Source organism: Neobacillus sp. GCM10027624, assembly GCF_042675345.1.
In the GTDB taxonomy this organism is placed as follows: domain Bacteria; phylum Bacillota; class Bacilli; order Bacillales; family Cytobacillaceae; genus Neobacillus; species Neobacillus cucumis_D.
Genome location: NZ_JBHTHD010000013.1, coordinates 403,701 through 519,043, shown reverse-complemented (window position 1 = coordinate 519,043; position 115,343 = coordinate 403,701). Strand labels below are relative to the sequence as shown.

104 protein-coding genes (2 of these 104 cut by a window edge) are annotated in these 115,343 nt (G+C 38.3%); 19 read left to right on the top strand and 85 right to left on the bottom strand.

Annotated elements, in window-relative coordinates:
* From ACFQZ9_RS23500 to ACFQZ9_RS23445, 12 genes are all read right to left on the bottom strand, one after another.
* Positions 1-209: the beginning of an ABC transporter ATP-binding protein gene (locus tag ACFQZ9_RS23500; protein ID WP_198312054.1), read on the bottom strand. It extends 760 nt beyond the left edge of the window; 209 of the gene's 969 nt are visible here — the first part of the coding sequence; its start codon is at positions 207-209; its stop codon lies off the left edge, out of view.
* Entirely contained in the window at positions 190-1,203 is a 1,014-nt protein-coding gene (locus tag ACFQZ9_RS23495; RefSeq protein ID WP_498945755.1) for an ABC transporter ATP-binding protein, read from the bottom strand. The genes ACFQZ9_RS23500 and ACFQZ9_RS23495 overlap by 20 nt, the downstream gene beginning before the upstream one ends.
* Before the next feature lie 305 nt (positions 1,204-1,508).
* Entirely contained in the window at positions 1,509-2,273 is a 765-nt protein-coding gene (aroD, locus tag ACFQZ9_RS23490) for a type I 3-dehydroquinate dehydratase (RefSeq protein WP_498945753.1), read from the bottom strand.
* Positions 2,274-2,320: 47 nt separating this feature from the next.
* Positions 2,321-2,875, bottom strand: a complete 555-nt coding sequence (locus ACFQZ9_RS23485) for a shikimate kinase (RefSeq protein WP_498945751.1) — start codon at positions 2,873-2,875, stop codon at positions 2,321-2,323.
* 116 nt (positions 2,876-2,991) lie between these two features.
* Positions 2,992-3,999, bottom strand: a complete 1,008-nt coding sequence (locus tag ACFQZ9_RS23480; RefSeq protein WP_498945749.1) for a LacI family DNA-binding transcriptional regulator — start codon at positions 3,997-3,999, stop codon at positions 2,992-2,994.
* Between the two features lie 276 nt (positions 4,000-4,275).
* On the bottom strand, positions 4,276-5,121 hold the full coding sequence (locus ACFQZ9_RS23475; protein WP_498945746.1) for a sugar phosphate isomerase/epimerase family protein: 846 nt from the start codon (positions 5,119-5,121) through the stop codon (positions 4,276-4,278).
* 100 nt (positions 5,122-5,221) lie between these two features.
* Positions 5,222-6,655, bottom strand: a complete 1,434-nt coding sequence (locus ACFQZ9_RS23470) for an aldehyde dehydrogenase family protein (RefSeq protein ID WP_498945745.1) — start codon at positions 6,653-6,655, stop codon at positions 5,222-5,224.
* An 81-nt stretch (positions 6,656-6,736) separates the two neighbouring features.
* The gene (locus ACFQZ9_RS23465) at positions 6,737-7,696 is read right to left on the bottom strand and encodes a hydroxymethylglutaryl-CoA lyase (protein WP_498945743.1); all 960 of its coding nucleotides are present in this window, start codon (positions 7,694-7,696) and stop codon (positions 6,737-6,739) included.
* 42 nt (positions 7,697-7,738) lie between these two features.
* On the bottom strand, positions 7,739-9,505 hold the full coding sequence (locus ACFQZ9_RS23460; protein WP_498945742.1) for a thiamine pyrophosphate-binding protein: 1,767 nt from the start codon (positions 9,503-9,505) through the stop codon (positions 7,739-7,741).
* Complete coding sequence (locus ACFQZ9_RS23455; protein WP_498945740.1) at positions 9,505-10,503, bottom strand: zinc-dependent alcohol dehydrogenase; 999 nt, start codon at positions 10,501-10,503, stop codon at positions 9,505-9,507. Before ACFQZ9_RS23455 ends, ACFQZ9_RS23460 begins: the two co-directional genes overlap by 1 nt.
* A gap of 293 nt (positions 10,504-10,796) precedes the next feature.
* Positions 10,797-12,107 carry an MFS transporter gene (locus ACFQZ9_RS23450; protein WP_198312046.1) on the bottom strand — a complete coding sequence of 437 codons (1,311 nt, stop codon included), beginning with the start codon at positions 12,105-12,107 and terminating at the stop codon, positions 10,797-10,799.
* Positions 12,108-12,577: 470 nt separating this feature from the next.
* A complete protein-coding gene (locus ACFQZ9_RS23445; RefSeq protein ID WP_498945739.1) occupies positions 12,578-13,414 on the bottom strand; it encodes a hypothetical protein in 837 nt (278 codons plus the stop codon).
* Between the two features lie 363 nt (positions 13,415-13,777).
* Here ACFQZ9_RS23445 and ACFQZ9_RS23440 point away from each other — a divergent pair, with 363 nt between their 5' ends.
* Positions 13,778-14,143 carry a DoxX family protein gene (locus ACFQZ9_RS23440; protein ID WP_498945737.1) on the top strand — a complete coding sequence of 122 codons (366 nt, stop codon included), beginning with the start codon at positions 13,778-13,780 and terminating at the stop codon, positions 14,141-14,143.
* A gap of 41 nt (positions 14,144-14,184) precedes the next feature.
* Here the strand turns inward: ACFQZ9_RS23440 and ACFQZ9_RS23435 are convergent, their stop codons facing one another.
* From ACFQZ9_RS23435 to ACFQZ9_RS23380, 12 genes are all read right to left on the bottom strand, one after another.
* Positions 14,185-15,057 carry a carbon-nitrogen hydrolase gene (locus ACFQZ9_RS23435; protein ID WP_498945735.1) on the bottom strand — a complete coding sequence of 291 codons (873 nt, stop codon included), beginning with the start codon at positions 15,055-15,057 and terminating at the stop codon, positions 14,185-14,187.
* Positions 15,054-16,667, bottom strand: coding sequence for an amidohydrolase (locus ACFQZ9_RS23430; protein WP_498945733.1), 1,614 nt, complete (start codon positions 16,665-16,667; stop codon positions 15,054-15,056). The genes ACFQZ9_RS23435 and ACFQZ9_RS23430 overlap by 4 nt, the downstream gene beginning before the upstream one ends.
* Positions 16,668-16,679: 12 nt before the next feature.
* Positions 16,680-18,044, bottom strand: a complete 1,365-nt coding sequence (locus ACFQZ9_RS23425; protein ID WP_498945731.1) for an APC family permease — start codon at positions 18,042-18,044, stop codon at positions 16,680-16,682.
* A gap of 658 nt (positions 18,045-18,702) precedes the next feature.
* Positions 18,703-19,407, bottom strand: a complete 705-nt coding sequence (locus ACFQZ9_RS23420) for a hypothetical protein (protein WP_498945729.1) — start codon at positions 19,405-19,407, stop codon at positions 18,703-18,705.
* Between the two features lies 1 nt (position 19,408).
* On the bottom strand, positions 19,409-20,074 hold the full coding sequence (locus ACFQZ9_RS23415) for a hypothetical protein (protein ID WP_498945728.1): 666 nt from the start codon (positions 20,072-20,074) through the stop codon (positions 19,409-19,411).
* A 172-nt stretch (positions 20,075-20,246) separates the two neighbouring features.
* The gene (gene nagE / locus ACFQZ9_RS23410) at positions 20,247-21,686 is read right to left on the bottom strand and encodes an N-acetylglucosamine-specific PTS transporter subunit IIBC (protein ID WP_498945727.1); all 1,440 of its coding nucleotides are present in this window, start codon (positions 21,684-21,686) and stop codon (positions 20,247-20,249) included.
* A 283-nt stretch (positions 21,687-21,969) separates the two neighbouring features.
* Positions 21,970-23,352: a protoporphyrinogen oxidase gene (gene hemG / locus ACFQZ9_RS23405; RefSeq protein WP_498945725.1), complete on the bottom strand. Its 1,383-nt coding sequence runs from the start codon at positions 23,350-23,352 to the stop codon at positions 21,970-21,972.
* 73 nt (positions 23,353-23,425) lie between these two features.
* Positions 23,426-23,902: a DinB family protein gene (locus ACFQZ9_RS23400; protein WP_498945723.1), complete on the bottom strand. Its 477-nt coding sequence runs from the start codon at positions 23,900-23,902 to the stop codon at positions 23,426-23,428.
* 167 nt (positions 23,903-24,069) lie between these two features.
* The gene (locus tag ACFQZ9_RS23395; protein ID WP_498945721.1) at positions 24,070-24,450 is read right to left on the bottom strand and encodes a RidA family protein; all 381 of its coding nucleotides are present in this window, start codon (positions 24,448-24,450) and stop codon (positions 24,070-24,072) included.
* 18 nt (positions 24,451-24,468) lie between these two features.
* Positions 24,469-25,362 carry a DMT family transporter gene (locus ACFQZ9_RS23390; protein WP_498945719.1) on the bottom strand — a complete coding sequence of 298 codons (894 nt, stop codon included), beginning with the start codon at positions 25,360-25,362 and terminating at the stop codon, positions 24,469-24,471.
* 73 nt (positions 25,363-25,435) lie between these two features.
* Positions 25,436-26,047 (bottom strand): class I SAM-dependent methyltransferase, encoded by a 612-nt coding sequence (locus ACFQZ9_RS23385; RefSeq protein ID WP_498945718.1) that lies wholly within the window; start codon positions 26,045-26,047, stop codon positions 25,436-25,438.
* A 206-nt stretch (positions 26,048-26,253) separates the two neighbouring features.
* A complete protein-coding gene (locus ACFQZ9_RS23380) occupies positions 26,254-26,577 on the bottom strand; it encodes a YnfA family protein (RefSeq protein WP_498945846.1) in 324 nt (107 codons plus the stop codon).
* A 58-nt stretch (positions 26,578-26,635) separates the two neighbouring features.
* Between ACFQZ9_RS23380 and ACFQZ9_RS23375 the strand changes: the two genes are divergently transcribed.
* Positions 26,636-27,724 carry a GIY-YIG nuclease family protein gene (locus ACFQZ9_RS23375; protein ID WP_498945716.1) on the top strand — a complete coding sequence of 363 codons (1,089 nt, stop codon included), beginning with the start codon at positions 26,636-26,638 and terminating at the stop codon, positions 27,722-27,724.
* On the opposite strand, the gene ACFQZ9_RS23370 is transcribed toward ACFQZ9_RS23375, so the two are convergent.
* The 25 genes from ACFQZ9_RS23370 to garR all read right to left on the bottom strand — a co-directional run bounded on the left by ACFQZ9_RS23370 (position 27,721) and on the right by garR (position 59,191).
* Positions 27,721-29,268 (bottom strand): NAD(P)H-hydrate dehydratase, encoded by a 1,548-nt coding sequence (locus ACFQZ9_RS23370; RefSeq protein ID WP_498945714.1) that lies wholly within the window; start codon positions 29,266-29,268, stop codon positions 27,721-27,723. The two genes, ACFQZ9_RS23375 and ACFQZ9_RS23370, sit on opposite strands and share 4 nt — an antisense overlap.
* A gap of 406 nt (positions 29,269-29,674) precedes the next feature.
* Positions 29,675-30,565, bottom strand: a complete 891-nt coding sequence (gene galU, locus ACFQZ9_RS23365; protein ID WP_498945713.1) for a UTP--glucose-1-phosphate uridylyltransferase — start codon at positions 30,563-30,565, stop codon at positions 29,675-29,677.
* A gap of 28 nt (positions 30,566-30,593) precedes the next feature.
* A complete protein-coding gene (gene tuaH, locus ACFQZ9_RS23360) occupies positions 30,594-31,751 on the bottom strand; it encodes a glycosyltransferase family protein (RefSeq protein ID WP_498945711.1) in 1,158 nt (385 codons plus the stop codon).
* 16 nt (positions 31,752-31,767) lie between these two features.
* Positions 31,768-32,526, bottom strand: a complete 759-nt coding sequence (gene tuaG / locus ACFQZ9_RS23355; protein ID WP_498945710.1) for a glycosyltransferase family 2 protein — start codon at positions 32,524-32,526, stop codon at positions 31,768-31,770.
* 16 nt (positions 32,527-32,542) lie between these two features.
* The gene (locus tag ACFQZ9_RS23350) at positions 32,543-33,217 is read right to left on the bottom strand and encodes a YveK family protein (RefSeq protein WP_198312028.1); all 675 of its coding nucleotides are present in this window, start codon (positions 33,215-33,217) and stop codon (positions 32,543-32,545) included.
* The gene (tuaE, locus tag ACFQZ9_RS23345; protein WP_498945708.1) at positions 33,201-34,562 is read right to left on the bottom strand and encodes an O-antigen ligase family protein; all 1,362 of its coding nucleotides are present in this window, start codon (positions 34,560-34,562) and stop codon (positions 33,201-33,203) included. Before tuaE ends, ACFQZ9_RS23350 begins: the two co-directional genes overlap by 17 nt.
* Positions 34,563-34,628: 66 nt before the next feature.
* Positions 34,629-35,963, bottom strand: a complete 1,335-nt coding sequence (tuaD, locus tag ACFQZ9_RS23340; RefSeq protein WP_498945707.1) for a UDP-glucose dehydrogenase family protein — start codon at positions 35,961-35,963, stop codon at positions 34,629-34,631.
* A gap of 18 nt (positions 35,964-35,981) precedes the next feature.
* Positions 35,982-37,157 carry a teichuronic acid biosynthesis protein TuaC gene (tuaC, locus tag ACFQZ9_RS23335; RefSeq protein WP_198312025.1) on the bottom strand — a complete coding sequence of 392 codons (1,176 nt, stop codon included), beginning with the start codon at positions 37,155-37,157 and terminating at the stop codon, positions 35,982-35,984.
* 3 nt (positions 37,158-37,160) lie between these two features.
* Positions 37,161-38,618, bottom strand: a complete 1,458-nt coding sequence (gene tuaB / locus ACFQZ9_RS23330) for a teichuronic acid biosynthesis protein TuaB (RefSeq protein ID WP_498945705.1) — start codon at positions 38,616-38,618, stop codon at positions 37,161-37,163.
* 18 nt (positions 38,619-38,636) lie between these two features.
* The gene (locus ACFQZ9_RS23325; protein ID WP_498945844.1) at positions 38,637-39,254 is read right to left on the bottom strand and encodes a sugar transferase; all 618 of its coding nucleotides are present in this window, start codon (positions 39,252-39,254) and stop codon (positions 38,637-38,639) included.
* Between the two features lie 288 nt (positions 39,255-39,542).
* Positions 39,543-40,685 (bottom strand): glycosyltransferase family 4 protein, encoded by a 1,143-nt coding sequence (locus tag ACFQZ9_RS23320; protein WP_498945703.1) that lies wholly within the window; start codon positions 40,683-40,685, stop codon positions 39,543-39,545.
* 22 nt (positions 40,686-40,707) lie between these two features.
* A complete protein-coding gene (locus tag ACFQZ9_RS23315) occupies positions 40,708-41,229 on the bottom strand; it encodes a phosphatase PAP2 family protein (RefSeq protein ID WP_498945843.1) in 522 nt (173 codons plus the stop codon).
* 62 nt (positions 41,230-41,291) lie between these two features.
* Positions 41,292-41,915 (bottom strand): nucleotide sugar dehydrogenase, encoded by a 624-nt coding sequence (locus ACFQZ9_RS23310; RefSeq protein WP_498945701.1) that lies wholly within the window; start codon positions 41,913-41,915, stop codon positions 41,292-41,294.
* Between the two features lie 340 nt (positions 41,916-42,255).
* Positions 42,256-45,348 (bottom strand): efflux RND transporter permease subunit, encoded by a 3,093-nt coding sequence (locus ACFQZ9_RS23305; protein WP_498945700.1) that lies wholly within the window; start codon positions 45,346-45,348, stop codon positions 42,256-42,258.
* 145 nt (positions 45,349-45,493) lie between these two features.
* Positions 45,494-48,247, bottom strand: a complete 2,754-nt coding sequence (locus ACFQZ9_RS23300; RefSeq protein WP_498945699.1) for a bifunctional YncE family protein/alkaline phosphatase family protein — start codon at positions 48,245-48,247, stop codon at positions 45,494-45,496.
* Between the two features lie 208 nt (positions 48,248-48,455).
* Complete coding sequence (locus ACFQZ9_RS23295; RefSeq protein WP_498945698.1) at positions 48,456-50,396, bottom strand: PhoX family protein; 1,941 nt, start codon at positions 50,394-50,396, stop codon at positions 48,456-48,458.
* A gap of 201 nt (positions 50,397-50,597) precedes the next feature.
* On the bottom strand, positions 50,598-50,828 hold the full coding sequence (locus ACFQZ9_RS23290; protein ID WP_498945697.1) for a hypothetical protein: 231 nt from the start codon (positions 50,826-50,828) through the stop codon (positions 50,598-50,600).
* A gap of 120 nt (positions 50,829-50,948) precedes the next feature.
* Entirely contained in the window at positions 50,949-52,019 is a 1,071-nt protein-coding gene (locus tag ACFQZ9_RS23285) for a sulfate/molybdate ABC transporter ATP-binding protein (protein ID WP_498945695.1), read from the bottom strand.
* A gap of 34 nt (positions 52,020-52,053) precedes the next feature.
* The gene (gene cysW / locus ACFQZ9_RS23280) at positions 52,054-52,902 is read right to left on the bottom strand and encodes a sulfate ABC transporter permease (RefSeq protein WP_498945693.1); all 849 of its coding nucleotides are present in this window, start codon (positions 52,900-52,902) and stop codon (positions 52,054-52,056) included.
* Between the two features lie 15 nt (positions 52,903-52,917).
* Positions 52,918-53,754 carry an ABC transporter permease gene (cysT, locus tag ACFQZ9_RS23275; protein WP_498945691.1) on the bottom strand — a complete coding sequence of 279 codons (837 nt, stop codon included), beginning with the start codon at positions 53,752-53,754 and terminating at the stop codon, positions 52,918-52,920.
* 14 nt (positions 53,755-53,768) lie between these two features.
* Positions 53,769-54,806: a sulfate ABC transporter substrate-binding protein gene (locus ACFQZ9_RS23270; RefSeq protein ID WP_498945690.1), complete on the bottom strand. Its 1,038-nt coding sequence runs from the start codon at positions 54,804-54,806 to the stop codon at positions 53,769-53,771.
* A gap of 138 nt (positions 54,807-54,944) precedes the next feature.
* Positions 54,945-55,139 (bottom strand): YezD family protein, encoded by a 195-nt coding sequence (locus ACFQZ9_RS23265; RefSeq protein ID WP_133337627.1) that lies wholly within the window; start codon positions 55,137-55,139, stop codon positions 54,945-54,947.
* A gap of 338 nt (positions 55,140-55,477) precedes the next feature.
* Positions 55,478-56,800, bottom strand: a complete 1,323-nt coding sequence (locus tag ACFQZ9_RS23260) for a gluconate:H+ symporter (RefSeq protein WP_198312008.1) — start codon at positions 56,798-56,800, stop codon at positions 55,478-55,480.
* Between the two features lie 72 nt (positions 56,801-56,872).
* Positions 56,873-58,294, bottom strand: coding sequence for a four-carbon acid sugar kinase family protein (locus ACFQZ9_RS23255; RefSeq protein ID WP_498945688.1), 1,422 nt, complete (start codon positions 58,292-58,294; stop codon positions 56,873-56,875).
* A 3-nt stretch (positions 58,295-58,297) separates the two neighbouring features.
* Entirely contained in the window at positions 58,298-59,191 is an 894-nt protein-coding gene (gene garR / locus ACFQZ9_RS23250) for a 2-hydroxy-3-oxopropionate reductase (protein ID WP_198312006.1), read from the bottom strand.
* A gap of 226 nt (positions 59,192-59,417) precedes the next feature.
* Between garR and ACFQZ9_RS23245 the strand changes: the two genes are divergently transcribed.
* The gene (locus ACFQZ9_RS23245) at positions 59,418-60,044 is read left to right on the top strand and encodes a GntR family transcriptional regulator (protein ID WP_498945686.1); all 627 of its coding nucleotides are present in this window, start codon (positions 59,418-59,420) and stop codon (positions 60,042-60,044) included.
* 55 nt (positions 60,045-60,099) lie between these two features.
* Here the strand turns inward: ACFQZ9_RS23245 and ACFQZ9_RS23240 are convergent, their stop codons facing one another.
* Both ACFQZ9_RS23240 and ACFQZ9_RS23235 read right to left on the bottom strand, forming a co-directional pair.
* The gene (locus ACFQZ9_RS23240; RefSeq protein WP_498945684.1) at positions 60,100-60,981 is read right to left on the bottom strand and encodes a fumarylacetoacetate hydrolase family protein; all 882 of its coding nucleotides are present in this window, start codon (positions 60,979-60,981) and stop codon (positions 60,100-60,102) included.
* Between the two features lie 126 nt (positions 60,982-61,107).
* Complete coding sequence (locus ACFQZ9_RS23235; protein ID WP_498945683.1) at positions 61,108-62,709, bottom strand: FMN-binding glutamate synthase family protein; 1,602 nt, start codon at positions 62,707-62,709, stop codon at positions 61,108-61,110.
* Between the two features lie 256 nt (positions 62,710-62,965).
* Here ACFQZ9_RS23235 and ACFQZ9_RS23230 point away from each other — a divergent pair, with 256 nt between their 5' ends.
* Positions 62,966-63,106 (top strand): hypothetical protein, encoded by a 141-nt coding sequence (locus tag ACFQZ9_RS23230; RefSeq protein ID WP_498945682.1) that lies wholly within the window; start codon positions 62,966-62,968, stop codon positions 63,104-63,106.
* Positions 63,107-63,182: 76 nt separating this feature from the next.
* On the opposite strand, the gene ACFQZ9_RS23225 is transcribed toward ACFQZ9_RS23230, so the two are convergent.
* Positions 63,183-64,298: a GerAB/ArcD/ProY family transporter gene (locus ACFQZ9_RS23225; RefSeq protein WP_498945680.1), complete on the bottom strand. Its 1,116-nt coding sequence runs from the start codon at positions 64,296-64,298 to the stop codon at positions 63,183-63,185.
* 206 nt (positions 64,299-64,504) lie between these two features.
* On the opposite strand from ACFQZ9_RS23225, the gene ACFQZ9_RS23220 reads away from it, so the two are divergent.
* Positions 64,505-66,109 (top strand): spore germination protein, encoded by a 1,605-nt coding sequence (locus ACFQZ9_RS23220; RefSeq protein ID WP_498945841.1) that lies wholly within the window; start codon positions 64,505-64,507, stop codon positions 66,107-66,109.
* 50 nt (positions 66,110-66,159) lie between these two features.
* Here ACFQZ9_RS23220 and ACFQZ9_RS23215 read toward each other — a convergent pair whose 3' ends face one another.
* A complete protein-coding gene (locus tag ACFQZ9_RS23215; RefSeq protein WP_498945678.1) occupies positions 66,160-67,272 on the bottom strand; it encodes a GerAB/ArcD/ProY family transporter in 1,113 nt (370 codons plus the stop codon).
* Positions 67,273-67,289: 17 nt separating this feature from the next.
* The gene (locus ACFQZ9_RS23210) at positions 67,290-67,499 is read right to left on the bottom strand and encodes a hypothetical protein (protein WP_232490153.1); all 210 of its coding nucleotides are present in this window, start codon (positions 67,497-67,499) and stop codon (positions 67,290-67,292) included.
* 257 nt (positions 67,500-67,756) lie between these two features.
* Here ACFQZ9_RS23210 and ACFQZ9_RS23205 point away from each other — a divergent pair, with 257 nt between their 5' ends.
* Genes ACFQZ9_RS23205 through ACFQZ9_RS23195 form a run of 3 tightly spaced genes read left to right on the top strand, consistent with a single transcriptional unit; the run spans position 67,757 to position 71,349 of the window.
* On the top strand, positions 67,757-68,971 hold the full coding sequence (locus ACFQZ9_RS23205) for a Ger(x)C family spore germination protein (RefSeq protein ID WP_498945676.1): 1,215 nt from the start codon (positions 67,757-67,759) through the stop codon (positions 68,969-68,971).
* Between the two features lie 46 nt (positions 68,972-69,017).
* Positions 69,018-70,220, top strand: a complete 1,203-nt coding sequence (locus ACFQZ9_RS23200; RefSeq protein WP_498945674.1) for a Ger(x)C family spore germination protein — start codon at positions 69,018-69,020, stop codon at positions 70,218-70,220.
* A 43-nt stretch (positions 70,221-70,263) separates the two neighbouring features.
* Positions 70,264-71,349: a GerAB/ArcD/ProY family transporter gene (locus ACFQZ9_RS23195; protein WP_498945673.1), complete on the top strand. Its 1,086-nt coding sequence runs from the start codon at positions 70,264-70,266 to the stop codon at positions 71,347-71,349.
* 98 nt (positions 71,350-71,447) lie between these two features.
* Here ACFQZ9_RS23195 and ACFQZ9_RS23190 read toward each other — a convergent pair whose 3' ends face one another.
* From ACFQZ9_RS23190 to glsA, 9 genes are all read right to left on the bottom strand, one after another.
* Positions 71,448-72,518, bottom strand: coding sequence for a branched-chain amino acid aminotransferase (locus ACFQZ9_RS23190; RefSeq protein WP_498945672.1), 1,071 nt, complete (start codon positions 72,516-72,518; stop codon positions 71,448-71,450).
* Between the two features lie 212 nt (positions 72,519-72,730).
* Positions 72,731-73,288, bottom strand: a complete 558-nt coding sequence (locus ACFQZ9_RS23185) for a hypothetical protein (RefSeq protein ID WP_498945671.1) — start codon at positions 73,286-73,288, stop codon at positions 72,731-72,733.
* A gap of 3 nt (positions 73,289-73,291) precedes the next feature.
* A complete protein-coding gene (locus ACFQZ9_RS23180) occupies positions 73,292-73,924 on the bottom strand; it encodes an SCO family protein (RefSeq protein WP_498945669.1) in 633 nt (210 codons plus the stop codon).
* A gap of 102 nt (positions 73,925-74,026) precedes the next feature.
* Positions 74,027-75,724 carry a cbb3-type cytochrome c oxidase subunit I gene (locus ACFQZ9_RS23175; RefSeq protein WP_498945667.1) on the bottom strand — a complete coding sequence of 566 codons (1,698 nt, stop codon included), beginning with the start codon at positions 75,722-75,724 and terminating at the stop codon, positions 74,027-74,029.
* 14 nt (positions 75,725-75,738) lie between these two features.
* Positions 75,739-76,206 (bottom strand): cytochrome c oxidase subunit II, encoded by a 468-nt coding sequence (locus ACFQZ9_RS23170; RefSeq protein ID WP_498945666.1) that lies wholly within the window; start codon positions 76,204-76,206, stop codon positions 75,739-75,741.
* Positions 76,207-76,218: 12 nt separating this feature from the next.
* A complete protein-coding gene (locus tag ACFQZ9_RS23165) occupies positions 76,219-76,356 on the bottom strand; it encodes a cytochrome c oxidase subunit 2A (RefSeq protein WP_133337487.1) in 138 nt (45 codons plus the stop codon).
* 752 nt (positions 76,357-77,108) lie between these two features.
* Complete coding sequence (gene cyoE / locus ACFQZ9_RS23160; RefSeq protein WP_498945664.1) at positions 77,109-78,014, bottom strand: protoheme IX farnesyltransferase; 906 nt, start codon at positions 78,012-78,014, stop codon at positions 77,109-77,111.
* A gap of 165 nt (positions 78,015-78,179) precedes the next feature.
* Positions 78,180-78,902 carry an aspartate/glutamate racemase family protein gene (locus ACFQZ9_RS23155; protein WP_498945662.1) on the bottom strand — a complete coding sequence of 241 codons (723 nt, stop codon included), beginning with the start codon at positions 78,900-78,902 and terminating at the stop codon, positions 78,180-78,182.
* Between the two features lie 375 nt (positions 78,903-79,277).
* Positions 79,278-80,207, bottom strand: a complete 930-nt coding sequence (gene glsA / locus ACFQZ9_RS23150) for a glutaminase A (protein WP_498945660.1) — start codon at positions 80,205-80,207, stop codon at positions 79,278-79,280.
* Between the two features lie 252 nt (positions 80,208-80,459).
* On the opposite strand from glsA, the gene ACFQZ9_RS23145 reads away from it, so the two are divergent.
* Positions 80,460-80,969, top strand: coding sequence for a M15 family metallopeptidase (locus ACFQZ9_RS23145; protein ID WP_498945839.1), 510 nt, complete (start codon positions 80,460-80,462; stop codon positions 80,967-80,969).
* A gap of 117 nt (positions 80,970-81,086) precedes the next feature.
* Here the strand turns inward: ACFQZ9_RS23145 and ACFQZ9_RS23140 are convergent, their stop codons facing one another.
* The 4 genes from ACFQZ9_RS23140 to ACFQZ9_RS23125 all read right to left on the bottom strand — a co-directional run bounded on the left by ACFQZ9_RS23140 (position 81,087) and on the right by ACFQZ9_RS23125 (position 86,232).
* A complete protein-coding gene (locus ACFQZ9_RS23140) occupies positions 81,087-83,030 on the bottom strand; it encodes a GTP-binding protein (protein ID WP_498945658.1) in 1,944 nt (647 codons plus the stop codon).
* A gap of 309 nt (positions 83,031-83,339) precedes the next feature.
* Positions 83,340-84,524, bottom strand: a complete 1,185-nt coding sequence (locus tag ACFQZ9_RS23135; protein ID WP_498945656.1) for a M20 metallopeptidase family protein — start codon at positions 84,522-84,524, stop codon at positions 83,340-83,342.
* 44 nt (positions 84,525-84,568) lie between these two features.
* Positions 84,569-86,041, bottom strand: coding sequence for a sodium:solute symporter family protein (locus ACFQZ9_RS23130; RefSeq protein ID WP_498945654.1), 1,473 nt, complete (start codon positions 86,039-86,041; stop codon positions 84,569-84,571).
* Positions 86,038-86,232: a DUF3311 domain-containing protein gene (locus ACFQZ9_RS23125; protein ID WP_198311987.1), complete on the bottom strand. Its 195-nt coding sequence runs from the start codon at positions 86,230-86,232 to the stop codon at positions 86,038-86,040. Before ACFQZ9_RS23125 ends, ACFQZ9_RS23130 begins: the two co-directional genes overlap by 4 nt.
* 239 nt (positions 86,233-86,471) lie before the next feature.
* Between ACFQZ9_RS23125 and ACFQZ9_RS23120 the strand changes: the two genes are divergently transcribed.
* Entirely contained in the window at positions 86,472-87,710 is a 1,239-nt protein-coding gene (locus ACFQZ9_RS23120; RefSeq protein WP_498945653.1) for a MerR family transcriptional regulator, read from the top strand.
* A gap of 78 nt (positions 87,711-87,788) precedes the next feature.
* Here ACFQZ9_RS23120 and ACFQZ9_RS23115 read toward each other — a convergent pair whose 3' ends face one another.
* The 8 genes from ACFQZ9_RS23115 to ACFQZ9_RS23080 form a co-directional block, all read right to left on the bottom strand.
* Positions 87,789-88,313 carry a DoxX family membrane protein gene (locus ACFQZ9_RS23115; protein WP_498945651.1) on the bottom strand — a complete coding sequence of 175 codons (525 nt, stop codon included), beginning with the start codon at positions 88,311-88,313 and terminating at the stop codon, positions 87,789-87,791.
* Between the two features lie 227 nt (positions 88,314-88,540).
* Entirely contained in the window at positions 88,541-89,056 is a 516-nt protein-coding gene (locus ACFQZ9_RS23110; protein WP_498945650.1) for a YehS family protein, read from the bottom strand.
* 226 nt (positions 89,057-89,282) lie between these two features.
* The gene (locus ACFQZ9_RS23105) at positions 89,283-90,629 is read right to left on the bottom strand and encodes a 2-hydroxycarboxylate transporter family protein (protein ID WP_498945649.1); all 1,347 of its coding nucleotides are present in this window, start codon (positions 90,627-90,629) and stop codon (positions 89,283-89,285) included.
* A 119-nt stretch (positions 90,630-90,748) separates the two neighbouring features.
* Positions 90,749-91,456, bottom strand: coding sequence for a response regulator (locus ACFQZ9_RS23100; RefSeq protein WP_198311982.1), 708 nt, complete (start codon positions 91,454-91,456; stop codon positions 90,749-90,751).
* On the bottom strand, positions 91,453-93,057 hold the full coding sequence (gene dcuS, locus ACFQZ9_RS23095) for a sensor histidine kinase (RefSeq protein ID WP_498945648.1): 1,605 nt from the start codon (positions 93,055-93,057) through the stop codon (positions 91,453-91,455). The genes ACFQZ9_RS23100 and dcuS overlap by 4 nt, the downstream gene beginning before the upstream one ends.
* A 130-nt stretch (positions 93,058-93,187) precedes the next feature.
* Positions 93,188-93,937: a sulfite exporter TauE/SafE family protein gene (locus ACFQZ9_RS23090; RefSeq protein ID WP_498945647.1), complete on the bottom strand. Its 750-nt coding sequence runs from the start codon at positions 93,935-93,937 to the stop codon at positions 93,188-93,190.
* Positions 93,938-94,097: 160 nt separating this feature from the next.
* Positions 94,098-95,345, bottom strand: coding sequence for an NAD(P)-dependent malic enzyme (gene ystJ / locus ACFQZ9_RS23085; RefSeq protein ID WP_498945646.1), 1,248 nt, complete (start codon positions 95,343-95,345; stop codon positions 94,098-94,100).
* A gap of 446 nt (positions 95,346-95,791) precedes the next feature.
* A complete protein-coding gene (locus ACFQZ9_RS23080; protein WP_498945645.1) occupies positions 95,792-96,190 on the bottom strand; it encodes a cation:dicarboxylate symporter family transporter in 399 nt (132 codons plus the stop codon).
* A 108-nt stretch (positions 96,191-96,298) separates the two neighbouring features.
* On the opposite strand from ACFQZ9_RS23080, the gene ACFQZ9_RS23075 reads away from it, so the two are divergent.
* Positions 96,299-96,466, top strand: coding sequence for a hypothetical protein (locus ACFQZ9_RS23075; protein ID WP_498945644.1), 168 nt, complete (start codon positions 96,299-96,301; stop codon positions 96,464-96,466).
* 100 nt (positions 96,467-96,566) lie between these two features.
* Here ACFQZ9_RS23075 and ACFQZ9_RS23070 read toward each other — a convergent pair whose 3' ends face one another.
* Positions 96,567-97,184 carry a TetR/AcrR family transcriptional regulator gene (locus ACFQZ9_RS23070; protein WP_498945643.1) on the bottom strand — a complete coding sequence of 206 codons (618 nt, stop codon included), beginning with the start codon at positions 97,182-97,184 and terminating at the stop codon, positions 96,567-96,569.
* A gap of 118 nt (positions 97,185-97,302) precedes the next feature.
* Between ACFQZ9_RS23070 and ACFQZ9_RS23065 the strand changes: the two genes are divergently transcribed.
* Together ACFQZ9_RS23065 and ACFQZ9_RS23060 are read left to right on the top strand one after the other, a co-directional pair.
* A complete protein-coding gene (locus ACFQZ9_RS23065; RefSeq protein WP_498945642.1) occupies positions 97,303-97,872 on the top strand; it encodes a cysteine hydrolase family protein in 570 nt (189 codons plus the stop codon).
* Between the two features lie 108 nt (positions 97,873-97,980).
* Positions 97,981-99,369, top strand: a complete 1,389-nt coding sequence (locus ACFQZ9_RS23060) for an MFS transporter (protein WP_498945641.1) — start codon at positions 97,981-97,983, stop codon at positions 99,367-99,369.
* A gap of 174 nt (positions 99,370-99,543) precedes the next feature.
* Here ACFQZ9_RS23060 and ACFQZ9_RS23055 read toward each other — a convergent pair whose 3' ends face one another.
* On the bottom strand, positions 99,544-99,915 hold the full coding sequence (locus tag ACFQZ9_RS23055; RefSeq protein ID WP_232490152.1) for an MmcQ/YjbR family DNA-binding protein: 372 nt from the start codon (positions 99,913-99,915) through the stop codon (positions 99,544-99,546).
* Positions 99,916-99,939: 24 nt separating this feature from the next.
* On the bottom strand, positions 99,940-100,335 hold the full coding sequence (locus ACFQZ9_RS23050) for a VOC family protein (RefSeq protein WP_498945640.1): 396 nt from the start codon (positions 100,333-100,335) through the stop codon (positions 99,940-99,942).
* 174 nt (positions 100,336-100,509) lie between these two features.
* Between ACFQZ9_RS23050 and ACFQZ9_RS23045 the strand changes: the two genes are divergently transcribed.
* Positions 100,510-100,803 carry an RNA polymerase alpha subunit C-terminal domain-containing protein gene (locus tag ACFQZ9_RS23045; RefSeq protein ID WP_498945639.1) on the top strand — a complete coding sequence of 98 codons (294 nt, stop codon included), beginning with the start codon at positions 100,510-100,512 and terminating at the stop codon, positions 100,801-100,803.
* A gap of 111 nt (positions 100,804-100,914) precedes the next feature.
* On the opposite strand, the gene ACFQZ9_RS23040 is transcribed toward ACFQZ9_RS23045, so the two are convergent.
* The 7 genes from ACFQZ9_RS23040 to ACFQZ9_RS23010 all read right to left on the bottom strand — a co-directional run bounded on the left by ACFQZ9_RS23040 (position 100,915) and on the right by ACFQZ9_RS23010 (position 109,429).
* Positions 100,915-102,030 (bottom strand): mechanosensitive ion channel family protein, encoded by a 1,116-nt coding sequence (locus ACFQZ9_RS23040; RefSeq protein WP_232490151.1) that lies wholly within the window; start codon positions 102,028-102,030, stop codon positions 100,915-100,917.
* 331 nt (positions 102,031-102,361) lie between these two features.
* Positions 102,362-103,942 carry a hypothetical protein gene (locus tag ACFQZ9_RS23035; RefSeq protein ID WP_498945638.1) on the bottom strand — a complete coding sequence of 527 codons (1,581 nt, stop codon included), beginning with the start codon at positions 103,940-103,942 and terminating at the stop codon, positions 102,362-102,364.
* Positions 103,943-104,153: 211 nt separating this feature from the next.
* Positions 104,154-104,849 carry a zinc metalloprotease gene (locus ACFQZ9_RS23030; RefSeq protein ID WP_498945637.1) on the bottom strand — a complete coding sequence of 232 codons (696 nt, stop codon included), beginning with the start codon at positions 104,847-104,849 and terminating at the stop codon, positions 104,154-104,156.
* A gap of 70 nt (positions 104,850-104,919) precedes the next feature.
* On the bottom strand, positions 104,920-105,597 hold the full coding sequence (locus tag ACFQZ9_RS23025) for a PspA/IM30 family protein (RefSeq protein WP_498945636.1): 678 nt from the start codon (positions 105,595-105,597) through the stop codon (positions 104,920-104,922).
* Positions 105,598-105,599: 2 nt separating this feature from the next.
* Positions 105,600-106,004, bottom strand: a complete 405-nt coding sequence (locus ACFQZ9_RS23020) for a hypothetical protein (protein ID WP_498945635.1) — start codon at positions 106,002-106,004, stop codon at positions 105,600-105,602.
* Positions 106,005-106,208: 204 nt separating this feature from the next.
* Positions 106,209-107,417, bottom strand: coding sequence for a glycosyltransferase (locus tag ACFQZ9_RS23015; RefSeq protein WP_498945634.1), 1,209 nt, complete (start codon positions 107,415-107,417; stop codon positions 106,209-106,211).
* A 146-nt stretch (positions 107,418-107,563) separates the two neighbouring features.
* Entirely contained in the window at positions 107,564-109,429 is a 1,866-nt protein-coding gene (locus tag ACFQZ9_RS23010; protein ID WP_498945633.1) for a sigma-54 interaction domain-containing protein, read from the bottom strand.
* Positions 109,430-109,718: 289 nt separating this feature from the next.
* Between ACFQZ9_RS23010 and ACFQZ9_RS23005 the strand changes: the two genes are divergently transcribed.
* From ACFQZ9_RS23005 to ACFQZ9_RS22985, 5 genes are all read left to right on the top strand, one after another.
* Positions 109,719-110,705, top strand: coding sequence for a heme-dependent oxidative N-demethylase family protein (locus tag ACFQZ9_RS23005; protein ID WP_498945631.1), 987 nt, complete (start codon positions 109,719-109,721; stop codon positions 110,703-110,705).
* Positions 110,706-110,731: 26 nt separating this feature from the next.
* The gene (locus ACFQZ9_RS23000) at positions 110,732-111,250 is read left to right on the top strand and encodes an LIM domain-containing protein (protein ID WP_498945629.1); all 519 of its coding nucleotides are present in this window, start codon (positions 110,732-110,734) and stop codon (positions 111,248-111,250) included.
* Positions 111,251-111,289: 39 nt separating this feature from the next.
* Positions 111,290-112,264, top strand: coding sequence for a PDR/VanB family oxidoreductase (locus ACFQZ9_RS22995; protein ID WP_498945628.1), 975 nt, complete (start codon positions 111,290-111,292; stop codon positions 112,262-112,264).
* Positions 112,265-112,359: 95 nt separating this feature from the next.
* The gene (locus tag ACFQZ9_RS22990) at positions 112,360-113,856 is read left to right on the top strand and encodes an aldehyde dehydrogenase family protein (RefSeq protein WP_498945627.1); all 1,497 of its coding nucleotides are present in this window, start codon (positions 112,360-112,362) and stop codon (positions 113,854-113,856) included.
* Positions 113,857-114,315: 459 nt separating this feature from the next.
* On the top strand, positions 114,316-115,343 hold the 5' portion of the coding sequence (locus ACFQZ9_RS22985; RefSeq protein WP_498945626.1) for an APC family permease. It continues 514 nt past the right edge of the window; 1,028 of the gene's 1,542 nt are visible here — the first part of the coding sequence; the start codon lies at positions 114,316-114,318; its stop codon lies off the right edge, out of view.

Sequence of the window (115,343 nt, the reverse complement as noted above, 5' to 3'; positions counted from 1 at the left end):
TCACTTGCCTCAATCAGGCGCATCAACAGTCTTCCGGTTGTGGATTTCCCGCAACCGCTTTCACCAACGATTCCAAGTGTCTCTCCCTTTCTTACATAAAAAGAAACATCATCGACTGCCTTTACTTCTCCTTTTTTTCTGCCGAGAAGACCACCCGTTATTGGGAAGTATTTTTTTAAACCGTTAACTTCAAGAAGTAACTCCGACATGTTTGTCACTCCTCTCCCCAAATGTATGTAATAAACATCTCACTTCATGTCCGTCTTTTTCCATTTTGTACAATTCCGGTGATTCTTCAAAACATTGTGAAAACGCTTCCGAACATCTCGCCGCAAATCTGCATCCTTTCTTCACTGTTCCCGGTGCAGGAACATTTCCTGGGATGCTGTATAATCTATCTTTTTTTCCTCTTAGATCTGGTACGGATTTTAGTAATCCCTTTGTATACGGATGCTGCGGATTTTTAAGGATGGTTCGTACATCGCCTTGTTCGACGATTTGGCCGGAATACATTACAATGACTCGTTCACAAATTTCGGCTACTACTCCTAAATCGTGGGTAATAAGAATGATGGATGTGTCTGTTTTTTCATTTAAATTCTTCATTAAAGCAAGGATTTGTGCCTGAATGGTTACATCTAGAGCAGTTGTCGGCTCATCGGCAATCAGCATTCTTGGGTTACAGGCCATAGCCATTGCAATCATCACACGCTGCCTCATCCCACCGGACAACTGGTGTGGATACTCTTTAAGAATTCCCTCAGCTCGCGGAATACCAACTAGCTTTAATAATTCAATGCATCTTAGATTTGCTTCTTTTTTGGAAAGATCAGTATGTAATTGAATGGCTTCAATCAGTTGATTCCCAATGGTAAATAACGGATTTAATGATGTCATCGGTTCCTGGAAGATCATTGAAATCTGATTCCCGCGGATTTTTCGCCACTCTTTTTCCGATAAGGAGGTTAAATCTTTGCCTTCAAAGGAAATTTCTTCGGCTTCAATTTTCCCCGGGGGAATTGGAATTAAGCCCATGGTGGTTAAAGAGGTTACGCTTTTTCCACTGCCTGACTCCCCAACAATTCCAAGAATTTCTCCTTCTTTTAACTCGAAGCTGATTCCATCCACTGCTGGGACGTATTTCTTCCCTGATAGAAAGGAAACTTTTAGGTCTTTAATTTTTAGAATAGGGTCTTTGCTCACATTTACACCTACCTGTAAGTAAATTATTTTATGTATTTCTGAGCTTTGAAAATATTATAATATAATAAATATTATGGAAATTATGACATATTTTTATTATATCGACAATTTCTGAATATGGCAATAATTTTAAAAATATTATTATTTTAATTAAAAAAATTAAAAAAGACCTGTTCCAATGCGTTTTTACTTTCAAGCATTGAAGTCAGATCTCATAGTTTTAGTCTATTATTTTGGTTCTATTAAAATTTAATCTGTTTCTAATATAACGATTGAGGAAGGAACATTTCCCTCTGAAAAGTCATTTACAAATTATAGTGTAAAAGTGATAATACTTTTCTTAATTCCTTCACATCGATTTGTCCGGGTGCGGAAGATTTCTTTGCAGCACCAAATGTTAAGGCAGAACCAAACAGCTCCCCTGCCAGACGGCTGATGACCCCTTTACCCGCCATAGACATGGTTATAATCGGGCGGTCTGCATACTGTTCATTCATAGTGTTGGTTGCTTCTAATAGAGTTAAAACATCTGCAGGACTTTTCGGCATTACAGCGATTTTCGGTAAATCGCCACCTAATCCCTGAGCTTTTTGCAATCTTGCTATGATTTCTTCTTTTGACGGTGTTTTTTCAAAATCATGATTAGAAACAATGGTGTAAACATGATTTGCATGAGCTGTATCGATTAGGTTTGTAACATCCGTTTCATCATTAAATAACTCGATATCAATGATATCCACCAATCCGGTTTCGGCGATTTTCTGATTTAATTCTAGATAATAGGCTGCGCTTATTTCCTTTTCGCCGCCTTCTTTTACACTTCGGAAGGTAAAAATTAGGGGTATGCTGTTTAGGATTCCTCGGATCTCACTGAGCACTTCCTTAACTTTTTCAATTTCCGCAACCTGATTAAAAAAATCAACCCGCCATTCTACGAGATCAATTTCCAGCGTTTTTATATGTTTTGCCTCTTCAATTAGAGTCTCAACCGAATTCCCTACCATTGGGACACAAATTTTCGGTTTCCCCTCACCAATGGTAACTCCTCTAATTGTTACATTCTTTTTCAAACGAATCACTCCTTTCTATTAAATTTCTAATTTGATTCATCAGATGATCAACTATATAATTCCCAAGCTAATTTTAATGACTCTACAATGTAATCAGCAATTTCTTCAGCATCATGTTGGTCTGTTTCTACTTTTGAATGATGAATAGAATAAATCTCTTGCCGTTTATAAAAGAGTTCTTCTATTTCTTCAATTGACTTTCCCTGTAAAACTGGCCGGCTATCGATGATTAAACTGATTCGTTCCTTCCAACTCTCCCAAGGCAAGTCTAGGAATATCACGATACTGGATGATAAACACACTTTTCTGATTTCCTCTTGTAAAAAAGCTCCTCCGCCTAGGGAAATAATTTTTAACCTTTGTTCACATATTTCTGTAATTACGCTTTTTTCTTTTTCCCTAAAAGCTTTTTCACCCAATTGGCTAAAAATCTGTGAAACCGGCATATTATATTCCTTCTCGATTACCTCATCAATATCTAAAAAATCACGATAGAGTTTTTTGGCAACCGCCTTCCCGATCGTGGTCTTTCCCACACCCATAAATCCGATAAAAACAATGCTTTTTTCTTTTAATGGCACTTCACGTTTCAACAAAATCATCTAACCCCCACAAAGGTAAAAAACATATAATTAAATTAATCTTCTAACAATTATAATCTTCTAGCAGGGAAAATAAAAGAGGCTCTTGTTTGAAAGAGCCCCTTAAATGCTTTTGTTTAGGAGGATTTTCGGATCACCAGTTGCGGCTCCAGAATAATCCGCTGTTGATCTCTATCGTTATTTAAAATCCTTTGATGTAACAGACTTGCCGCTTGGGACCCGATTAACCGTGCAAAGGAGGAAACCGTTGTTAAAGGGGGATTATAAAAAGATGCCTCAGGTACATTGTCAAATCCTACAACTGCCATTTCTTTACCTGGAGTGATACCGGAATCCATTAAGCCTAACAATACCCCATGAGCAACTAAATCATTAAAGCAAAGAATCGCATTAGGTGGATTCGGGTGTAGAAGAAGCTTTTGAATTGATTCTACCCCACCATCTCTGGTTACGGGACTTTCGATTATTAAGGATTCATCCACTTCGATCCCGGCACGATTTAAACCATTACAAAACCCTAACTTTCTTTTTTTCCAAGCGGTGGAACCGGAAGAACCACCAAGAAATGCAATTCTTCGATGCCCTTTTTGGACTAAATGAGTTACAGCCATTTCTGCTCCTGCTGTATAGTCAATCCCAACATAGTCGGAGTTTATATCTTCAATTTCTCTAACAGCTTGGACAAGCGGAACATCAAGCTTTTTAATTCTCTCAATGGTTTCCTTTGAACTATCTGAAACAGGACATAAAATTAAGCCTCCAACCCGATGTTCGAGCATTCTTGAAAGTAATTGTTCCTGCTTGAAATCCGAATCATAGGTTGTTCCAAGAAATACAGTGTATCCCGCTTCTTCCAATGTATTATGGACGCCTCTTAGCAATTCCGAATAAAATGGGTTCCCGATATCCGTTATGATCAGTCCAACTGTGGATGAAGTTTGCGAACGCATATTTGCAGCAACCCGATCATAAACATAACCGAGTTCGCGCATCGATTCCAAGACCTTTTTTCGGGTTTTTTCAGCTATATTGGGGCTTCCACGAACAATCAGTGAGGCTGTCGCACGTGAAACACCTGCATGTTTTGCCACATCTAATAAAGTGACACGCTTTTTTTGATTCATCCGATCACCAGCTTCAATTCTATTAGTTACTAATATAAATAGGGGACAATACCATTAATTGTCACTAGAAACTTAATTTAATTATACCTTTGCCATTGCTTTTTAGGAAATGCTATTTATAATCTAAGTTGGACATTTTAACGCAAATAAAAACGGATAGCCTTTTTAGACTATCCACCCATTTTTGGATTACTTGATTCAATATTTTTTTACCCTCTACTATTAGATCGATCAATTTTTTTTGCCGAAAAGCCGCATTCGTTTTATATATATAAGCTAAGCTAGTTTTTTTTTCTCGAAATTTTTTATATTTTGTTCTTGTTCAAAATACTTTTTTGCAGACAGCAGACATCGTCGTGCATGCTCTTCAAAACCAATTTCGTTAACATGTTTAAGGTTTGGCAGTTCAATTGAGCATGGAATTTCCGGCATTCGATTGACTATACTGGCGACATCAATTCCACCTTCACCAATATACGAGCGTTCCTCTCGGAGGATTCGCGTCATTTTTTCCATTGAGGCAGGAATCTCTCTCGTCGCATCGCATAGATGTAAAAAGCGGAACCATTCACGGGGCACTTTATCTAAATCCTCCACCTTATCACCTGAACGATGAAAATGATGAATATCGATCATTAAACCGGCATTTTCTTGCTTGGCGCTATGAAGAACATCTAGTGCGCCAGTAAGATTCTTGATACTGGCGATTGGAACAAACTCCAATTCCACGGTCAGACCAAATGGTTTAGCAAGCTCACAAAGTTCGGAAAAACGTTCAATGGCAAAATTCCGATCGCCCGTCCAGATACTGCTGAGAACATGTTTCCCACCAAGTTCGGCAGCCGATTCCATTGCAGATAGATAGTTTTTAGGATTAACTCCATCATAAATCTTCGCAAGTTCAATGTCCAAAAGCCTAACGCCCGTCTCAGAGAAAGCATTTTTCGTTTGCCGCAGTAACTCTTTGTTTTCAACAAAGGAAAAGTTTGGCTCACCGGGCAACCCCATATAAATGGGACGTAAACTGACAAAATCATAGCCGGCTTTTGCTGCTATGTAAATCATCTCAGGTGGTGGACAGCCGAGAACCGTAAGATAGGCTAAAGAAAATTGTTTTTGCATGTATTTCCCTCCTATAAAAAAGACACAAAAGGCGATATTTTAACCGTATTGTGTCTTTTCAATTGAGAATTGTGCGATTGACCTGACAACCGATAAATGATTATTTTTCTAATTCTGGATCGTAAAACTTACCAAATAATTCTTCATCTGACGGTCTGTCTTCCGGAATTGGAGTAGAAACCCAAGTTGTATTCATATAATGTTTTAGTGCCACATTTTCTGATGTAGCATTGCCGCCCCATGTACCGCAGCCCATTGAAGATGTTTGCGGCATTCCGTTTGTGAATGAACCAGCATTAGAGGTTGAAGTAGGTTGACGAACCATGATCCGGCTGAATGGACCCACTTCTGCTAAACGGTTGATATGCTCTTCGCTATTTGAATTGATACTACAAGAGTGACCAATACCGCCATTTTCAAAGACACCGAACATGGTTTCAAGTGCGTTTTCAAAATCGCCTTCATATTTATGAAGAGCAACTAAAGTAGTCAATTTTTCATCTGCGAATACTTTGCCTTTCCCTACACCATCACCGATGACGATGATGAATTTGCGGTCTTCCGGAATGCTAAAGCCGGCAGCTTCGGCAAGTTTTCGCGGTGAAATCGCAACGGTATCAGGGAGACGATGTCCTTCTTCATCCCAAATAACAACGCGTAGTTTTTCTCTTTCTTCCGTACTTGCTAAATAACCGCCTTCTTCTTGAAGCTGTTCGACCATTTGATCATAAATCGATTCATGGATGATTAAGTTACCGTCTGAAGAGCAGCCAGAACCAAAGTCTTTTGTTTTACTGATCATGGTATTGTGGGCTGCTTCTTTTACATCAGCCGTTTCATCAATAATGACTGTTGCGTTCCCTTTACCGACACCGTAAGCAGGAGTACCGGAACTGTATGCGGCACGAACCATGTCCTGTCCGCCCGTTGCCATGACTATATCTGCGCGAGCCATTAACTCAGTTGTTAATGTTTTACTTACAACCGGCAGGCATTGCAGAATATCAGCCGGTGCGCCTTCTCTTTCAAGTGCTTCTCTCATTAAACGAACGACTTCGTCCGAAGTACCTTTTGAACGTGGATGTGGACTGAAGATGACAACATCACGTGCTTTGATCGCATAAATAGCTGTAACAGCCGGTGTTAATTCTGGGTTCGTTGTTGGAATGAGTGAAGCAATAATCCCCGCTGGTTTACCATATTTTTTGATACCTTTTTCAGGGATTTCTTCGATCACTCCAACACTTTTTTCACGAAGGGCATCTCTTAGTACACCACGAATTTTCATTCTTTTTCCTACACGGCCAACAGGATCACCTAAGCCGCTTTCTTCAACACCCATAACGGCAATCTTTTCAAAAGCTTTTTTATTTCCCACAGCCCATGCAACTGCTTGGATTAAGTGGTCTACTTGTTCCTGGCTGTAGTTTTTGATCACTTCAAAAGCTTTTTGAGCTTTTTCAAACGTTTCATCCAGTATTACTTTTTGTTCTAGTGTTAATTCTTTTGGTTTGTTAACAATAGTTGTTGACATTGAAATTACCTCCTACATTTTATAAAAATTTATTTTATGCGATTAGGTTAACGCAATTAGATCGATCTAATTCAAGTGTAATTAAACTCCAAGCTTTTGCTGTGAATCTGGTGCTTCATGTAATTGAGAGCATGGTCCAGCCTGAAGCATATAACTCCCGCCATCGTGTCCAATGATTTGTTTGACTTCTTTGGCAACATTTAAAATTGTCCCTAAATCAATCCCTGTTTCAATTCCCATTTCCGACAATGTGTGTACCAGATCTTCTGTCGCAACATTTCCTGTGGCACCAGGTGCATATGGACAACCGCCCAAACCGGTAATCGAACTATCAAAATGAACGATTCCCTGTTGCATTGCAGCAACCGCATTGGCAATTGCCATTCCTCTCGTATTATGGAGGTGCATGGTGAACGTCATCTCAGGGAACTTATTTCGCAGTTGGCCGACCGTTTGATAAACCTGTCTGGGGTTCGCCATTCCGGTTGAATCTGCAAGTGAGATTTCTTCAATTCCATAACCAATGTACCGTTCGACAATGTCGCCCAGCCGATTGATTGGTACTTTACCTTCGAAAGAACAGCCAAAAGCAACTGAAATGGATCCCCCAACTTTCACATCATGTTTCTCTGCTAATTCAATAATCGGTGCAAAACCCTCCATCGCTTCTTTCGTTAAACAGTTTGCGTTTGATAGGCTATGAGAATCAGATGCAGACAGCATTAATTTCAATTTCTTAATTCCTGCATCTATGGCGCGCTGGGCACCTTTTGCATTTGGAACAAGCGCACGGAACTTAATTCCGGTCAGTTCTTGTGACTGTCTTACCACTTCTTCGGCATCCTTTAACTGGGGGATTGCCTTTGGGTGAACAAAAGATGTAATTTCCATTGATTGAATACCAGTGGTTGCAAGTTTTTTTATAATCGCAATCTTCTTCTCAGTTGGAATCCATGTTTTCTCAGCCTGAAAGCCATCTCGTGGTGCTACTTCACAAATAACCACTTTCGAAGGAAGCTGCATATTGGTTGAAAAACTCATTAAATCACTTCTTTCCTATTTTATAATAATCGTATTTCTCAATCACACAGATACATGGTGCACTTTTTTGTCAGGGGAATAAATATCCATAATATTCCAATGTCCATCTGTTGGAACAGGATTATTCAGCATCGCTACATCAATTACAACAGGCTTACCCGCCTTGATAGCTTTTTCTAACGCTGGCTTGAATTCTTCCGCTGCTTGGATCTTAATTCCCTCAATCCCATATGCTCTTGCAATGGCTGCAAAATCAGGTGAATACGGTTGGTCATCTTTTGTAAAAAGAGTTCCTAATGTGGTTCCAAAGTGGGCCTTTTGTAAACCGGCGATAGTTCCAAATGCAAAGTTGTTCATAATCACCCAAACAACAGGAATATTTTCCTCAAATGCTGTTGCCAACAGTGCTGGATTTTGACCAAATCCTCCATCACCTACGAGAGAAACAACTACTTTATCAGGAGCTGCAATCTTTGCCCCTAAGGCAGCTGGTGCCCCAAAACCCATTGTACAGTAGCCCCCAGGCGTAAGAATCGAACCGGCTTCATAAATTGGGAATTGCTGTCCCACACCATTTTTATTCCAGCCAACATCGGTCGTGATAATCGCATCCTTTGGAAGCACCTCACGCACTTCTTCTAAAATTCGCTGCGGCATCATTGGGAAACAATTATCCTGAATATATTTTTGGTTGCTTTCTTTAAACTCTTGGCGATAACAGGCAATCTCCGCTTTTAGTGATTCCAAATCATCAGGCTGATAGCCTTCAGGCAACAGCTCTTTTGCAACGCGAATTAAAACAGTCAATGCTTGTTTTAAATCAGCAACGACACCGATTGCAACTGGATAGTTCCTGCCAATCTCACTTGGATCGATATCAATTTGAATCAGTTTTGTAGGCGGGAAATTAAAGGTAAACTCTGGTTCCCATGAGCTGCTGTCTGCTTCGCCAAAGCGGGTTCCTAATGCGAAAATATAATCTGCACCTTTGCATTTATCATTGATGAATTTGGTCCCCCAGAAACCGGTCATGCCTAATGTCAGAGGATGGTCATCGGAGACAACCCCTTTTCCCATCAGGGAATGTGCTACAGGGATATTTAGAAGATCAACAAGCTCCCTTAACTCCTTGGCAGCATCGGCTAATATAACCCCTCCGCCAACATAGAATAGTGGGCTTTTAGCGCTAACTAAGGTATGAATAATTCCCTTTGCAGTTTCATCATCAATCGAAGGTTTATTTAGTTTTTTCGTATGGTGTTTTACTTTTTCAAACCAAGAAGGATCAAGTTCATTTGAGAAAATATCCATCGGTACAGAAACGAGCACTGGACCAGGGTTTCCGCTTTCAGCTAATTGAAATGCTTTTTCTAAAATTTCAGGGAATAAATGCGGGCTATCCACACGCCATGCCCTCTTTACAAATGGTCGGTAAATTTCATATTGGGTTGCATCTGCATGCAAGTTAACTTCTTGATGTGGATTTTTCCCATAATAATGACTCGGAACATCACCGGCAATGACAACCATTGGAATCGAATCCAAAGCGGCATTCGCAACTCCTGTAGCTGCATTTGTTAAACCAGGTCCCAAGTGACTTAACACAACAGCTGCCTGCTTTTTCACCCGTGCATAGCCATCAGCCATATGAGCAGAAATTTGCTCATGTCTTACATTGACAAACTTGATTGAACTTGTTTCCAAGGCTGATAAAACAGCGATGTTCGTATGTCCGCATAATCCAAAGATGTGTTCAATTCCTCTGTCTTCAAGATACTTGACCAATTGATTCGAAATTAGTTCCTTCATTATTTATGATCCTCCCTAAAATTAATTAAAATTTTCCCATATTGACCTGAAAGGGCGTCACCATAGGCTTTTTCAAAATCCTTTAATGGAAAAATGTTTGAAACAACTGGTTTAACATCAAAATCTTGATCCATTAAGTATTCAACACATTTTTCAAAGTCTTCCGGAAAACTATAAATGATTGACCCTTTTAAGGTAATTTCATTCCTGACAATTTGCATCACTGGGAAAGTGGCTTCAGGCACCAAGCCGATATACACGATGGTTCCACCTGGTTTTACGATTTGAACCGTTTGTTCGGCTGAAGCCCTGGCACCAGCAGCTTCAATGACCACATTAAATGCTGCTTCTGAAACCTCCTCTGGAAGTGCCGTTTCCACTCCCTCAAACTCATTACGCACTTTTTCCAGTTTCTTCACATTAATATCAACAGCCGTTACTTGAGCTCCCAAATATTTTGCTAAGGCAATGGAAAGCATTCCTTCCGTTCCACACCCAATAATACAAACGGAAGTATCTTTTGTTACATTGATTTTTTGAAAGGCATGAACAATTACAGCAAAAGGTTCAATTAGAACTGCCTTTTCACTTGGTAATTGATCTGGGATTGGTAATACATACTTTGATGAAATAGTTATTTCCTCAGCAAAAATACCCGTAATATTAACGCCCAGAGATTGTTTATTTTTGCAAATGTTTTTTCTTCCATTTAAGCAGTTTTCACATTGGTCGCAGAATGTATTTGGTGTAACTACCACTCTTGTACCTTTTGCAAAATTTGCATTTTTACCAGCTTCAATAATTTCTCCGACTAACTCGTGTCCAGGAATAAGCGGGTATTTTGCGTGGCCAAGTTTTCCTTTATATACACCAACATCTGAACCGCAAATCCCGCCATAAATTAATTTGATCTTTACTTCATCATCCTGAAGATTTGTTATTGGGAAAAAATCCTTTAGTTCTAATTCACCTGGATTTTTTAAATATAATCCCAACATCTATAACACCACCAATCTAGAAAATAAAAATTAAATATTAGATCGATCTAAAACTAGAGTAGATCGATCTAATAATACTAAATCTTTTCCCCTTAAAAGTAAGAACATCCTTAGTAAGCGTTATCAATATATTACTTTATTATTTTTTTATTTTCAATATATTTTCGGATATTCACGATGTTTCCATTTCTTAAAATAGATCGATCTAATCTATCGATAAAAGGCAAAAGTGCTCAATCGAAAAAAAGCTATTAAGAGGTCCCTTAACCAATATATCCACAATAAAACGGTACCTATTCTTTTAATTCCAAACGTTGAATCTTGCCAACAACCAATAGTAGTGACAATGCACCTAAAAGGGCAAGAACGGCCATATAAATTAATGCACCTGTAAAGGAATGTGTTTTTTGAACAATAACTCCGATTATAATTGGAGTAAGGATTCCTGAGAGATTAGCAGCGACGTTAAATACACCGCCTGCCAAACCTACTAGTTTTGTAGGAGCCAGATCAGAAACCATAACCCATCCAGTTGCAGCCATACCTTGAGAGAAAAAGGCAACAGACATGATGGCGATCACTAAGCCTGGTACTTGAGTGTAATTGGCAAGAATGATTAAACATGCACCAAATGCACCTGTAATAATTGGCGTTTTACGTGCAACTGTTAAAGACTTACCACTTTTAACCATCCGATCAGACCATGTACCCGCTAATAATACACCAACGCATGCCGCAATATAGGGTAGAGATCCCATAAAGCCTGCTTTGATGAATGACATATGTTTTTCCTGAACAAGATAGGTTGGGAACCAAGTTAAGAAAAAGTATAGCATGGATGCAACGGAGAATTGTGTGAAGCTAATTCCCCAGATTTGGCGATATTTAAGCAGTTGTTTAACCTCTGACCATTTGACTTTGTGCTTTTCAACAGCATTTTCAGCTAACCCGCCGCCTTCACGTATATAATCCATCTCTTCTTTATTAATGGATTTGCTGTATTTGGGATCACGATAAAGCTTCACCCAGACAAAGGTAAAGAGGATTCCTACAATACCTGTTACGATAAAGATCATATGCCAGCCAAAATTCGATAAAATCCAGAATAAAATCGGTGTTGCAAACGCTAAGCCGACATATTCACCAGCTGTATAAACACCTGTAGCCATTGCACGTTCCTGTTTTGGAAACCAAGCGGCGACAACACGGCTATTTGTCGGAAATGCTGGTGCTTCAGTGATACCTAATGCAAGACGGAGACCAAAGAATCCTGCAAAACTTCTAACAAACCCTAAGAAAAGAGTAGTGATTGACCAGGTACAAAGCGATACGGCATAAGTTAAGCGAGGACCAAAGCGGTCTAGGATCCATCCTCCTGGGATCTGCATAAAAGCGTAGGACCAACCAAAAGCAGACATAATCAAACCAAGCGTGACTGGATCTAAGCCTAAATCCTTTTGGATGGAAGGTGCAGCTACTGAAATATTCGTTCTGTCAAGATAGTTAATTGCAGTAATGATAAAAAGAAGTGCTAATACTGTGAAGCGAACCTTTGTTGGTTTCTGCCGTGGTGTTTCATTTACCTTTTGTGCTTCTTGTGCCATATGAATCCCCCTAACAAACTACGATATTTTTTAGATTCAGTTACAAAAAACTCCACCTAAATGAAAACGATTGCATTTTTTTCTAGAAAACTCTTTAAAATTGAATCCCAATTTGTTTTATCAAGAAGACAATCTTAATTATATAAATTATGTAATCTAGGATGCCAACGCCTTAGTTAACGCTTACAAATTTTGATACGAACTACACTTAGAAATTCAATTGGTAATTCCGATTCTTTTTAACCTTCTTTCACTAAACCAACTTTATCTTCCCCCTTTTGTTTCCACCACCTTTCATTATTAGATCGGTCTAATAGATCGATCTAAATTAATTCATATTATATAATAAAACAATTAATTTGAAAATATAAATCATTAATTCTTTTTCGCATTTTTTTTATTTTTTGTTTTATTTAAAAATTCCACCCCCAACCTTTTAACGTTCGTTCAATATACCATTTTCATCTTTATTAAATCCGCTTTATTTTAATGAAAATTCGATAAAGAATAAAACTAAGCAAAAAGGTCAGAAAAGAAAGGAATATTGCAATACTTGAAAACGCAAGAACATAGGCATTGTATTCTGCGATCCGGCTAACGATTCTAAGGGTGTCCACCTGTAAAATTCTAGCACCAATATTAAATAATACTAACACAAAGAAAATCATCAGAAGTCCCTTGCCGGAATTTTGGATATCTGCCTTGCTTAAGCCAATATGTGCTGAAATACAGACAGCTAGTACTAGAAAAATCCAAAACAATGGATTGATTAAATTTTCAGGAGTAAAAATACTTTTGATAATTGCAATATTGAAAACTCCGACAGTTTTTAAAACACTTATATCTAAAGTTTCAAAAGAAACATGGAGATGTATTTCGGACTTTAATGTATCAAAGGATTGCGGCAGAAAAAGGTTCATTCCCAAAAGCAAGGAACCAATGCCGCTAAAGATTGGTCCTAAGCCGATAAAGAAGTTCCCTATCTGTTGATAGGTACTATTGCGATTGTAATAGTGCTCTACATATCCTAGGACACCATCCGGACTATTAAACTGCAGGAATTTCACTCTGGAAACTTTGTGCCCCCATATAAAGCACATGATAAGATGACCGAGTTCATGAATCGGTGTACCAATCCAGGCTGTCCAAAGCACACCTCTTGCTCCAAAAGTCTGAATCAAAAATTTGTTTGAGAATTTCTCAAGAATCCCAAGAATCAACCCGACAATAATAATAGCTCCTACAAGATATAACAGTTCTATAACACTAATGAATAAGGTATATATTAAAGAAGACAGAATATTCATCCTGTTCTGGGACCTCTCAATCAATTTATTTTCCTATCCTTACGGTAAACTTAACCAAATATTTACATTACCTTGATTATTAATTTGTATTTTCTGGTTAAAATGAAACTATAAAGATAGTATGCTTCATAATTTCGAAGGAGGGATAGGGGCTTGCACCAATTTCTGAATGTTCTTTTCCTAACGTATGTCGCCTCATGTTTTTTTAAAATCTTTTATTATTCCTTTGTTAATGTTAAAAAATAACCCATTTCTTCTCATTCTTCAACTTTTTTCACTCCAGTATGACCCAAAATCATTCAAATAATTTTCTGTAATGGTTTGTCCTCCTTGTTGCATACCCTTTTATAAAGGGGGATTGCCATGTTTCGTTCATTTACAACCTTTAAACTTATTCGTTATGCTGTCGCCTACGTATTTATTACTTCCGGTTTTATGAAATTACTGAATGCAGACTTAGCCAATCATTTTATCGGATTAGGCTTGCCTTATCCATACATTCTCCTGAACACTGTCATCCTTCTTGAGATTGTTTGCGGAATCCTAATCATGCTCAACAAGAGCGTTCGAAATGCAGTGATTCCGTTAATCGCTATCATGATCGCTGCTATCATTCTAACCAAAGTACCAACCATTCACACAAGTATTTTACAGTTTGCCTTCAATGCACGCTTAGATATTGTCATGCTAATCCTGCTTATTGTTCTTTATAATCGGAATCCAAATTGAAAAATCCCCCTTTGCTATGGGGGATTTTTTTCAACATAAACCTAGGAATTTCGGGTGGTGACAGGCACCAATGACTTTTCAAGAATCGGCCCATAAGTATCGGTTCGTCGATCTCGTAAAAACTGTAATAGGTTTCTGGCAAATTCGATTTCTTTTAAATTGATGCTTTGAACTAGTATTCCTTCTTGTTCATCTAAGGATAGGATGATTTCTCCCATCGGGTTGCTGATGAAGCTGCCGCCGTAAAAGTTCATGTCTTTTTCTTGACCAACCCGGTTGACTGCGGCGACAAAGACACCATTATGAATTCCATGTGCGGAAATCGCCTTCGTCCATGCAGTCCTTGTCGAAAGCTCCGGATGATCCGGCTCGGATCCGATTGCAGATGGATAGAAAAGGATATCCGCACCCTTCAATGTCAAAATCCTAGCAACTTCAGGAAACCACTCGTCCCAACAAATACCGATCCCGACTTTTCCAAATTTCGTATCATATACCGGGTAACCAGTATCTCCCGGTGTAAAATAATACTTTTCATGATATTGCGGACCATCCGGAATATGATTTTTTCGGGTTGTTCCTAAATGATTGCCTGCTTCATCAAAAACTGCTGCACTATTAAAATAAACTCCTTTTGCCGCCCATTCATAGAATGGGACAATTAACACGATTCCAAGTTCTCTGGCAAGCTCCTGCATTTCCACAATCGCTTCATGATCATGCGGGATAGCTAACTGATAATGATCCACCGAAACCGTCTGGGCAAAATATTGCGCATGATAGAGCTCCTGCAAACAGATAATGTTGGCTCCTTGGGCTGCTGCTTCCCTCACCTTTGCTTTTGCTTTTTCGATATTGATTTCGACCCTCTCATCACACGTCATTTGCACCAATCCAATTTTCACAGTACTCATAAAGAAACCTCCTCAACTATTTCATGGACAACCTTTCCGTCAACCATGGTAAAAACTACTTTTGTATTTTTAATTTCCTCATACGGAACCTTAAAAAGATTCCGGTCAAGGACAATAATATCTGCTAATTTACCAGCTTCTATCGTCCCAAGTTCCTGTTCACGGAATGAGCCATATGCTGGTGCAGACGTATAGGAAAGGATTGCATCCTTTAGAGAAATTCTCTCCTTCCCATCCCAAACTACTCCATCATCATCCAATCTAGTAACCGCCCGATAGATTCCTGGAAACGGATCCAATTGAACGACAGGATAATCCGTGCCAAAAATAACCTTTGTACCCTGATCCAGCATCGTCTTTAATAAATAATTATATTTCATTCTTTCCGGCCCAATTAATTCCTCATAGACATCCCTTGCTGTTACATTAATATGCTCTGGCTGTACGGAGGCAATCACACCTAATTGATGGAAACGTTCAATATCATTCGGATCAATCATTTCCACATGCTCGATCGCATGGCGGGAGTCTCTTTCCCCATTTTCCTTTTGTGCTGCTTCAAATGAATCCAAAGCCAATTGAACAGCGCCATCCCCAATACAATGGAACCGCACTCGGAACCCTTCCTTATCCGCCTCAACTGTCCACCTTTTAATCGTTTCTACCGGAAAAACAGTACTCCCTCTTGTTTCTGGATTATTGGTATAGGGTTCTATTAAATAGGCAGTATAGCTGGTGGTTACGCCATCAGCAAACTGCTTAAAACCGCAGAATTGAACCATGTTACTCTTATGTTTTTCTCGTAAACTTTTTGCCAGCTCCAAATCACCATTTAATGGAGCAACAAAATGAACCCTGGTAGTTAGTTTTCCTTCTTTTTCATAGTCAGCATAAAGTTCAGCTTCTTCTGTACTCATTTCCGGAATCCGCAATAAGTCATGAACCGAAGTCACCCCGCATTTTGCAGCCTCTGTTAAAAAGTTATTTAGCAGTTTCTCCTTTATTTCGAGACTAATAGGCAGTACCTTCGTAACAAGACCAACCGCATGTTCCAATAATAATCCAGTCGGCTCACCATTTTCATCTTTTACTATTTCCCCATATGGCGGGTTTTCCATATTTCGATCGATTCCAGCTAATTCAAGAACCTTTGAATTCACCCAGGCACTATGAAATTCAGCTTGATACAGAAGGACTGGACGATCCGGAATAACCTCGTCCAAAATGAATCGATGCGGTTCCCCTTCCTCCCATTCATTCTGCTCCCAGCTGCAGCCAATAACAAAAGGTTCATCGCTTTTTGAATCGGCATATTCTTTCACCATCTGGGCAGCTTCCTTTGCCGATCTGGCTAAATGAAGTCTGACACTATCATTCAATAAACCTCCCATTAGGAGATGAATATGAAAGTCATGAAAACCAGGCATAATTAATTGATCTTCAAAATCGTAAATCTTCGTCAGATGATCAATATAATCTGAAACATCCTCTGATTCTATGACTTTAACAATTTTGTTTTCTTTTATGAGGATGGACGCTGATACTGGTTCATCCTTGGTACCTGTGAAAACTGCATTCCCACGAAGTACAATGTCTGCTGCGAATCTCATATGAATCTCTCCTTAGATTGTTAAATCATTACTAGAATCTTCTACATTCACAAAATCTAATTGCGGTGGCTGAACACGGAAAAATTTCGTTTTAAACGCCAGATAAACAATCCCAACTGCCGTCCATATTCCTCCCAGTGTCAGCGATTTGCTATCTAAATCACTCCACAATTTTAGTGAAATGATTGCACCAATTAATGGAACAAGTAAATACAAAACAAATCCTTTTAGCGATCGTTGCTTTCCTTTTATAAAGTAATGAGCGATTACACTTAAATTTACAAAAGTAAAAGCGATTAATGCTCCAAAATTAATAAAGGATGTAATCGTGACAAGGTCCGTAAATAACGCAGCTAAGGCAAAAATACTTACTAAGACAATATTGTTAACAGGTGTTTTAAATTTTGGATGGATATAGGCAAAAAACTTTCTCGGAATAACGGAATCTCTGCCCATAGCGAATAAAATTCTTGATACACTCGCGTGTGAAGCCATTGCAGAGGTAAAGGCACAAACAACCATTGCAGCGATAAAAAGTGCATTAAAAAAGGTTCCGCCAATCAATTTAGCTACTTCGATTGCAGCAGTATCAAGATTTTTGTAAGAAGTGAAATCTGGGTGGACTAAATGTGCCAGGTATGAAATGAAGATAAAGCAAGCTCCGGCAAAAAGAGTTACAAACATAATGGCCTTCGGAATCGTTTTTTCCGGTTTAATCGTTTCTTCGGCAAACGTCGTTAAGGCATCAAACCCTAAAAACGATAAACAGAGAATCGATGCCCCTGAAAAAACAGCAATCAATGAAGTATGTTCAGTTGCAAATGGTGTAACGGAGAATAACATTCCTTGCCCTATTCCGCCTAAAAGAGCCTTTACACTTAGGATAACGAAAAAAATAAGGACGAGGTATTGAAAACCGAGAAGAAGCATGTTCATGGTCACTGTTACCTTCGTTCCAATCACATTGAAGACGGTTACAAGAACAATCATGCCAATGATCCAGACACTGAATGGAATGGACGGAAAATAATCTGTCAAGTATAGGGCTATGATCAGAAAGTTAATCATCGGGATAAATAAATAATCCATTAAAATAACCCAGCCAACCATGAAGCCCAGGTGTGAGCTGATCGATTTTTGTGTGTAGGAATAAGCAGATCCTGCAATCGGAAAAACCTTTCCCATTCTTCCATAGCTATAAGCGGTAAACAGCATGGCAATAAGGGCAACTATGTAAGCAGAAGGTGTTGCGCCTTTCGAAATTGACTCAACAATTCCGAAGGTGGAAAAGACGGTCAATGGTGCCATATAAGCAAGGCCTAACAATACAAGATGAAAGAAAGTTAACGACCGTTGTAATTGAACGGGTTTTTGCATCTATCATTCCTCCTTTTTAAAAAGGCTCTGTTAGACCTGGTTGTTGATTTCCGCTCCAGGCACTTCGCTTTCCGTGGGCGGTTCGGTGAGCCTCCTCGTCGCTTCGCTCCTGCGGGGTCTCCCCTGTCCCGTACTCCCACAGGAGTCTCCGTGCCTTCCGCTCCAATCAACGCTGTTCAAATTTAACATTGTCCTTTAACACAGCCTTTTAAAAAATAAAAATGCAATTTTTGTGCCAATCCCGAGAAAGCCATAGGTAACTGACTTTTCAGAAAACACATTATATTTCGAGCCCCTTAGTTATGCGTAATTAAATAATTTATGTAAAAATGCATAATTCCTTTTTTACTAGAAAAATTCTCTTGTATTTGAATGATTTTAGGTACAATCCGTCATTATATTCGGACACCCATTGTAAAATAAGTGTAAACGATTGGAGTGTCAGATATGAATATATTTTTTGAAATACACAGAGGAAATTGATTTATATCGAAACTATCATGAGTATTATGGATATGTTTTTTATTTATTTCAAAAGGTAGATTAAAGAAAAGAAATTCCCATCAAAATTTGGGGAATTTCTTTTTCTATGCAGTACCGCATAAGTATAGCTATTTTAATTTTGAAAAAAAAGAAACAGGTTCTCAAGTCCTGTTCCTCATTCGATTTCATCTTTATCCAAAAATCTTACCATTTCAATGTGATCTCCATAATTTGAAAATCCATTACCAATTAGATCTTTAGGAGACAGCACCTTGTTATTAGTATCATAGGGAACCCAGCCAAAATTCAGCTGATCATTTTTAGATGTCCCCTGGTCAATAAATGAATTCATTACTACCACCCATTCCCTTGGGATTTTCAACACCCCATAAGGTTTGGTCTGAAAAGAGACGTCCTTCTCCATTTGAATCCTAGGTAAATAATTTTCTTTCCCGTCTGTTATAAAAAATCCCCTGTCTCTCAACATATAAAACTTACCATCACCCAATTTACTTTCCGGATCCATATTCCAAGTAAAATAAAACGTTTCCGGATCATCGAGGTTTATCTTCCATAATTGTGGTTCACCTGTTGTATTGATCGATTCAAGTTCCCATTTACGCTGATTCCACGCCCATGAACTTGTACCGTGTTTGTCTCCTTTTGATATATACGGCACAAATACATGTTTTTTATCAAGGGGGATTGTATCTTGAATCTTGCTTGCCGCAGCTTCAGGGAAAAGTTTATTAATCTTGCTAATTAATTGTTTTTTTGCAGGGAATGGGCTTGGACTTTGAAAGTAATACCCATAAACCATAACAGCTGCGAAGACTAATAAGACTAGACTTCCAGCAACCCATAAACTTTTTTTCAACAACTTAATTCCCCCCTTGTAACAACGAATTTTGGGAGCGAAAATAAAGCTGTTCACTCGGTGTAACAATTAGTAATCCCTCACCTTCATTTTTAACATAAACTATTACCTTCAAGCCGCTGCCAAACTTAGGTGAGAAGCCAATAAGCTGGTAAGGAAATCGTTCATATTTTTTCTTTGAATCCATGTTGGAATAAAACCATTCTTCATTATAGATAGGTTCTTGTGTCATGGTATTAAGCTGCTTTTGAAAGCTCTCCTTATTTAGGGAATCATCTTTTACTGGGGAATAAATTTTAACAAGCGAAGCCTGATTAATATTAGAAATATAGGTTGATACCTCGTTGTGAGGATATAACGTTTGCTGAACAGGGATGGCAACAAAAGATGTAAGTAAAAAAATAAAATTCGCCCAAAACCCCAGCCAAGCAAATTGACGATAAATCGTCCAGGAATCTCCCCTTCCTTTTAATATCCAGTATAAAATCCACACCCCAAGCGGCAAAATCGGAAACTTAATCTGAGTCCCAGACATATTCCAATTAATCGTAAACGAAAAAATACCGATAACGATGGCAACAATCGCTTTCCATTTCGTTGGTTTAACAGACCGTTTTTTATACATTTGCAAGGCAATGGTGGCAATGATAGCCCATGCCACTGCTCCCATTAATAAACCGACCATAGAAGAGGAAAAATCAAATTTTATTATGTTGAAGCACCCCCCTATATAAAATAAAGGAATATTTTAACAACTGGTAAAACTACAATAACACATAAATCATCTAGCAATCTATAAAAAATAAGTGCCCCAAAATTCCTTTCGGGACACCATTAGAACCTTATTTCCTCAATTTATCGATTTCATCGGCCACAAATTGCACCTGGGTTCCGACAACCACATGAATATTTTGCGGCCCAACAACGATCACACCTGGAACCCCAGTTGCTTTAATCTTACTTTGGTCCACAGCACTCATATCTTTTACTTCCACCCTTAATCGGGTCACACAATTTTCAACAGAAGTAACATTTACATCTCCACCCAAGCCTTCATAAATTTTGGCTGCAAGCTCTGCAAATTTCCCTCCGCTCATAACGGTCCCAACGGCTTCTTCATCTAAATCCTCTTCCCTTCCAGGTGTCATCAAGTTAAATTTCACGATGATGAAGCGGAATAAGAAGTAATATATTACTGCAAAAACCAGCCCCTGAATAATCAGCATATACGGTTGATTGGCGATTGGAATTTTCAAGCTTAAAACAAAGTCAATCAAACCAGCGCTGAAGCCAAATCCGGCGGTCCAATGGAATAAAGCTGCTACAGCTAGAGATATACCCGTTAAGACAGCATGAACCAAATAAAGGACCGGTGCGACAAACATAAAAGCAAATTCAACTGGTTCTGTGACTCCTGTAAAAAAGGACGCAAAACCTGCTGCCATCATTAAAGAAGCAACTTGTTTCTTATGCTTCGTTTTTGCGGTATGATACATCGCGAGCCCTGCAGCAGGCAAACCAAACATCATCACAGGGAAGAAGCCTGCTTGATACATACCGGTAACACCTTTTACTCCTTTACTCGCCCAGAAGTTCCCAATATCGTTAATACCGGCAATATCAAACCAAAAGACCATATTTAAGGCGTGATGTAATCCTAGTGGAATTAATAATCGGTTGAAGAATCCATATAGACCAGCACCCAGAGCACCTAATTTACTAATCGCTTCACCGAAGGAAACCAAACCAGTAAAAATTACTGGCCAGACAAAGTAAAGTACGAGGGAAATGAGCAACATGGCAAGAGAGGTCATGATTGGCACAAGCCGTTTACCGCTAAAGAAGGCTAGAGCATCCGGTAATTTTACATGGCTAAAACGATTATACGTACGGGCAGCGACAAGACCTGAGAGAATCCCAACAAAGGCATTTTCGATTTTTCCAAAAGCAGGGTCGACTTTAGCTGCGTCAATACCTTGTAACATCGCAACAGAACCGCTTGAAAGCAAGGTGGTCACGACCAGGTATGCCACCAAGCCGCTTAGTGCCGCCGAACCATCCCGCTCCTTTGCCATGCCCAATGCAACTCCAACGGCAAAAAGAATCGGGATATGATCGATGATTGAGCCTCCTGCTTTAATTAAGAAAGCCGCTACTGGACTGCCAGCCCCCCATCCGGTTGGGTCAATCCAATAGCCAATCCCCATGAGGATGGCTGCGGCCGGCAATACAGCAACAGGCAACATCAAAGAACGACCAATTCTCTGCAGATATTTCTTCATGTTAATTCCTCCTGTTAAAAGATTCTAGAAAGCTAACAACCAATTAACATCAAAAAATAGTTTAACAATGAGAAAATATAATGCCCTTTAAATAGTAAATTACCTTAGGTCTCGCTCGCCATGGACCACCCCCTTCATCATAATTTTTACTATTTTATTACTCCGCAACCGTTAAAATACATATTTAGCCAAATTCATAGGGTGAAAGGAAAAAGTACTTAATAGATTTCTTTTTTTGAAAAAAGAAAAGGATAGCTGCAGCCTGCAGCTATCCTTTTCTACATTAAAACCTTTGAATAATCTTCCTTGCCGAATCCACCCCATTTTCGATACAGTCAGGGATCCCCACACCATAATAAGAACAACCGGCAAGGATGATTCCAGGGTAATCAGCCGCCATTTTGCTTTCAAGTGCTTCAACACTTTTTGGATGGGTAATCAAATAATTCGGCATTTGATCGGTCCATTTGGTGATTTCACTGGCAACTGGCTTTGCTTGAATTCCGAGGCTTTTGCGAATGTCGCCAAGCGCAACCTCGAGCAATTCCTCTTCATTCATTTTCTCTAACGAAGCAAATGAAGGATGGCTGCTTTTATAAAAGAGTCTGACCAAAAGGTTTCCGGATTTTGAAGTGTGCTCCCATTTCCGGCTTGTCCACGTACAGGCATTGCAGGACAATTCATCCGTATTCGCAGTGATAAATCCCGTTCCATCCGCTGGAAGTACACTGTCGGGTACATCAAAGCCAAGATACGCACTAATTAACGAACTATTTTTCAATCCTGAAAACCTGCTTTGAAGATCCTGGTCATCGATTAACGATTCAGCAGCCGTATTTGGAATACTTAGCACGATGTAATCCGCTTCGATAATTTCCTCATTGTTTAGAAACAACTGATAACAGCTGCCCTCTTTTTCAATTTTATTGACTTTTGTATTTTTAAAAATTTCAGCTTCATCCAGCTTTTCCTCATACGCGTCAATCAGTGAACCTAAACCATTTTGAAAAGAAAGAAACTTCCTTTCTCCACCTTTAAATTTTTGTTTATTGGCTTCAAATCCTTTTATGATGCTCCCGTATTTTTCCTTATAATCAATCAAATATGGAAGGGTAGATTTGATCGTTAAGTCACTGAGTTTTCCGGAATAGACACCGGAGAGAACTGGGGCAATTTGTTTTTCAACCAATTCTGTTCCTAGAAAATGCTCAAGAAAGGAACCGATGGAATCGTTTTTGGTGAAGGTTTCATTTTTTGTATAAAAGTCCTTCAATGCTGCTACTTTTCCATCTGCTGAAACAAGTGTGCTCTTCGCCAGCGATTCAATGCTTGCCGGAATTCCAAACACAGCATCCTCTGGAATTGGCTTCAATTCTCCATCACTGTAAATAAAGGACCGACCTGTCGCATTATAAACAACTTCTTTTTCCAGACCAAGTTCATCGATCACCGTTATGGTTTCCATTTTACGGGCGACAATGGAATCCGCTCCTGCTTCAATTACAAATCCATCCTGTTTGACGGTTCGGATTTTCCCTCCAAGCTGATTGGACGCTTCTGTCAGAATCAGTCTGACATCTACCCCATTCGCCTTCTTCCATTTATGTAATTCATATATGGCTGATAACCCCGTAATACCGCCACCGATTACTACGACTGTTTTCACTGCTGCCACCTCTTGTAAAGTTCTATATTTATTCCATTACAGTTTATCATATCAAAGGAAGGTAGCCGTTACCTCAAAAAGAATGGATAGATTTAAACTCTCTCCCTATAAAGTTAGCAGGAACAGGACTTAGTTCTAATTCTCTTGCCCAAATGGAAAGTTGACTAATGTGATGGATCTCGTGAGAAATGATATGATGGAGGATTTCATCAAATGTATATGTATGTTCATCCCAAGGAACACTAACAAGTTCCTGTTTTAATTTGGAAAAATCTATTTTTAATAATTCAGCTATTTCTTTTCGGAACGAATCTGATAGTAATTTAACCTTATCAAGTGTATTATAATCAGCAAACCGAACAGCCACATCTTCTTTACCTTGACTGCCACGAAGCCAACTATATTCCACATCAATAATATGAAAAAGAGTATATAAAATACTCCCTACTCCACCACTGCGTTCTTTTAACAATTCTTCTATTGGTAGTTGCTTACACCAATCAAACCATTCATCTCTTAATTGCCAGTTATACTCAAAAAACTTTATCAATGCACTCACTCCCTTATTTAGTTATGTATTCAGGCAAAAAATGAGCTTTGGAATGTCCAAAGCACTTTTTTTTGATATTAGAAGCGTGAAATGAGCGTAAATTTACTTTTGATTAGCACTCGTATTTAAGTGAATTGCTATGTTGCACCCAAAACTTAAAGCATACCTTATGATTTCTTTGCAATCAATTCAATTTCAACCTCTGCATCAAGCGGCAGCGCAGCAACGGCCACTGTCGTTCTTGCCGGAAACGGTTGGCTGAACTGTGTTTCGTATACTTCGTTCATGGCCTTAAAATTTTTCATATCAGTTAAATAAACATTCACCTTAACCACATCATCCGGCGTTAAGTCTGCAGCCTCAAGGACCTTGAATAAATTCAAAAAGCATTGTCTTGTTTGCTCCCCAATACCACCTTTGACCAATTCGCCAGTAGCGGAATCAATTGGCGTCTGTCCCGAAAGATAGATCAATTCACCTGACTCAACTGCATGTGAATAAGGACCAATTGCTGCCGCACCCTCAGCATTATAAGCTTTTCTTGCCATTTTAAAATCCTCCAATCTTTAAGCCTTACTGTTATGAATCTTTTGAATCTGAATTTCGATCCTTTCACTTAGGAAGGTTGAACCAAGGATCAGGATTCCGCCAACTATTTGCATGAGGCCCATGCCTTCTCCTAAGAAAATCGCTGCAAATATTACTGCTGAAATCGGATCAATATAGCTTAATACGGCAATCCTTTGGCCCTTTAATTCTTTAATGGACGTAAAGTAAAGGAAATAAGCAATCCCCGTATGGATAATCCCAATGATGATAATAAATACAATTGAATTTGAAGTAATTCCAGAAAAATCTAAATGATCCTTTAGGAAAACATATGGAAAAAGGACGATAGATGCAACGAGTAACTGAACGAATGTAGTTTCAAAGCCAGACAAGTTTTTAATAAACTTATTGATTAATACCACACTCGCATATAAGGCTGCTGCTGATAGACCGTAAAGAATTCCAGTCACATGGTGGTAATTCTCCCCGCCATCATCTCCCCCAATATTTACTACAAGGAACAAGCCAATCATCGCCGCGATGATGCAGCCCACCTTAGCAGGAGTCAGTCTCTCCTTTAATACAAAAGGAGATAAAGCCATGACAAAAACTGGTGCAAAATAATAGCTTAAGGTTGCATTAGAGACGGTTGTATAGCGATAGGATTGAAACAATAGGATCCAATTAAAGCCGATGGCCGCTCCGGAAAAAATCAAAAGCACAAGATTCTTTTTAACCGCTTGAATGGAGGGCTTCTGTTTAGCAATCACTAAGAAAAAAATAAGAAATAAACTACCAATGATTCCTCGCAAGAGTGCAATTTCACTTGAGGATAGATTAATATTTTTCACAAAAATGCCAAGACTCCCCCAAATGAGCATAGCGGTAATTATTTTTAATTGACCTTTCACATGAAACTCCTTTCTGCCATAACGATTGAAGTATTAATTTAAGATTATTCTAATATTTGGAAGGTTTCAAGAATTAATTTTTTCTAAGCCGATAGATCAGAAATCGCTCATTCGGATTGTGTTCGAAAAGCCCCGGTAGTACGATTTCCTCTTGGAGTTCAAATGGGGTATGGTTTTCGAGATAGTAAATATAGTTTTCCGATGGATAATATAGAACTAAATCGATTTCACGCTGTGATTTATCTGCTGAAAGTAAGACATTATTTACGATTTTGATAAAAATTTGAATCGTAAAGGGATTAAAGAAATAAAAGCAATTGTCAAATGGGTTAATCGGGTATTCTTCAGCAAAACAGCAATGGAACTGAATTTTTTCAGTCCGCAATTTTGCTTTTTGCAAATAACGCTCTCGATTCGCAATGGCCTCCTGAAATAACCCCTCGTTCATTTCAACGCCGATTACCGTTGAATGGAATAAATGATGGGTGAAAAAAAGTAGCCTCCCTTTTCCACAACCGAAGTCAACAACACGATCACTGCTTTTTAATTTATATTGGTCAAAAAATGTTGCTAGTGCCTGATAAGGAGTTGGCTCGTATCGATGATAATGAAATGATTTCGCGGGAGTCATTTGATCCGCACCGGTTTTAATGTTTAGTTGTTTGTCGTATAGATGTTCTTTCATGGTTTACTCCTAACGGTTTATTAAGAATATGTATAGTTTACATGCATTGAAAAGCTATTAATCCATTTATTAAAGACATTTTATCAAGTTTCTTCGCGAGTTTTGTCCTTAAAATCCTTTTTTGAAACATTATTTTATGGCTCTTCACGCATTTTGTCCTAAATCTTTTTTAACAGAGTTTGCCCTATACCTAAATTAGACGGCTGTTAGTGTCTCGGCCCCCAAAGCATAACAGATACCCCAATTATACATATCACCGCGCCAATCCAATCATAGTTATCCGGGGTTTTCTTATCCACACCCCATCCCCACAAAACAGAAAGAATAATGAAAATACCGCCATAGGCAGCATACACTCTCCCAAATGAAGGAAACTTCTGAAGCGTCGGGATGATACCATAAAAAATTAACACAATACCACCAATAATCCCATACCAAAAAGGCTTGCCATCGCGGAGCCAAAGCCAGATCAGATAACCTCCCCCGATTTCTGCAACCCCTGCTAAAATGAATAAAGTAATCGTATAAATATCAAATCACTCCTAAAAATCTTGTGCTAAAATAATAAAGAATATTTTCATGTGAACGGTGGAGATCGTTATTTTAAAAGATAAAATCAAAAGCCTCCCAATATCTCCAGGAGTCTATCTCATGAAAGATTCCCAAGGCAATATTATATATGTTGGCAAGGCAAAAAACCTGAAACGCCGTGTTCAATCTTATTTCCAAAACTCAAAAGCCCATTCACAAAAAATTGTAAAACTAAAAAATAACATAAAGCATCTTGACTATATCCTTACCGACACTGAATTCGAAGCTTTTTTGCTCGAATGTCATTTAATCAAGGAAATAAAGCCATTTTTTAATCGAAAAATGAAAAACCCGCAATCCTATACCTATATTGTGATTAAAACGGATAAAAACGTTCAGAGTATAGATGTTACGAATAATCTAATCTTCAATCACAAACACCTATATTTCGGGCCATACATCAACAAGTACACTGTTGAAAAAGCAATCTCAAACTTACAAGAATTTAGGAATATCTTGTGTACGAATCTAACCAAAAGGAACGCACCTTGCCTGAACTATTCATTAGGTTTATGCAATGGCATTTGTCTCGGCCATCCCACAGCCCTCGAACAATACAATAACAGCATAAATGACTTCATCGCTTTATTAAATGGCACTGACCTAAGCATTCTTGGAGAAATGAATGAAAAAATGGTCCAGGCATCCGAAAATTTTGACTTTGAAACAGCCTCGAAATATCGGGATTTTATAGATTCCATCAATTTTATTTTAAATAAGGAAAAAGTAATCGAATTTACGGAAGCAAATAAAAATATTGCTGTAATCGAATATTTACAGGATCGCACATTTAAGCTTTTTCTTATTAAAGGAAACAGAGTTCTTTACAGTGACAAATATAGCGTTGCGAGCATAATTGAACTGTGTCCACTCATTAAAAAAGACATTTTGACTTATTTTCAAAAGGGAGATTCAAATGAATCCCACAAAATCAGTAAAGATGAAATCGATGAAGCCCAGATTATCTACAGTTATTTAAAAAGCAGCACCAGCAACCATCTGATAATTCCTGGTCATTGGCTTAATTCAGAAAACGATGCTTTAGATCGTGAAATAAAAAAATTATTAATGGGGGATGAGAGCTAAAACCTATTTAAAAGCTCTCTAACCCCATCTACTACATCAAAAGGCATGACTCCATAATGGGATAAAGTTTTAGCTTTTTCATCGCCAGCTTTTGCATGTAAATAACTTGCCGCAATCATTGCCTCCAGCGGCGTAGCACCTTGAGCGAGAAATGAAGCAATTAGCCCCGTCAGAACATCCCCGCTGCCACCCTTTCCAAGAGCATCATGACCGTACGGATTGATATAAATCTCTCCATCTGGACTAGCAATCACCGTGCGATGCCCCTTCAATAACAAGAAAACATTAAAATCTTTTGCAAAACTTTTAGCCGTCCCTATCCGATTTGCTTCCACTTCTTTTACCGAAGAATTTAATAAACTCGCCATTTCACCCGGATGCGGAGTAAAAATAACATTTCCATTATATTCACGAACGAATTCTAACTCGTTCCGAAGTAGGTAAAGTGCATCCGCATCAACTACAATCGGTTGACCTGTTAACCCGCCAATTATATTCTTTACCCATTCTTCACCTCCGAAAAATCTACTAATTCCCGGACCAATTGCAATACTATCAAACTGCCCCAGACGAGGCTTAATCTCTTCAACGGAGCTGCCTGCGAAATGACCATCTTCAGCAGATAATGGTAACATTAACGATTCCGGACACTGTACAGCCACCATGGGGTAAATGCATTCTGGAATGGCTAATGTCATCAATCCAGCCCCTGAATAGAGGGCAGCCTTGGCGGAAAAAATGGGCGCGCCCACATAATGAAGAGATCCACCTAGAACAAGTGCATGCCCAAATGTTCCTTTATGACCATTTTTCGGACGCACCGGCACTGCAGCTTTAGCCAGTGATTCTGTAATTAGCCTTGGCATATTAAGTCCCAATTCCTCACAAGCCGAAGGAGGCACGGAAATATCTACTGCCTTCCACGCACCAACATACGTGGGACCATCTTGCAGGAAAAATCCCTTTTTCGGAAAAACAAAGGTTATTGTTTTTGCAGCCTTCACTGCTGCTCCTTCCACTTTCCCAGTATCACTACTCACCCCCGAAGGGATATCGACCGCAATGACCCATTTCTTATCGGACAATTCATTTACCATCGAAATAACCTGATTGAAAGGCTCTCGAACAGGTCCGTTCACTCCCGTTCCCAAAATCGCATCAACGATAATGTCAGCTTGAACTAACTCCATCCGAAGGGCCTCTTGCGTATTTTCATGTAAATAGAAAATCGGAAGCCTCCGATTCATGTATACATCAAAGTGGACTTTCGCATCACCTTTTATTTTCTCAGGTTTTACTAACAGACAGAGCAGCGGCTTCAGGCCTGCATCAACCAGTTTTCGGGCAATCACAAAACCGTCTCCTCCATTATTTCCTCCCCCAGCAAGCACAATAATTCTAGGATTTTCACATGGAGTGCCTGCGAGGATTTCTTCTACTACTCTCCCTCCGGCATTTTCCATTAAAACTATACCAGGCACCCCGATTTTTCCCATTGTATATTGATCCATTTGCTGCATTTCCTTTTGCCCTGCAATGAACATTTAAATCACGTCCCTTATACTTCCATTTTTATCATTATAAGAAATTTTTTTTACAATTCATGGTCTCTTTTTTACAGTAGATTTACATCTCTTTAACTATGCCTTAGTATTTTCAATTTAGAATATAGAGTATAGATAAAGTCATAAGCGTTCAAATGACATAACAGTATTAAGTTTATACCCATTCTCACCAAACTTTCCATAGGGAGGAATAATATGCATAATTTACTTAATGGTATGTTCGAATTATTTATGATCATTTGCTTTGGTAAGATTTTTTACTACTCCTTTTTTGCTCCCCGAAAAAAGCAGATCTAATGCAAATAATATTTAGTGTTGCTCTTTTTTTTTGCCCCAAAATAAAAAACCCTCCTATATGTAAGAGAGTTCATTCATTAAAGTTAAATTAATCATTCGGAATCATTAAATTTTGCTTCATTAAAATTTCTTCTAAAAACGTCATTAATTCCGATCGCAGTTCATTCGTTTGAAGAGCCATCTCAATCGTTGTTTGAATGAACCCTAGTTTATCTCCTACATCAAATCTCTTTCCTTCAAATTCATAAGCAAAGACCCTTTGTATTTTGTTGAGCTGCTGAATGGCATCAGTTAACTGAATCTCACCACCAGCGCCTTCTTCTTGCTTATCTAGGAACATAAAAATTTCAGGTGTCAAAATATATCTACCCATTATGGCTAAATTAGAAGGAGCTGATCCTAAGGAAGGCTTCTCCACGAAATTCCTAACTTGATACAATAGACCATCTTGTTCTGATGGGTCAATAATCCCGTATCTAGAGGTTTCGCTTTCTAAAACGGTTTGAACGCCAATTACAGAGGTCTGAATTCTATTGTAAACATTGATCATTTGCTTCAAGCAGGGAGTTTCCGCTTGTACAATGTCATCCCCCAGCAAAACAGCAAATGGTTCATCTCCGATAAATTTACGTGCACACCAGATGGCATGACCGAGTCCTTTTGGTTCTTTCTGCCGAATATAATGTAAATCAACTTTTGATGATTCCTTTACCTTTTCAAGAAGATCAAATTTCCCTTTTGTAACCAAGTTTTCTTCTAACTCAAAAGAGTTGTCAAAATGATCTTCAATTGCCCGTTTTCCTTTTCCCGTTACAATAATTATATCTTCAATTCCAGACTCCATTGCTTCCTCAACGATATATTGGATAGTTGGCTTGTCCACTATAGGAAGCATTTCCTTTGGCATAGCTTTCGTAGCCGGTAAAAATCTTGTACCCAATCCTGCCGCAGGAATAATAGCTTTACGAATTTGCTTCACTACTCTCACTCCTTTTCCAAAATAAAACCTAAACACAAGAAAGCATGCTTTCGAATACATCGCTCCAGTTTTTCGCTTTCGCTATCTGCTTGCGTATAAGCATATTGTTATCTTGATTCTTATCCCCTGCTAATTTTTCACATTCATAGATAAATTCACTTGGTTGATTGTTTGCTATATAGCTATAAACCGATTCTTGAACATACTTTTTGGTAGAAGGTAAATTAATCCCTACAACCGGTTTACCTGCTGCCAGAAATTCAAATAATTTTAACGGGAATACGGCCTGATTGTATTGGGAGGGTTTATATGGCATGATCCCAATGTCGATTAAATTCATATATTTCGGTACATCAGCTGGAGAAACACTGCCGGTCCATAATACGTTCTGTTCCGTTAGTAACTTTTTAAAATCAGAATCTTGATTTGTTCCATCTGGACCTACGAACAAAAATAGCCACTCCCGCTTTTTTCTTGCTACTTGCTGGATTAGCTCAAAATCAAGCTTCGGTTTAATACCCCCGATAAATCCCAAAACAGTGCCATTAAAGTTTTCCGGAAGAACATGTTTAACTTGAGTATGTTCGCTTGCAAATAGCTCGAATTCAACCCCATTTTCAAATGTAAAAACTTTTTGAGTCGAACCTGTTTTTTCTATCATTTGATCACGTAAATATTCAGAAGTGCAAAAGATGGTATCGGCCCTCTGAATAATACGATTTTCTGCTTTTGCAATAATGTTCTGTCTAAGAGTAGATACGACTGAACTTTTCCCGTTCATGGGTGAAGCCCATAAATCACTGCAATCATATATGACCCTGTCCCATGGAAACAGATCTGAAAGTAATGGGAAACCGGGAAAGGTGTACCAAAGATTGATCGTATACTGTCCTTTGAATTTTTTTAAATAGGAAAGGAAAGGTAGCAATTTTGATTTATAGAATCCATCCATATAGCGTCCAAACCGAAACAACTTATTTGGCAGCAAATCTTGTACCGACCATTGTCCGATCCCGTTTGGCAGTGTTTTTGCAGAAACTCCCTTACGATTTGGGTTTGGACAAACCCAAATCACTTCTTTCGTATCCGGTTGTTGCTGCAAAAATTCCGCAAGTCGATGTCTTCGATAACGGAGCCCGTCATTTTCCCATTCCCCTGTTGCTACCACAATATGAATTTTTTTCATTTATCCAAAACCTCTTTTATATTCTTTTAACTACTGCATGATAAGCATAATGAGAGAAACACCAAAATGCTTTTAGAAGATTTAACTTCTCAATCTTGCGATACACAAACCAATTCATCTTGGCAGCTTTCCACTTGTTTTTTGAAATCGAAGGATTTCCAATTCGATACTCAGCCAAAATTTCATTTAATCCATAAGCGTTAAATCCCTTTTTTAAAATCGCCAGCCACATCGCTAAATCCTGCCTTGTTCGAATATTGGGCATTTGAATTCGGCCTACTTTACGGCGATCAATCATGACCGTTAGACATCCGATAATTGTATTCTTTAACATATCCTCATAGGTGATTTTTTCTGGAGCTGATACATATTTATCCAAAAGAACACCATCATTACTAATAAACTCGTACCCAGTAAAAGTGAAAGCATAGTCATTTTTCTGCATAAAGGTTAGCTGACGCTCTAATTTATCCGGTTTCCAACAATCATCACTATCTAAAAATGCAACATATCTTGCTTGTGCATGCTGTAAGGCGAGATTTCTGGCGATCGCGGCACCACCATTTTCTTTTGAAAAAATAACTCGTATTCTTTCATCCTCTTCAGCATAACGGTTTAATATAACCGGTGTATCGTCAGTAGAACAATCATCTACAATAATCATTTCCCAATTTTGAAAAGTCTGCTTCAAAACAGATTCGATTGTTTTATCGATCGATTTGCTGGCATTATACGAAGGGGTAATAATCGAAATTATTGGCTGCATCTGAACCATAAAGGTCCTCCTCCTTTTATTCTGATGTTCCCCGAACCAGTTCAGGAATCAAAACCCAAGCACAAGCGAGTGCAATTCCAATTAAAACTCCTGCTACCGCCCGTTCCTTTGAGTTGAGGGCTTTATTGTCCGTCATTACCTCACTTGGATCTGTAGATTCTAGTAATGACGCCGGTTTAATTTCAAAAAGTGTCGTTTTCAGTTCATTAAGAAAGCGTTGTTGGTCAACTATTGTATCTTCGCTGACCTTTTCCTGGCTTAATGATTGAATGGAATCTTGAGTGATTTCCTTTTTTTCTTGAAAACTTATTTTATCCATCTTCAAAAACGCAGTTGAAATTTGGTTTATTACTTCAGTTGCATTCTCTTTTGGAGAATCCGTATAAGAAAGTTTAATGATTTTATCCGTTACAGCCGTTACTTGTAATTTGCTTAAATTCTCTTTCGATAGATTTGGTAAATTCTCTCGATAGAAAGGGGAATTGGTTAATAAAATCATTACGTTTTTGGCATTATTTAAAGAATCATAATCATAACTCCCTAAAGAAAGCGTCGCTTCGGCAGTATACGTGGATGCTTCTTTCCCAACAGGAAGAAACCAGCCTACTAATCCAAGAAGAATTGGAACTGCTATTAAAATCAAAAAATATTTTTTACTTCTTTGTGCCAGCCTATTAACGATTAATTCCATTTCGAAGCTTACTCCTTCGCTTATTTTTACCCTTAATTTTTCTATTCTTGTTGTTATATACATTCACCGTAGCAATTACAAACCCCAGGAAAACCCAGTGGAAATATAGATTGCTCACAGAGCTAGGACTAATACTAGAAATAAGGAAGGCAATTTGTCCCATCATGCAGGCTTCAATGATTCCTTTTTCCTTCCCGTCCTTCGGTTCTCTGAAGGCTTTATAAAGACAATAAAATAGATAAATATAGATAAAGAGGTAACCTAGAAATACAGCGATTCCAAAATTACCTAAAATTTCCATAAGCCAATTATGCACTTCAACAACATGGTTGGTGTCGTAAAAGGCTTCGTTTTTCAAGTAGTATGGGATATTGCCCGCCCCTACACCAAATCCATATGTATCTAATAAGAAGTGGAAGGCATTTTTCAATAAATTTAGCCTGACTACATTCGATGAATGGCCATCATTCGCCGCAACTGTATTTGACACCTTGTCGAAAAAAACCACGGAACAAAGAACCATTGCAACCAAACCGATGATCAATGTCACCTTCTTTAAAAAGGATGGAAGGTGGATAAATAAATAGAAAATCAAACCTACGAAGATCCCTAGTAAACTAGCTCGTGATTCAGTTAAATAAATGATGTAAACACATAACAATCCAAGTAGTATTGTCGAAGTTTTTATCCACACATTCCGACTATTTTTTGCTGCCGCTACATAGAAAGAAAACGAGATAGTAAGAAACGTTGCAAAGTCGTTTTGATTAAAAAACACAGCTGTTGGATAAGACAACTTATATTCTGGCCCTCCGTAAAGCGTTGAACTTGGGAGCTGAATATGAGTAAAATGATTGATTAAGCCAATACACAGTAGAATCAGTGTCATGAATAGCCATATTCCATAAAAAACGATCAATCTAGATATTTTTGTGAACGTAAACACTGCCAAAAAGACAAATAAGATACCAGTCCCGAGCAGGAATAAATACTTAATCCCATCTACGTATGATTTCGCCCATAAAAGCGAAGCCGTTCCGTAGAGAAGCCAAAACATCAAAAAGTGCAGAACTTCTTTTACTTTTATTTGCTTCCAATATTGTGAGAGATTGTTTTCTCTTACAATGGAAACAATGAAGAGAGCCGCTGCAGAGATCAATATCAATCGATATAAAAACAAACTAAAAAAACCAAAATGAATACTTAACACAGACTGATTGAGAAAGGTGGTCGCTACTAATAAAAACATCACACCACAAAACAGCCGGTTCGTTTCTACATAAGGTCTTACCATTAGGAAAGCTGGCGTACCAACTCCTCGTGCAACACTGTGATTACCTTCCATAAAACCTTTTTCTCCCTTTTATCTCGATCTTGTCACAAAATAAAATCTTTTCATTTGAAAAACCTCCTAAAGTGCCTTTGAAGCGGCAGTTTTCTGTCGAACTTCCGGCCTCCCAACTGAAAGATAGGTGAAACCAAGATCTTTCATCGTTTCCAAATCAAAGACATTTCTTCCATCTACAATAAGCGGCTGTTTCATTAATTCCTTTACTTTGACTAAATCCAGGTCTTTGACATCCTGCCAATCGGTTAAAATCACGCAGGCATCGCTATTTTGAATCGATTCATAGATGTCTTCAGAATAGGCACACTGATATCCTAGCTGCTTTTTCGTTTCCTTAATGGCAATCGGATCGAAAGCCTGGAGATTTGCCCCATGAACAGCTAAATACGGAATAATGTCTATTGCCGGTGAAGATCTGATATCGTCTGTATTTGGTTTAAAGGCCAATCCTAAAATACTAATCGTCTTCCCTTTTAAGGTTCCTAGCGCATTCTCCAGTTTTTTCACTAATTGGACCCGCTGTCCCTCATTCGTTGCAATTACGGACTTAATTAAATTAAATTCATATCCACACTCTTTCGCGATATGCAGAAGGGCCGATGTATCTTTTGGGAAACAAGATCCGCCAAATCCCACTCCTGCCTGTAAAAATTTATTTCCGATTCGGCTATCTAACCCAATGCCTTCCGAAACTTTGGTTACATCAGCACCGACACGTTCACAAATATTAGCAATATCATTAATAAATGAGATCTTTGTAGCTAAAAATGCATTTGCCGCGTATTTAATTAATTCCGCCGTTTCTAAAGATGCTTTTACGATATTGGATGTAAAGGGCTGGTGCAGCTCTGCAATAATTTGAAACGCTTTTTCGCTGGTTGCCCCGATTACAGCACGTTCCATATTCATGGAATCCTTAATGGCAGCACCTTCACGTAAAAATTCCGGATTCGCTACAATATCAAAAGGAATTTGATTATAGGCATGCTCTTGGATGATGGATTTTATCAGTTTCCCCGTACCAACAGGCACTGTGCTTTTTGTAACAATTACCTTGTAACCATTTAAATTTTCCCCAATGGTTTTGGCCACCTGTTTAATATAGGTAAGGTCGGCTTTTCCGGATGATGTCATTGGAGTTCCAACAGCAATATAAATCACTTCTGCCTCTTGAATCGCTTGTGTTATATCATAAGTAAAATGAAGAGCGCCTCTCCGTACATTTTTATCGACAAGTTCTTTTAATCCAGGCTCATAAATCGGCATAACTCCTTGCAGGAGATCATTGATTTTTGATTGATTAATATCACAGCAAGTAACCTGATTTCCGGCATCCGCAAAACATGTCCCCGATACAAGACCTACATAACCCGTTCCAACCACCGTAATTTTCTTCAATTTCCATCATCCTTCCATTTAATGTAATAGGTTTCTATAGTTCTCTTTCAGTTGTATTGCGTTCTTATGGGAATAATAGTTTTGTTGTACCTGCTCATAGAGATCCAGCAGGATTTTCGGTGAATATAGACTGCGGTTTAATACATCCTGAATTCTCTGTACTAGACTTGATACAGACTTTGGCTCGATTAATAAATCACGATGTTCACCAAATAATTCCGGGACACCACCCACAGCTGTACAAATAACAGGGATTTTTAATGCAATGGCTTCAAGTACTACAGTCGGCATTCCTTCCGTATAGGATGGAAGGGCAAATAAATCACTAGCAAACAAGTAATTTCTCACACTTTCATTTGCAACCTGCCCCGTTATGAACAGCCTGCTATTGAATTCCGGATTCCGGCTTAATTTATCTTTTGCGGGACCGTCCCCTACGAAGACAATTGCGACTTCATTTGATAGAAACTTAAGCGTCTGAGCAAGTTCAAATACACCTTTTGCTTCCGTTAGTCTTCCAACAAATGTAATAATCTTTTTATCCTCAGGGATCCCCAGCAGCCGTCTCATTTGCTGCTGGGTTTGTTCCGGCTGCTGGAATTGGGAAAGATCAATCCCAATTGGGAGTACAGCACTTTCCCTGCCTGCCAGCTCCTTCGTTTTCCTTTGTAAATTTTCGGCAACCGTTAAAACGGAATCTGCCATATTGACTGATTGAAGAAATGCTTTTTTTGCGCTAGAGCTGTAATGGGGATATACGTTTACGTCACTACCGTGTAACGTTAAAATCCATGGCAGCCCTTTTTCAGAGGCAACGATTCTTGCTGCTCCGCCAGATGGCATCGCAAAATGAGCATGAATTAAATCCGGAGCAAGCCCATAATCTTCTATGGTCTTCAGAACTGCTGCCGCAATCCGCCTGTCCGGCTGCGCCCATCTAAGCTGTCCGGGCAGTGCTAAATAATGCGGCCGATAAACCTTCACTCCCTTTCGCTCATAGACCTTAGAGATTTGTTTATTGGCCTTATCTGCTTTACGAAAATTCCGAATAAATGTCAGACTGCGTGGTACCGGGCTAATGACCGTAACCTCTACTCCCAAACGGTGTAATGCCTGTACCTGCGTTTCGTGAAAGACGCCGCTCCCTGGTTGAACATCACTTGGATACACACTTGTAATCCATAATGCCTTCATTTTTTATCGCCCTCTAGCTTGTTTATTTACAATCCTTAAGAAGTAATTTGGATACACTTTTAGCAAAAGCAGCAAGTATACTCCAGCACTAAAGCCTACTGAAATCGTTAACGGCCAAATGGCAGCTGCTTGAAAATACAAAGTGCTAAATACTTTCGTAACATACGCAATTGCTGTTATTAGAATCGAGAATAAAAGTGGAACCATAATGCTTTTCAGATAATGCTTCCATTGCAGCTGGATTAACCATGTTAATAACCACCTGCCAATTAGAAAGTTCACGATGCTCACCATTACATAAGTCCAAGCAACGACCTTCAAGCTGTTCGATGCTACGGCAAAATATAACGAAAAGCTATAAAGGACAAGTACACCAAGGTCCCAATAAAACGCAATATTGGCTTTGCCTTTTGCAAGAATAATAGAGCCATTCGGGTTCATCAAAACCCGCAGAATGCCGACGATCGACATGATTTGCAAAATCGGAACAGCATCCAGCCATTTTTCACCAAAGATGGCTGGAATAAAAACATTTGAAACTGCCGTTAGCCCCATTAAAAGCGGAAAAGTAACAAGACTTAAAAGCTTTGTCATGTGTAAGAAACCATCATTTAAAGCAGTAAGACTTTGTTGATTTTTTGAAAAAACGGGAAAGGCTACCCTTGTAATAATGGGATTAATTTTCAATACCGGAATCGTAACGATTTGGTAAACAAGGTTATAAACTCCCAGTGCTTCTGCCCCCATAAACCTTCCGATTAAAATCACATCGATATTTGAACCGATTCGGTTCACGATTCTTGAAAACAGCTGAAAGGCTCCAAATGAGAGAAAGCTTCTGCATTCTGAAAGATCAAATACCAACGAAGGGCGCCATTCCCTTTGGTAACAGATTAAGTAAAGAATTCCTTTAAGCCCATAAAGCACTACTTGAGAAATGACAAAGGCTTTTATGGGGGAAATCATGAAAATGAGGATGACAAGCGTTAAAAAAGAGAATATCGTTGCCGCTGCCTCAATTGCACCAAGCATGTTAAACCGTAATTCTTTTTGCATTAAATATTGGCTTTGCTGTCCAATTGGGGCGATCAGAAACATCATCGAAAGGATCTTAATAAGGTCCGTTAAATCCTTTCGATGAAAGTAGTTAGCCAAAAACGGGCTTGTAAAGAAAAGCACTATACAAACTCCAAGCCCCGTCATCAGATTTAACCAAAACAAAGTTGATAATGTCCTTTTAGGGACATCTTCCTTTTGGATGACGGCAGAACCAAGTCCCAAATCCAATACAATTTGTGCAAATACCACAATGGTTGTCATCATGCCGACTAGGCCAAATTGGGATATGCTCATGATTTTTCCGAGGATGGCAAACTGAAAGATTTGAATTCCTGTAATAAGCAGAGTAGAAATTCCTGTCCACTTTATCCCTTTATGCAGTTCTCCTCTAATTGCGGACATTTGTCTCCCCCTCCTCCATTACCGTGCACCTTCACCTGTAAAAACCACCCTAAAAGTTTTCAAGATAATTTTTATTTCAAGTGAAAACGAAAGATTTTGTATGTATTTCAAATCATATTGAAGTTTTTCTCTTGGGGAAATGTCATATCCCCCGCTAATTTGGGCTAGTCCTGTCAGCCCCGGTTTCACCAGCAGCCGGTTGGAGAATCCTTTAATTTCCCGGTCAAACTGTTCGGTAAAACAAGGTCTTTCGGGTCTTGGACCTATGATCGACATATCCCCTTTTAAGACAGAAATAAATTGCGGAAGTTCATCAATCCGAGTTTTTCGAATAAACGCTCCGACTTTTGTAACGCGCGGATCGTTTACCTCAGCCCATTTTGCCCCCTCTTTTTCAGCATCTATGGTCATTGATCGCAACTTGATCATGTTGAATATTTTCCCGTTTTTCCCCATTCTTTCTTGGACATAAAACGGGGAACCAGGTGTTTCTAGAACAATCAGGATGGCAAAAACAACAACAATCGGCAATGCGAAAATGATCCCTATTACAGCAAAGAAAACGTCTAAAGCTCTTTTTAAATAAAGATATTGCTCCGCTTCCTTCGATAACAGTAGTTTAGGGGTTTGGGTAATAGTGTAATCATGGAAAAGATTTAAGCTTCTTTGTGTATTCACAATTAAACCCACCTTCAAAGATTATTTAATTCATTAAGCGGCCCGTTATGAAAGATTATAGGGAGGGAATTTAGAGGACTCGTTGAGCTAAGATTAAGAGTTGGTGAACAATTGTGAATCTTTATTAAAATTGTAAATTTTTTGTAAAGAGAGTTACAAAAAATAGGTAAAATAACCCACTATAAAATAAAAACAATCCGGCTTTCTTAAAAGCTAGATTGTTTAGAAGGTGATTTCTACTTATACTCAGGCGTATTTGGATATCCTTTGCTCCTTGATGGCAAGAAAATATTGACCTAATAAATGTTCAAAAATCGTATCCCAGTTTTGGGATAATGCAAAATTTCTTCCCTCCCAGCCCATTTGAATTCGCAAACTATCATGACATAATAAATCCACAATTCTGTTAGTAAACTCCTTTATATTTCCCGGGGTGCATAAGAATCCTGTAACACCCGGATTAATAATATTTTTCACTCCACCTGCATTTGCTCCGATCACAGGTGTTCCACTGGCTAATGCTTCAAGTACGACATTTCCAAACGTCTCTGTCGGAGACGGAAAGACAAACAGATCCGAAACCGAATAGATTTCTACTAAATCTTCTCCTGTTAAGAATCCTGTAAATTTCATATTTGATGGAGCTTTTTCTTGAAGTTCTTCTCTTAACGGACCGTCACCAATTACCATCCACTCAATATTTTCGTTTATTTCAGCCGGTATAGATTTAGAAATAGCCAGCAGCTTATCGACATCTTTTTCAGGCGCTAACCTGCCAACAAAGGTCAAGAGATATTTTTTTGAAAGTCTATATTTCTCACGAACAGTCTTTTTATCATAAAAAGGCTGAAAAACTTTGCAATCTACTCCCCTTGGCCATATTTCTAGATTTGTAAAACCTTGTTGTTTAAGTTGGGAAAATGTTTCTTTTGAGGGAACGAATACTTTAGCACAGGTATGATGAAACCAATTCATGTACTTCCAGAGGAATTTAGAAAGAAATTGAAGGTCATAATATTTTAAATATTGATTGAAATCCGTATGGTAGGAACCAACAAGTGGTATGTTTAACTTCTTTGCAAAATAAACCCCAGAAAGGCCAAGACTAAATGGGGTAGTAACATGGATTAAATCCGGAGAAAACTTTAATAATTCTGCTTTAATGTGAGGAAGGTTTGGAAAAGCTAAACGGCATTCAGGATATAGGAAAAAGGATAGGCTTTTAAATCGATGAATATCGCTTGCAGCATAGTCTTCATTGTCAGATTCAGGTGCAAAGATTTTAAAGGTAATGTTTTTGGCTTCTAAATATTCGGTGAACCTTTTTAAGGTTCGAGCCACCCCATTAATGTCCGGATAAAAGGTATCTGTGAAAATGGCTATTTTCATATAATCCCTCCTCATCATGCTTTCAAAAACAGAGTATATAGTAACTAAGAATACCAGTTAAACTTCCAAGGATGCCGCCGGCAAATACGTCTGAAGGATAGTGTAGACCCAGATAAATTCTAGATACTCCTACACAAATCCCCATCGGAATAAGGAAAAAAGCAAATGTAGGAACAAAAATTATATATGGGATGACAACCGCAAATATTGCAGTTGTATGACCCGAAGGAAAAGAATGGTCCTGTAATGGGTTATCAGGAAACTTTGTTTTTTCGATCATTAAATAGGGTCTTTTTCGTGGGAACATCTGCTTCACAATTTGAACAGGTATGTGACTTGCTGATAATGCAACTGCACTTGAAATAGCAATCAGTCTTGTCTCTCTTGGTGATAAAATCAGAAGGAGGAAAGTAGAAATGATGGTAAATTTCGCTCCACCAAGGTGTGTAATGGCACGAAAAAAAAGATTTAATAGCTTCTTATCAAAATGACGATTTACCTTTTGAAATATTCTACATTCAAATCCATAAAACACATGCAACATTCTACTCATAATCCATTCCCCTTTTAACCGTTATCATTCTATCTCTACTCTACTGTTAAACATTAAATCGCATATTTCATCATTTCTGCACTTAGGATGTCCGTGATGATGGTTGGGATTTTTAATGGTTCATAAATTTGTTTTATCATTGATGCAGACTCATGGTTATCAGCCCCAATTACAATTCGTTCACCATAGAAGAAATCGTTAATGGCCGATCCCTTTCGAAGAAAATCTGGATTCGATACTACATCACAACGAAGATTAGGAGGTTTGCTTCTGTCGATGATTTTATTAATTAAATCATTCGTTCCTATAGGGACGGTGCTAATTATACACAAAACCACATTATTTTCGATAAAATGGCCAATCGTATTTGAAACTACATGTATGTTTCTTAAATCAACAGAATCGTCTAGTTTATTTTTTGTTCCGACTGCAATAAAAATGACTTCAGCATCCGAATAGGCTTTATAAGGGCTCATTGTAAAATGTAGATTTCCGTTATTAAGATTTTTTTCTAAAATAGGAGCAAGCCCAGGCTCATTAATTGGAGTACGACCGTTTTGAAGCAAGTCAATTTTCTTTTTTTGTATGTCAATGCATGTCACCTGATGGCCTAATTCTGCTAATCCAGCACTCGTTACTAATCCAACTAATCCTGCTCCTGCAACGGTAATTTTCATCCAATCCCTCCATACGTTTATTTATCTTTATTGTATTTGATTTTAAGTGATTTTTTCTAAACCTGGTGTAAAAGGATTGTAAATAAAATGTAAAAAAGAAAAGCGGAAGCGCCCGTTTAGCGACGTATGGACTGGAGCGAGTCGACTGAGATAAAGGAAACACGAAGAGCGTTAGCGATTCGATGTTGACTTATCGTAGGGAGGCGAGTGAAGTACACTAGTCGCTGGGCGCTGGAGCTGGACAATTCTCAAAGTCGAATGTTGATATTTTTTACGAAGAAAAAAATCCCTGAATTTTTTTCAGGGATTAAGCCATTCCTATACTTCACTATTTACTGATTCAAGAAATTAATTGCTCCTCATTTCTATTCGATACAGAAGAACTTTTTCGTAGTTGATGCAACCAGCGATAGCAAATTGGAATCATAAATAAACTGATAAAAGTCGAACTAATCATTCCTCCGACAACGACAATTCCAAGCGTTTGCGAGATCACTGAATCTGACCTCGAGAAAAATGCAAGTGGAAGCAGGGTTAAAACCGTTGTGAGTGCTGTTGTTAGGATTGGTCGTACACGGGAAAGTGTTCCTTGTAAAATTGATTCATCTAATTTTATCCCACTTGCTAAATTCCTTTCAATTTTATCTACAAGGACAATTCCGTTTGTAACAACAATTCCTGTTAGCATCAAAAGTCCCACTAATGCAGCCAGATTCCATTCCAATCTAAACATAAACATACCTATCACTGAACCGATAAACGCGAATGGAATACAAAGTAATACCGATAGCGGCGCTTTCCATCCTCGGAAAACAGCACTAATAATGATCAATACAAGCAATATGGAGAAGAATAAAGCGAGTGCCATTTCATACATCATTTCATAAACCTGCTGCGGTGCACCTGCGAAAGAATAGTGAATCCCCTCTGGCAACGAAACCTTCTTAAGCGCGGTTTTAACCCCCTTCGTCACTTTTCCAATATCACTGGAAATGATGTTGGCCGTAACAACTGCATAAGGTTTTCCATCCTTCTCTTCGATCACGGATGAACCTGAAGGTATAAGGATTGCAAGCTGATCTAATGTTACTTCTTGTCCTTCCCTAGTCTGAAATCTCTCCCCACCCATCAAAGAAAAAATATCTTTCCCGGTACTTTTTTGCACATCGGAATGAATTACAATTGGAAATGCAGCTTGGTTAATGGAGATTACTCCTTTTGTTCCTTCCGCGGTATATTGTTGGATTCGAGTTAATACATCGTTCAGTTTAATACCATATTTTTCAATTGCCTTACGATTCAGTGTAACCTCATACTGAGTGATCTGATTTTCTGCATCGGCAACACCTTGTACAGACAGTCCCGGTACAAGCTTAAGCTGGTTTCGTATCGTTTGCGCCATTGTTTCCAATGTTTGACTATCCGACCCTGTAAGATTAATTTTTAATTGCGCATCATCGCCGGCAATACTTTGATTTGAAACTGTGTAAATGGCCTTACTAGATAGGGAGTTTAATTGTTTCTGCAGATTCTGCATAAAGGAATTAGCATCAATATCCTTCTTAACTGTTATCGATAAATTTGCAACATTTGGTTTCTGAATCCATCCTCCTCCTGCATCAAAAACGTCATCGGATTGAGGCGTAAATGATGAACCTAATCCAGAAGAGAATGAAGCGACTTTAGGATTTGCTGCCAATAAAGCTTCCAATCTTTTCACTTCTGCATCAACCTCTGTTAATGTAGTATTTTGCGGCATTTCCACTTGAATTCCCAGTTGACCTGTACGATTCGTCGTTGGTAAAAAATTGACTGGGAGAAAAGCTGCTCCCACAGATGTGAGCAAAAATAATGCCAGCGTAATCAGCGCCACTTTCCCCTTTTGTTTGAACATCCATGTAAATATTTTATGTCCAAATAGTTCTAGATTATCTTTTACGGCAACAGGTTCTCCTCGCCAAAAAAGATGGTAAAGAGCCGGAACCACCATGATGGAAACAAACAAGGAAATCACTAATGCAATGACAACCGACCAAGCAAACCCGGAAAATGCCGCACTCACCATGCCGCCTATTAGGGCGATTGGAAGATAAACCGCAATGGTTGTAGCCGTAGACGAGACAATCGCAGGAATCATTTCGGAAACAGCGCTCGTTAACAAATGAACGCTATTTTTCTCTTTTGTCTCAAATACTTTTCGGTTCATGTTATCAAGGACGACAATTGAGTCATCGACCACTCTCCCCATCGCAACTATAAGTCCTGATACAGTAAGCAGATTAAGACTGATTCCCATTGTTTTTAATAAGCCGGTTGTTGCCAATAAACAGATAGGTAATGAAATAGCAATTAATAGTGTTGAACGTACTTTACGGAAAAATAGAAAGACACATATTACCGAGAATAAGCAGCCTAACAACCCTTCTTTTATGAGTCCTTTTAGCGATGAATTGATCTGTTCTCCTTGATCAAATTGAATAGCAAGTTGTACATCCTTATTTTTCAATGCCGGAAAATCCTTTACTCTGCTTTTAATGCGATCGGATACATCTGTAATATTGGATGAAGGTGTTTTCAAAATGTCTAAAAGTACACTAGGTTTCCCGTCCGTTCTTGAAATCGTCTGCAAATTGACAATCGAATTTGAGATGTCAGCTACAGAAGATAGGGGGACCGTTTTGCCTTCTTGAGTATGGATTGGAAGCTGCATAAGGTCTTGCCCCGTCAACCCCCAACCTGAAACTTGGATGGGAATAGAAGTTTGTAGGTTTGACACCTGGCCCTCCAGTCCAGTTGTATAATTTTCTTCAAGTGATTGTTTTATGTCAGCAATAGATATACCTGATTTCTTTAAATCGTCCGTACGAAGATGAACCGCATAGCCTGCCATTCCACCACCGGAAACAAGAACATCTTTAACACCGGGAACAGTCTTTAAGCGATTGACAATATCTTCTTGAATGGCAGTTCGGAGTGTATTTTCCGTAATATTGTCAGAAGAACTCATTAGACTTATTCTCATGATTGGAAGAGAATGGGTACTTAGTCTGGTCACTAACGGTTTTTCGATACCAGCCGGAAGCGAGGTTCCTTCTAAAGCTCTCGATACCTGTTCCTCAGCTTTTTTCATATCAAAATTCATAGGAAAGTTGAGACTGACCAGTGATCCGCCATTAAAAGAACTTGTCTCAATGTCTTGCAGGCCGTCCACTACCCGTACAGCCTGTTGAATTGGCTCCGTAATCTTCGCTCTTACTTGCTGTGCTTGGTAATTCTCTGCACGCACTGTGACCATCAAGGTTGAATTATTAATTTCGGGAAGATAATCCCGTTGAATATGTATGGCGGACATCCCGCCCCAAACGAGGATTAAGATGATTAAGGTTACAATCAGAACGGCACGTTTTATTGTTTCATCTATAATTCGGCTCATTTTACTTTTCTCCGTGCAAGGCTGCCGGAAAAGTCCCCCCTTTTTTGACTAAAACTACTAGATTTTAAAAATACAAATTATAACAATAGCTACCCGATTGGGCAGCTATTGTTAGATTCGGTTTAAATCTATAAATCACGCCGCATTAGTCATTATCTGCAGGTGATGGTGCAAAGCTTTCAGGCTGTTCTGCCACTTCATCCGGTGTGTGAACCTTTTTCTCACCAGGATATGGTTTATCAAATCCTTCTGTTGCGTACCAAACGGAATGGTTCAACATGTTTGCATTCACATCATCCGGTGATGCATGACGTCCAGTTAATTTCTTCTTGTTCTTATTGGACCATTCTGTCCATTTTTTCGAAAGTTCCTTTGCCTCCGGTGTAACCTTATCTGTATTAGCAAGTGCTGCTGTATTAGAATTTGGCGAACCATTTAAGGTATCAATCGGAATTTGATTTGTTTCGAAATTGTACGGTGTAAAGTCAGGCTTATTGGTAAAAATCTCGCTCATCGGTTCTGCAGCTGCATCATTTTGGTTCATGGCAGGAAGTCCGAGAATCTGCTCAATGCTGCGGACCATATTGATGACTGTCCAGTAATGGCTGTCCGTAATGCCTCTTTTTACCCAAGGGCTGATAACATATGCCGGTTCTCGATGACCATCCACATGATCTAAACCGTTTTGCGCATCATCCTCGGTAATAAAAATGACGGAATCCTTCCAGTACTTGCTATGGGAGATTAGGTCAACAATTTTACCAACAGCTAAATCATTGTCCGCAACCATGGCTTGCGGTGTGGGAGATCCTGTTGCGTTACCTGAAGTATGGTCATTGGTAATCCATAATGTATTCAACGCCGGTAAATCATCATTTTTAACATGCTTTTCAAACTGCTGCTTAAAAATTTCAAAACGATATTGATCCGGGATGTTCATATCAAAGGTTGGAAAGGTTTTATGCGTAATTGGTCCAAGCGACGGTATATCATAGGTTGCTTGATAGTTTCCAATTGGGACATGCAGGTCGCCTTCTTTTTGACCAGAAAGTTTTAAGGCATCGTTATACCAATCCGTCCATGTTCCGAATGGTGCTGATCCAACAAAACTGATTGTATCTTCCCCAAAGTTTTCTACGGATACGCCATGTTTAATAGCTTGGTCCCATAAATGTCCTGTAGGGGCATATGCCATCGGGTCTCCTGCACCGCCTGGGTAGCTTCGGACATTGGCTGTATCGGTCTCTTTATCTTCATAATCGGTATTGGTTCCTTGCATGACCCATTGATGGCCACTGGCCGACTGGATGCCTGAAACATACATATTATCTAAAAGCGGGAAGGTTTCGGCTAATTTATGGAAGTTTGGAGTCACAGCTCTAGGGAATTGTGTTAATGCCGGTTCCCCATTACCTTTTCCTAAATCCCCGAGGACTTGGTCATATGTGCGGTTTTCTTTGATAATATAGAATACGTGTTTAATAGTAGAAGGCTCGCCTACCCGCTCAGGCATGGGAACTGGTTTCTTGTTATGTCTTGGCTTTGCATTCAAGTCTTTTAAACCAAACCAGTTGTTATTCGCATATACCTGCTTGGTTCCTTTAATGAGATCCTCTTTTGTTGGGAAAGGAATTAACGAAAGAGAACCAATTTGTGCATAAGAAGAGTGACCTGATACTTTGATTCCTTGAATCGTTAAATCACGTGCTGGGCCGCGGGAACCGATTCCATCCGCATTCGCAACGACGAGATTTTTATTCTCCTGATCCACTGCTATATCTACTGGGAACCATGCAGTAGGTAATAACCCTTGCAGTTCAGGAGTTTTATCTGGTCCCTGCCAATCATATACGGCAATCGCATTATCTCGGCCAAGGCTGACCATTAACTTGTTATCAATTAATTTGACCGCATTCGGAGCAGCTCCCTTTGCCGCATCCGGGTATGGTTTAATATCAATGGTTTGGACAACGTTTTTTGATTTTGTGTCAATAACAGAAACGTTGTCACTATTGGTATTAGTTACAAATATGTACTGACCTGACTGGGTCATACGCTCTGGCTGGACACCGACTTCAATGTTTTTTTCTACCGTATTTGTTGTAAGATCAATGACAGAAACAGTTCCTGTAGTAGTAGCACCGGTTTTAGGGTCAACGACCACTTTTGTTCCGGATGAATCCACTGTCGTGTCGCTATTCTTTGCAAGTCTACCGCCCTGGTTGGTAACGTATGCCGTATTCCCATCGACTAAAACACTTGTAGGTGCATTTTCTACAGGAATTTTAGCTGTTACTGTACCCGCTTGCGGATCGATTACCCCAAGGCTATTGTCCCGGTTTAAGGCTACAAACAGCTGACCTTTTGGACCGACAGCGAGGTCAAGCGGGTTGATATTTTCTCCGACTGCTGCTTTTGGCAGGTTAATGGTCTTTTGAACGGTTGGAATTCCATCCGAACCAACGGACAATACAATAATCTTACCTGTTGTGCCCGATGAACCAGTTGCATAGAGCTGGCTGCCGTCCTTGGAATAAGCGAGCCCCCACATATGGGAAAGCTTTAAATCGATATCTTGCTTAATCATTTTTCCAGTCTTGATGTCGACTACATTGATACCTTTTCCACCGTAATTATTTCGACCAACGATTGTTACTGCCGTCTTCCCATTTGGATGAATCGCAACAGAAATTGGGTTCCCACCAAATTCGATTTGTTTTCCCGCAGGTGTGATCAATTGGTTTACAGGGGTCTGAACGGAACCATCTGCTTGTTCCCCTACAAGATTGCTTCCAAATGCCCCATCCTGTGCGGCATAGACACCGGCAGAACTAAGAAGGAAAGCTCCTAAGGTTAATCCAGCCAGAAGTCTTTTCTTTTTTTTAAACTTCTTTAACATTCTTTTCACTCCCATCTATTTTTTTGTACAAAAATAGATTACTCTTAATTTGTTAATCTCTTATGTAGTTCAAGTAAATTACAAATAAAGAAATTTCATCCTTTTAAACTATTACGATAGGACTAGTTTAGGTCTCTTAAACGAATAAAATAGAGTAAAAAAAGAACCCGATGTCAAAGATCGAGTTCCTGAATGATTGATTTAAAAACTATTTTTTTAAAAAGATGCTTTTTACATCACGATTTTTATTTTGCAAATCTTCTAGTGAAGGAAGACCAGAAATGTAACCGACGCCGCCCGTACGATTAATTCCGATTTGTTCTTCCATCGCTTTTTCCAATTCCCCTTTATCTACAGCTGTAATCTTCTTGCCATCAATTTCATCACCTGGATGTTGAAAATTGGACATGATATAGGAGAATCCGTTCCGGTTATCCGCTGCAAACAAACCTGTCGATTCAGCCCCGGCAGGAACCGATAGAATTCTCGATAATTCTTTTGTATCAACATTATAAGCCCAGACAAAGTTATTCGTATGCATGCCGCTATCTTCTCCGATAAATAAGGTTCTTAAAGCTTCGGAATAGCTTAAATTATCCGTATTGGCTACTGAATTTACATCTGCTGTATTCCCGTAAGCATCCGCTGATGGCATATCCTTACCAACAATTAGACCAGACATCGAAGCTGCTACATATTTACTGTTAATCTTTTGCCCATCGCGATCCTTTTGGCTCGCTGTTAAATCTAATTGATAGGTAACACCTGATTTAATTTTTGGCAGTTGAATATCATCCGTTGGATCTGCAGCATTGGCCAACATTCCATTACTTTGGTCCGAAATGGAGATGTAGACTTTTTTATCCCTTTCGTTCAGTGTGACACCTTCCATTTTGTTAAATTCAGATGTCGCACCAAGCGTTGCTGCATATCGGCGTGATTCTAAAAACGCCGCCGCTTTTTCCATTCCAGGCTTTAACTTTAGGTACTCAGTTTTGCCATAGGAGTATTGTTTAATCGCTTTGAAACCTTCTTTTGGTTCGGCAGATGTTTCGAAAATATCGCTGAATTTAATACCGCTATCGATAATAGCCTTTACTTCCTTGTCAGATGCATGACCTAACTTGATCCATTCCAAGTTCCCCGAACCGCCGTTTTCATTACCAGTTTGATGGAACTTTGCTGCATAAAGCGTTCCAGCAGAAAGATCTTTTGCTTTGTCAGCTACATACATAAACATCGTCGTATAAGATCCATCGTCACCAAAGAACGCTGTGCGTTGATCCGGCATCATTTTCATTAATTCGTGAGAGAAACGGCCAATACTATAATGTTTTTCAACGGATGCATCCCCTTGTTTGTCGACTTTAATTTCGGGTACAAATCCATAGAAATAAGGATTTGCTTTTGATTTGTCACCAAAATAAAGTTTTGCAAAGCTTTCCGTTTGAGTTCTTGCTGAGGAATTTACATCAAATTCAAAATTACGGGCGTCTGGCTCATATTCTTCTGAACCTAAATGGGTATTCCAAGGTGATAGCGATCCGTTACATGGGATCCACAGTCCATTTACACTTGAAAAATCAATTTTCTTAACCTCTTTTGGTGTTAATTCCCCTGTTTTCTTATCTTGTTCAAGTGTAGATAAGGACATCGATGCAGGAACCACACCATATGCTGATTTACCTGCTGCATCAATGGTTTGATATTCATAATGGGTCACCATGTAAAGTTGTCCATTAATTGGTTTCAATAAACTATTGGAGTCGGGAGCATCTGATACATAGTATGTAGGTTTTCCTTCTACACTGGTATCGATGATTGGATTACCGTTTACATCAACTGGTGTTCCTGCCGGAATTAATTGCCCTTTATTTATTGCAACTTTATCCTCAGATTTAAAAAGCTTTTTATATGATAGTGGGAATTGCTTCACTTCACCATTACTATACTTTACTTCAAGCGATGCGTTTGTATAGGTTTGAACCATCTGATCAATTGTCTTCGGTGCATCCATTCCATTAAAACGGACGGAATCAATCGTCACATGCCCTTTGCCAGCTGCAGCTGCAGGTGTTAAAGCTGGAATCGTCAGCGCGAATGCCAGTGCCAATGCTGCCCCTTTTTTACTAAAGCGTTTTTTCTTCATTCTTAATCCCCCTCGTAAAACGATTATTTATATATTTATTAAATAAAATGAATGTAAAGGTGGCATATTCCTTTTGTAAAGATTTTTGTAACTAATATTAAGGGGGTGTAAATTTAAGAGCTGAGAAGGCATTATTAGGTTCCGAGAAAATTTTCTTTAAATTAAAAAAGCTGCGAGATTTCAAAATCCCGCAGCTTTAATCTATTTTTCGTTTTGTTCATTCAACTCATCCATTAACTGTTTTGTCCTTTTTGCATTTCCTTCGGCAAAATTCTCGAGGCGTTCTTTTAATTCATCATCGTCATGGACCCGCTCTGCTGCTATCAGATATGTACGCATTAAATCCTCTTCAACCTCAATCGAATGTTCAAGAACCTCCTCAAGTTTTTCCTTTTCTTCTCCCTTACCTCTATTAAATAAATTGGCACACATAGGGAAAACCTCCTTTACCTTTAGAGTTCTCCCTAAGTTTCCAAGATATTCATATATAGTGGTATTTATCCATAGGGTAATGTCTTAAATAATATTGCCATACTGGGTTCAGTAGTCTTTTTAGTAAATAGCCCGAAGTCTATTTTCGAGGGAAAGACCCTCTTTCTTATTCCCAAACACTACTAAATTCTTAAACTCAGCGTAAAGTGTCTCCCCTTTTTGAAATGGACCGATTTCCTGGTATTTATTCGCATTCATTTCTACTTCAAAAAAATCCTCCGAAGAAACTCGCCTTAATTCAATCCGAACAATGGAACCGACGGTATGAATATGCCTAACTTCTGATGGAAGGCTGCCTAACCTCGCCACTTTACTAAGCATAATTTCATGGGGTCTAATGTAACCTATAGTTTCCTCCATTACATCGATCTGATTACTTATATTTACGAGAGCATCCCCTTTAAATTCGTTCACTCTCCCCAAAAAGCTATAAACAAACGCATTTACAGGATGATGATAAACATCTTCTGGTGAGCCTATTTGTTCGATTCTCCCGTTATTCATAACAACGACCGTGTCAGCCATTTCAAGGGCTTCTTCCTGATCATGTGTTACAAAAATGGTGGTAATGTTGAGCTTTTGATGGATTTCCCTTAACCAATGCCGAAGCTCGAGTCGAACTTTTGCATCCAATGCCCCAAACGGTTCATCCAGCAGAAGAACTTCCGGCTCGACAGCAAGAGATCTTGCTAATGCTATCCTTTGCTTTTGTCCTCCTGAAAGCTGAGATGGATACCGGTCAGCAAACTCTTCAAGCCTAACAAGTTTTAATAGTTCAAAGACCTTTTCCTTTATTTTTGTTTTGGACAAACGTAATTTTCTAGCTCTTACTTTTAGACCAAAAGCTACATTTTCAAAAATGTTCATATGTTCAAACAGGGCATAGTTTTGAAAAACAAACCCCACCTGCCGTTCCTTTACGGTTTTATGTGTATAATCAACACCATTAAACAGAATATTTCCTGAATCGATATTCCCTAACCCGGCAATTAACCGAAGAAGAGTGGTTTTTCCTGAACCTGATGGCCCTAATAATGCGACAAAATCTCCAGTTTGCACTTCTAAATTTACATTATTAACTACTGAAAAAGTACCAAATGATTTAGAAACAGCCTTCATGCTAATCCCCATTTTTTTCATCTCCCAATTATGCAAAAACATATACTTACCTTTTGGTCTTCCACTCCACGATGCTCTTTAAGACAAGAGTTAACAAGGCAAGCAGCGCCAGTATAGATGCAACCGCAAAAGCAGCAGAAAAGTTATACTCGTTATACAAAATTTCCACCTGGAGCGGGATCGTATTTGTTTCACCTCTAATGTGGCCCGAAACGACGGAAACAGCTCCGAACTCCCCCATGGCCCGTGCATTACAAAGAATCACTCCGTAAAGCAATCCCCATTTTATATTTGGCAAGGTGACTCGAAAAAACATCTGCCAACCGCTTGCTCCAAGTGTAATAGCTGCTTGCTCTTCTGAGACTCCTTGTTCTTGCATGATCGGAATCAATTCCCGAACCACAAATGGGAACGTTACAAAGACAGTAGCAAGAACGATTCCAGGTACACCGAAGATAATCTTGATATTGTTAGCTTCTAGGAAAGGGCCTAATAAGCCTCTAGAACCAAACAACAAGACAAAAACTAAGCCTGCAATCACAGGGGAAACGGCAAAGGGGATATCGATCAGCGTAATGAGGATATTTTTTCCCTTGAAATTGAATTTTGCAATTCCCCAAGCTGCAATCACACCGAAAACCGTATTAACCGGAACAGCAATTACAGCTGTGAGCAACGTTAACTTAATCGCAGCCCGTGCATCCGGCTCTATAAGAGATAAAAAGTATAACTGAATCCCTTTTTTCAATCCCTCAGAGAACACCGCCAGCAATGGCAGCAGGATTAATAAACCTAAAAAGATAAGGGCAATTCCGATTAGGAACCATTTTCGTAACTGGGCTGCCCAATCAATCTGTACTCTTTTTTCATGAACTGCTAATTGTTTAACCAACATTTATCATCATCACCTTTAGGTCAGTCGATGTTTTTTTGTTGTTCTCCACTGCCAAAAATTAATTAAGAATAATAGAATAAATGAAAAGACAAGCATGACACTGGCAATGGCCGCTGCGCCTGCATAGTTAAATTGCTCCAGTTTCGTAATAATCAGCAAGGGAACAATTTCCGTTTTCATTGGCATATTGCCGGAAATAAAGACAACCGACCCATATTCCCCTAATGCCCTTGCAAAGGCAAGGGCAAAACCTGTAAGGATGGCAGGGAAGATAGCAGGAAAGATTATTTTGAGAAAAATCTGTACAGGATTAGCACCAAGTGTTGCAGCGGCCTCCTCATATTGATGATCCAAATCCAGCAAGATCGGCTGGACAGAACGGACAACAAATGGCAATCCGATAAAAGTCAGAGCAGTCATAATTCCAAGCGGGGTATAGGCTACCTTCATCCCAATCGCAGCAAAATAATGTCCAATCCATCCATTCGGTGCGTAAATGGTCGTAAGAGCAATTCCCGCCACTGCAGTGGGTAAAGCAAATGGCAGGTCAACCGCTGCATCTATAATCCGATGACCAATAAATTCATATCGTACTAGAACCCAGGCAATCAGGGTTCCAAAAACAGCATTGATCAGGGCCGCGATAAAGGATGTATAGATGGTCAGTTTATAGGAAGCTACTACTCTCGCATCAGTTACAGTGTCCCAAAATTCCTTTATACTAAGTGTTGATGCTTTTAAAAAAAGAACCGCGAGTGGAATCAGGATGATTAAGCTTAAATAAATCAACGTATATCCCATCGAAAGACCAAACCCCGGCAAGACTTGTTTCTGTTTGAATTTCTTAGCCATGAACATGATCTCCTTTATGGCTTATAGATTTGGTCAAAGACCCCGCCATCATCGAAATAGGTTTTTTGTGCCTTTTTCCAGCCGCCAAATTGATCATCAATGGTGAACAGGTTGATTTTCGGAAATTGGGCAGCATACTTTTCAGCCACTTTTTGTGATCGTGGCCGGTAATAATTTTTCGCGGCAATTTCCTGGCCTTCATCTGAATAGAGATAGTCTAAATAAGCCTTTGCCACTTTTTCCGTCCCATGTTTTTTCGCTACTTGATCCACAACAGATACAGGAGGCTCCGCCAAAATACTGACCGATGGATTTACAATCTCAAATTTATTTTTTCCAAGTTGATTAATAGCAAGATAAGCCTCATTTTCCCATGCAATCAATACATCGCCGATGCCTTTTTCTACAAAGGTAGTGGTGGATCCTCTTGCACCTGAATCCAATACAGGTACGTTTTTATATAGTTTTGCAACAAATTCCTTTGCCTTTTCTGCATCACCATTGTTTTGCTTTAAGGCATACCCCCATGCAGCCAGGAAATTCCACCTTGCCCCTCCAGAGGTTTTCGGATTAGGCGTAATGACCGAAACGCCTTTTTTCACCAAGTCATTCCAATCCTTTATCCCTTTCGGATTGCCTTTGCGGACAAGAAACACGATGGTGGAGGTATAAGGCGAACTATTGGAGTCTAATCGTTTTTGCCAGTCCGCTGAAATTTTTCCGCTATCCGCAATTGCATCGATATCATATGCTAGCGCTAATGTTACAACATCTGCCTCAAGGCCATCTATAACAGAACGCGACTGCGCTCCAGAACCGCCATGAGACTGTTTAATCGTTACTTTTTGTCCTGTTTGTTTCTGCCAATAAGCAGCAAAGCTTTTATTGTATTGTTCATAAAGTTCTCGTGTCGGATCATAGGATACATTTAATAGTTCAATGTCCTTTTTTGCACTTTTCCCATTGTTCTCTTTGGTTGCCGTTTGGTTGGAGCACCCGACAGTCCCTATAAGAAGAAGGAATGTTAATAAAGCAATCCATGTTTTTTTCATGTTCATTTTCTCTCCTTTGGGGCTAAAAAAGCCAATATGTTTTTTTACGGGCTTTCTCAAAATAAAAAAGCCCCATTAGTTACGTACATTATCACGTAAAACTAAAGGGCCTTCGGGCGTCCGATCGGCATCATATAATTAATTACCTACTTGTTTACCAGTTATAATCTGAGTGCTTTTTTTACTTTGTAGCTGAAACCGGTATTTTTCTAATCGATCAATTTGGGTGATTTGCGAATCATGGACCGTTATTTGAATAGACCCAAACTCCAATCCTTCTAACAAGCTAACTATTTTTTCCATCACTTCCTGATTAAAACGCCCTTTGACCATCAAAACATCAATCCTCTCTTTTTAATTTGGTTAATAATGGAAATTTCCCTTTAAAGGTTAAAAAAAAGGGCACTTATCCGATGATGAGATAAGTGTCCTTCAGTTCGTCTGATCGGTCACAGTCTTTGTTCGATTCCAATTCCGATTAATCTCATATGATTACTTTTACATATCTTAATATGGATTTTTTGAAAAATCAATATCTTTTTTGAATTTTTTCTTGTAATTCAATTTTTCTTCCTCTGTAAAATTCATGTAGAAAGATCCTTAAAATAGAAAGAGGTAATCCCCTTGATATCCATTACTGATAGGGGGATTACCTTTATCAATCTTTTTAATTAATGAATAATTGCATTAATGATTAATACACCAGCCAAACCAACAAGAGAGGCGATCGTAACCATCACTGACCAGGTCTTAATCGTTTTACCGATGGAAAGGTTGAAGAATTCTTTGTAAATCCAGAAACCGGCATCATTTACATGGGAGAACGTCATACTACCTGCTCCTGTCGCTAACACCATAAGTTCAGGACTTACATGTGTTGCGGCAACAAGCGGTGCTGCAATCCCGGCCGCCGTCATACCTGCAACGGTTGCTGAACCTAATACAATACGTAAAATAGCTGCAATTAACCAAGCTAGAATTAACGGAGAAATCGTCGATCCTTCCATCATATGAGCAACATATTTATCTACATGGCTATCAATTAAAACTTGCTTAAAGGCACCGCCGCCGCCAATGATTAAGAGGATCATGGCAATACTGCTTACCGATTCTGTAATCGAATTCATGATTTCTGGCATTTTTTTACCGCGATTTAGACCAAAGGTAAAGATGGCAACAATGACTGCGATTAATAGCGCCACCCCTGGATTTCCTAAAAATTGTGCAGTTGGCACTAAAGATGAATTAGGCATTAGGATTTCTACAATGGCCTGGAATGCAATCAAAATGACTGGAATAAGAGCGGTAAACACACTAATACCAAAGCTAGGCATTTCTTCTTCTTTAAAATGTTTCGGGTTAAATAATCCCTTTGGAATTTCTACTTCTAAGTCTTCTTTTTTAAATAGTTTTGTATATAATGGACCGCTGATAATAACAGCTGGAATGGCAATGATAATTCCATATAATAAGGTTTTTCCTAAATTAGCATGATAGATTCCTGCAACCGCTGTTGGTCCTGGGTGTGGAGGAACGTAACCGTGCATCGTAATAAGTGCAGCAATGACTGGCATTCCGATATAAAGAATCGGCACACCTGCTTCAGCAGCAATCGTAAATACTAAGGGAATTAATACAACAACTCCGGTTTCAAAAAATAAAGCGATTCCAACAATGAACGCAGTAAGGACAGCAGCGAGTTGAACACGCTTTTTCCCAAATGCATTGATTAAGGTTGTTGCAATCCGCTGAGCTCCCCCGGAGTCAGCCATTAATTTACCAAGCATTCCCCCGAAGCCAATGACCAGTGCGAGACTTCCAAGTGTTCCCCCTAAACCGTTTGTGACAGATGTCATCGCTTGGATAGGAGACATGCCCTCCATAATCCCGACAAGCAACCCGACAATAATTAACGATATGAAAGCGTTTAACTTAAAGACGACCATTAATAATAGTAATAGTGCAACCCCTATACAAATATATACAATTGGCATTTTTTCTCCCTCTTTTCCCCTTTAGAAATTTGGAATACCAGTTAGAAACTAAATGGTATTCCATAATGATGTTTACTTGCTTAAAATTTCAACCACTGTTTTTAAATCATCTTTTGTACCGACGTTTCCAGGGAAGATGACATAGGACATTCCCGGATACTTACTTTCAGCGCATGTTCTCCACACTGGGATACCCGGTCTGATTTGTCCGGCTACAGTAGCGCGCTTTACTTGAAGACCTTTCGTTCCGACATCACTTGAAGTGATTCCGCCTTTGGCCACAAGGAAGTTGGGTCTTACCTGCAAACGGGTCACGATACTTGTGACTGCATCAGAAATGGCAACGGATAATTTTAACTCTTCCTCTTTTTTATCTTCCCCAAGGTCAAGGCGTTCTCTTCTTGTATATACGGCAACTGTTTTTCCAGAGCGAATCAACGATTCAGTCGTTTCAATGACACGATTAACTTCTTTGTTAAATTCCTCTGGTTGTAAAACAAGATGACTATTAAACTCAATAAATTGAATATCACTTAGTTTTTTTAGTTCTTCGAGCTGTTCAGTTGTTTTCTTCACATGGGAACCGATAATAATTAATCCGCCATTCCCTGTATCCTCCTGAACTAATTCCTCTTTGGTAAGCAGCGGTTTATCGCTTACTCCACCCAAAACCTTTGGTAAAGCGGCTGCACTCCTAAAGAGAAAATTCTTACTGGCATTCATAGCTTGTACCAGTGCAATCGTAAAAGTTTTTACATCAATTTCATCGACAGCATTGACAACGACTTTATTAAATCCGTTTACTTGGATTAGCTGTTCAGCAATTTCTCCAACTTTCATTGAACGCAATTGCTCAAGCGTAATATAAAGAGTATTTTCTGCTAAAAATTCGCCATTCGATTTTTCCTCAATCCATTCCCCTAAATGGGATTTTGTATAACCAAATGTGCGATCCTTCGCAAATTCCGTTTCCCCAGCAGGGACAAGTTCTTCGCCATATTGAACATAATGGATATTATTAAGGGTGAACCGTCCACCCTCTTTGAAAAATGGCAGGATGACTTCTCCATCCATTTTTAGTTCAGAACCCGATTCAATGGTCTCTTTTAAAATCTTTGTTTCAAGTGGGTAATGTCCTCTTAATGTGGAATCACCACGGCTAATTATGATAAATTCGCGATTTAACCTTTTAGCCACTTTTAAGATATTTTCTGCAATTTCACGATGCGCATTTTCTGTTTCTTCTGCCGTAAAACCTCTTGAGTTCGTTAAAATGAAGAACATTGACCTATCTTCATTAAACCCTTGTTTAATACTTTCGACTGTCCAATCCGTAAAAACAGAGATATCATGAACGGTTTGAACCCCTGTAGGGTCATCATCCAATACAATGATTTTCTTGTTTAAGCTTTTTAATGCTTTCTCCAATAACTCATTGACTGCTTGGGTTTCAACCTTTGGGAAAGTATCAAGAATTTCAATTTTTTCCTTCATGACTTAACCCCTCTTTACTTCAACATTCGCAAGTTTTTCATAATAGCGGACAATGCTGCCGTGGTCATCCTTAATTTTTCCATCGACCTTTAATGAATGGAAAATTTCTAACAACTGGCTTGATAATGGAAGCGGAACTCCGATTTCATGAGCTGTATCCATTACATTGGTAATATCTTTAAGATTGATGGCAATGCTTCCTCCGGCAACAAAATTTCTATCCAGAATCATTGGCACTTTTGCATCTAGTACCGCACTTCCAGCAAGTCCGCCGCGAATCGCTTGATACATTTTTTCAATGTCAATGCCAGCTTTTGCAGCTAATACTAACGCCTCCGACATAGCCGCTATGTTAAGGTTTACAATAATTTGATTGGCCAATTTTGCTGTAACTCCACAGCCATTATCACCAACCAAAGTCACATCTTTCCCTACACCATATAAAACTGATTTTACGCTTTCAAAAACATCCTCTTTACCGCCAACCATGATTGCCAATGTACCATCAATCGCTTTTGGTTCCCCGCCGCTAACAGGTGCATCCAGCATCCCAACGCCTTTTTTCGCAGCTTCTGCAGCAAGTTCACGAGAAACTTCCGGAGTAATCGAACTCATGTCAATAATGACGGATCCTTCTTTAGCCCCTTCTAGAATTCCATTCTCACCTAAAACGACTTCTCTCACATGTTTAGAAGCAGGTAACATGGTAATAATGACATCACTTTGCTCAGCTACCTCTTTTGGAGAATGAGCTGCTGTCGCTCCAGCCTCTACTACAGTATTAACTGCGTCTTGATTAAGATCAAAAACAATAAGTGTGTGCCCAGCTTTGATCAAATTCAATGACATTGGTTTTCCCATGATTCCTAATCCTATAAAACCAACACGACGTTCCATTTTTATTCCTTCTTTCTATTTATAAGCGATTACCTATCCTTTTGGATTAACCAAGCAGGTGCAATCGCTTTCAGTTTTCGTTTACAAAATTATTGTACACGAAATTATAATTTTTGTATACATTTTTATATTTTTTGTATACTATTTTCCTAAACCAATGTAAGGGCTATATTTTTTTAAAATAAAATTTGATAAGATAAAAGGGAGTTAGTGGAAAGATATCGAGGTGAAAAAAGTGGTTGGAAATGATCGATCTCGCCCTGCTTACCATCAATCATATGAAATCATTCGGGACAAGATTTTAAATGGCGAAATACATGGCGGTACAAAAATTGTAGAAGAGAAAATCGCCGCAGAACTCGGCGTAAGTAGAACACCGATCAGAGAGTCGATTCGAAAATTGGAGCAGGAAGGACTTATCGTCAATAAGAGGGTTGTTAAACCTACAGAAAAGGACTTACGGAACATGTTCCAAGTTCGAATTCTATTGGAAGGGTATTCAGCAAAATGCGCAGCTTCTTATTTAAAGGAAAACGAGCTGCAGGCATTGAATGAATGCGTTGAAATCGGCAGAACTGGAACAGTTGAAGAAATCATGGAGGCAAATGCGCGCTTTCATGAAATTATTGTCAGGGCCAGCAATAATCCGGTCATGATTGATATTATTGACCGAATGCAATCGATTATTTACCTTTTCAGAAAGACCGTTGTATTTTATAACCGGCCTCATTTAATCGATGAGCATGAACAACTTTATATTGCGATTAAAGAACGTGATGGGCAAAAAGCTGAGACCCTTATGAAAGAACATTTACAGGCGGATTTAGAATTCTGTCTGCACTTAATTGACTAATAGAATGAAAAAAAGCCTGGTTTCCGATTGAATTTTGGAGACCAGGCTTTTTTTATTATTGTAAAACGTTTTTTAGTTCCCCTATAAGCTCAATGGAAACGACCATTTCATCACCAGATTTTAACCAGTTTTGTTTTTCCTCTGGATATCCCAGGATGACACCATCTGGGGTTCCTGTAAAAATAAGATCTCCAGGCCTTAGTGTCATATGCCGGGAAATATAACTTACCAAAGTTGCGCAGTTAAAAATCATATCCTTTGTATTCGCTTTTTGGCGAACTTCTCCGTTCACGCGGCATTCAATCGTTAAATGATTGGGATTGATTTCATCACTTGTAACAATATATGGGCCAACAGGGGCGAACCCGTCCGGAGTTTTCCCAAGAAGCCATTGACCGGTTTTAAATTGCCAGTCCCTAGCGGAAACATCGTTACCGACTGTATAACCAAAGACATAGGACAAGGCTTCTTCCTCTGAAACATTTTTGGCTGTTTTGCCGATTACAAGAACCAGCTCTGCCTCATAATCCATTTTTTCAACACCGTCTGGAATCGTAACAGACTCTTGGTGGGCAGCTAAAGTATTGTTGAATTTGCTAAATAAAATCGGTGATGTCGGAATTTCCATTTTAGATTCTTTGGCATGATTAATATAGTTTAAGCCAACACAGATGATTTTTTCCGGATTCATGACAGCCGGTGTGTAGATTACATCTTCGTCTGAAATAAATAATTCATCATTTCTGTGTGATACAGCCCGTTCTACTAAACTTGTAAGTGTAGCCAGCCCTTCCTCAGAATGAGAAATTACCTCTTGAAAGGTAACTGGAACAGACTGCTCGAAAGCTTGTGCTGATTCTTTAATATCTAAAATCCCAAAATCTGTTTTCACTCCTAAACGAATCTCATCGTTTTTCTTAAATTGAAGCAGTTTCATCGTGTCACTTCTCCTCATTAGTTTTTTGACTTTTCAAATTATATATTGGGACATACCTTACTCAAAATCAACTAATAAAAAAATTTGCCCCCTCAGAAACTCATTTCTAAGGGGACAAAACTCATTTTAACTTGCACCAATATTCTGCTCGATTTCATTTAGAATACTCTCAAGAGAAGTGACAACACCCTTTTCATCCTTGTAACTAATATGTCTTGGCTTAAAATGTACGGGTGAGTCGATACCAGCTGCGGCTGCAACTCGAAATAAACCCTTTCGTAGTGTAACAAGATAGTTCACAACACGGTATTTCTTTTCATCGATTACAAGTGCCTTTTGCAGGTCGGGATCAGTTGTTGTGACCCCAACTGGACAGGTATTGGAATTACATTTTAAGGTCTGAATACATCCAACCGTTATCATAAAACCACGGGCAATATTGACTAAATCTGCTCCCATGGCCAGCGCAATCGCAATGCGGTCAGGGGTAAACAGTTTCCCTGATGCGATGATTTTCACGCGGTCGCGTACCCCATATTTATGAAGCGTGGAGACCAAAATGGGAAGAGCTGACTTTAGTGGTAATCCAACACTATCAATCAGTTCCTGGTAGGATGCCCCTGTTCCGCCTTCACCGCCATCAACCGTAATAAAGTCCGGGCCTTTTCCTGTTTCTTTCATATATCTTGCTAATTGTTCTACACTGTCATTCCCACCGACAACAATCTTCATTCCGACTGGCTTTCCTGTTGTATCGCGGATTTTTTCAATAAACTCACACATCGAAGGAACATCACTGAACTGATGGAAACGGTTCGGGCTATCTACCGATTTATACGGTTCAACCTTCCGAATTTCGGCAATTTCAGGGGTTACCTTTTCTCCGTCAATATGACCACCCCGCGCTTTCGCTCCTTGGGCAAGTTTAAGTTCAAATGCTTTTACCTGCGGAATCTCGCTCTTGCGTTTTAACTCGTCCCAATCCACGCCCCCATCTTTATCACGTACTCCAAAAAGACCCGGGCCAATCTGCATAATTATATCTACTCCGCCCTCTAAATGGTAAGGGGATAAACCGCCTTCACCTGTATTCATCCAGGTCCCTTTTGCTAAGGCCAAGCCTTTAGAAAGGGCGGTAACTGCATTTTTCCCAAGGGCACCATAGCTCATCGCAGACATACCGATTAATCCCTTTAATACAAAAGGGTGCTTGCAATTTGGACCTACCACTACCGCATCATCATCATGCAGCAAATAGGCAAGCGCCTCTTCGTCCTCCCACTTTTCCTTTCGTTGTGAAAAAAGCGGATCTCTCACTAATAGATACCTTTTTGTGTTAACCTTTGTCTCCCGATCCATTTTTTCTTCTTCCGCCAATTTTGGAAACATATCATTTCGGACAAAAAGCCCTTCTTCCTCAAAATCACGTTTCGATCCAAAGGCGACAACATCTCGTTTATACTTGGCACTTTTTACGATATGTTCATATTCATCCCTTGAAAATGGCTTTCCCTCTGTATCGCTGTTAAACCAATATTGGCGAAACTCGGGACCGACTTTCTCTAAAAAATAGCGCATTCTTCCTAATACCGGGTAATTCCTTAAAATGGAATGCATCTTTTGATTTCGATCCAGCACTAACAAATAAACAAGTAAAATCAAAAGTCCGATAATCACAACGGCAAAAATGATAAATCCAATAATCGTGAAGAAATCCGCGATATTCATCAAAATCCTCCTAGACATGAGTAGAATTCATTATAATTTGCTCCGAATTGGAAAAATTTATGCTTTCTATGTTTTGTGCTATTGACTTATTAAGTGACCCATGCAAAAGAAGCAGGAATTCTTACTTTTTTAGGTAATGATTAGGTGATATTAAATTTAGAATATTCTTTACATTCTACCAAAAAAGAGTAAAATAGGAGTACAAGCTCGGAAGGAAAAGTTTTTTAAGATAAATTGTACAAGGGAAGGGATATAAATGAACGCAAAAAAAACGGTTCAAATCCTGTTAGGTTCCAATCTCCTTTTATTATTTGTCCTTGTTTGTCTTCCAATCTTTCTTGTTGACCCTGATTCAAATGTCATCAAAGCTTTTCTTGACTCAATTCAGAATGAATAATAGCTTAAAAAGAAGCCAAATGACTGGCTTCTTTTTTCTTACTAGCGTATAAACGTCTACATCTAGCGGACTCATGCTACTTTGGTATATTCGATCGTGATGTACCAAAGTAGTTACGAACCAATACCATAATCAGTACAATGACAGGCATTCCAACTAAAAGTGGGAAACCAACTAAATAGGGCATTTTATTATAAAAAAAGCCCTGATAAGTAACTTTATTGTTTGCCCATACCAAAGAGTAGAGAAAAATGAGGGAAACTACTGGAAAGATCAAGGGCTGATATCGTTTAAATTTAAAAATATCTGTTAACCCAATCAATACTGCGTAAACATAGAGAATGATTTTAATGAAAAATCCAACAGCAAAGGTCCCGACCACAATGGAGTCCATCCTCTGAATAATATGACCAACATTAATTTTTTCAACTGCACTAAGCAGCGGGATCTCAACATTTTGTGCTCCAATACCTATTACACTAATGATCAGGAGAAAGGTCCAAGAAAGACCTAAACCACTTAACAAAATAGACAATAAACCAGTTCTTTTCACCAAATCGGGCTTATTTAAATAAGGGAAAATCATAAGAAAGAGGAAAACTTCCCCAAATGGAAAAAAAATCATTAATGGGACTGAGTGCTTTAGGACTGGCAGCCAGCCGTATTCTAAAAAGGGCTGCAAGTTCTTAAGCTTTATAATACCGGAAGCAATCACGGTTAAATTACCAGTTAATCCGAAAACAACCATTGCAGCAAATAATATCTCCGCCGTTCTCCCTATAACTTCAATTCCTAAATAGCAGGCATAAGAAACCAGTGCGAGACTGATGAAAATAATAACAGGCACCGGAGTTTCCGGTAAAATATAAGTCCCCATTGTATCCCCTAAATGCCTCGCATTAACTGAGGCTACAAAGAAAAAATAGCTAATATAAACCAAGCTTAAAGGAATCCCAATATATTTACTAAATACTTTTACTAAAATTCCTGTAAAAGGAAGAGTAGGATACTGTTTGAATATCTGTAGGTAGACCAAGAAAAATAGAATGAGTGCGCCAAACATGCCTAGAAAGATTGAAATCCAAGCATCTTGTTTCGCTTGCATCCCTATTCTTGTAACAATCCCCGTTCCTAATTGAAATAAAAACATGAGAGAAAACAATTGCTTTGAATCAATCTTCGCATTTTCCATTTGGTTTAAATCCTTCCCTACTCGTGCAACAAATTAACATTTATTATTTTCAACTATTCACTGGTAAATTAAACCTCTTCTTTCCTCCTTCTTTTATAACGGAGTCCAAATTATCCTCTTTTTAATAGAATATGCCTCATTCCGGTGGAAATAATAACCTTAAAATCAGCAGAAATAAGAGGGAAAATACCTTGAGTTTTCACAAAATGAATAGCAAAAAGTCGTTTAAGGACAAGTGGAAAGATTTACAGAAAAAGGCTACAGAACAAACAAGTCAACCGAAACAACCTGAAGAAAATAGTGAACTTTTAAAGCCAATTCTAATGGATAACATCTTAAGAATTCAAGAATTGTTTGGAAACAGTGACGATATTATTATGAGGGAAATAAGAATCGGTAAGGAAGGAAAGACTCGGGCTTGCATCGTTTTTACAGACGGCTTGATTGATAGTCAATCCATTCAAAACTTCATTATGGAATCACTAATGATTGATTTGCGAACATCAGATGACGAACCAGACTTCTTCACTGAAGGAAACCTTTTACCCTATTTAAAAGAAATGGTTTTAACAGTCGGAGACATTCAAGATATAAATGATTTTACGAATCTGCTGGATTCACTTTTAAATGGTAAAGTCATTCTTTTATTTAATGGATATACTCAAGGATTCGCAATTGAAATGAAAGGGGGAAAAGAACGGTCAGTTGAAGAACCTACAACAGAAACGACAATCAGAGGACCCCGAGAAGGGTTTACAGAAAATATACGGGTCAATACTTCATTAATACGACGGAAAATTAGAGATCATAACCTATGGATTGAATCTAGGAAAATTGGAAAAGTATCAAAAACAAACCTTTCCATCATGTATATAAAAGGAATTGCGAATGATAAAATTGTCGAGGAAGTCCGCAGACGGCTCGATCGAATTAAGATCGATAGTATTTTAGAGACCGGCTATATTGAAGACTTAATTCAGGATGCGAAATGGTCACCTTTTCCTACCATGTACCATTCTGAACGACCTGATGCCATCGCGGCCGATCTGTTAGAGGGTCGTATTGCCATTCTAGTTGATGGCACACCTTTTGTGATGACAGTTCCTGTCATGTTCGCACAGTTTTTACAGTCACCTGAGGATTATTATAACCGGGTGGATATTACAACACTTCTTAGGATCCTTCGTTATGTCGGTTTTTTTATCGCACTATTAGCACCTTCCTTTTATATTGCTATTACCACCTTTCATCAAGAAATGCTGCCAACGCAATTACTCATTACTCTTGCTGCCCAGCGGGAAGGTGTCCCCTTTCCAGCCTTTATTGAAGCACTCGCAATGGAGGTCAGCTTTGAAATATTACGTGAAGCAGGGCTAAGAATGCCGAAAGCGATCGGCCAAGCAGTATCCATCGTCGGAACACTTGTCATTGGTTCGGCAGCTGTTGAAGCAGGATTTGTGTCTGCTGCCATGGTTATTGTCGTCGCCATTACGGCCATATCCAGCTTTATTGTTAGTAATTATGAATTAGCTATTGCAATCCGGATGTTACGCTTCCCATTCATGGGACTTGCTGCATCATTTGGTTTATTTGGCATCATTGTGGGATTGATTGCGTTGGTTCTTCATATGTGCAGTTTACGTTCTTTTGGTATACCTTATATGGCACCGTTCGGTCCCTTCATTAAAAACGATCAAAAAGATGCCATTTTCCGTTTTCCGAGATGGGCAATGTCAAAACGGCCTCAATTAATAAGTCAAACCAATATAACACGTGAGGATACCCCTGCACCTAAACCTGACTCAAATTAGGTAGGTGGTCATAAATGTAAAGCTACCTTTTCTCCGAAAAGGTAGCTTTATCATTTTTTATCCAGATTTATTATCTTCCTTACTGCATTCACTGCTAATAAGAGTAGAGGAAGAACAATTCCATACATCGAAGAATATATAGGCCAAATTTCATTGTCAAACTTTGCTGAATGAGTAACATTTGGATGTGAAAAAAAGGAGATCGTAACCAAAATCATCCCTAAAGGTAATGTAAATGGCCGATAATCTTTTAAGTTCAATGTTTGTACAAAACCTATGACCGCTGCGTAAAAATAAATCGACATCTTAAAAAAAATTGTTATTAGCCACATAATTGCTAAAATGGCTTCTATCCGTTGCAAAAAACCCCCAACATTTATTCTTCTAGCTAAAGTATAACTTGGATACAACTGTCTGGCACTAGTCTCAGGGCCTAAAACTAAAATAGTTAATGTTATCAGGATGATTAAACATACTCCTGCTATAAATATTGCAATAAAAAAGTTTTTTTCAGCTTTCTTTACTTGAGTTACGGAAATGGGAAAAATCATCAATAATACAATTAAAGGTAAAGTGAAAATACTTGTAAAAGTAAATACCGCACGGATCATCGGTTTTACTCCCGTTTTAAACATAGGTTGTATATTTCTAAATTCCCATAAATCAGCAGTTAATAATACGGAAACTATTAGTAACAGGAATAAAAAAACAAATAAAGGAAAGAACAGTTCTGCAGAACGTGCGAGTGTTTCTAGACCAAGTCGAATGCCCATGATTAGGATGCATGCAAATAGAATATGGATTGCTTCATGTGGTGTATCCGGTATAATTTGAGTCGTTAAGAATGTTCCAACATAGTACAATAAGTCTTGAGCGTTGATAAATGAAAAGAAAACAAACGTAAGAGAAACTGCTTTACCTAACCATTTTCCTAGTAATGTTTCAACGATTTCAACTAGTGTCATCGTAGGGAACATTCTCTCTACAGCAATATATAGAGCAACGATCAAAAAACTAATAGCTGTACCGATTATTGCAGCAATCCAAGCATCTTGTCTTACTTCATGGGCAAGACTTCCAGGAATCACTAAGATGGTAGTCCCTACAGAATACAAAATTACAAATATTGCAAATTGACGGGCGCTAATGGTAATGTTTTTCACGATAGGCTCCACCACGTTTATTTAAGCATCCCATAAACAAAATCACTTAATGGTTTAAAAACAATCGTAATTCCATTGAGTGGATTCGGAATCTGTAAATCTAAACTTTGTGCTATACCTAATCCTACAGCCATAAGCATTAAAATAGAAAATACCCATAATTCTTTCCTTAACTTTTTTTTCCACAGGTTAGGAATTTCAAAAGCCATCATCAAAATGGCTGCCACTATTGTCCCCGCAACACCTAGCATCTGACATTCTCCTTATTTAAATTTCATAGCCTTATTTTCCCAATTCATTTTCTTATTAAAATATCCAATTATTTAATGAACCATTCTTTTCCATCTGTATACTTAACAAATTGTTCTAACCGGCTTTTGACGACTTATGTCGAGGCATATAAATAATTACTATTTTTAATTGCTTAAACAGCCATATTTTGGGGAGTATATAACTAGCTTTCAAAGCTTAAAGGAGTAATGGCATGAACCGAAATTTCCTTTTCATCACCATTTCCATCTGCTCTATTATTTTTCTCACTTCATGTTGGAACCGAAAAGAATTAAATGAACTAGCCATTGTGATTGGAATGGGGATTGATAAAGAAGATGGTAAATTTATCGTGACTGCACAAGTCGTTAATCCCGGAGAAATTGCTGAATCACAAGGAACAAGTGGAAACTCACCCGTAGTTGTTTATCAAGAAAAGGGGAATACATTGTTCGAGGCAATTAGAAGAATAACTACAGTTTCACCAAGAAAACTATATTTTTCCCATCTTCGGCTTCTTGTGTTTGGAGAGGAATTAGCAAAAAAGGGGATTGGAAAAACATTAGACTTTTTATCAAGGGATCCAGAGATGCGAACAGATTTTTATATTACAGTAGCTAAAAATAATAAAGCAGGAGATATCTTAAAAATAGTAACTACCATGGAAAAAATACCAGTCCAACAATTATTTGATTCGCTTCTGACATCAGAAAAAGAATGGGCACCAACCCTGCCAATCACGCTGGATCAATTGATTTACGATATATTAAGTGAAGGTATGAATGCTAAATTAACTGGAATTATGCTTAAAGGAAATTTTCAAACAGGAGAAACCTTAGAGAATACGCAACACTCTAAACCAGCTGCATTTTTACAATATGATGCAATTGGTGTATTTCGCAAGGATAAATTAATCGGCTGGTTACATGATAACGAAAGCAAAGGCCTAAACTATGCTTTAGGAAATGTTAAAGATACGATTGTAACCATACCCTGTCCAAAAAAAGGGAAAGCTGATATTGAATTGATTCATACAAAAGCGGATTTAAAAACAACGATTTTAGACCACAAGCCAAATGGAATGATAAAGATAGAGGCAAAAGGTAATGTTGGGAATGTACAGTGTAAAACACTGGATCTAACAAAACCAGAGACAATCAGTCAGTTAGAAATAAAAACAGAGGAAAAAATTCAACAAAACATTCACATGGCTTTAAATGCTACACAAAAGAAATATAAGATAGATCCATTTGGTTTTGGTGAAGCTCTCCGCCGTTCCAACCCGGACTACTGGCATTTAATCAAAAATGATTGGATACAAATCTTTGAAACCATGCCGGTAGAAATAGAAGTAACAGTAAATTTACATGACATAGGTATGATTAAAAACTCTCCTCTTAATGACATTAAGGACAAACCTGCTTCTTAAATAAATGATCTGCTTTTGAATCTTTAATTCAGATTGGAGGATTTATATGGAACGAAAAATCCTTATGACTATTTTTTTCTGCTCTATTATCCTTCTTTCTGGTTGTTGGAACCGAAGAGAATTAAACGAACTTTCCATTTTATTAGGATTAGGAATAGATAAAGAAAATGATCAATTTATTATAACGGCTCAAGTGGTGAATCCAAGTGAAATTGCTTCTAAGAAAGGCGGCAGTGGAAAAGCACCAGTAGTCGTTTATCAAAGCAAGGGAGATACATTATTCGAAGCAATAAGGAGAGTAACAACGGTTGCCCCGAGAAAGCTTTATTTTGCCCACTTACGAATTCTTGTCATCGGAGAAAAGTTAGCAAAAGAAGGGATTGGTGAAACCATTGACCTCCTATTAAGAAATTCAGAAGTACGTAATGATTTTTATATTGCTGTATCCAAGAATTCTAAAGCAGCAAATGTTCTAAAAATATTAACTCCATTAGAAAAAATTCCAGCGAATAGTTTATTTGCCTCACTCGAGACTTCAGCGAACTCATGGTCTCCAACCGAGGGGGTTACATTAGATAAGCTAACCTCTAATATGGTGAGTGAAGGGAATAACCCTATCTTAACTGGTATTGAAATAATAGGAAACGAACATGCAGGTGAAACGAATACAAATTTAGATCAGACAAAACCAAAAACCATCCTGCAGTATAAAGGAATGGCGATCTTTAAACATGATAAACTGATTGGATGGATGAATGAAAGAGAAGGCAGAGCCGTTCATTACGCCTTAGGAAAAGTGAAGAGCAGCGTAGGATATATAAAATGCCCACAAGGTGGAAAAGTAGTAATTGAGGTGGTTCACACAAAATCTAAACTAAAGACAGAGATGATTAAGGGAGAGCCACATGGGTTTGTACAGGCTAAAATAAAAGGAAATGTTGCCGAAGTTGAATGTCAGGGCTTAGATTTAACTAATCCAAAATCAATTTCCTATATAGAAAAAGAATCAGAAAAAGAGCTTACTAAAATCATTAAAACGGCAATACACCATATTCAAAAAGACTACCAAACGGATATTTTCGGATTCGGTGAAGCACTGGGTCGTTCTGCACCTAATGATTGGGTAAAATATAAAAAGGATTGGGACCAAACGTTTTCACAGATGCCTGTAACCGTCAAGGTTGATATGAAGATCCGGCAAACTGGTACAATCAATAATTCTCCACTTAATAAAATAGAAAATAAATAGGTCTTTAAGGGATTAATCCCAATTGGAAAAGTGAGGAACAAGCATGCTTGAGAAGGGTAAGATTTCACCTCATCAATTTACAATAATGGTTGCTTTATTTATAGTCGGCGGCAGTATTTTGTATGTCCCATCCGGACTTATACATAGTGCGAAACAAGATGCATGGCTAGCAAATATTCTTGTGGTTGGGTTGGGACTATTACTAGTATTCCTATTCAATACATTAGGAAGTCGTTTTCCAACGATGAACCTTGCTGAGTATAGCGAAAAAATATTTGGAAAATCGCTTGGAAAAATCATTTCCCTTCTCTATTTTATTTATTTTTTTCTTAGTACTGCCAATTTTGTTCGACAAATCGGTGATTTCGTTACCATACAAATCCTGCCGGATACTCCCATTCTAGCGATTCATTTTCTTTTTATCATCATTGTGATAATGGGCGTCCGTTATGGACTAGAACCTTTTTCACGCGCTTTTGAAATTTTCTTTCCATTCATTTTGTTACTTTTTGTTATTTTCATCATTTCGATTTTCCCGATGTTTCAATTCCAGCAATTACAGCCAATATTAGGAAATGGAATGAAGCCTGTAATAGGAACAGCAATTAAATCCCTTGGAACCCCTTATTTGCAATTAGTGTTGTTTTTAATGGTCTTCCCTGCTGTAAACCAAACAACAAGGGCGAAAAAGTCCTTTTTGCTTGGAACCTTAATGGGTGGAAGTGTGTTAGCATTGGTTACATTGGTTAGTATTTTGAGCCTCGGAACTTATTTTTCTGAAAATCAGCAATTTGTAACCTATGTCCTTGCACTAAAAATCAATATCGGCGACATTTGGCAGCGTATTGAAGCAGTTATGGCGTTCATATGGTTCACGACAACTTATATTAAAATCACACTTTATTTTTATGCATCGGTTTTAAGTATGGGTCAAATTTTAAAACTTAGAGAATATAAATGTTTAACTTTTCCTCTAGGATTCATCACGCTTGTTCTCTCCCTTATTATAAATAAAAATATTGTTGAGTCAGATTTACAAGCTGAATGGTGGACAGCATTTTCCCTCCCTTTTGGTCTTTTTATTCCGCTATTATTGCTGGTCGTGGGTATAGTTAGAGAAAAAGGCTAGTTCCACTTATCGTTTACCACCTTTACTTACACCGAGATACTCAAAAGGCATCCGCAAATATACAGCGGATGCCTTCTTAAATTTAGATATATTTACATTTATACTCTAACTGTCCAGCCAAACGGATCTGGCTGGGTTCCATTTTGAATTCCAGTCAATGAATCATAGAGTTTTTGGGATACTGAACCAATTTCGCCGTTATTGACAACCATTTTTTCGTTTTTCCAAAGGAGTTCCCCGATTGGTGAAATAACAGCTGCTGTTCCTGTCCCGAAGGCTTCCTCTAAAGTACCTTCATGACAAGCCTGCTGAATTTCTTCGATTGAAATTTTTCGTTCTACCACCGGTACATTCCAATATTTTAAAAGCTCAATAATCGATTTTCTAGTGATTCCCTCCAGAATGCTGCCATTTAATTCAGGAGTAAGAACTTCCCCATTGATTTTAAAGAAGATATTCATACTTCCCACTTCTTCAATGTAGCGCTGTTCTTTTCCGTCCAGCCATAGCACCTGGGAGTAACCATGCTTATAGGCAATTTCTCCAGCCTTTAAACTACTTGCATAGTTACCAGCCGTTTTCGCATTCCCTGTTCCACCTTTTACGGCACGAACATACTCACTTTCAACCGCAATTTTAACCGGGTTAATTCCTTCTTTATAGTAAGCACCTACTGGCGATAGAATAATCATAAATCGGTAGTTTTTGGAAGGTGAAACCCCAAGATGTGGTTCTGTCGCAATCATAAATGGACGAATATAAAGGGATGTGCCTTCAACCCCAGGAATCCACTCCCGGTCAATACTGATTAATTGTTTTAATGCACTTAATGCCAATTCCTCATCAATTGGCGGCATACATAAACGGTCATTTGAGCGATTTAACCTTTTCATATTTTCATCAGGTCTAAATAACAAAACTTGCTCATCTTTTGTCAAATAGGCTTTTAGTCCTTCAAAAACTGTTTGACCGTAATGAAAAACCATTGCAGCAGGGTCAAGGGTAATTGGTTGATAAGGAATAATGCTTGGATTATGCCAGCCCTTTCCCTCTGTGTAATCCCAGACAAACATATGGTCCGTAAAGACCGTTCCAAACACAAGATTGTCAAAATCTGGCTTTTGTTTTCTTGTTGCACTAAGTGTAACTTCAATTTGTAATTCTTTCATCTTCCTATCTCCTATCCAGGTTCCTATCCTACCATTAATCTTTTATCATGAATTATATTTACATAATAATGATAATCTTATGACTATTTTACAACATTTAATTCATTTCGTGTTAAAAAATAAATCAAACAAAAATGAATAGTTTCTGGAAAATGAAAAAGGAGTAGATGCACTCCTTACATACGTGAGAAATTAATTTCTGCTCCTCTTTTTTACTCGTATTTCGAACGATCAATCACAGCTGTGTAGATTAAATAGATGACTAAGCAAATGGCCGTTGTCAAAAATCCCCACCCGAGAGTTAACTGATCAATGATAAGATAGTTGTTACATAATTGTACAGGGGATTCAATGTATAACCAACCCATACCAAAATATTTAATGGTAAAAAAGATAATAACCATGTTTTTTCCTGTCGAGCGAAGTTTTTTCCAACTATCACGAAGGGATATCCCAGCTAAGAATGGTAAACTAATAAATTTAAAAATTTCTGCACTTTGGATAGTTAAGGTTTCATCCATTGTTTTCGGTATCGTCCAATAAACAGCTATGATTAAAAATAATAGTATCCCCGGAACCCCATTGCTATTCCATTTTTCAAAAATACGGGGAAACTGTAGTTGAAATAACCGTGCCATTAAAAATCCGGAAAAGACCAAAAGCGGCATTTGCATATGCATATGCACAATCATAATCGATTCTAAAAAATGAGCAACAGGGGGAATCATTAAGGCAATATATAAAAGCAAACCATAAATAAACTGTTTCATTGATTACTCCCCCGTTTTATTTTCAAGTATGTTTTCGAGTGTTCTTGCTGCTTCATTCATTTTTTTAAAATCCATTACATTGACTAAACTGCCCTTCGGATCCACTAAGTAAAAAGCAGTATTATGGGTAAAATTCCCCTTTCCATCAGGAATGACAATCACTCCAAACTCTTTTAACAAGGCATCCAGCTCCGTCTTGTTTGGAATCCTTGCCATTCTCCAGGTTTCCCCATCACTATGAAAGGCATTCTTATATCTGTCCAATGCGGCAGGGTCATCCCTTGTTGGATCAAAACTGATACTTAAGAAAACAATGTCCCGGCCGATATATTTTTTCGGCAGCTTTTGATAAACCTGAGACATATTCATTTCTAGTTGCGGACAAACACTCGTACATGATGTATATAAAAATGTAATAAATACATATTTTCCTTCAAATTCAGAAATTGAATATTTCCTTCCATTGCTATCCTCTAAGGTAACATTGGGGAATTTCGGTTTATTTTCGATTAGTTTATTTACTCTTGCTGTTTCCGCAGTAAATGCATGAAACCCATCTGTTCCCGTGTAGAACAAAACAAAACCAAATAATATAACAATAGAAACTGCTACTTTACTATGCCAACGCTTGATCACGGAGATCACTTCCCAAACCTTTTGTTTTTACCTTTGTACTTTTCCCTATAGAGTAGAAAGAGATAGCCCAACCCTCGAGCTATCTCTTTTTCAACCTGCTTTTTACCAAGTTCTAAATGGTGGTGAACCCGGAGGTGCATTTACAATAAATTCAGTTAACGGGATGACATAGGCCATCGCAACAACAATCAGCATGATTACAATCCATAGTCCCCAACGCTCTGTAATATAAGGTGTTTTAGTTGCGTTTTCTTCCTCTTCGGCAATTGGAAATTCGGTTTCACCTTTAGGTGCCAAGAACATCATATTAAATACGGCAACTACTTGGAGGATAACACCAATCATTAACAATGTTCCGCCAATTGCCAAGAAAAACAGGTACGGGCTCCAGCTTAATGCGGTTGCATTGTCACCGTAGGTTGTAAAAGAAGTTCTCCGTGGAGAACCGAGTAAACCTACCCAGTGCATGGCTCCTGACATACAAACCATTCCAATGGTCCAAACCCAAGTTTGGATTAAGCCCAATCGATTGATTTGCGGAGTTAGAACACGTTTTGAGATATATGGAACTAACCAATAACTGATTCCAAAGAAAGTCATGACAACAGACATTCCGAGTGTTAAGTGGAAGTGTCCGACAATCCACATTGTATTATGAACTACTTGGTCTAACTGGTTTGTGCTTTGGGCAATACCGCCTGCACCAGCTGGAATAAAAGCAACCATTGCGATAAATGGAGCAAGGAAGCGAACATCTTTCCAAGGCATCATTTTATACCAGCCAACTAGTCCTTTTCCGCCTTTCTTTCTTGCAGTACGTTCAAATACAGCAAACAATGCGAATGCAGTCATTAAAGACGGGAATCCAATTGCTAAACTCATAAATACGTGCATGAATTTAATGGATTCTTTAATACCAGGGTCAACGATTTGGTGGTGAAATCCACCGGTAATATTCATGATAACTAATGCAATAATAACAACACGGGTTAATACGTCACTCCAGCGCTTTCCACCGATTATTTTTGGAACGCAGACATACCATGCAGAAACCGCCGTTAAATACCAGATGTTAACTAATGTGTGTCCAAACGCCCAGAAGAGTGTACGAGCCACCATAACGTTAATCGTCTTAACCCATCCGAATGACCAAGGGATAATCATGACGATTACTTCGATTGCCACTGGAAGGGAACCGAAGAATAAAAGAATAAATACACCAGTTGCGAAGTATGAAAGAATTGGAACATGCTGTCCTTTGTGATTCTTTCTCCAATTAGCCACTTGGATAAAGGCTCCAAATGCACACATCCAAACACCTACAACAATTAATGCTAATCCAATATAAAACATTGGTGCAGCTGCCATTGGCGGATAGAAGGTGTACATGACAGATGCATCACCCATGATGATCGGTATAACGGCTAAAACAAATCCAACAATTTTCACTCCAAAACCAATCCAGGCCATCATTCTTACTTTTGGCAGAAGCCCGCCTAAGTTATGTGAAAGTGCCGCATAGAAATAACCAATGGTAAAGAATGCTGTTAAAACAACTACTAATAATAATCCATGTGCGGTTAAAACTTGATAATAATTCAACCATGATGGTAATTCTAAAAGCCCTGCACGATTCAGTCCTTGCACAAGTCCTAATATACCACCGAGAAGTATTGCTGCAAACGCGACAAATATATATGATTTTGACAGCCTTGCATCCTCAAGGCTAATCCCCATTACTTTGTTGATTTTTCCATTTACTGTTTTTGAATTTCCAGTTTGCGGTATCCCTGTTTCCACTGTACTTCCCTCCTTTATTTCACCTTAATTGTTGTACTCATCATTTGGTGACCGGCTCCACAATACTCATTACATAAAACTAAATAGGTACCCGGCTTTTCAAATTTTTGTGTGATTTTTTGAATATGTCCCGGTACAATCATTGTGTTTAAATTTGTTCCCGCCACTTCGAATCCGTGCACCACATCTTTTGAGGTTAGGGTAAAATGTACAGTAGATCCTGCAGGTACTTCGATATTTCCAGGATTAAAGCTAAAAGCTTGTAACGTCATTACGACTTCGTATTCTTTTTCGCCTATTTGCTTAATACCAGGTTTATCGAATGGCGCTGTTTGATCCACTTTTTGCGGGTCAATCGTTTCCATATTACTTGGAGGACCCATTTCTAAAGCAAATGCTTGATACCCGGTAATTAACATAAAAATCATTATCATTCCGAAGCTTAAGGTAAGCCATATTTTTTCATCAAGTTGCATCTTCATTACTTTCCCCCCTTATACTCTGGACATATAAAGCCCATATAGTAGTAAATAAGTTGCAAGAATGACTACTCCAACGACACCCACGGAAATCCATGTTCCTTTTAGCGGTGCCTCTTGCTCTTTTTTCTGGTTAACTTTTTTAACTCCCACCTAAAATCAACCCCTTTTTGTTTTCTTATCTACATCTTAGTTTGGAATTCATTTTACAGATATGAGGTGAATCACACATTGATTGTAATTCTCAGTTAGTTTGGAAAAATGAGGGAGGTTTTTAATTTTTGAGGATATTTATTCTTTTTAAGCGAGGTAGACCAAAACCGCGCCATTATCACTTTTATATGAATTTTTACCGTGATAATATTATTAAAAGAAAAGTAAATTGGGTTCTCGTTTGCAAAATTGACAAATTGATGAACAATTCATTTTGAAGATTTTCGGCGGATTTTTTAACGTAGTTTTGTCCTGATTACAGAGGGCGGCTCATGATTCCCGTTTTAGTGAAATTTAAGCATCGAAGGGCATCGACGGAGGTTCTTGGTGCCCGCTTTAATGAATATTAAGCTTCCACGGGCACCGACGGACACTCTTGGTGCCCGCTTTATTGAATATTAAGCTTCCACGGGCATCGACGGACACTCTTGGTGCCCGCTTTAATGAATATTAATCATCCACAGGCACCGACGGACGCTCTTGGTGCCCGCTTTATTGAATATTAAGCTTCCACGGGCACCGACGGACACTCTTGATGCCCACGTTAATGAAAATTAATCACCCACGGGCACCGAGGAAGCCTCTTGATTCCCGTTTTAGTGAATATTCCTATCCGGCGGGCAATTAAACACCTACCTTTCGATCTCACAACAAAAAAGGCCTTATCAATATAAATTGATAAGACCTTTTCTTTACTTAAATATCGGTAATGTCACAATAATCATTAACAGATACATGATTGTTATATAATTGACTGAATAAAGAAAAACGAAATGAGCCCATTTATGGTCATTTTTAGTGAAAAATCCTGAAATACTTACACCCAGCCACCCTAAATTAAGCAGTGTGGCAATGACAATAAAGGATACACCAAGCGACCCTAAATAAAATGGCAATGGCAACAAACAGGCACTATAAACAAAAATTTGCCGCTTCGTCATTTCAAATCCACGAACAACAGGAAGCATCGCAACGCCTGCCGCTTTATATTCATTATATTTCTTCATTGCAATTGCAAAGGTATGCGGCATCTGAAAAATAAATAAAATCAGAAACAAAATAATCGGTACGATATGATAACTAGTTTCAAGCGTTGTCCAGCCGATTACAGGAGAAACGGCACCTGAAATAGCACCAATTACAGTATTAAGCGTATATTTCCGTTTTGACCACATCGTATACAAGATGACATAGGTAAACCAACCAATAAATGCCCAAATAGCTGCTTCAATGGAGGTAAAAAGTAAAAGGACCAAACCGAGTACGGTTAAAGTGATTCCCATTGCCAGTACCGCTTTCAGTGAAAAATGCCCCGTTACGGTTGGACGATTTTTCGTTCTGTCCATTACAGAATCAATATCAACATCATACCAGTTATTGATAATAAGCGCTCCGGCCATTACCAATGTGCTGCCAATCATGGTTAGTAAAAATAACCCCCAATGATTGGTTAATGATTCATTGGTAAAATAAAGTGCCAGCCAAAACCCGGTAAAAACAGGAAGTACATTTGCGATTAACACCGGTGCCTTTATAATCAATCTTAAATCCGCAAAAAAAGTAGAAGTATTTCGTTCTTTCGCTAAAATAGTGTTCATTTTAAACCGTCCCTTAGAAAGTGGTATGAAAAAGTTTATTCATAAGGAAGTTTATATAGAATCCATTATGAATATATCATTTTCCCTTCCCCTATATTACCATACTTTCATCCCACACTTCCTGTGGAGAAATTTTCCCCTTCCTAAAAAACTAGAACCCGCTTACTATAATTTACTCTTTTTAATTTTTTCATTAAGGAAAATGGTATCCACAATCTTATTCACATGAATCTCTGTGGTATTCAATTGTGGAATCGCTATGTCCTCAGCCTTTATGATCATGGGCAGTTCAGTACATCCTAAGATGATTCCTTGAATTTGATCGCGATGAATCATTTGCTGAATAATCTCTAAAAATTTTTCCTTTGTCTCTTTCTTTACGATACCATTTTCCAATTCTTCGACGATTTTTTGATGCATGTATTCCTGTTCCATCAAGTTTGGTACAAAAATTTCTTTCTGATTTAACAGAAATGGTTGTTTGAAAAAGTCATTCTCCATTGTGAACTTTGTTCCAATTAATCCGACTCGGTCTAGGCCAGATTCCTCAACCTTTATATAGGTCTCTTCCACAATACTGATCATCGGAATTTGAACCCTTTGTTGAACTTGTTCAAAAACAATATGAGATGTATTGGCAGAGATGACTGCAAAATCTGACCCTGCCTTTTCTAATTTTTGGACAGCAGCCACAAGATAATCAATTAACTCTTGTATTTGTCCGTGGCTGATCAAATGTAAAATTTTGTACATATTGATGCTGTTGATAATGAGTTCCGGCAACGTTTCTTTGGTCCCTTTTCTTTCTTGGAATTTCGAAATAATCGTTTGGTAATACTCTACTGTTGACTCCGGCCCTGTTCCTCCCACAATACCAACCATGTTCATACAATTTCCCCCTCGTGATAAAAATCTACCTATATTTATTTTACCACTTTGCTTTGAATTTTCCGAAACTCAATTATATATTTTCCTATCGGTTAAGTTGGGATTATAAACATTTGTAAAAATATAGACATCATTTAGTTTTATTTAAAAAGCAGGCTGAGTTAAAGGATAATTTTGATTTTTGAACAACGTTGATTGGAGTGGAAGGCGCGTAGACTCCTGCGGGAGTACGGGGTAGGGGAGACCGCGCAGGAGCGAAGCGACGAGGAGGGTCCCCGGCACGCCCGCGAACCGCTTGCGCCTGGAACGGAAATCAACAACTAATTTTAATGGAGCCAAAAAGCAAACAAAGGCATAGATAAGTCCATGCCTTTGTTAAAACATACTCAACCGATAATTTTTTGATAAAAGTTCTAATAATTTGATCCCTGCAATACTATTCCCTTTTTCATCCAATGCAGGGCCAAAAATTCCGATTCCAAATTTTCCTGGAGCAGCTCCCATAATCCCACCGGAAACACCACTTTTTGCGGGAATCCCAATTTTTATGGCGAATTCACCTGAAGCATTATACATTCCGCACGTTACCATAAAGGTTTTACAGATTCGGGCCACATCATCTGGCATAATCCGTTTCCCTGTAAGCGGATCGACTCCATCCATCGCAAAAATCATTCCAATCCTTGCTAAATCCAAACAGTTCATTTCAACGGCACACTGTTTTGTGTATAAGTCGATTAATGTCTCGACATCCTCTTGAATGATTTTATGCTGCTTTAAGAAATAACATAATGCACGATTTAAATTAGCTGTTTCAAATTCGGAACGGGCTACTTTCTCACAATAGCCAATGGTTGAGTCCCCAACCAATTCATGGATAAAAGTTATTAGCCGATTAAACCTTTTTTCAACGTTATCCCCTTTGATCATATGTGTTACCACTAAGGCACCTGCGTTAATCATCGGATTAAGCGGTTTGGCAGGGGCCATCGTCTCCAATTTTGCAATTGAATTGAACGGGTCTCCGGTTGGTTCCATCCCCACCCGCTCAAACACATAAGAAGAGCCTCTTTCCATTAGAACAAGTGCCAGGCTAATAACCTTTGAGATATTTTGCAATGTAAACTTTTTATCTATATCTCCAGCTGAGATACATCTCCCGTCAGGATAGTTAATCGCAATGGACAAATCATTTGGATTTGCTTTACCAAGCTCAGGTATATAGTCTGCAACCTTACCGTTATTTGTACATGCTTTTGCTTTTTTGACCAATTGCTTTAATTCATCACTTGATTGACATGGCATATCCATCACCCGTAGTAGTATGTGTAATGATTGGGCGATTATGTAACAAAAAGAGTAGGAGTTAGACAGATCGCTTATAGATTTTAATAGAAATTAAGATTAATTTAAGGTTTTTTTAGTATAAAAGGAGAGACTTATTGTCGGCATATGTAAAGAAAGGTAGTTAACTATCCAAGGGGAGGTTTCACCATGAAGCAAAAATGAATTAAACTAATACTTTTTCTTACTGCTCTAGGGCTGGTCGCTCTTTTTATATTTAAGGATTCCAATCCTTCTAATAAAAAAGTCACTCATCAAGCTGTTCCTTTACCTTCTGAACTCCAACCGGTTATCAAGGAACAAAGCAACAATTTAATCCAACAGGCAGCAAAAAAAGGAATTGTGGTCGTGATTACAGATGGCTTTCGCAGTGTTGCGGAGCAAAACCGTCTTTATGAACAGGGTCGGACCACTAAGGGAAATATTGTCACCAATGCAAAAGGGGGAGAATCCTATCATAATTATGGGCTAGCAATTGATTTTGCCCTTAAGACCTCTTCAGGAAATGTCATTTGGGATCGGCAATACGATGGTAATAAAAATGGAAAGGCCGATTGGGCCGAGGTCGTCAGCATTGCAAAGTCATTAGGGTTTGAATGGGGTGGAGACTGGGCTCAATTTAAAGATTATCCCCATCTGCAAATGGACTTTGGACTGACAATTGCCGACCTGCAGAATGGGGAAAGACCCGATGAATCATCCTTGGTAGCGGATAACCGCTGACATTCCGTGATACCCTCTCTCAGCATAGAATCATTGTTCGTATCTCCAAGTGAATAGCTGCATGAAAAAGGAGCCTCCACCACTTTCGCGATGGGAGGCCCTCTATTATTGAAATTCTTATAAACAATGCATCATTCCCTCAGCTTCATCCCATTTTACGGTAAAGCCTTGTCCCTTTGAACAAAAGATTGAGGAAGAAGTATAGTCCGGATCAACATTTTTATCATACCCAATACGTTTTATTACCGCCTCTGCATTATGACAGCGGTGATAGCCAGCAAAGGTTAGACTCATTCGCCCTTTCCCTTGTGTAAAAGAGGCTAGTTCCATGCTGTAGTTCATAAAGGTCGCAACAGGAACGATTCCAGTTAAGATGGCTTTATCACCATCAGTCATGGGAGAGTCAATCCGGCCATAAGCAGCCTGCACATCTGATAAGACACGACCTATTTGATTAGTCGTAACGATGATTTTAAAGTGGTAAAAAGGTTCGAGCAGGATGTTATTTGCCTTTTCCAATCCCTGCCTCAAGGCACGAAATACGGCCTCCCGAAAATCCCCGCCATGAGTATGCTTATTATGTGCTCTTCCCGTTAATAGCGTTACTTTTAAATCAGTAATCGGTGAACCGGTTAAGAGACCATGATGTTCCCGTTCAACTAGGTGCTGTCCAACCAGGTTTTGCAAGCCAATGGATAAATCGTCGGTATGGCAGCTGCTTTCATAAAGAATTCCGCTGTTTCGTTTTCCAGGTTCGATTTTTAAATGCACTTCCGCATAATGCTTTAGTGGTTCAAAATGACCGTACCCAATTACTTCGTTATCAATTGTTTCCTTATAAAGAATCTCTGGCTGTTCAAAGACGATCTTTAAACGAAATCTTTCGAATATGATTTGCTCAAGTACTTCTAATTGAATGGCGCCCATGACATGAAGATGAATTTCCTGCAGGCGCTTCTCCCAATTTACATGGAGAGAAGGGTCCTCAGCATCCAGCATAAGAAAATATTTTAATGCTTCCTTTGGATTCACCCCGGGCTCAAATACGACCTTGGATCTTAGTGTTGGTACCATATCATATACGGCTTTTTCCTCTAGGGTGCCTACCCCATCACCAACAGAAGCATTTGTGATGCCGGTAACGGCAAAAAGCTCGCCTGCAGAAACTTGGTCGATTTGCTTGTATTGACTGCCATTATACATACGGATTTGCGTTACTTTCTCCATCTCGCCATTTCCACATGCAATCCCATCGCGTACCTTTAAAGTACCGCTTAATGCTTTGATAAAAGTGACTCTTGTGCCGGTTTCATCAAAACGAATTTTATAAACCCAGCCTGAAAAAAGTTCGCTGCTATCAAAGTCCGTAACCGTTAATAAATCAAACTTTTCAAGGAAGTCTTTCACTCCGATATCCTGCAGTGCTGCTCCACTTGCATAAGGATAAATCTGAGCACCTTGAATCATGGATTGCATTTTTTTAAGCCATAATTCTGGTTCATATCCCTTTTCCATATAATAATCCAGTAAATCTTCATCCCTCTCGGCGATGAATTCAATCAATTCATTTGATATACTTCCATCTGTAAAGGATGCCGATATGTCGCATAGATCTTTGGTAAAATTACTGCGAATTTCATCCAGCACCCCATCGACATTTGCACCGGTACGATCAATTTTATTGATAAAAAAGAAGGTGGGCACATGGTATTTTTTTAGTAGATTCCAAACTGTTTCTGTATGCCCTTCAATGCCTTCAACCGCACTGATCAGGATAATCGCAAAATCCATCACTTGGATGGCCCGCTCCATTTCTGGGGAAAAATCCACGTGCCCTGGTGTATCAATTAAATAATAGGTTGAATTTCCGTATTCAAACATACCTTGGTCAGCAAAAACGGTGATGCCGCGCTGCTTTTCAATCTCATGACTATCAAGAAAGGCGTCTTGGTGGTCAACTCTCCCAAGTTTCTTAATACTTTTTGTATGAAAAAGCAGCTGCTCAGAAAAAGTGGTTTTTCCTGCATCCACATGTGCTAAAATTCCAATTGTTTTGTTCATATTCCGAGGTGCTCCTATTCTATCGCTACAGTTATCATCCTAACTATTATATCAGTATTATCAGGGTTTCACTTATAATGAAAAATATATAAGAACAGCCTTTTGGTACAGTTTCTTTATTTTATGGTTCACTCAGGTATTAAAAAATGGGGACAAGGTTTCTGTTCTTATCCCATCATTTATCCGCTTTTATTTACAGTGCTTCGTTGGAATGTATTTTTGGTTTTTCATAAATACATTGACAAAGAGGCTAATATTTGGCAGGAAAACTCCTACCTCCTACTAGCCTCCATTTTAAATAGTGCCAAGTTATGAATTGTTAGAACATAATTTTGTTGCAATCCCTACAAAATAATCGACCCCGTACAGTAATGCGGACTCATCGATTTTAAATTTTGGATGATGGAGTGGATACGTTTCACCCAAACCTTCTTGTTGAACTCCAATAAATTGCATCGAGGAAGGAACTTTTTGTGAGATAGCTGAAAAATCTTCTCCACCAAATAAAGGTTCCTCTACATGAATCACATTTTCTGTTCCAAAAATATCTTCTGCTACCTCTCTTGTAATCTCAACTGCCTCTTTATCATTTACCACACTTTCATAGCCTTCATGCCAAACGATTTCATAACGAGCACCGTGTGCCTCTGTAATCCCTTTTACAATTTGGTTGACATAGTTTTTAGCTTTTATGCGTATTTCAGGGTCGATTGCACGAATGGTTCCACCAAGCTCTGCTGTTTCCGGAATAATATTTAGGGCACTCCCCCCATGGAATTGGGTAATAGAAATAACCGGTGAATGTAAGGCTGGTAGTTTTCTAGATACAATATGTTGAATGTTGGAGGCAATTTCCACCCCTACCGCTATTGGGTCAACTGTTAATTCAGGTGTTGATGCATGACCCCCATAACCGATGACCTTAATCTCGAAATCATCATTGGATGCGCAAAGCACCCCTTCCCTCATGCAGATCGAACCGGAACGTTCATATGGTGTGACATGAAGGGCAAAGGCATAATCCACCCCATTGACTACACCTTTTTCAACAAGCTCGATTGCCCCTCCCGGCGGCATTTCTTCGGCATGTTGGAAAATAAATCTGATTTCCCCGCCTATTTCATCTCTCTTTTCAGAAAGAACCTTCGCTGCACCTAACAGCATCGCAGTATGTGCATCATGCCCACAGGCATGCATGACTCCAGGATTCTTTGATTGAAATTCAATATCCGCTTCCTCTTGAATTGGAAGTGCATCCATATCTGCACGAAAAGCAATAGTCGGCTGTTTTTCACTCAATTGTTTTCCGCCTTTTAGCACTCCCAAAACACTTGTTTTCGTTGGTCTTGTTACTTCTAATTCTGGAAAAGATTTTAATAGATTATAAACATATTCAGATGTTTGAACTTCATTAAAAGAGAGTTCTGGATTTTCATGTAAATGCCTTCTCCATGTAACGACTTCATCTTTTATAGTAATTTGTTTGGTAATCATCTTACCTATCTCCTTTAGCTTTTTACTTAGACTGTAAAGCATTATTAAGAATTAACTTCCACATTTTCAAGTTGATTTTCCGAAACATTTTTTACTCTTGTTATGGTGCTAACTCCTATCGTAACAATCAGGTTAACTCCCAGCGCTACGATTCCACTGTCAATGTCCTTAATAACTTGAGGCCAGTGAGGAAATAATGTCGCAATGGTAGAATTCGTAATAGTCATTACGGCAACTGTTACGGCACCGGCAATGATTCCCGCAAATGCTCCTTGCAATGTAACAGGATTATTTTTCCATAGGCTGAAAAATAAGGATGGAAATAGCTGAGCCACAAATCCATATGCCATGATTAATAACATAAAAATCATTTCCCCGCCTCTAAATGTAAAATAAACAGACAATAGTGCAAGGATTGGCACAGCCATGCGGGCAATACGGGCGATTTGTTGATCCGTTGTATCCGGTTTCAAAACTTTGACCACATTTTTCGCAACTAAAGTGGATGCAGTCATTAATAGCATTGAACTTGGTACAAGCGCCGTTAATAATCCGGCCCCGCCAATGATTCCGATAAACCATGGGTCAAATGACTTTTTAGCTAGTTCAAATAGGGCTAAATCTGGATCTTTTAATCCGGGAACTACTAGAACAGCGGCAAAGCCAATAAATAATACTAGAATTAGGACAATCTGATAAAGTGGAGTTAAGGCTGAATTACGTCGCAAAATATGTGCATTTTTTGCCGTTAAACTAGCAGCAAACAAATGCGGCCACATCGATGCACCAAGGGCAAAAAGAATGCAGGTTGAAATATACCAGGACAAACCGTAACCGGATTTAGGAAGAGTTAAAAAGTTTGGTTTAGCAGCATTAATTTTTTCAAACATTGGCGTGAACCCACCATAATAATGATAAGGTAAGTAAATGGACATAACTAAGATGACAACTAACATCAAGATATCCTTTACAACCGCTGTCCACGCAGAACCATGTATCCCTGAAACCGTTACATAAATCGAAACAGAAACCGCCCCAATCCATATGGCAACCGCCGGTGAAATCGTCCCGTAAGATGCCTCTGAAACAATAATCCCTAACCCTTTAAATTGCAAAACAAGGTATGGAATAAGGGAAATAATTCCTACAACGGCCGTTAGAACACCTAGTTTTGTGCTTTTATACTTGCTGGCAAAGAAATCAGATTGGGTCAAAATATTATTCTTCTTTGCATACTTCCAAATAGGAGGAAAGAACCAGTACATGACAATGTAGCATAGTGAACTAAATACATAGATCATTGGTCCTCCAAGACCATATGCTCCGCCACTTCCGCCAAGGAATGTATAGGTAGTAAAGTTTTCTCCAGCCATTAACAGGAACACAAAAATAGTACCAAAGCCTCTGCCGCCAACCGCCCACTGATCTAGATTCATTTCTTTTCCCTTTTTCGCACGAATCCCTATGTAAATGGATAGAAAGAGAAAAGCTAAAATAATTAGGAGTGAAACATTCATGATTCCTCACCATCCTCTTCGATTGGGTAAAGTAAGTTGCTAATCCCCATACCTACTGCAGATAGAACAAGCCATAAGGCGGCCCAAAACATGACAAAGGGCATCCCCAAGACATATGGCTCTACCTTATTCATAACGGTCAACGAGCCAATAAATGGGATAATCGATAACAAAATACAGATTTTCTTCATAAATAACCCCCTCAAAATGTTATAACTGTCAATCATTAAACCTTCTTTATGTTTCTGAAAACGCATCCTCCTCTTATTTATTTTTTAAAACGTCATTTCAAATTATTTTAATTTTTCTGTATAATTAGTTTAATAAATAGGGTTAACACAATTGCAAGCGCTATTTTTAATGAATTTATCATAAAAAAGTGGAGTAACTCCATTTTTTGTTTTAACGGAATCGAGCAGGAGGAATCTCTATGAAGATTGGACAGTTTGCTAAAGACTTTAATGTTTCGATTGATACAGTAAGACATTATATTGAAAAAGGACTATTGATTCCCGAAAAAATAAACACACAATATCAGATGAATACCATCTGTCTTGAAGATATGGCATTGATTAATGAACTTAAGTTGTATCGATTTTCGTTAAAAGAAATTCATAAAATCTTATCTCTTAAACGATTAACAAACAATGGGAATAATGAAGATATGAGCTACTTTAGAAACTTGCTCGTTGAAAAAAAGAAACAGCTAATTGGAGAGAAGGATCAAATATTGAGGGCAATTCATTCTCTTGATGCAAAAATTAATACGGAGACAAATGAGAATATCGAACAAGATAATAAGAAAAAGGGTGTTCCATTACTTTTTGTTCCAGTCCTTTCTTGTCCGTATTGCCAAAGTGGATTAAGTTTGCAAAATGCCTCCATACTTGGGAATCAAATCTTTGAAGGGAATCTGTATTGCAGCTGCGGCTATCAAACAGAAATCAAAGATGGCATTCTGTTCACAAGCAACCTCCAGTCATCTCCCTTTAAATATTCCATTTATGAGATTGATGTCGAGAAATGGAATCCTAGTTTTGTAAGTTTACTTGAAAAAAGTAAATTATGGATGTACAACGAATTAACCCAACAACAATTGGAAAATAAAATGGTGCTAGAAACAAATATTGAAATTTTGATGATGTTGCCAAAATATCTTTCTTCCCTTCCTAAAAATACATCCTATATTTTTACGTGTTACTCTCTTGAAACGATTAAAACATTAAAGCAAAGCATTGAAAAGCTTCATCCAGATTTATCGGTTTTATACATCGTCAATAGTGATTTACATCTACCACTAGCACATCATTCGATCGATTTTTTCATCGATAGTTTGTCTTTTACTCAGTATTCCTTGATTTATAAGGAATCACCGATTCAAATTTTAACCCGGTATCTAAAAAACAATTCTTACATAATAGGAAATGCTGTTTTTTATGAAGCGAATTCAAAATCATTGAAAAAAATTCAATCAATCTATCCGACGCCAAACCCGAAGGCATTGCAACTAAACCTTTTGGAAGAAGAATTGCATGAACATCATTTCACTAACCCCATTAAGGAAATAGTAGGCTTTACGAAAAACCCTGGCAGCTATTTCTCTTATCATGATGAAAATGAAAAAATGAACTTATTGGCGTACAAAGCAGCATATTCGATTGCAAAATAAAAAAAATCCTCACCAATTCGGTGAGGATTTTTTTAGCTTAATTCCAAAATTACTTGTTCTATAAAATTGTTTTACAATTTAGTCATTCTCCAACTTTAATATTGTCAGCGTTTTATTTCTATTAAATGATATTTGACGAATAAATGGAATCACCCAGCGATCAAGACCGATTTTTCCGGCGTTAAAGCCTGCAAAGAGGACGATAACTCCTAGTAAAATATCCATTGGATTAGAAGAAATGGTTCCAGCAATCAGATAAGAGAAGTTCATTAAAAGACCGAAGAACATAGCAGCAGTTGTTAAGCAGCCCAAGATTAATCCTAAACCAACTAAAAACTCTCCCGCAGGAATAACCTTATTAAAGACATCAACATTAGGCAATGCTACATGTTTTAAGAAGTCAACATACCATCCAAAGACAACCGCCCCGTCCGGTCCTTTAACCGGGTTGGCAATCGCTCCTTTTAAGAATCCCGAAGCATCGAAACCACCACTTAATAATTTTTGCCAACCTGCAGTAATCCATACAGAACCAATATATATACGAAGAACTGTTAAGAAACCCGATGCTATTTTGTTTTGTCTTAACCAATCTACTACCATTTGCAACACTCCCTAGGAAATTAGTTTAAAGTACCTCCTTAACTTAACAGATTTATTTTCACAAAAGGGGGGTTTGTTCATGATTTAACATTCTCTTAAAGACAACTTAAATAATTTATAATTTTTAAATATTTGTTACACAAATGTAGTGGAAACTCCATTTTATAGGTAAAAGAAATATGATGAAATTAAAAAAGCCTCACCAATTAGTGAGGATCTTTACCTTATTACCTGTATTGAATTGCTAATCCCTTTAAGAAATTTCTAGCGTATTTATCCCCACACACTTTGTAATTCTTATGTCCTTCTTTTCGTAATAGTGCGCTTAATTCTCCTTTTGTGATCGTGACACCTGCATCTTCTAATATTTCAATCATATCCTCACTTGTTAACGATAGTGCAATTTTTAACTTCTTTAGTAATACATTATTAACACTTCCATGATCCTTTATGGTCATTGCTGGTCTTTCAGGCTGTCCGGGTTTTGAGTCTTGTTTCCCTCTTTTAAAGATAATAAGTCCATTTAAAAATGACTCGAACATGAAATTATTGCATTTAATAGTATTTTCATCTTCCTCTATATCACCATCATTGTAATCGTCCTTTGATTTTGTTAAGACCTTTAGTACTTCTTCCTTTGTTAATTCAATGCCGCCAAGTTTAAATATCTCTACCATATCTGTATTTTTAATATCTAGAGCATATCTTAATCGAATTAAGATATCATTATTTGTCATACTCATTATGAAACCTCCTCATACAATCCTTACTATTATATCTTCAGCACCTGCAATTTATAAAGACCTCATTTAAGATTTTGGCTTTTTAATGAATAAAGACAGTACAACATTCATCACTGCTAATACTAAACTGATTATAAACACTAGCGAAGATCCAGCGGAAGGTAGGACAATCTTTGCTTGAGCACAAAAAGATCCAGTATAATAACTGGATCAAAATTTGCTTAATTTAGCTAAATAGTTTAAGTAACATGATGGCCAAAATTACGGTTGAGGCACCGCCGATTCTTGTGGAAACTTGGGCAAATGGCATCAATGACATCCTGCCTGAAGCGGATAGAATCGCTACATCCCCTGTTCCACCCAACCCACTGTGACATCCTGTAACAATCGCTGCGTCAACGGGGAACATTTTCATCAATTTTCCTACAAAATAACCGGAGCTCATCATGGCTAAAACAACAGCAACACAAATTATAACATAGGCAGGAGTTACAATTTTTACAACATCCTTAAGTGGAATATAAAGCATTCCTAAGCCAACCATTAACGGCCAGGTCAAACTGCCTGATACAAATTTATATAAGTGAAAAGCACCTTGTTCCATTTTTACTGGCATAACTTTAATGCTTTTTACAACAGCCGCTGCAATAATCATTAACACAGGACCGGGAATACCAAGAAATTTATTCCCAAGACCACCTAAAATAAAGAAACTGCAGGCAATAAGAAGTCCGGCACCCATTAATGAAAAATCAATTGGTTTATCAATCGACGTTGCTCCCGTAATGCCATCGCCGCCTTTTGTTTTGACTAACACTCCGTTGCCAGTAAGTTCTGGTTTTTTCTCACCTAAGCGTGACAGAAGACCGGCACAAATGATGGCTACTGTATTTCCGATAACTGCAGCTGGGATTAATTGTCCAACAAAGGTTTCAGATGCTTTTCCAAGTACTTGACCATAACCTAATGATAGAGGAAGAATTCCCTCTCCAATTCCGCCTCCGATAATCGGAACAACGATGTAAAAAATCGTATGTTTAATGCTGTATCCAAAAAGTAAGCCAACCAAAGCTCCAACGACTACAGCGGAAATGGTCCCAATAATAAGCGGTACAAACATGCGGGTAAACCCTTGAATCAATACCCTGCGATTCATTCCAAGAATACTACCTACCACTAAAACGGAAATGTAAAGATATAGAAAATTGGATGTTTTCATCAGCTGGGTAACGGCATCCATCCCAGTCGTATTAATTACATTTAAAAAGACTAAAATAGAAGGAACTAAGAGTGATAGAATGGCTGGTCCGCCAATATCCTTTAAGATTGGGATTCTCATTCCCATATCCCCTAGAAAAATTCCCATTACCATAATTACGGCAAATCCACCGAGCATATCTGCTGGTAGCTGTTTATAAACAGCAGCTGCATAAACAACAACTGCGATGATGATATAAAGTGGAAGCGGTACTACTCCGATTTTGATATTAGCTAATTTGGCTAAAAGGCTTTTATTTTCTTTTGTTTCTCCCGATACCGCAGTAAGCGGTTCCAGCTTTCTTACCGGTTCCATACATTCATCTCCCAACTTGATTTATAATTCTATAATATTCTTACTAAAAGCGCTTTCATAGTTTATTTAAGTTTAGAAAGTATTTAAGTAAATAAAAAAAGTAAGCAGTCTTTAACTGCTTACAGAAAGTTTTTAATGAGATGTTCCTTAAATCGGTTGAATTCATGCTGGTAAACGGGCCTGCCAACAGTACCATAAATCACTTTTACATCCAGAATGCCGATTTCTTTTAAAAAATTTAAATATTTCCGTACGGATACTCGAGAAATCCCAACAAGGTTTACAACATCCTCAGTTGAAAAAGGTGCATTCTTTAGCCCTTGAATCGCTTCCCAAATTTGTTTCAATGTATCCTTTGTTACCCCTTTTGGAAGTTCTTCAATCAGCGTCCTGTCCTCGCGGTGCAAAAGCTGCGTATCGAGTACCTCTTGGCTGATAACAGGCTGTGTTTGAATAACCGTTACTTGATCTTTATAAGAAGACAATGCCGTGTTAAAGCGTTCAAATTCAAAAGGCTTAATTAAATAATCAACGACACCATATCTTAGCGCTTTTTTGATCCGCTCCATATCCGATGCAGCCGATATGATGATAACATCAGTCTCTTTATCCTTTTCCCGGAGATAGGTTAACAGTTCCAGACCTTGTTTGCCAGGCATAAATATATCTAAAAGAATAAGATCAACCTCTTGTTCTTCCATAAACTTTATTGCCTCACTCACTGATGGTGCCATTGCGGCTAATCTAAATCCCTCCACTTGGTCAAGGTATCGTTTATTTAATTCCGCTACCATTGGGTCATCTTCAACAATCATCACGGAGATCATTCTGCTTCTCCCCCCTTTGCTTTAAACGGCAGATATACGGTAAAAACGGTTCCCTTTCCAGGTTTGGATGAGAGAATTAATTCGCCTTCGAGCTTGTTAATTGCTTGCGTGACAAGATACAGTCCTAACCCCCGATTTTCTCCATTTGTAGAGAAGCCCTTTTGAAAAATTTTGTTTTGTAACTCTTCACTCATCCCTTTTCCTGTATCTTTTACTACAATGGTTAAAATATCATCGCCATAATCAAAGTCTATGGCTATTTTTTGGGTTGGACAATTATCTACAGCCTGAACCGCATTATCAACTAAATTTCCAACAATCGTAATCAGTTCGTGAATAACATTGGCATTCGCCGGCAGCGGAAGCGGGAGATCACAGGAAACCGATAATTCCACCCCTGACTCCCTAGCGTAACTCAACTTTCCAATGATAAATCCTGCTAACACAGGATCTTTTACCTTATTTGTTACAAAGCTGATTTCATTTTTACGATGTCCTGCCATTTCATTAATGTAGTCAACGACTTTCTCATAATAACCCATATGAACCATCCCCATAATCACATGAAGCTTGTTCATAAACTCATGTGCCTGAGCCCGAAGTGCATCAGCGTAGGTCCGCACTCCTGTCAATTGTTCAGCGAGCAGTTGCATTTCTGTTTTATCGCGAAAGGTCGCAATCGCTCCTACTACTTTATTGCCAACAATAACGGGAACCCGATTGGTTAATAGGGTAATGCCATTTAAATTTTGTTCCTCATCCAATTCAGCTTTACCTTTTTTTAATAGGTCGCTTAAGCGGTCGGAGGACATATACTCCTTTATGCTTTTACCAATTGGATTTCCCTCTAGGCCAGCTTTTTCAAACAACTTTAAAGCGGCCCGATTTACGAGAGTTACCTTGGACTCCTGATCAACAGCGACAATACCCTCGTGCACGGATTGCAGCATTGCACTTCGCTCTTCCAATAACTTTGAAATTGCAAACGGCTCAAGTCCTAATAGGATTTTTTTAATATATCTAGCTAGAATGACCGCTCCCAATATACCAATTAAGATGCCAATCACTGTCCCAATATAGACCCCGGTTCGGCTCTTTTGAACGGCCTTTTGAACATTATCCAAGGAAATCCCGACAGCTACCGCACCAACCTGTCTCCCAGCTCCGTCTTTTATTGGCGTAAAATAGCGTAAGGACGGTCCGAGAGAGCCTTTCGAAATGGATGTGTACTCTTTTCCTTTTAGGACAGGTCCCTGATCCCCGCCTTTAAAAGGTTTTCCTACCATTTTAGATTCAGGATGAGACTTACGAATCCCTTTCATATCCATCACTACAATAAAGTAGACGTTCGTTACCTTTCTCATTTCGTTTGCGAACTTTTGGATTTCCTTTTCATCCCGTTTTCCACCCAATGCATCAATGACAAGTGAACTATGCGCGACCATCCGTGCAATATTCCCCGCTTTTTCTGCCTGACTCTCCTTCGTCCCTGAAGCCACCCTCGAACTGATAAGCATGTCAGTTATTAAAAGTGAAAGTGCAACCACTACACATACGAAAACAATAATGACCGACTGTAAGCTCCATTTTCCTTTTTTCATATACCCCTCCATCTAGCAGGTTTCCCCAACATTTCATACTGATTCTAGTATGTCGGTAAATCCCTTAGAAAACACAAAAAGGCCACGAAGCTTCCTGTAAGGAGTTACTTCGCAGTCTTTTAGGTCGTCTTTACTTTATTAGCAGAATGACCCCCGCCACAATGGGTGTAAGAACCATTGCACTTTTTAATACCGGCTGTGGAGCTAGTCCCGTAAACTTTGCCCCGGCATAAGAACCAATCATCGTTCCGGCAACTACTTCTAGTAACAATCCGAAGTCTAGAAATCCCTCGAAATAGTAACCAACTCCTCCAGCCAATGCAATTGGTAAGATTACAAGCATGGTTGTGCCTACAGATTGTTTTAGTGTAAGACCCATGATGACCAAAAGCCCGATTTGGATGAAGGGTGCAGCCCCAATCCCAAAGGTACCAGATAGCAACCCTGTAATAATTCCAACAAAGGCGGCTCTCCTAATATGCAGATGACCTGGGACTGTCTTTTTGAGATTGCCCGTTATTTTTTGAACCATAAACAAACGTACCAAAAGAATAACGGCGGATAAAAACAACATCCCTGCTGTTAACCAATGCATGGAATGTACTGGAATTAAGCCGGCCAGCTTCGAACCAAAATAGGAAGCTACTGCGCCAAAGCCTCCGACAATGAGCCCGGTTTTTACTGAAATATTTCCTTGCCGGAAATGACTGTAAGCTCCTGACAACGTAGTAAATACCATAGCCGCAAGCGATGTACCTAAAGCGGTATGGATTGGAACTCCAAACAAAACCGTTAGGATTGCAATGATAAAACCAGATCCTCCTGCCCCGACAAATCCTAGTAATACCCCTAAACCAAACATCGTAAGCGCAATCGCCAATTCTATCCCCTCCGTGTGCAAAAGCCTTGATAATCAAGGTGTCAATCAATCCAAGATAATCCATGTTTTTATTATACTAAAACTTTTTACAACCAAAATTTGAAAAACCATCCCACAGCTAGTATGGGATAGTCCACCTTAAAAAATTATGCTTATAAAGCTATACAAGCTCTAGTTCTTTTCCACCAACCCGCTCTAATAAACGATGCTTGATTTCTTCCGTATTGATACTTCTTTGAGCAACCCCGGTTTCTATTGCGGATGAGGCAACAGCTGCCGCTACATGTGCTGCAACCCTGGGATCAAATGGGTCTGGAATCACATAATCTGCATGAAGTTCTATATCGGAAATTAAATCAGCAATCGCATAAATTGCCGCAAGTTTCATTTCTTCATTAATTTCTTTTGCCCTAACATCTAATGCTCCACGGAAAATCCCCGGGAATGCAAGCACATTATTGACTTGATTTGGAAAATCAGATCGGCCTGTTCCCACTACAAGGGCTCCTGCTTCCTTTGCTTCATCCGGCATAATTTCCGGTACCGGGTTGGCCATCGCAAAAATAATCGGGTCACGCTGCATGGAACGAACCATTACCTTTGTTACTGCCCCTGCTGCTGATACACCAATAAATACGTCAGCACCCTCAAGGGCATCCGCTAATGTTCCTTGTTTTAACTCTCGATTGGTTACTTGCGCCATTTCTTCCTTAAATGAATTCATTCCAGATGTTCGGCCTTCATAAATGATTCCTTTTGTATCACATAAAATAACATCCTTCACTCCCATATGTAATAAGAGTTTCACGATGGCTACACCGGCTGCACCTGCACCATTGACTACTACTTGGATATCTTCAATTTTCTTATCAGCCAACTTTAATGCGTTAAGTAAACCGGCAACTGTTACAATCGCAGTCCCATGTTGATCATCATGGAAAACAGGAATATCACAAGCTTTACGCAGGCGGTCCTCAATTTCAAAGCATTGTGGTGCGGCAATATCCTCTAGGTTAACTCCCCCAAAAGTGGGTTCTAGCAGTTTAACCGTCTCGACTATTTTATCTGTATCTGTTGTTGCCAAACAGATAGGGAATGCATCCACATCCGCAAAGGATTTGAATAGCACTGCCTTTCCTTCCATTACTGGCATTGCCGCTTTTGGTCCGATCTTTCCAAGCCCGAGAACCGCTGTTCCATTTGAAACTACCGCAACAAGATTCCCCTTTGAGGTGTAATCATAGACTTTAGTTTCATCTGCATGAATGTCTAAGCAAGGTTCGGCCACACCAGGTGAATACGCTAAACTTAAATCGTTTGCATTCTGTACGGAAACTTTCGAATAGATCCCAAGCTTCCCTTGGTTTTCCCTATGCATTTTTAATGCTGCATCTCGTAAAGTTGACATTTGATATCCTCCATTGCTTTTCATTTTAGAAGTTGTAGAGTTGATATATTTGTAAAAACTTCTAATCAAGTAATTAGAAATTTAATTGTTGTGATTCTCATCTCGGTAAACGTTTGCATTTTTTATTTCAGGAACCCTTGTTTTTCTACCTTTATCTTAGTCTCCTCATCCACATTTTGATAGATTTTGTAATTAAAAAAAGCAAAGATTCAGAATATCCTTTTCGAACCTCCTATTTTAGGGATTTGAAATCCATAAAGCTGTAATGAGACCACCTAAAAAAAATCCCGACCTTGAATATTGACGGGGATTACTTTGTTAGAAGCTATCATACGTATCTATTAAAAGAAAATCTGGAGAGTTTAAGATAAAAATTAAAAATATTGCTGAGAAAACGCATTAACATGCATCTTCTCAGCATACGATTCCAAAGCAATTATATTACTTTACCCAGCAATTTTTCCAAATGCTTTTTGAAGCTCAGTTTTCTGCATTTTGGAATCAAACTCACCAGAAATTTTGGAAACGATCATTGTTGCTACGGCATTGCCTATTCCATTGCAGGTAGCTACGGCTTGAGATGTAAACCGATTAATGCCAAATAATAACGGTAACCCTTCAAGTGGAATAATTCCAGATGCTGTCACAGTTGCAGCAAAAACAATGAATGTTCCGCCAGAGACAGTAGCTGCCCCTTTCGATGTTAGCATCATGATTAGAACAAGTAAGATTTGTTGTTTAAGGTCGAGATGGATACCATATGCATTTGCAAGAAACAGGGTACACAATGGCATATAAACAGAAGTACCGTCAAGGTTAAATGCATATTCGGTTGGAATTACCAAACCAACTGCCTGTTTTGAACATCCAAGTTAGGAAATGAAGTGATTCCTAAAATGGATGCAGATTACCTCTTCTACTTCACCTAGGCTCCAAACGGTGACAAAGAAGCGTTGAATACTGCAAAAGAGTGGACAAATGATCCGCTTTGGAAAAATTTAAATGCAGTGAAAAGCGGCCATGCCTATGAGGTAAGCGATGCAACTTGGAACACGGCCGGGGGCGTTCTTGCTGCTAACATCATGCTAGATGACCTTGAAAAAATATTGCTTAATAAGTAAGTGGTTAAATGAACCATTTGTTTAAATACCTTCCAATTTATATAGGTTCTATACAGAAAAGCGGGGCTACGCCATGGCCTCGCTTTTTGTTTTGACTTTTCTAATTTATCCACTTAATTCCAAGGAATGTATCCCAAAGTAGTTCTAAAATCTCTTCAGGTGAATACCCTCTCACTTCCCTTTGAAATAGATAGGAATCACTTTTTATAGCGGCAAGTAACATATCTGCTCTAAAAACATTATTCGGTTTACCTTCACTTGTTGGAGCCATCTCATCAAATAGTCCAACGAAATATTGATGCAACTCATGATATAACGGGCCTGGTGTTCCCGACTTCGATTGTTTGGCAGACTCGAATACTTCTACACCTTTAAGCAATTGTGCCTTGCTTTCCCTAAAACGAATAAATATGCTAAGAATTCCTCTTAATCGTTTACTTGGGGGCTCTTTCTGGTTCTCCTTCAAATACCCTTCCATATCCTCAAAGCATAAAACAACATTGTCTTTAATTAAATCTAAACATATTTCTCCTTTATTTCTGTAACGGCGATAGAGCGTCCCTGGTCCGATTTGAGCTTCTGAGGCAATTTGATTCATACTCACTTGTTCAACACCAAATTGTTCAAATAACCCAGAAGCCGTATCTAAAATGCGCTGCCGATTCTCGGCAGCATCTCGTCGTTCGATTCGATTGTAGATGATGTGCCCGTCCTTCATTATTTTCACTCCCTTACATTCTACGATAAGTAAATTGACAAACGGAGATATCTCCGTTTACTATAAGTGATATAGTTCTCCGCTTAATACTAACGTAATGAAAAGGGGTTTTCAACACATGCAAAACCATACTGAAAAAGCTGCATTATTAGTCATGGATATGCAAAACGGCATTGTATCACGTTTTGCGGAAAACAAGGAGGTACTTCTTCCCATTCAGAAGGCTTTGGCAAGTGCACGCAAACACAATATTCCAGTCATTTTTATACGAGTTGGATTTAGCGAAGGCTATCCTGAAGTTAGCCCACGAAATAAGGCATTTACAAGTATTGCCTATCAGGGAGGCATGACCACTTCGGACGAAGCAACGCAAATTCATGAATTGTTTAAGCCCGAGGAAAATGAACCTATTGTAACCAAGTACCGATTTAGTGCGTTCGCCGGCAGCACGCTCGAATTGATCCTTCGCTCACGCCAAATTGATACACTTATACTGAGCGGAATTTCGACAAGTGGCGTCGTTCTATCAACATTACGGGAAGCTGCGGATAAAGACTTTTCATTGACAGTTTTGAGTGATGCTTGTATTGATGGCGATCCTGAAGTTCACCGCGTCCTTACTGAGAAGGTATTCCCTCGTCAGGCGGATGTTCTAACTGTCGATTCGTGGATCAATACATTGAAATGAACAATGAGGGTCTGTTTCGAAAAAGCGGAACAGGCCCTATCTTTTGTTATTTTAAATCGCTCTGCAAATTTTTATAACCTTACAGGATAACAGAAGGAAGGAATCGTTTTGTCTAAATCTATAAATCAAAATTATTTTAATCAAAAACTGATTGCACCGATGATTTTAGGATCGATTCTAAATCCTATCAACTCTTCCATTATTTCAGTTGCCTTAATACCAATTGGACATGCGTTTGGTGCACCACCTTCCGAAACAGCCTGGCTTATTTCTGCGTTATATCTAGCTACGGCCATTGGGCAGCCAGTCGTCGGAAAACTCATTGATCTATATGGCCCTAGACTCCTTTTTTTAATTGCAACATCTTTAGTAGGCATCTCTAGTTTAATCGCTACCTTTGCCCCCGGTTTTTGGTGGTTAGTAGTCGTAAGAGTCCTTCTCGGTTTTGGGACCTGTGCAGGATATCCCGCTTCCATGTATCTGATCCGTAGTGAAGCAGAACGAACAGGTATCGAAAGTCCAACAAGTATTCTTACATTATTAGCGATTTCCAACCAGACCATTGCCGTTATAGGACCAACCTTAGGAGGGTTACTGATTGAAGTTGGGGGCTGGCAAAGCACCTTCATTGTCAATATTCCTTTGTCACTAGCCTGTATATGCTTAGGCTATCTCCGATTCCCAAGGCTTTCAGACGATTCTGTTGGTGAGAAGAAAATAGCCTCCATTGATTTTAATGGTATGGTCTTCTTTGGAATCACCTTGATTTCTGCACTGCTTTTCTTAATGGGCCCAAGTTTTCATAAGATTTATTTGTTACTAATTGCAATCATCACGGGTGTCATTTTTACGATTCTTGAGTTAAAAATTAAAAATCCGTTCATCGATGTTCGTCTATTAAGCGGAAATACATCCTTGTTATTGACCTATACTCGTAGTTTGCTTTCAGCGATTGTATCCTACAGTATCCTTTATGGATACACTCAATGGTTAGAAAAAGGCAGAGGATTATCCCCTTCTCATACCGGCTTGTTGCTATTACCTATGTTTTTAATTGCGATCATCGTTTCTAAATTGACAGGAAAAAGTCCTGCTATCCGTTTAAAGTTGATTGTTGGCAGTATGGTTCAATTTATTGCAATGTTACTGCTTCTTTTTACAAATCATAATAGTCATCTTATTTTTCTTGCAGCTATTGTTCTGCTTTTTGGGATCCCCCAAGGATTACTTAATTTAGCCAACCAAAATGCTGTCTATTTTCAAGCTTATCCAGAAGAAATTGGTGCGTCAGCTGGTTTGTTAAGAACTTTTATGTACATGGGGGCGATGATTGCTTCTGCCGCTAACGGTTTATTTTTAAAATCGGATGCGATGACAACAGGGATTCATCATATTGCGATATTTACCGGTGGTACTAGCTTCATACTTATATTGATCACTCTATTAGATCGTTCCCTAAACAGAGTCGGCTATAAAAATCGATTAAAAAAGGTATAAGGTTAATAATCTTCTAATAGATAGAAACTTTTTGGACACTTTAAGAAAGAGCACTAGAGTACAGATGAACAAACATTTTACTAAGTATAGACACCTTCATAGATTTGAGTATTAAAAAATAGGGGCACGAGCATCTTATTCAGATTCTCGAACCCCTATCAGGAAAACTATTAATCACTTTCTATGTAACTCATTCCATTTTTTAACCAAACGCTTTGGTGCCGCACGTAAATAAGCTTCAATCAATAAATCAGTCAATTCATCCCAAATATCTCCATGAGGATTTTGGATCGATACCCAGCCGTGATGACCAATATACGGGGTTTTGAAAAAATACTCCTTCTGCAGCAATAAGCCCTGAGTTTCCCGGTCTGATTTGAACGACAAGCCGAATCCGTTCTCACTTTCACCTGTTATCACGAAGGATTTTCCATTTATTTTAAACGTAATGTGTCCAAAGCCGTCGATATGTTCTACCGCTTCAGGGAGTTCAAGACAGATTTTCCGCACACATTCGAGCATGCTTGCCGTTTCCTGTGTTTTCATACTTTCATTCACCTATCTTGAAATCTATTTTGCATTCGTATCTGGCTGATGAATTCCAATGATATTCCCTTCGGTATCTATATAGTATCCTTGCCATGCCATTCCAGGCAGGGCATATTTAGGCATTGCGACCTTGCCGCCATTCTCCAAAATTTTAGCTTCCGTTAGATCATAGTCTCCCACTCCCATTGTACAAACAAAGCCATTCACCGCCTGATTGACTTCCGGTTGGGCACCTTGGCGCTGCATCAATGCACCATTAATTCCCATATCATTTTCATCGCCCGTTACTGCCCCAAAGTAAGGCATCCCAGCATACTCACTCCAATCTTGAAAGGACCATCCGAATACCTCTCCATAAAACTTCTTTGCCCGTTCCATGTCATCCACATGTATTTCGAAATGAACTACTCTTCCCATATAGACCTCCTATTTTTTTAAAAATATTCGCTTTAAATCAATTCGCTTATTCGCTTTCTATTTCCTCTCTATTATCGTTAAGCGTTTTGAAAAATATTCAATTTATAGCCCGCCAGTTTTATAATGATTATTGTAAATATTTTTTTCATCATCAATTTGAGGAGATATTTTATAATGACCACTTCAGAAAAACATTTAAGAATCTGTTACAAAGGACACAAATACTATAAAAGCAGCGACTGCCCAACCTGTCCGACTTGTGAGAAAGAACGTAAACCTAGCAACGGATTTCTTTCCCTCCTATCGGCTCCTGCAAGACGGGCATTAGAAAACAATGGAATTACTTCTTTAGAGAAACTATCAAAATTTAGTGAGAATGAGATTTTAGAATTTCACGGTATGGGTCCAGCTTCCTTACCTAAACTTAGGTCCGCTTTAAAAGAAAATGGGTTATCATTCAGGAACTGATCTCAAGAATTGAAAGAAAAAGGGTTCGAGAATTTTGCAATTTCTCGAACCCTTCTTATCTCAATTTAACGCATACTAGCCATTTTACTGAATTTTTTTATCTAATGTATCTCAATCATAAGAAGCCATTGTTTGTAATTCTTCACTTGCTTGTGGAGTTACATAAATGGTCCGGCTTGGAAAAGCAATTTCTACTCCCTCTTCCTCTAAGATCCCCATGATTTCTAAATTGATTTCATGTTTAATCTTAACGTGTTCTGCCCAAACGGTTGAATTGGTGAAAAAATAGACAAGAACATCGAGACTGCTCTCATTATAATGGTCAAATGCAACCATCACCGTTTCCGGATGAATTTCTTCATGATTGTTCAACATAAATTCAATTCGATGAACCACTCTTTGAATTTGTTCCTTGGTGGTTCTATAATTGAGTCCCAAGTCAAAGGAAATTCGTCTTTTTCCCATGCGGCTCCAATTGGTAATGGCTTCATTTGCAAGTGTCGCATTGGGAACGGTAACGAGTGCCTGGCTAAACGTGCGAATTTTAGTGCTTCTGAAATTGATATCTTCGACGATTCCCTCTACGCTCGGTGTTAAAATCCAATCTCCAATCGAAAAAGGTTTTTCTGTTACAATAACGATTCCACCGATTAGATTACCGACTGCTTCTTTGGCAGCTAAAGCAAACGCTAGTCCCCCTAACCCGAGACCTGCAACCAAGCCATTTACGTCATAATCAAATTCCTGACCAATGATACTTAAACTAATAGCAATCATGATGACACGGATAGCTCTTGAAATAAACGGAATCAGAATTAAATCAATCTTATTATTAATTTTTTCATTGACACTGATTAAGATTCCCGAGGTTGGAGAGGACAAATTAAACAATCCCCATGTGATTAATACGATGACCATTGAACGTAAAAATTTTAAAAAGAATGTATTGTGCTGATCGATATATGGGAAATAATCCATTGCGAGGTACAAACCGAAAATAATAAAGAACCATCCTAAAGGACGTTCAAAACTTAAACAGATTTGGGTAATAAAATCTGTTGGGGTTTTTTTAGCTAATTTTAAAATCAATTGAAACACATACTTGGTGAATAGGTTTCTAAATAAAATAAATAAAAGTAAAATCCCTATAGAAATCCCTACATTTTTTAACTTGTCGTAGTCAATATCCGACATTGAAAAAGCCATTACAAATGAATCAAAAGACATTTTTAAAATACCTTCTCCCTTTTTACGATCTTATTTTTTAAACCATTACATCGAAATATCATAACTTTTTTAACAAGATATTTGAATACAACAAAAGTCTCAGATTATATATTTTTTTAAAAACATGGTAAGTAGTAAAAAGGGAAAGTTCTACAGCAAGGAGGGTGCCTAAATAAAAACCACATCCGAAATAGCTCCAGACTTATAGATAGAAGGCAGGAAAAGGGCTGGACAAAAAAAGCCCTTGAATTCGCAAAAGAATTTTTAACGGAATCAGGGTCAGATTAACAAATATTAATTTGGGACTATACTTTGAAGTATTAATTTATCTCTAATTAGTGCCTCTAGCATTGTGCTGTACCATGACTGTTGCTTTGGCAAATGTTTTATTCCCTGCTTTATCCTTTGCTATATACGTTACTGTATAACCACGCCCTGAACCTGTGCCCGACCTTTCCGCACGTACATTAAAGGATGTATCCAGAGTACCAAATTTAGCTTCTTGAATGTCATTTGTTTTATTCCCATCTCCTAAGCCATTATCTGGTTCATTACTTATGATGGATAATAAAACAACTGAATCAATCCCAGAATTACTATCGCTGTAATTTAATGTTGCCTTAATCGGTATCATTTTATGATTCGGTTTACTGATTCTAGTAACATCTAGATTAACACTTAATTTAGGTACGGTTTTGTCGATAGTAAAATTCACATTTGTGACATTTCCTGCTTTATCTGTTACCACAAGGGTGTATTGACCTTCTTTCGAGATTGTTTCACCATTTGAAAATGGTTCTCCATTCAGTGTTGCTGTTCCTTCATTAAATGTTGGGGTTACATCTTCATTATAATAGTCATTTGAAGCTACACCTAAGACTTCAGGTGCTGTTTTGTCAATTGTAAAATCCAATTGTGTAATATTTCCTTCTTCATCTTTTACGGCAAGTGTGTATTGTCCTTCTTTGGTGACCGTCTCACCATTTGAAAATGGTTCTCCATTTAATGTTGCAGTTCCATTAAATATTGGGGTCACATCTTTATTGTACATTTCATCTGGTTGTACTCCTATAATAATAGGAACCGTGTTTTCGTTTAAAATAAAATCGCCGCCGCTTAAATCGATTGCTTCTGAATCATAAATCTGAGTCTCTTTGTTACTTAAATATAGGCCATTAAGGTTCTTGTCAAAAATGTATAATTGATCTACTACCCAATGCCCCGGAGACATTATGTCATCAACATTTAAAGTTGTCTCATAATTCCCTGTGGAAGAATTATAATCTAATCTAATATCTCTTGAATATTCATAATTGTTAACATTAACATATCTGATTATTGCATAATCAACGCCACTCCCAGAGTCGCTCGCTTTAACACTAATTTTTATCGGGGCACCGATTGTTGCTTCTTTTTTATCCGTGGTAATAACTTGAAATGTAGGTGGAGTTAAGTCATTCCCGCTTACATGTAAATCAGCATTACTTAGGTCTTCAATTACTAATTGGTTGGGATACATAAATTTATTAAAAACCTTTAGCTCATTACCGCTTTTATCAGTTATAAGTATATAGGCTACTTTCCATGTCCCATTTAAATTTAAGCTTCTTCCATTAACATCTAAAAAACCTTCGTATTTATTTGCTGATTTATTATACTCTAGTTGTACGCTACCAGCATCTTGAGTAAATTGATATTGATATATTACTTGTATGCTTTCTATCTCATTTTCAGAATCACTAGCTTCTACACTAACTTTAACTTTGTCCCCGCCAGTTACATCATTTTTATCAACTTGAATACCTTGAAATACTGGTCCAACAATTTCATCTGAAGCCAAAGCAGACATGATAGGCAAATTCATAAAAATTAAATTAGCAAAAATAAAAACTATCAACCATTTTTTCATCATGTTATTCCCCCCCTCAATTATTTAAAATAAAACTGGTCTCAAAACTCCTTTCATAGTTTTCTTATTCCATTCCCAATCTAATAATATACTTTTTTTATTCTTTAATGGAAACAAATCAATTCCTTTATGCGATTGAGCCAATTTTCTGTTTTATCTTAAATATAATAAGCCCATTCCATAGAAGGGGCTTATCTTATCGAGCATTTACATGTTAAAAACTAAATGGAAGACTGATAAAGTTCTGTATAAAATAGAAGCCAGCATAAACGGTCTGACCAACCAGAGTCAATCCCAAAACCACCGCTAGAACAAATTTTGTTTGAACCAGAGCCACTTTTCTAGCCGGGTTGCTTCTCGCCATAAATACTTGTTTACACACTTGAATGGCACAAATAATAGACTGTATAAATAGTACAGAGGCTATAAGTATACTAAGATGAAGAACAATCATTTCGTAGTTAACATCAATAGGTAAGAGACTTCCGTAATAGCGGAAAGAGACTGGTAATGCTAATAAAAACGCAAGGGAAAACCCCCAGATGACCCCAAATAGATTACGAATCCACAAAAATAAAGCAAGAACAGTAAGCCCGAAAAATAGATAGATGATCAAATGAAAGTACCCTCTTGATACTAAATAAAATAATCCAATCGCTGCAACCGAAGTACCGGTATAGCCCGCATAGGAGATAAGTGCCTTTTTAATAGAGGAAGTCATGTTCCCGGTTGTCTCTGCTGAACCATCCTGATACAACTGTATTTTATTTTCTCTGCCACCTTCTAAGCAAACACTGATCACCAGATTAACTAAGTTATGAAGATGGGCAAAATAGACCCTTATTATTGGAAGCCTGCTTCCCACTATCGCTACACCCACGTAAATAAGAATTAACGTTGTTATATTCATATTAAATCCTCCTTTCTTTTCCGAATAGCAAGAGAAGCACCCAGCCAATAAGGTGCTCCTCGTACTTGAATTATAATGCGGCCACTTTTTCTTTTCCAGTCTTTAACTTTTCAAGTTCTTTATTGAGTTCTTCATCACTCACATAGTTAGCGTATGCTGCATCAAACTGAGCTAATGGAGCCGTAAACTGATTACCTGCCTGAACCTCTGCTTCCATTAATAAAATCTTTTCTTCGGCACGAGCTACACCTCTAGCAACATCATCAGTATTGAAAGAAATCGTTAATTTTTGAATTTGTTTCATTGACTGAGCCACATTCGCACGTGAAGCTAACAAAATTTTCTTTTGCTGCATTTGGTTATATGTTTCCTTTAGCTGGTCCAATTTTTCTACAAGGATTTGAGTTTGTCCCTTAATGGACTCTAATTGATTTACATATAGTTGTAACTGGTTTTCTTTGCTTAACTTTTCTTGCACCGCTAGTTTTGCCATTGCCTCTTCACCTTGTTCAAGCGCTAGTTTAGCCTGGCGAGTACGCTTTTCTACTAATGATTTAGTATCAGCAATCAGTGATTCATGTTTTTTCTCTACAAAGATTTGTCGAGCTAGGGCGTTTTGACCTTTTGCAATTTCCTTTTCCATTTCTCTAGAATATTCATTTAACATCGCAATCGGATCTTCCATCCCATCTAATAGTCCATTTATTTCCGCCATTGTAATTGTCTTTAATCGTTTAAAAATACCCATTTTTATTCATTCTCCTTTTTTGTTAATAGATTTTTTTCCCATTGATCTAAAATGTTTGCATTTTGGTTTGTTACTGGAATTTGTGAACCTACAAGTGATGTGTCAATAAACTGTTGCAAGGAAGAAGCTTTTGACCTCTTTTTAAACCATCTTACGAATAGAACTAAAACAGCTAGTCCAATAATAAGGAAAAGCCAAGGGAATCCACCTCCATGGTGAGCACCATGCATCATTGGGCCGCCGTCAAATCTGCCGCCATGCTCCATTCTATAATGACCACGCCCTCCATGAGGACCTCTAGCAAATGCGTTTCCACCTCCTAGAAGGAAGTGGAGTGCGTTGATTACCAATACTGTAGAAGCAACGATGACTCCCAAGAAAATACGCTTTTTTACTTTTGTATTCATTTCTTTATCCTCCTTTCGTTACCTGATGTATTGAATATTAATAGAGAATGGTGAAAACTTGGTGAAAAGAAAAAGATTAGAAGTATTTTTTTGAGAGGAATATAAAAAAAGCTAATAACAAGGTAAATAAGGTCAAACGCAAAAAAAGACCCAGAAATCGGAAGTGTTTTTCGCGAAATCTGGATCAGATTCATTTATTTTAGATTATCTCTTAGCTGAGAAATTTTTATCATATTGACTTTTAAATTCAAAAATCTCATCAACAGCCTGCTGATATCCACCCGATTTTTGTAAGGATTCCTTCATTTTTGCCGCAGCATTATGGAAGGATGACTGGTTCAACACATGGTCAGCAGATTCACGCAGCTGATTTACCGTCAGGCCTTGCATTTGTAATTGAATACCTGCGCTTACCCTTTCTACTTGCCCGGCAATGATCGGCTGATCCGCGCTTTGCGGGATTACAATGAGCGGAACCCCGTAATAGAGACCCTCATGGGCACTGTTCATTCCACCATGTGTGATAAATAATTTAGTGTATTTCAGCACTTCTGTTTGTGGAACATAATTTTTGACAATAAAGTTTTTAGGAATCTCCCCCAAATCGGATATTTGAACTTTTTCCCCAATAGACATAACAACAGAATGGTCCGTGTTCCCAAATGCCTTAAAACAAAGCTTATAAAAATCAATCGCTTGATTAAAAACAGTACCCAGTGAAATGTAAATAAGGCTTTTTCCTATTATTGTTGTCGGGGAGAAGTTTTCTTGCGTTAACCGTTGAGAGATGGATGGACCTACAAATTTGTAGGTTTGGTCAAATTCATCCCCGAAAGGTTGAAACTCCCTCGTAGTATAAACAATAGTAAGTGGTGCAGGGTTACAAAAGACTTCATAAGGTGAATTGATTTCCACTCCATATTTTTCTTCCACCCCTGCCGACAGCCTTTGATATTCAGCAAAAGTTTCTGCAGGAATATTTTTAGAAATCTGTTCGAACATGTTCTCGAAGGATATTTTTGTCTCCGCAAAAGAAGTACAAGAACGGATTGCAGGAAGATGAAGGATTTGAGCAATTAAATTACCGCAGCCAAACATCGAATCGTGGATGATATAATCAAATTGCTCACCTTCGATTTGCTCCAGAACACTAGGTATCATGATATCTACCGTATGCAAAAGACCATTGATTCTTTCGAGTACATTATTTCTTCCTCCTGAGATAAAGGCCTTTATAAATTTTTGAGCGTCAATGGTTCTTACCATTGCCCCTGTTTTCTCTATACGCTCACGAAAAACTTCAATTGTAAAGTACACTACCTCTTCTCCACGCGAAATTAGCTCTTGTACAACGCCTATAGTTGGATTAACATGTCCTTCTGATCCAGCATTAATAAATAAAACACGTGCCATTATAACCACTCCCTGATAGATTTTGAAAACGATAACAAATAGATAATTAGAAAAAAACTCCGACCGTTATCGGAGTTTTGGAAACTAAATGAATGTCAGTAACAGTAAGGGGCTTCTTCTAATCATCATGTTCAAGTGTATGGATCCTAATTTGTTTTTAACATATTCTCTATTTTCTTTAACTCATTTTCGATATAAGACTTACTATGGTCAAACCCAATAATGGCTAAAACCTTTCCGTCATGGTCTATTATAGGAGAAAAGCTTGTTTTCCATTCTCCATAAATATCTTCATATAAAGGGGTGACTCCTGCTATTCCATTCATGGCCTCAAATGCTACTTCCATCATTTCAGGCGGGCCATCGTATAAAACTCCAGGTGGAATCACGAAATCCTCATCGGCCACAATCGTCAGCAATTTGTTATGATCGACAGCTTTAAAAATGTAGACCCATTCAATGATTCCTTCTTGTTCTCGTATTTGGGTTAATTTTTTCTGCACCTTTTGAAAAGTTGGATTAGAGGATGAAGCATTATGATTCACTAATTCAGAGATATCTTCTGGATGAATGGCAGCAGATGTAACAATAGCCATTGATCGTAATTGTTTATTTAGATTCTGCTCCAGAATTTTCCTTTTATTTGAAGGAGAGAGAGCTTCCTCTTGGACTTTCTCACGTATTTTTTTATATTTTCTGCTCATTGTAGGTTGACTAATATCGAGTACTTTTGCTGCTAGTTTAACCGATTTATATTTATCCATGGCCATTTTAATCAACTGTTCTTCAATCATATCCACGGCTTCTTCCAGCGGCATAATGTGATTAATAATAGGCGGTTCCTTAATAGTATCCTTTTTCCAAGGGATGCAATGATGAACTAAGCTTGCATTCACGTTCGATTCTCTACTAGTTACAACGATTCGTTCAATTGTATTCTCTAATTGCCGAACATTTCCCGGCCAATCGTAAATACACAATAAATCAATAGCATCTGGTAAAATATTGATGTTTCTATTATATAAGTTATTATACTTTGCTGCGAAATGATATATTAAGTAAGGAATTTCTTCTATTCTTTCTCTTAATGAAGGAATTTCAATTGGGACTACATTTAGACGATAATATAAATCTTCTCTAAATCGTCCCTCTCTGACCATTTTTTCTAAGGATTGATTCGTTGCAGCGATAATCTGGACGTCAATATGAATCGGTTTTGAGCTTCCTAAAGGGGTAACTTCTTTTTCCTGTAAGATGCGGAGTAATTTGACTTGCAAATTCATTGGCATTTCTGCAATTTCATCGAGAAAAATAATCCCTTCATTTGCTAGTTCAAATTTACCGGGAGCACCATTTTTGTTTGCGCCACTAAATGCTCCGCCGACATAACCGAATAATTCACTTTCTAATAAATTTTCCGGAATTGCTCCACAGTTAACAGCAATAAAAGGTTTTGAGTTTCTATTTCCTAATTGATGAATCGTTTTAGCAATCATTTCTTTTCCTACACCAGATTCTCCTAATAAAAGAACGGTTGTTGGAACTTTCGAAACCATTTCAATTGTATTAAGTACATCTTTCATTTTTTGACTACGGACGACGATTGAAGGAGTGTGTTTTGTATCCTCGCCATCGGTAATTTCGGTTGAATCATTTAAATGATCAGAAATACCTTTTAATCCCCATATAATTAATTCTTCACTATGATTATTTGATGTGTACACGGTTATTAGCATATGACTGCCATTCCAAGCCTTTAATTGAAGAGAATGCACCTCTCTATTTAATAATTGTAAAATGGAATCACCAAAGAAAGAAATTTCCTCTAGCTCAGTAAACAATCTTCCTTTAAGTGAGATAGAGTTTGTTGACCAAAAATTTTTCAGTTCTCCACTTCGAAATAAAATCATTCCCTTTACATTGGTTACAATAATTTCATCGTAAATAGATAGAATACTTGATTGATAAGCTTGAAGTAGTTGTTCATTCGATAAAATCATGGACACACCCATAGAACACTTCCTTATATAAAGTTAAAATGATTTGATTTATTTAAAAATTATTCCATATTCAAATAAAAATTTCAAATATGAATTTTTTGAATATAATATTTTCGCTTTTTACCAGCTTTGTAAACTTTGAGAGTCAGTATGGATTTTAATTTTGAATAAAAATTTTATAAATGAAATATTCCGAATATAAAATAAATTAAAAATATAGGAAAAGGGCATAAAATCAACGTTTATATACTTGGCACACTTATTGCAATATCATTTAGTAAATATCAAAGGAGGAGTTTATATGTACGAATCTACTAATCTTGACCTGTTTCCATACCCTTTTCATACCATTAAAGAAGGGACCAACTATCGGTATTCAAATGATTTAAGAAAACTTGAAAAGGATCGAATGAATTGCGTTAAAATTACACCAGAATATGAAAAACAAATCAAAAGAAAAAGAGAACTACTTATTGAACAACCTGAAGTAAGGTTCCAATCCTATCCACATACAATGGAAATGCAATGGGAAGTAGCAGAAATGCTCATGAATATGGCGGTTGATGCCTACCCTGAGCACTTCCAGCTAGAAAAGAACGGCAATCATTGGACTTTTCATAATTTAATCTTAAATGAAACGGAATCTTTCATTTTTGGTGATGCTTCTTGCATCGAGCTTGAACCGCTTGATTTAATTGGCCGTCATTTCACTACTGATTTTGTATTAATGGTGGTGAGAGATGACAATCTTTATTTAGAAGTTGCCCAGGAATCCTATGCAGCCTTATTCTCCCCGCACTGGAATAAAGGGATGTCATTTGACGAAATTCACGGACCTGTACCATTTGTGTCGCGCACAGGGGTACCGCTAGCTGAAAGAGTTCGTAATTTCTTAATCCGTAATGTTTTACCAGGTGAACCATGGACAAGGATTAACTGGAATCTGATGGCAAATCGTTGGGATGTTAACTATGAAACTTTTGATACATGGGGGCCAACACGCTTTTTAGTTAATTCAGAAAACGCTGGTGAACTAGTAAGACTTCGTGTAGAAGAACAATTTTTCTATCGTATGCCAAGAAGTAATGCTGTTTTATTCGTCTTAAATACTCAATTTCTGGCAATGAAAGATTTGCCATTAAGACCAGAATGGCTAAAGCAGACCTACTCGATTTTATCCGATATTCCAAAGCCTATGGCTGATTATAAAGGATTTACACCATTTATTGAACCAACAGTAGAATATTTGAAAAACTTAGTTGAAAAAGTAAGTTTGCAAACTAACTAGGGTCGTAAAGATGGAGGTATGTAAAAGTGGTATACAACAGTCCGGTATTATTCGATCAATCAAAAACCATTGTAGAAAAATTCACTGTAAGACAGGATAGAAGAAAATTACTTATTATTTCTGCAGAACCAAAAGAAGCAGAAAACATCCAATCATTTATTAATGAAATAAATGGGCAAAAAGATTATGAGAGAATTGAATTGAATGATGAACTCCAATTAAAGAACATCAAAGAAATTTTTGATAGGCAAAAAATGGGAACACAACTTTATATTTCAGCTAAATGGGATGATGCCGTTACAATTTTCACAGCGGCAATAGAGGCTGGTTTTTCAGAAGATGAAATTCAACTGCTAATTTCAGGTAAGAGGAGACGTTATGTTTATTGCATAAAATGTTTTCATCTACAAGAAGTTGAGGCAAAGGAAACGGACACCATCTGTCATCATTGCCAAATCAGCTTAGAAATTGGCCCCTTCTACTCGAAAGAGCGAAAAGGATATATTGGATATCCTTACAATCCTGCTTTCGTCCTATCAAAGTAAATATTAAATGAAAAAATAATCACAATGGGAGAGAGGTTTATGAGAGCATTTGGAAATATTGAGGTATACGTAGGAAACATAGTTCAGGAAACAAATTTTGTAAAGCGCTTCCACTTGTACCCGGTTGATCAAGAATCACTTCCCTCGTTTACGGGTGGATCACATATTGCAACCTATGTAAAAAATGGCGATGAATTAATTGAAAGAAATTACTCACTAGTCAGTCATCCAACTGACCGGACTCAATATGCGATTGCCATTCGAAAGGATGACCATTCAAGAGGGGGTTCTGTTTATTGGCATGATGAGATCAAATTGGGTGACCGGTTAGAAATCAGTTGGCCAAAAAACCACTTCCCTCTTGCCTTCCAAGCTGCTAAACATCACGTATTCTATGCAGCGGGAATTGGAATTACTCCATTCATGACCATGATGGAAGATTTAAAAGCGGAAGGTAAATCATTTGAATTACATTATGCTGCAAGAACGAAAGAAGAATGTACGTTTTATGATGATTTGAATGCAAGATATCCTGAAAAATGCCACTTCTATTTCTCAAGAACGGAAAATCCTAAAAAATTGACGCCAGTAACAATGGCTGATCATCGAATTGGATCACATGTGTATTTCTGTGGACCCGTTTCAATGGTAAAAGAATTTAGGGAAGCAGCAGAATTCTTTGGTTATCCTTATCATTCAATTCATTTTGAATTATTTGCCGCGGCGGATGAAGGACCAAAAGATCCGTTTGTTGTAAAATTAGCTAACAGCGGTAAGGAAGTGCTAGTTTCTGAAGAAGAAACGTTACTAGATGCACTATTAAAAGCTGGAGTCGAAGCTCCCTATTCTTGTAAGGTAGGCGGATGTGGAAGCTGCGAAGTACAGGTAGTTGAAGGAGAAGTGGATCACCGAGACCACTTCTACAAAGATGAAGAAAGATGTACAAAGAAAGTTATTCTAACTTGCTGCTCAAGAGCAAAAGTTTCTGACAAAGAGCTTGTTTTAGACCTATAATAGAGCCTATTTTGTAAAAAATTCATAGATATACCCTTTTGTAACTACGCAAAAGCGTACAATATATTAAACTTATAATAATGGAGGCAAAGCTTATGACTACAGCTACTAAGGTTTTAGAATTAAAGATGTATATTAATGGTGAATGGAGACTTTCTAGTAATCCAGATTCCAATAAGGTTATTAATCCGGCAAATGGTGAATTAATTGCAATCGCTCCTAGAGCAACTGTTGAAGAAACAAAAGAAGCCATTAAAGCTGCAAAAAAAACTTTTGAAAGCGGTATCTGGTCTAAGCTAAGTGCGCAGGAACGTGCAGATTACCTCTTGAAAATTGCTGATAAAATTGATGAAAAACACGATGAGCTAGTAGAACTTGAAGTAAAAGATAATGGGAAAATCAAAGCTGAAGCAGATATTGATATAAGTGATGCTGCCTCTTGCTTCCGCTATTATGCTGGTCTCATTAGAACTCCGGATGGACAAACCTATCATGTTGCGGATCCTATGCAGGCAATGGTTGTACGTGAACCAGTCGGGGTTACAGGGTTAATCGTTCCATGGAACTTCCCATTCTTAATGAGCGTTTGGAAATTTGCCCCTGCTTTAGCGGCTGGAAATACGATTGTGTATAAGCCAGCTGAAGTAACTCCTGTAACCGCAACCAAATTGGTTGAAATTATCGAAGAGGCTGGAGTGCCAAAAGGTGTAGTGAATCTGGTATTGGGACAAGGTTCTGTAATTGGTGACGTAATTGCAGCGAGTCATGATGTTGATATGGTTTCATTTACTGGAAGTACTGAGGTAGGAAGAAGTATTATGCGAAGCGCCGCAGGAAATTTGAAAAAAATCTCCCTTGAACTAGGTGGAAAATCACCAAATATTATTTTTGCTGATGCTGATTTTGAAGCTGCCGTTGATAATGCATTAGTGGGTATTTTCTATGGATCTGGCCAAGTATGTTCTGCTGGAAGCCGAATTATTGTGGAAGAAAGCATTTATGACCAGTTCGTTAAAGAGTTTGTAAGACGCGCCCAAAATATCAAAGTAGGACCAGGATTAGAAGAAGGTTCCGAAATGGGTGCAATTGTAAGTTCAGCTCAACTTAATACCATTCTAGAATATATTGAAATCGGTAAAAATGAAGGTGCAACATTAGCTTGCGGTGGAAATCGTCTTACTGAAAATGGTTTAGAAAAAGGATTCTTTGTTGAACCAACCGTATTCATTGATGTAACGCCAGAAATGCGTATCGTAAAAGAAGAAATCTTCGGGCCTGTTGCCGTTATTCAAAAGTTCAGCAATGAAGATGAAGCTATTAAACTTGCAAATGACACGATCTATGGTCTTGCTGGCGGCGTATTCACCTCTGATGGTGCAAAAGCAATGCGTGTAATTAAAGAAGTTCGTGCTGGTATTACTTGGATTAACACTTATGGACCAACCTATAACGAAGCTCCTTGGCACGGGTATAAACAAAGTGGTATTGGTTCAAGCCTTGGAACATTTGGATTAGATGAATTCCAAGAAGTGAAACAAATTAACTTCAATCTTGCTGTAGGACCGACAGGCTGGTTTTCAGACAATAAATAAATAATGTTATAATGAGGGTGATTTAAAAGTCACAATGTTTTGAATCGCCCTCTCCTTTTGCTAAAAATCCCTCGATCCTATGAAGTTACGAATAAATTATGCACTAATAACTATAAAAATAATTATCATTCCATCAACCTTCTACATTCACAACATTAGACTCTTCTAATAATAACGGTTGATGAATCTTGATAGACCATCTATGTAAAAAAAACAATTTCCCTATCTCCCACTATAAATAGCAATATTTAACACATTACTTAGTGGTAATTTTGTGATATAAAACACCTTCCGCTCATCTTAAATATATTTCAAATTTGAATGCAAAATATCAAAATTGAAATTTAATTTTAAGTATAAGAATATTTATAAATCCAATTTACTGAATATTTTTAATAGTCTTGTACTGGCACAGTAATTGCATATAAGAATGTATCTACTATTTAAGGAGGCTCAAATATGCAAGAAAATCTAAATAAAAATACGTCAGAACATCATGATAGTGATGCTGCACAACTGGCATCCCTTGGTTATGAATCTGAATTTCGCCGCGACATGAGTCCGTGGGCAAACTTTTCACTTGGGTTCACTTATCTTTCTCCTGTAGTAGGTGTGTATTCACTATTTGCATACGCACTTGCACAAGGTGGCCCACCAATGATTTGGAGTTTTTTCATCGTTGGGCTCGGACAATTACTAGTCGCACTTGTCTTCAGTGAGATTGTAGCGCAATATCCTGTTGCAGGGGGAGTTTATCCTTGGGCACGAAGATTATGGGGACGCAAGTGGGCGTGGATGACTGGCTGGGTTTACCTAATGGCTTTGCTTGTGACGATTGCCAGTGTTGCATATGGAGCTGGACCTTATCTATCACAAGTCATAGGTTTTGAACCATCGGTGAACTCCACGATTCTATGTGCATTAGTTCTTCTTGCACTTTCGACTATCATTAATTTTCTTGGAACAAGGGTTCTCGCAGCTGCAGCAGTTATTGGTTTTGCAGCTGAGCTAATCGGTGCGCTTGTAGTTGGTTTTTGGTTACTTTTCACACAAAGGGTTCACGGTCTTGATGTGCTTTTCGATTCTTTTGGTGCTCAAGGTAGTCATAGCTATATGTATGCATTTGCAGCAGCTGGATTAATTGGAATTTTTCAATATTATGGGTTCGAAGCTTGTGGTGATGTTGCAGAAGAAGTACCAAATCCAGGTGTTCTGATCCCAAAGGCAATGCGTCGGACGATTTACATTGGCGGTGCTGCAGCAACTTTTGTTTGCCTTGCTTTAGTACTTTCAGTTGCTGATATCCCAGCCGTTATCGCTGGTAAGGACGTAACCCCTGTTGATACATTACTAAACGCAGCATTTGGTGCTGTTGGCGCCAAGATTGTACTGGGTGTTGTTTTAATTTCTTTCCTTTCCTGTGTAATGAGTTTACAGGCGGCAGCAAGCAGGCTTGCCTATTCGTATGGACGTGATGACATGATTAT

What these genes read in the sequence shown, in the direction of transcription:
- ACFQZ9_RS23485 (WP_498945751.1), bottom strand. Translation starts at nt 2,875, where the DNA reads ATGATTTTGTTGAAACGTGAAGTGCCATTAAAAGAAAAAAGCATTGTT.
- ACFQZ9_RS23480 (WP_498945749.1), bottom strand. Translation starts at nt 3,999, where the DNA reads ATGAATCAAAAAAAGCGTGTCACTTTATTAGATGTGGCAAAACATGCA.
- ACFQZ9_RS23475 (WP_498945746.1), bottom strand. Translation starts at nt 5,121, where the DNA reads ATGCAAAAACAATTTTCTTTAGCCTATCTTACGGTTCTCGGCTGTCCA.
- ACFQZ9_RS23470 (WP_498945745.1), bottom strand. Translation starts at nt 6,655, where the DNA reads ATGTCAACAACTATTGTTAACAAACCAAAAGAATTAACACTAGAACAA.
- ACFQZ9_RS23465 (WP_498945743.1), bottom strand. Translation starts at nt 7,696, where the DNA reads ATGAGTTTTTCAACCAATATGCAGCTTCCTTCGAAAGTGGTTATTTGT.
- ACFQZ9_RS23460 (WP_498945742.1), bottom strand. Translation starts at nt 9,505, where the DNA reads ATGAAGGAACTAATTTCGAATCAATTGGTCAAGTATCTTGAAGACAGA.
- ACFQZ9_RS23455 (WP_498945740.1), bottom strand. Translation starts at nt 10,503, where the DNA reads ATGTTGGGATTATATTTAAAAAATCCAGGTGAATTAGAACTAAAGGAT.
- ACFQZ9_RS23450 (WP_198312046.1), bottom strand. Translation starts at nt 12,107, where the DNA reads ATGGCACAAGAAGCACAAAAGGTAAATGAAACACCACGGCAGAAACCA.
- ACFQZ9_RS23445 (WP_498945739.1), bottom strand. Translation starts at nt 13,414, where the DNA reads ATGAATATTCTGTCTTCTTTAATATATACCTTATTCATTAGTGTTATA.
- ACFQZ9_RS23440 (WP_498945737.1), top strand. Translation starts at nt 13,778, where the DNA reads ATGTTTCGTTCATTTACAACCTTTAAACTTATTCGTTATGCTGTCGCC.
- ACFQZ9_RS23435 (WP_498945735.1), bottom strand. Translation starts at nt 15,057, where the DNA reads ATGAGTACTGTGAAAATTGGATTGGTGCAAATGACGTGTGATGAGAGG.
- ACFQZ9_RS23430 (WP_498945733.1), bottom strand. Translation starts at nt 16,667, where the DNA reads ATGAGATTCGCAGCAGACATTGTACTTCGTGGGAATGCAGTTTTCACA.
- ACFQZ9_RS23425 (WP_498945731.1), bottom strand. Translation starts at nt 18,044, where the DNA reads ATGCAAAAACCCGTTCAATTACAACGGTCGTTAACTTTCTTTCATCTT.
- ACFQZ9_RS23415 (WP_498945728.1), bottom strand. Translation starts at nt 20,074, where the DNA reads ATGGGAGCAGTGGCATGGGCTATCATTGCCACCATTGCCTTGCAAATG.
- nagE (WP_498945727.1), bottom strand. Translation starts at nt 21,686, where the DNA reads ATGAAGAAATATCTGCAGAGAATTGGTCGTTCTTTGATGTTGCCTGTT.
- ACFQZ9_RS23395 (WP_498945721.1), bottom strand. Translation starts at nt 24,450, where the DNA reads ATGGCAAGAAAAGCTTATAATGCTGAGGGTGCGGCAGCAATTGGTCCT.
- ACFQZ9_RS23385 (WP_498945718.1), bottom strand. Translation starts at nt 26,047, where the DNA reads ATGAAAGAACATCTATACGACAAACAACTAAACATTAAAACCGGTGCG.
- ACFQZ9_RS23370 (WP_498945714.1), bottom strand. Translation starts at nt 29,268, where the DNA reads ATGTTCATTGCAGGGCAAAAGGAAATGCAGCAAATGGATCAATATACA.
- tuaH (WP_498945711.1), bottom strand. Translation starts at nt 31,751, where the DNA reads ATGAAAAAAATTCATATTGTGGTAGCAACAGGGGAATGGGAAAATGAC.
- tuaG (WP_498945710.1), bottom strand. Translation starts at nt 32,526, where the DNA reads ATGGTTCAGATGCAGCCAATAATTTCGATTATTACCCCTTCGTATAAT.
- ACFQZ9_RS23350 (WP_198312028.1), bottom strand. Translation starts at nt 33,217, where the DNA reads ATGGAATTAATCGTTAATAGGCTGGCACAAAGAAGTAAAAAATATTTT.
- tuaE (WP_498945708.1), bottom strand. Translation starts at nt 34,562, where the DNA reads ATGGAAGGTAATCACAGTGTTGCACGAGGAGTTGGTACGCCAGCTTTC.
- tuaC (WP_198312025.1), bottom strand. Translation starts at nt 37,157, where the DNA reads ATGAAGGCATTATGGATTACAAGTGTGTATCCAAGTGATGTTCAACCA.
- tuaB (WP_498945705.1), bottom strand. Translation starts at nt 38,618, where the DNA reads ATGTCCGCAATTAGAGGAGAACTGCATAAAGGGATAAAGTGGACAGGA.
- ACFQZ9_RS23320 (WP_498945703.1), bottom strand. Translation starts at nt 40,685, where the DNA reads ATGAAAATAGCCATTTTCACAGATACCTTTTATCCGGACATTAATGGG.
- ACFQZ9_RS23315 (WP_498945843.1), bottom strand. Translation starts at nt 41,229, where the DNA reads ATGTTGCATGTGTTTTATGGATTTGAATGTAGAATATTTCAAAAGGTA.
- ACFQZ9_RS23310 (WP_498945701.1), bottom strand. Translation starts at nt 41,915, where the DNA reads ATGAAAATTACCGTTGCAGGAGCAGGATTAGTTGGATTAGTAACGAGT.
- ACFQZ9_RS23305 (WP_498945700.1), bottom strand. Translation starts at nt 45,348, where the DNA reads ATGAGCCGAATTATAGATGAAACAATAAAACGTGCCGTTCTGATTGTA.
- ACFQZ9_RS23300 (WP_498945699.1), bottom strand. Translation starts at nt 48,247, where the DNA reads ATGTTAAAGAAGTTTAAAAAAAAGAAAAGACTTCTGGCTGGATTAACC.
- ACFQZ9_RS23295 (WP_498945698.1), bottom strand. Translation starts at nt 50,396, where the DNA reads ATGAAGAAAAAACGCTTTAGTAAAAAAGGGGCAGCATTGGCACTGGCA.
- ACFQZ9_RS23290 (WP_498945697.1), bottom strand. Translation starts at nt 50,828, where the DNA reads ATGTGTGCCAATTTATTTAATAGAGGTAAGGGAGAAGAAAAGGAAAAA.
- ACFQZ9_RS23285 (WP_498945695.1), bottom strand. Translation starts at nt 52,019, where the DNA reads ATGGGGATTAGCATGAAGGCTGTTTCTAAATCATTTGGTACTTTTTCA.
- cysW (WP_498945693.1), bottom strand. Translation starts at nt 52,902, where the DNA reads ATGTTGGTTAAACAATTAGCAGTTCATGAAAAAAGAGTACAGATTGAT.
- cysT (WP_498945691.1), bottom strand. Translation starts at nt 53,754, where the DNA reads ATGGCTAAGAAATTCAAACAGAAACAAGTCTTGCCGGGGTTTGGTCTT.
- ACFQZ9_RS23270 (WP_498945690.1), bottom strand. Translation starts at nt 54,806, where the DNA reads ATGAAAAAAACATGGATTGCTTTATTAACATTCCTTCTTCTTATAGGG.
- ACFQZ9_RS23265 (WP_133337627.1), bottom strand. Translation starts at nt 55,139, where the DNA reads ATGGTCAAAGGGCGTTTTAATCAGGAAGTGATGGAAAAAATAGTTAGC.
- ACFQZ9_RS23260 (WP_198312008.1), bottom strand. Translation starts at nt 56,800, where the DNA reads ATGCCAATTGTATATATTTGTATAGGGGTTGCACTATTACTATTATTA.
- ACFQZ9_RS23255 (WP_498945688.1), bottom strand. Translation starts at nt 58,294, where the DNA reads ATGAAGGAAAAAATTGAAATTCTTGATACTTTCCCAAAGGTTGAAACC.
- garR (WP_198312006.1), bottom strand. Translation starts at nt 59,191, where the DNA reads ATGGAACGTCGTGTTGGTTTTATAGGATTAGGAATCATGGGAAAACCA.
- ACFQZ9_RS23240 (WP_498945684.1), bottom strand. Translation starts at nt 60,981, where the DNA reads ATGAAACTGCTTCAATTTAAGAAAAACGATGAGATTCGTTTAGGAGTG.
- ACFQZ9_RS23235 (WP_498945683.1), bottom strand. Translation starts at nt 62,709, where the DNA reads ATGAATATCGCGGATTTCTTCACGATTATTGGATTTATCATTTTTGCC.
- ACFQZ9_RS23230 (WP_498945682.1), top strand. Translation starts at nt 62,966, where the DNA reads ATGAACGCAAAAAAAACGGTTCAAATCCTGTTAGGTTCCAATCTCCTT.
- ACFQZ9_RS23225 (WP_498945680.1), bottom strand. Translation starts at nt 64,298, where the DNA reads ATGGAAAATGCGAAGATTGATTCAAAGCAATTGTTTTCTCTCATGTTT.
- ACFQZ9_RS23220 (WP_498945841.1), top strand. Translation starts at nt 64,505, where the DNA reads ATGAATAGCAAAAAGTCGTTTAAGGACAAGTGGAAAGATTTACAGAAA.
- ACFQZ9_RS23205 (WP_498945676.1), top strand. Translation starts at nt 67,757, where the DNA reads ATGAACCGAAATTTCCTTTTCATCACCATTTCCATCTGCTCTATTATT.
- ACFQZ9_RS23200 (WP_498945674.1), top strand. Translation starts at nt 69,018, where the DNA reads ATGGAACGAAAAATCCTTATGACTATTTTTTTCTGCTCTATTATCCTT.
- ACFQZ9_RS23195 (WP_498945673.1), top strand. Translation starts at nt 70,264, where the DNA reads ATGCTTGAGAAGGGTAAGATTTCACCTCATCAATTTACAATAATGGTT.
- ACFQZ9_RS23190 (WP_498945672.1), bottom strand. Translation starts at nt 72,518, where the DNA reads ATGAAAGAATTACAAATTGAAGTTACACTTAGTGCAACAAGAAAACAA.
- ACFQZ9_RS23185 (WP_498945671.1), bottom strand. Translation starts at nt 73,288, where the DNA reads ATGAAACAGTTTATTTATGGTTTGCTTTTATATATTGCCTTAATGATT.
- ACFQZ9_RS23170 (WP_498945666.1), bottom strand. Translation starts at nt 76,206, where the DNA reads ATGAAGATGCAACTTGATGAAAAAATATGGCTTACCTTAAGCTTCGGA.
- cyoE (WP_498945664.1), bottom strand. Translation starts at nt 78,014, where the DNA reads ATGAACACTATTTTAGCGAAAGAACGAAATACTTCTACTTTTTTTGCG.
- ACFQZ9_RS23155 (WP_498945662.1), bottom strand. Translation starts at nt 78,902, where the DNA reads ATGAACATGGTTGGTATTGTGGGAGGAACAGGGCCGGAGTCAACAGTA.
- glsA (WP_498945660.1), bottom strand. Translation starts at nt 80,207, where the DNA reads ATGCCATGTCAATCAAGTGATGAATTAAAGCAATTGGTCAAAAAAGCA.
- ACFQZ9_RS23140 (WP_498945658.1), bottom strand. Translation starts at nt 83,030, where the DNA reads ATGAACAAAACAATTGGAATTTTAGCACATGTGGATGCAGGAAAAACC.
- ACFQZ9_RS23135 (WP_498945656.1), bottom strand. Translation starts at nt 84,524, where the DNA reads ATGATTACCAAACAAATTACTATAAAAGATGAAGTCGTTACATGGAGA.
- ACFQZ9_RS23130 (WP_498945654.1), bottom strand. Translation starts at nt 86,041, where the DNA reads ATGAATGTTTCACTCCTAATTATTTTAGCTTTTCTCTTTCTATCCATT.
- ACFQZ9_RS23125 (WP_198311987.1), bottom strand. Translation starts at nt 86,232, where the DNA reads ATGAAGAAAATCTGTATTTTGTTATCGATTATCCCATTTATTGGCTCG.
- ACFQZ9_RS23120 (WP_498945653.1), top strand. Translation starts at nt 86,472, where the DNA reads ATGAAGATTGGACAGTTTGCTAAAGACTTTAATGTTTCGATTGATACA.
- ACFQZ9_RS23115 (WP_498945651.1), bottom strand. Translation starts at nt 88,313, where the DNA reads ATGGTAGTAGATTGGTTAAGACAAAACAAAATAGCATCGGGTTTCTTA.
- ACFQZ9_RS23110 (WP_498945650.1), bottom strand. Translation starts at nt 89,056, where the DNA reads ATGAGTATGACAAATAATGATATCTTAATTCGATTAAGATATGCTCTA.
- ACFQZ9_RS23105 (WP_498945649.1), bottom strand. Translation starts at nt 90,629, where the DNA reads ATGGAACCGGTAAGAAAGCTGGAACCGCTTACTGCGGTATCGGGAGAA.
- ACFQZ9_RS23100 (WP_198311982.1), bottom strand. Translation starts at nt 91,456, where the DNA reads ATGATCTCCGTGATGATTGTTGAAGATGACCCAATGGTAGCGGAATTA.
- dcuS (WP_498945648.1), bottom strand. Translation starts at nt 93,057, where the DNA reads ATGAAAAAAGGAAAATGGAGCTTACAGTCGGTCATTATTGTTTTCGTA.
- ystJ (WP_498945646.1), bottom strand. Translation starts at nt 95,345, where the DNA reads ATGTCAACTTTACGAGATGCAGCATTAAAAATGCATAGGGAAAACCAA.
- ACFQZ9_RS23070 (WP_498945643.1), bottom strand. Translation starts at nt 97,184, where the DNA reads ATGAAGGACGGGCACATCATCTACAATCGAATCGAACGACGAGATGCT.
- ACFQZ9_RS23065 (WP_498945642.1), top strand. Translation starts at nt 97,303, where the DNA reads ATGCAAAACCATACTGAAAAAGCTGCATTATTAGTCATGGATATGCAA.
- ACFQZ9_RS23055 (WP_232490152.1), bottom strand. Translation starts at nt 99,915, where the DNA reads ATGAAAACACAGGAAACGGCAAGCATGCTCGAATGTGTGCGGAAAATC.
- ACFQZ9_RS23050 (WP_498945640.1), bottom strand. Translation starts at nt 100,335, where the DNA reads ATGGGAAGAGTAGTTCATTTCGAAATACATGTGGATGACATGGAACGG.
- ACFQZ9_RS23045 (WP_498945639.1), top strand. Translation starts at nt 100,510, where the DNA reads ATGACCACTTCAGAAAAACATTTAAGAATCTGTTACAAAGGACACAAA.
- ACFQZ9_RS23040 (WP_232490151.1), bottom strand. Translation starts at nt 102,030, where the DNA reads ATGTCTTTTGATTCATTTGTAATGGCTTTTTCAATGTCGGATATTGAC.
- ACFQZ9_RS23035 (WP_498945638.1), bottom strand. Translation starts at nt 103,942, where the DNA reads ATGATGAAAAAATGGTTGATAGTTTTTATTTTTGCTAATTTAATTTTT.
- ACFQZ9_RS23030 (WP_498945637.1), bottom strand. Translation starts at nt 104,849, where the DNA reads ATGAATATAACAACGTTAATTCTTATTTACGTGGGTGTAGCGATAGTG.
- ACFQZ9_RS23025 (WP_498945636.1), bottom strand. Translation starts at nt 105,597, where the DNA reads ATGGGTATTTTTAAACGATTAAAGACAATTACAATGGCGGAAATAAAT.
- ACFQZ9_RS23020 (WP_498945635.1), bottom strand. Translation starts at nt 106,004, where the DNA reads ATGAATACAAAAGTAAAAAAGCGTATTTTCTTGGGAGTCATCGTTGCT.
- ACFQZ9_RS23015 (WP_498945634.1), bottom strand. Translation starts at nt 107,417, where the DNA reads ATGGCACGTGTTTTATTTATTAATGCTGGATCAGAAGGACATGTTAAT.
- ACFQZ9_RS23010 (WP_498945633.1), bottom strand. Translation starts at nt 109,429, where the DNA reads ATGGGTGTGTCCATGATTTTATCGAATGAACAACTACTTCAAGCTTAT.
- ACFQZ9_RS23005 (WP_498945631.1), top strand. Translation starts at nt 109,719, where the DNA reads ATGTACGAATCTACTAATCTTGACCTGTTTCCATACCCTTTTCATACC.
- ACFQZ9_RS22995 (WP_498945628.1), top strand. Translation starts at nt 111,290, where the DNA reads ATGAGAGCATTTGGAAATATTGAGGTATACGTAGGAAACATAGTTCAG.
- ACFQZ9_RS22990 (WP_498945627.1), top strand. Translation starts at nt 112,360, where the DNA reads ATGACTACAGCTACTAAGGTTTTAGAATTAAAGATGTATATTAATGGT.